105 protein-coding genes and 6 pseudogenes (1 of these 111 only partly in view) are annotated in these 112,899 nt (G+C 56.7%); 46 read left to right on the forward strand and 65 right to left on the reverse strand.

Annotated features, from left to right (window positions below; genetic code table 11):
* Positions 1-440: 440 nt before the first annotated feature.
* Positions 441-1,289 carry an oxygenase MpaB family protein gene (locus IEI95_RS01580; protein ID WP_156545263.1) on the reverse strand — a complete coding sequence of 283 codons (849 nt, stop codon included), beginning with the start codon at positions 1,287-1,289 and terminating at the stop codon, positions 441-443.
* Between the two features lie 179 nt (positions 1,290-1,468).
* Between IEI95_RS01580 and IEI95_RS01585 the strand changes: the two genes are divergently transcribed.
* The gene (locus tag IEI95_RS01585; protein WP_060716618.1) at positions 1,469-1,972 is read left to right on the forward strand and encodes a TetR/AcrR family transcriptional regulator; all 504 of its coding nucleotides are present in this window, start codon (positions 1,469-1,471) and stop codon (positions 1,970-1,972) included.
* A gap of 1,151 nt (positions 1,973-3,123) precedes the next feature.
* Positions 3,124-5,046, forward strand: a complete 1,923-nt coding sequence (locus IEI95_RS01590) for a methyl-accepting chemotaxis protein (RefSeq protein WP_060716619.1) — start codon at positions 3,124-3,126, stop codon at positions 5,044-5,046.
* Positions 5,047-5,511: 465 nt separating this feature from the next.
* On the opposite strand, the gene tnpC is transcribed toward IEI95_RS01590, so the two are convergent.
* From tnpC to tnpA, 3 genes are read right to left on the reverse strand one after another with little or no spacing between them, the layout of a single operon-like run.
* Complete coding sequence (tnpC, locus tag IEI95_RS01595) at positions 5,512-7,098, reverse strand: IS66 family transposase (RefSeq protein ID WP_060716620.1); 1,587 nt, start codon at positions 7,096-7,098, stop codon at positions 5,512-5,514.
* Between the two features lie 53 nt (positions 7,099-7,151).
* Entirely contained in the window at positions 7,152-7,505 is a 354-nt protein-coding gene (tnpB, locus tag IEI95_RS01600) for an IS66 family insertion sequence element accessory protein TnpB (RefSeq protein ID WP_060716621.1), read from the reverse strand.
* Entirely contained in the window at positions 7,498-7,968 is a 471-nt protein-coding gene (gene tnpA / locus IEI95_RS01605; RefSeq protein WP_114386920.1) for an IS66-like element accessory protein TnpA, read from the reverse strand. Before tnpA ends, tnpB begins: the two co-directional genes overlap by 8 nt.
* A gap of 474 nt (positions 7,969-8,442) precedes the next feature.
* Between tnpA and IEI95_RS01610 the strand changes: the two genes are divergently transcribed.
* The 3 genes from IEI95_RS01610 to IEI95_RS01620 all read left to right on the forward strand — a co-directional run bounded on the left by IEI95_RS01610 (position 8,443) and on the right by IEI95_RS01620 (position 11,142).
* Positions 8,443-8,703 (forward strand): hypothetical protein, encoded by a 261-nt coding sequence (locus IEI95_RS01610; RefSeq protein ID WP_060716622.1) that lies wholly within the window; start codon positions 8,443-8,445, stop codon positions 8,701-8,703.
* Positions 8,704-8,943: 240 nt separating this feature from the next.
* Positions 8,944-9,396, forward strand: coding sequence for a VOC family protein (locus tag IEI95_RS01615; protein ID WP_060716623.1), 453 nt, complete (start codon positions 8,944-8,946; stop codon positions 9,394-9,396).
* A 285-nt stretch (positions 9,397-9,681) separates the two neighbouring features.
* Positions 9,682-11,142: a sensor histidine kinase gene (locus IEI95_RS01620; protein WP_060716624.1), complete on the forward strand. Its 1,461-nt coding sequence runs from the start codon at positions 9,682-9,684 to the stop codon at positions 11,140-11,142.
* Between the two features lie 75 nt (positions 11,143-11,217).
* Here IEI95_RS01620 and IEI95_RS01625 read toward each other — a convergent pair whose 3' ends face one another.
* Positions 11,218-11,580 (reverse strand): response regulator, encoded by a 363-nt coding sequence (locus IEI95_RS01625; RefSeq protein WP_060716625.1) that lies wholly within the window; start codon positions 11,578-11,580, stop codon positions 11,218-11,220.
* 275 nt (positions 11,581-11,855) lie between these two features.
* A complete protein-coding gene (locus IEI95_RS01630; RefSeq protein WP_060716626.1) occupies positions 11,856-13,241 on the reverse strand; it encodes a sensor domain-containing diguanylate cyclase in 1,386 nt (461 codons plus the stop codon).
* A 215-nt stretch (positions 13,242-13,456) separates the two neighbouring features.
* Here IEI95_RS01630 and IEI95_RS01635 point away from each other — a divergent pair, with 215 nt between their 5' ends.
* Positions 13,457-14,080 carry a plasmid pRiA4b ORF-3 family protein gene (locus tag IEI95_RS01635; RefSeq protein ID WP_060716627.1) on the forward strand — a complete coding sequence of 208 codons (624 nt, stop codon included), beginning with the start codon at positions 13,457-13,459 and terminating at the stop codon, positions 14,078-14,080.
* Between the two features lie 143 nt (positions 14,081-14,223).
* Here the strand turns inward: IEI95_RS01635 and IEI95_RS01640 are convergent, their stop codons facing one another.
* Positions 14,224-15,021: an SDR family NAD(P)-dependent oxidoreductase gene (locus tag IEI95_RS01640; protein WP_060716628.1), complete on the reverse strand. Its 798-nt coding sequence runs from the start codon at positions 15,019-15,021 to the stop codon at positions 14,224-14,226.
* Positions 15,022-15,032: 11 nt separating this feature from the next.
* The gene (locus IEI95_RS01645) at positions 15,033-16,202 is read right to left on the reverse strand and encodes a zinc-dependent alcohol dehydrogenase (protein WP_060716629.1); all 1,170 of its coding nucleotides are present in this window, start codon (positions 16,200-16,202) and stop codon (positions 15,033-15,035) included.
* Positions 16,203-16,411: 209 nt separating this feature from the next.
* Between IEI95_RS01645 and IEI95_RS01650 the strand changes: the two genes are divergently transcribed.
* From IEI95_RS01650 to IEI95_RS01670, 5 genes are all read left to right on the forward strand, one after another.
* Positions 16,412-16,726 carry a hypothetical protein gene (locus IEI95_RS01650; protein ID WP_060716630.1) on the forward strand — a complete coding sequence of 105 codons (315 nt, stop codon included), beginning with the start codon at positions 16,412-16,414 and terminating at the stop codon, positions 16,724-16,726.
* Between the two features lie 51 nt (positions 16,727-16,777).
* Positions 16,778-17,074 (forward strand): DUF3175 domain-containing protein, encoded by a 297-nt coding sequence (locus IEI95_RS01655; RefSeq protein WP_060716631.1) that lies wholly within the window; start codon positions 16,778-16,780, stop codon positions 17,072-17,074.
* A gap of 115 nt (positions 17,075-17,189) precedes the next feature.
* Positions 17,190-18,518 carry a zinc-binding dehydrogenase gene (locus IEI95_RS01660; RefSeq protein WP_060716632.1) on the forward strand — a complete coding sequence of 443 codons (1,329 nt, stop codon included), beginning with the start codon at positions 17,190-17,192 and terminating at the stop codon, positions 18,516-18,518.
* Positions 18,519-18,537: 19 nt separating this feature from the next.
* Positions 18,538-18,744, forward strand: a complete 207-nt coding sequence (locus IEI95_RS01665; protein ID WP_060716633.1) for a hypothetical protein — start codon at positions 18,538-18,540, stop codon at positions 18,742-18,744.
* Complete coding sequence (locus IEI95_RS01670; RefSeq protein ID WP_060716634.1) at positions 18,731-18,967, forward strand: hypothetical protein; 237 nt, start codon at positions 18,731-18,733, stop codon at positions 18,965-18,967. The genes IEI95_RS01665 and IEI95_RS01670 overlap by 14 nt, the downstream gene beginning before the upstream one ends.
* Before the next feature lie 62 nt (positions 18,968-19,029).
* Here the strand turns inward: IEI95_RS01670 and IEI95_RS01675 are convergent, their stop codons facing one another.
* From IEI95_RS01675 to IEI95_RS29565, 5 genes and pseudogenes are all read right to left on the reverse strand, one after another.
* A complete protein-coding gene (locus tag IEI95_RS01675; protein WP_411910131.1) occupies positions 19,030-19,698 on the reverse strand; it encodes a UdgX family uracil-DNA binding protein in 669 nt (222 codons plus the stop codon).
* Positions 19,699-20,316 carry a flavodoxin family protein gene (locus IEI95_RS01680; RefSeq protein ID WP_060716635.1) on the reverse strand — a complete coding sequence of 206 codons (618 nt, stop codon included), beginning with the start codon at positions 20,314-20,316 and terminating at the stop codon, positions 19,699-19,701.
* A 269-nt stretch (positions 20,317-20,585) separates the two neighbouring features.
* The gene (locus IEI95_RS01685) at positions 20,586-20,993 is read right to left on the reverse strand and encodes a low affinity iron permease family protein (protein ID WP_013637201.1); all 408 of its coding nucleotides are present in this window, start codon (positions 20,991-20,993) and stop codon (positions 20,586-20,588) included.
* A gap of 384 nt (positions 20,994-21,377) precedes the next feature.
* Positions 21,378-22,037 carry a DUF6766 family protein gene (locus IEI95_RS01690; protein WP_060716636.1) on the reverse strand — a complete coding sequence of 220 codons (660 nt, stop codon included), beginning with the start codon at positions 22,035-22,037 and terminating at the stop codon, positions 21,378-21,380.
* Between the two features lie 174 nt (positions 22,038-22,211).
* A pseudogene (locus IEI95_RS29565) lies at positions 22,212-22,445 on the reverse strand (trehalase-like domain-containing protein); the annotation flags it as partial.
* A 154-nt stretch (positions 22,446-22,599) separates the two neighbouring features.
* Between IEI95_RS29565 and IEI95_RS01700 the strand changes: the two are divergent.
* The 4 genes from IEI95_RS01700 (at position 22,600) to IEI95_RS01715 (ending at position 25,558) form a co-directional block, all read left to right on the forward strand.
* Positions 22,600-23,466, forward strand: coding sequence for an SDR family oxidoreductase (locus tag IEI95_RS01700; RefSeq protein ID WP_171431162.1), 867 nt, complete (start codon positions 22,600-22,602; stop codon positions 23,464-23,466).
* A gap of 180 nt (positions 23,467-23,646) precedes the next feature.
* Positions 23,647-24,006 carry a hypothetical protein gene (locus tag IEI95_RS01705; RefSeq protein WP_060716639.1) on the forward strand — a complete coding sequence of 120 codons (360 nt, stop codon included), beginning with the start codon at positions 23,647-23,649 and terminating at the stop codon, positions 24,004-24,006.
* 304 nt (positions 24,007-24,310) lie between these two features.
* A complete protein-coding gene (locus IEI95_RS01710) occupies positions 24,311-25,192 on the forward strand; it encodes an AraC family transcriptional regulator (protein WP_060716640.1) in 882 nt (293 codons plus the stop codon).
* Positions 25,193-25,384: 192 nt separating this feature from the next.
* Positions 25,385-25,558, forward strand: coding sequence for a plasmid pRiA4b ORF-3 family protein (locus tag IEI95_RS01715; protein ID WP_234614289.1), 174 nt, complete (start codon positions 25,385-25,387; stop codon positions 25,556-25,558).
* 231 nt (positions 25,559-25,789) lie between these two features.
* On the opposite strand, the gene IEI95_RS01720 is transcribed toward IEI95_RS01715, so the two are convergent.
* The 3 genes from IEI95_RS01720 to IEI95_RS01730 form a co-directional block, all read right to left on the reverse strand.
* Positions 25,790-26,458, reverse strand: a complete 669-nt coding sequence (locus IEI95_RS01720; RefSeq protein WP_060716706.1) for a hypothetical protein — start codon at positions 26,456-26,458, stop codon at positions 25,790-25,792.
* A gap of 17 nt (positions 26,459-26,475) precedes the next feature.
* Complete coding sequence (locus IEI95_RS01725; RefSeq protein WP_318916248.1) at positions 26,476-26,964, reverse strand: toll/interleukin-1 receptor domain-containing protein; 489 nt, start codon at positions 26,962-26,964, stop codon at positions 26,476-26,478.
* A gap of 325 nt (positions 26,965-27,289) precedes the next feature.
* A complete protein-coding gene (locus IEI95_RS01730) occupies positions 27,290-27,514 on the reverse strand; it encodes a DUF2188 domain-containing protein (RefSeq protein ID WP_003571562.1) in 225 nt (74 codons plus the stop codon).
* 149 nt (positions 27,515-27,663) lie between these two features.
* On the opposite strand from IEI95_RS01730, the gene IEI95_RS01735 reads away from it, so the two are divergent.
* The 3 genes from IEI95_RS01735 to IEI95_RS01745 all read left to right on the forward strand — a co-directional run bounded on the left by IEI95_RS01735 (position 27,664) and on the right by IEI95_RS01745 (position 29,972).
* Entirely contained in the window at positions 27,664-27,984 is a 321-nt protein-coding gene (locus IEI95_RS01735) for a helix-turn-helix domain-containing protein (RefSeq protein WP_060716642.1), read from the forward strand.
* A complete protein-coding gene (locus tag IEI95_RS01740; RefSeq protein ID WP_060716643.1) occupies positions 27,981-28,856 on the forward strand; it encodes an ImmA/IrrE family metallo-endopeptidase in 876 nt (291 codons plus the stop codon). Before IEI95_RS01735 ends, IEI95_RS01740 begins: the two co-directional genes overlap by 4 nt.
* A 633-nt stretch (positions 28,857-29,489) precedes the next feature.
* Positions 29,490-29,972: a hypothetical protein gene (locus IEI95_RS01745; RefSeq protein ID WP_141747317.1), complete on the forward strand. Its 483-nt coding sequence runs from the start codon at positions 29,490-29,492 to the stop codon at positions 29,970-29,972.
* Positions 29,973-30,038: 66 nt separating this feature from the next.
* On the opposite strand, the gene IEI95_RS01750 is transcribed toward IEI95_RS01745, so the two are convergent.
* Complete coding sequence (locus tag IEI95_RS01750; RefSeq protein ID WP_060716645.1) at positions 30,039-30,650, reverse strand: GTP pyrophosphokinase; 612 nt, start codon at positions 30,648-30,650, stop codon at positions 30,039-30,041.
* On the reverse strand, positions 30,647-31,666 hold the full coding sequence (locus tag IEI95_RS01755) for a hypothetical protein (RefSeq protein WP_141747316.1): 1,020 nt from the start codon (positions 31,664-31,666) through the stop codon (positions 30,647-30,649). The genes IEI95_RS01750 and IEI95_RS01755 overlap by 4 nt, the downstream gene beginning before the upstream one ends.
* Positions 31,667-32,015: 349 nt before the next feature.
* Between IEI95_RS01755 and IEI95_RS01760 the strand changes: the two genes are divergently transcribed.
* The 4 genes from IEI95_RS01760 to relB (IEI95_RS01775) all read left to right on the forward strand — a co-directional run bounded on the left by IEI95_RS01760 (position 32,016) and on the right by relB (IEI95_RS01775) (position 35,467).
* Positions 32,016-33,623 carry a hypothetical protein gene (locus IEI95_RS01760; protein ID WP_141747315.1) on the forward strand — a complete coding sequence of 536 codons (1,608 nt, stop codon included), beginning with the start codon at positions 32,016-32,018 and terminating at the stop codon, positions 33,621-33,623.
* A gap of 318 nt (positions 33,624-33,941) precedes the next feature.
* Positions 33,942-34,532, forward strand: a complete 591-nt coding sequence (locus IEI95_RS01765) for a ComF family protein (protein ID WP_060716700.1) — start codon at positions 33,942-33,944, stop codon at positions 34,530-34,532.
* 4 nt (positions 34,533-34,536) lie between these two features.
* Positions 34,537-35,148, forward strand: coding sequence for a hypothetical protein (locus tag IEI95_RS01770; protein ID WP_060716701.1), 612 nt, complete (start codon positions 34,537-34,539; stop codon positions 35,146-35,148).
* 103 nt (positions 35,149-35,251) lie between these two features.
* The gene (relB, locus tag IEI95_RS01775; RefSeq protein WP_234823937.1) at positions 35,252-35,467 is read left to right on the forward strand and encodes a type II toxin-antitoxin system RelB family anti-toxin; all 216 of its coding nucleotides are present in this window, start codon (positions 35,252-35,254) and stop codon (positions 35,465-35,467) included.
* A 20-nt stretch (positions 35,468-35,487) separates the two neighbouring features.
* Here relB (IEI95_RS01775) and IEI95_RS01780 read toward each other — a convergent pair whose 3' ends face one another.
* Positions 35,488-36,183: a hypothetical protein gene (locus IEI95_RS01780; RefSeq protein ID WP_141747314.1), complete on the reverse strand. Its 696-nt coding sequence runs from the start codon at positions 36,181-36,183 to the stop codon at positions 35,488-35,490.
* A gap of 258 nt (positions 36,184-36,441) precedes the next feature.
* On the opposite strand from IEI95_RS01780, the pseudogene IEI95_RS01785 reads away from it, so the two are divergent.
* The 4 genes and pseudogenes from IEI95_RS01785 to IEI95_RS01800 form a co-directional block, all read left to right on the forward strand.
* A pseudogene (locus IEI95_RS01785) lies at positions 36,442-37,635 on the forward strand (DUF4158 domain-containing protein); the annotation flags it as partial.
* A 78-nt stretch (positions 37,636-37,713) separates the two neighbouring features.
* The gene (locus IEI95_RS01790; protein WP_060720092.1) at positions 37,714-38,547 is read left to right on the forward strand and encodes an IS5 family transposase; all 834 of its coding nucleotides are present in this window, start codon (positions 37,714-37,716) and stop codon (positions 38,545-38,547) included.
* A 21-nt stretch (positions 38,548-38,568) separates the two neighbouring features.
* Positions 38,569-40,353: pseudogene (locus tag IEI95_RS01795) on the forward strand (Tn3 family transposase); the annotation flags it as partial.
* Between the two features lie 56 nt (positions 40,354-40,409).
* Positions 40,410-40,883 (forward strand): annotated as a pseudogene (locus IEI95_RS01800) (LysR substrate-binding domain-containing protein); the annotation flags it as partial.
* A 230-nt stretch (positions 40,884-41,113) separates the two neighbouring features.
* Here the strand turns inward: IEI95_RS01800 and IEI95_RS01805 are convergent.
* From IEI95_RS01805 to IEI95_RS01820, 4 genes are all read right to left on the reverse strand, one after another.
* A complete protein-coding gene (locus IEI95_RS01805) occupies positions 41,114-42,619 on the reverse strand; it encodes a tripartite tricarboxylate transporter permease (protein ID WP_060720093.1) in 1,506 nt (501 codons plus the stop codon).
* A gap of 13 nt (positions 42,620-42,632) precedes the next feature.
* Positions 42,633-43,100, reverse strand: a complete 468-nt coding sequence (locus IEI95_RS01810; protein WP_046802342.1) for a tripartite tricarboxylate transporter TctB family protein — start codon at positions 43,098-43,100, stop codon at positions 42,633-42,635.
* A 39-nt stretch (positions 43,101-43,139) separates the two neighbouring features.
* On the reverse strand, positions 43,140-44,216 hold the full coding sequence (locus IEI95_RS01815; protein WP_070167284.1) for a tartrate dehydrogenase: 1,077 nt from the start codon (positions 44,214-44,216) through the stop codon (positions 43,140-43,142).
* Positions 44,217-44,331: 115 nt separating this feature from the next.
* Positions 44,332-45,300 (reverse strand): tripartite tricarboxylate transporter substrate binding protein BugD, encoded by a 969-nt coding sequence (locus IEI95_RS01820; protein WP_060719965.1) that lies wholly within the window; start codon positions 45,298-45,300, stop codon positions 44,332-44,334.
* A gap of 148 nt (positions 45,301-45,448) precedes the next feature.
* On the opposite strand from IEI95_RS01820, the gene IEI95_RS01825 reads away from it, so the two are divergent.
* Positions 45,449-46,192 carry a GntR family transcriptional regulator gene (locus tag IEI95_RS01825; RefSeq protein WP_060719966.1) on the forward strand — a complete coding sequence of 248 codons (744 nt, stop codon included), beginning with the start codon at positions 45,449-45,451 and terminating at the stop codon, positions 46,190-46,192.
* On the opposite strand, the gene pyk is transcribed toward IEI95_RS01825, so the two are convergent.
* Genes pyk through IEI95_RS01845 form a run of 4 tightly spaced genes read right to left on the reverse strand, consistent with a single transcriptional unit; the run spans position 46,178 to position 51,317 of the window.
* On the reverse strand, positions 46,178-47,626 hold the full coding sequence (gene pyk, locus IEI95_RS01830; RefSeq protein ID WP_060720094.1) for a pyruvate kinase: 1,449 nt from the start codon (positions 47,624-47,626) through the stop codon (positions 46,178-46,180). The genes IEI95_RS01825 and pyk overlap by 15 nt on opposite strands.
* Positions 47,627-47,634: 8 nt before the next feature.
* A complete protein-coding gene (locus tag IEI95_RS01835; RefSeq protein ID WP_060719967.1) occupies positions 47,635-48,903 on the reverse strand; it encodes a glycerate kinase type-2 family protein in 1,269 nt (422 codons plus the stop codon).
* A complete protein-coding gene (locus tag IEI95_RS01840; RefSeq protein ID WP_032489007.1) occupies positions 48,900-49,994 on the reverse strand; it encodes a tartrate dehydrogenase in 1,095 nt (364 codons plus the stop codon). The genes IEI95_RS01835 and IEI95_RS01840 overlap by 4 nt, the downstream gene beginning before the upstream one ends.
* A gap of 21 nt (positions 49,995-50,015) precedes the next feature.
* Positions 50,016-51,317, reverse strand: a complete 1,302-nt coding sequence (locus IEI95_RS01845; protein ID WP_060719968.1) for an MFS transporter — start codon at positions 51,315-51,317, stop codon at positions 50,016-50,018.
* A gap of 123 nt (positions 51,318-51,440) precedes the next feature.
* Between IEI95_RS01845 and IEI95_RS01850 the strand changes: the two genes are divergently transcribed.
* A complete protein-coding gene (locus tag IEI95_RS01850) occupies positions 51,441-52,355 on the forward strand; it encodes a LysR family transcriptional regulator (RefSeq protein WP_071206088.1) in 915 nt (304 codons plus the stop codon).
* A 123-nt stretch (positions 52,356-52,478) separates the two neighbouring features.
* On the opposite strand, the gene IEI95_RS01855 is transcribed toward IEI95_RS01850, so the two are convergent.
* The 5 genes from IEI95_RS01855 to IEI95_RS01875 form a co-directional block, all read right to left on the reverse strand.
* The gene (locus IEI95_RS01855; RefSeq protein WP_060720095.1) at positions 52,479-52,910 is read right to left on the reverse strand and encodes a GlcG/HbpS family heme-binding protein; all 432 of its coding nucleotides are present in this window, start codon (positions 52,908-52,910) and stop codon (positions 52,479-52,481) included.
* 118 nt (positions 52,911-53,028) lie between these two features.
* Positions 53,029-53,781: an alpha/beta fold hydrolase gene (locus IEI95_RS01860; RefSeq protein WP_234613936.1), complete on the reverse strand. Its 753-nt coding sequence runs from the start codon at positions 53,779-53,781 to the stop codon at positions 53,029-53,031.
* Between the two features lie 80 nt (positions 53,782-53,861).
* Positions 53,862-54,602, reverse strand: coding sequence for an SDR family oxidoreductase (locus IEI95_RS01865; protein ID WP_060719971.1), 741 nt, complete (start codon positions 54,600-54,602; stop codon positions 53,862-53,864).
* Between the two features lie 102 nt (positions 54,603-54,704).
* Entirely contained in the window at positions 54,705-55,988 is a 1,284-nt protein-coding gene (locus IEI95_RS01870; protein ID WP_234613934.1) for an MFS transporter, read from the reverse strand.
* Between the two features lie 130 nt (positions 55,989-56,118).
* Positions 56,119-56,811 (reverse strand): type 1 glutamine amidotransferase domain-containing protein, encoded by a 693-nt coding sequence (locus tag IEI95_RS01875; protein ID WP_060720097.1) that lies wholly within the window; start codon positions 56,809-56,811, stop codon positions 56,119-56,121.
* A gap of 170 nt (positions 56,812-56,981) precedes the next feature.
* Here IEI95_RS01875 and IEI95_RS01880 point away from each other — a divergent pair, with 170 nt between their 5' ends.
* Complete coding sequence (locus tag IEI95_RS01880) at positions 56,982-57,908, forward strand: LysR family transcriptional regulator (RefSeq protein WP_060719972.1); 927 nt, start codon at positions 56,982-56,984, stop codon at positions 57,906-57,908.
* Between the two features lie 77 nt (positions 57,909-57,985).
* On the opposite strand, the gene IEI95_RS01885 is transcribed toward IEI95_RS01880, so the two are convergent.
* On the reverse strand, positions 57,986-58,474 hold the full coding sequence (locus tag IEI95_RS01885) for a redoxin domain-containing protein (protein ID WP_060720098.1): 489 nt from the start codon (positions 58,472-58,474) through the stop codon (positions 57,986-57,988).
* 82 nt (positions 58,475-58,556) lie between these two features.
* Here IEI95_RS01885 and IEI95_RS29720 point away from each other — a divergent pair.
* Positions 58,557-58,724: pseudogene (locus IEI95_RS29720) on the forward strand (TetR/AcrR family transcriptional regulator); the annotation flags it as partial.
* A gap of 56 nt (positions 58,725-58,780) precedes the next feature.
* Here IEI95_RS29720 and IEI95_RS01895 read toward each other — a convergent pair.
* Positions 58,781-59,734 carry a DUF1403 family protein gene (locus IEI95_RS01895; RefSeq protein WP_070167282.1) on the reverse strand — a complete coding sequence of 318 codons (954 nt, stop codon included), beginning with the start codon at positions 59,732-59,734 and terminating at the stop codon, positions 58,781-58,783.
* A 124-nt stretch (positions 59,735-59,858) separates the two neighbouring features.
* On the opposite strand from IEI95_RS01895, the gene IEI95_RS01900 reads away from it, so the two are divergent.
* On the forward strand, positions 59,859-61,022 hold the full coding sequence (locus tag IEI95_RS01900) for a site-specific integrase (protein WP_194415692.1): 1,164 nt from the start codon (positions 59,859-59,861) through the stop codon (positions 61,020-61,022).
* A 26-nt stretch (positions 61,023-61,048) separates the two neighbouring features.
* Here the strand turns inward: IEI95_RS01900 and relB (IEI95_RS01905) are convergent, their stop codons facing one another.
* From relB (IEI95_RS01905) to IEI95_RS01915, 3 genes are all read right to left on the reverse strand, one after another.
* The gene (gene relB, locus IEI95_RS01905; protein WP_194415694.1) at positions 61,049-61,357 is read right to left on the reverse strand and encodes a type II toxin-antitoxin system RelB family anti-toxin; all 309 of its coding nucleotides are present in this window, start codon (positions 61,355-61,357) and stop codon (positions 61,049-61,051) included.
* A 9-nt stretch (positions 61,358-61,366) separates the two neighbouring features.
* A complete protein-coding gene (locus IEI95_RS01910; RefSeq protein ID WP_194416241.1) occupies positions 61,367-61,624 on the reverse strand; it encodes a type II toxin-antitoxin system RelE/ParE family toxin in 258 nt (85 codons plus the stop codon).
* 268 nt (positions 61,625-61,892) lie between these two features.
* Positions 61,893-62,363: an Lrp/AsnC family transcriptional regulator gene (locus IEI95_RS01915; RefSeq protein WP_180641694.1), complete on the reverse strand. Its 471-nt coding sequence runs from the start codon at positions 62,361-62,363 to the stop codon at positions 61,893-61,895.
* Positions 62,364-62,491: 128 nt separating this feature from the next.
* Between IEI95_RS01915 and IEI95_RS01920 the strand changes: the two genes are divergently transcribed.
* Entirely contained in the window at positions 62,492-63,739 is a 1,248-nt protein-coding gene (locus IEI95_RS01920; protein ID WP_194415696.1) for an argininosuccinate synthase, read from the forward strand.
* Between the two features lie 27 nt (positions 63,740-63,766).
* Here IEI95_RS01920 and IEI95_RS01925 read toward each other — a convergent pair whose 3' ends face one another.
* Positions 63,767-64,381 carry a recombinase family protein gene (locus IEI95_RS01925; RefSeq protein WP_113495771.1) on the reverse strand — a complete coding sequence of 205 codons (615 nt, stop codon included), beginning with the start codon at positions 64,379-64,381 and terminating at the stop codon, positions 63,767-63,769.
* Positions 64,382-64,506: 125 nt separating this feature from the next.
* Here IEI95_RS01925 and IEI95_RS01930 point away from each other — a divergent pair, with 125 nt between their 5' ends.
* Entirely contained in the window at positions 64,507-67,392 is a 2,886-nt protein-coding gene (locus IEI95_RS01930; protein WP_194415698.1) for a Tn3 family transposase, read from the forward strand.
* Positions 67,393-67,412: 20 nt separating this feature from the next.
* Here the strand turns inward: IEI95_RS01930 and IEI95_RS01935 are convergent.
* Positions 67,413-67,652 (reverse strand): annotated as a pseudogene (locus IEI95_RS01935) (helix-turn-helix domain-containing protein); the annotation flags it as partial.
* Between the two features lie 136 nt (positions 67,653-67,788).
* The gene (locus IEI95_RS01940) at positions 67,789-68,619 is read right to left on the reverse strand and encodes an endonuclease/exonuclease/phosphatase family protein (RefSeq protein WP_234934147.1); all 831 of its coding nucleotides are present in this window, start codon (positions 68,617-68,619) and stop codon (positions 67,789-67,791) included.
* Between IEI95_RS01940 and IEI95_RS01945 the strand changes: the two genes are divergently transcribed.
* Positions 68,591-69,544: a putative bifunctional lysylphosphatidylglycerol flippase/synthetase gene (locus IEI95_RS01945; RefSeq protein ID WP_087729698.1), complete on the forward strand. Its 954-nt coding sequence runs from the start codon at positions 68,591-68,593 to the stop codon at positions 69,542-69,544. The genes IEI95_RS01940 and IEI95_RS01945 overlap by 29 nt on opposite strands.
* A gap of 103 nt (positions 69,545-69,647) precedes the next feature.
* Here IEI95_RS01945 and IEI95_RS01950 read toward each other — a convergent pair whose 3' ends face one another.
* The 13 genes from IEI95_RS01950 to IEI95_RS02010 all read right to left on the reverse strand — a co-directional run bounded on the left by IEI95_RS01950 (position 69,648) and on the right by IEI95_RS02010 (position 85,540).
* Positions 69,648-71,201, reverse strand: coding sequence for a phospholipase D-like domain-containing protein (locus tag IEI95_RS01950; protein ID WP_156537933.1), 1,554 nt, complete (start codon positions 71,199-71,201; stop codon positions 69,648-69,650).
* 282 nt (positions 71,202-71,483) lie between these two features.
* Positions 71,484-72,701 carry a plasmid replication protein RepC gene (gene repC / locus IEI95_RS01955; protein ID WP_156533640.1) on the reverse strand — a complete coding sequence of 406 codons (1,218 nt, stop codon included), beginning with the start codon at positions 72,699-72,701 and terminating at the stop codon, positions 71,484-71,486.
* A 950-nt stretch (positions 72,702-73,651) separates the two neighbouring features.
* Positions 73,652-74,734, reverse strand: a complete 1,083-nt coding sequence (gene repB, locus IEI95_RS01960) for a plasmid partitioning protein RepB (protein WP_156533639.1) — start codon at positions 74,732-74,734, stop codon at positions 73,652-73,654.
* Positions 74,731-75,993, reverse strand: coding sequence for a plasmid partitioning protein RepA (gene repA / locus IEI95_RS01965; protein ID WP_012653445.1), 1,263 nt, complete (start codon positions 75,991-75,993; stop codon positions 74,731-74,733). The genes repB and repA overlap by 4 nt, the downstream gene beginning before the upstream one ends.
* A 287-nt stretch (positions 75,994-76,280) precedes the next feature.
* Positions 76,281-77,036 (reverse strand): ethanolamine ammonia-lyase subunit EutC, encoded by a 756-nt coding sequence (gene eutC / locus IEI95_RS01970; protein WP_156533638.1) that lies wholly within the window; start codon positions 77,034-77,036, stop codon positions 76,281-76,283.
* Positions 77,033-78,430, reverse strand: a complete 1,398-nt coding sequence (locus IEI95_RS01975) for an ethanolamine ammonia-lyase subunit EutB (RefSeq protein ID WP_156533637.1) — start codon at positions 78,428-78,430, stop codon at positions 77,033-77,035. The genes eutC and IEI95_RS01975 overlap by 4 nt, the downstream gene beginning before the upstream one ends.
* Before the next feature lie 150 nt (positions 78,431-78,580).
* Positions 78,581-79,660: a lipocalin-like domain-containing protein gene (locus IEI95_RS01980; protein ID WP_156533636.1), complete on the reverse strand. Its 1,080-nt coding sequence runs from the start codon at positions 79,658-79,660 to the stop codon at positions 78,581-78,583.
* Positions 79,650-82,058, reverse strand: coding sequence for an ABC transporter permease (locus tag IEI95_RS01985; protein WP_156533635.1), 2,409 nt, complete (start codon positions 82,056-82,058; stop codon positions 79,650-79,652). The genes IEI95_RS01980 and IEI95_RS01985 overlap by 11 nt, the downstream gene beginning before the upstream one ends.
* Positions 82,058-82,714, reverse strand: a complete 657-nt coding sequence (locus IEI95_RS01990; protein WP_156533634.1) for an ABC transporter ATP-binding protein — start codon at positions 82,712-82,714, stop codon at positions 82,058-82,060. The genes IEI95_RS01985 and IEI95_RS01990 overlap by 1 nt, the downstream gene beginning before the upstream one ends.
* 64 nt (positions 82,715-82,778) lie before the next feature.
* The gene (locus IEI95_RS01995) at positions 82,779-83,327 is read right to left on the reverse strand and encodes a DNA-3-methyladenine glycosylase (protein WP_156533633.1); all 549 of its coding nucleotides are present in this window, start codon (positions 83,325-83,327) and stop codon (positions 82,779-82,781) included.
* Positions 83,328-83,374: 47 nt separating this feature from the next.
* Entirely contained in the window at positions 83,375-83,617 is a 243-nt protein-coding gene (locus tag IEI95_RS02000; protein ID WP_041698735.1) for a PilZ domain-containing protein, read from the reverse strand.
* A 94-nt stretch (positions 83,618-83,711) separates the two neighbouring features.
* Positions 83,712-84,527, reverse strand: a complete 816-nt coding sequence (locus tag IEI95_RS02005) for a hypothetical protein (RefSeq protein WP_194415700.1) — start codon at positions 84,525-84,527, stop codon at positions 83,712-83,714.
* Between the two features lie 302 nt (positions 84,528-84,829).
* Positions 84,830-85,540 carry a GntR family transcriptional regulator gene (locus IEI95_RS02010; RefSeq protein ID WP_071207056.1) on the reverse strand — a complete coding sequence of 237 codons (711 nt, stop codon included), beginning with the start codon at positions 85,538-85,540 and terminating at the stop codon, positions 84,830-84,832.
* 265 nt (positions 85,541-85,805) lie between these two features.
* Between IEI95_RS02010 and IEI95_RS02015 the strand changes: the two genes are divergently transcribed.
* The 5 genes from IEI95_RS02015 (at position 85,806) to IEI95_RS02035 (ending at position 90,819) form a co-directional block, all read left to right on the forward strand.
* On the forward strand, positions 85,806-86,894 hold the full coding sequence (locus tag IEI95_RS02015; protein ID WP_041698731.1) for an ABC transporter ATP-binding protein: 1,089 nt from the start codon (positions 85,806-85,808) through the stop codon (positions 86,892-86,894).
* A 27-nt stretch (positions 86,895-86,921) separates the two neighbouring features.
* Positions 86,922-88,211 (forward strand): ABC transporter substrate-binding protein, encoded by a 1,290-nt coding sequence (locus IEI95_RS02020; RefSeq protein ID WP_156533630.1) that lies wholly within the window; start codon positions 86,922-86,924, stop codon positions 88,209-88,211.
* A gap of 78 nt (positions 88,212-88,289) precedes the next feature.
* Entirely contained in the window at positions 88,290-89,195 is a 906-nt protein-coding gene (locus tag IEI95_RS02025; RefSeq protein WP_156533629.1) for an ABC transporter permease, read from the forward strand.
* A gap of 3 nt (positions 89,196-89,198) precedes the next feature.
* A complete protein-coding gene (locus IEI95_RS02030; protein WP_156533628.1) occupies positions 89,199-90,017 on the forward strand; it encodes an ABC transporter permease in 819 nt (272 codons plus the stop codon).
* A gap of 25 nt (positions 90,018-90,042) precedes the next feature.
* Positions 90,043-90,819, forward strand: a complete 777-nt coding sequence (locus tag IEI95_RS02035; protein WP_156533627.1) for an aspartate/glutamate racemase family protein — start codon at positions 90,043-90,045, stop codon at positions 90,817-90,819.
* On the opposite strand, the gene IEI95_RS02040 is transcribed toward IEI95_RS02035, so the two are convergent.
* The 9 genes from IEI95_RS02040 to IEI95_RS02080 form a co-directional block, all read right to left on the reverse strand.
* Positions 90,752-92,641 carry a GGDEF domain-containing protein gene (locus tag IEI95_RS02040; protein WP_194415702.1) on the reverse strand — a complete coding sequence of 630 codons (1,890 nt, stop codon included), beginning with the start codon at positions 92,639-92,641 and terminating at the stop codon, positions 90,752-90,754. The genes IEI95_RS02035 and IEI95_RS02040 overlap by 68 nt on opposite strands.
* Positions 92,642-92,934: 293 nt before the next feature.
* On the reverse strand, positions 92,935-93,786 hold the full coding sequence (locus tag IEI95_RS02045; protein WP_194415704.1) for a fumarylacetoacetate hydrolase family protein: 852 nt from the start codon (positions 93,784-93,786) through the stop codon (positions 92,935-92,937).
* Positions 93,787-93,908: 122 nt separating this feature from the next.
* Positions 93,909-95,315, reverse strand: coding sequence for an FGGY-family carbohydrate kinase (locus IEI95_RS02050; protein WP_194415706.1), 1,407 nt, complete (start codon positions 95,313-95,315; stop codon positions 93,909-93,911).
* Entirely contained in the window at positions 95,312-95,635 is a 324-nt protein-coding gene (gene rhaM, locus IEI95_RS02055) for an L-rhamnose mutarotase (RefSeq protein WP_194415708.1), read from the reverse strand. Before rhaM ends, IEI95_RS02050 begins: the two co-directional genes overlap by 4 nt.
* 2 nt (positions 95,636-95,637) lie before the next feature.
* On the reverse strand, positions 95,638-96,645 hold the full coding sequence (locus IEI95_RS02060) for an ABC transporter permease (protein WP_156540270.1): 1,008 nt from the start codon (positions 96,643-96,645) through the stop codon (positions 95,638-95,640).
* A gap of 2 nt (positions 96,646-96,647) precedes the next feature.
* Positions 96,648-97,649 (reverse strand): ABC transporter permease, encoded by a 1,002-nt coding sequence (locus tag IEI95_RS02065; RefSeq protein ID WP_194415710.1) that lies wholly within the window; start codon positions 97,647-97,649, stop codon positions 96,648-96,650.
* A 9-nt stretch (positions 97,650-97,658) separates the two neighbouring features.
* Entirely contained in the window at positions 97,659-99,194 is a 1,536-nt protein-coding gene (locus IEI95_RS02070) for a sugar ABC transporter ATP-binding protein (RefSeq protein ID WP_194415712.1), read from the reverse strand.
* Between the two features lie 106 nt (positions 99,195-99,300).
* Positions 99,301-100,296, reverse strand: a complete 996-nt coding sequence (rhaS, locus tag IEI95_RS02075; RefSeq protein WP_194415714.1) for a rhamnose ABC transporter substrate-binding protein — start codon at positions 100,294-100,296, stop codon at positions 99,301-99,303.
* A gap of 54 nt (positions 100,297-100,350) precedes the next feature.
* On the reverse strand, positions 100,351-101,163 hold the full coding sequence (locus tag IEI95_RS02080) for a DeoR/GlpR family DNA-binding transcription regulator (RefSeq protein WP_012654477.1): 813 nt from the start codon (positions 101,161-101,163) through the stop codon (positions 100,351-100,353).
* A 200-nt stretch (positions 101,164-101,363) separates the two neighbouring features.
* Here IEI95_RS02080 and IEI95_RS02085 point away from each other — a divergent pair, with 200 nt between their 5' ends.
* The 3 genes from IEI95_RS02085 to IEI95_RS02095 all read left to right on the forward strand — a co-directional run bounded on the left by IEI95_RS02085 (position 101,364) and on the right by IEI95_RS02095 (position 105,634).
* Positions 101,364-103,475, forward strand: coding sequence for a bifunctional rhamnulose-1-phosphate aldolase/short-chain dehydrogenase (locus IEI95_RS02085; protein ID WP_156533621.1), 2,112 nt, complete (start codon positions 101,364-101,366; stop codon positions 103,473-103,475).
* 38 nt (positions 103,476-103,513) lie between these two features.
* Positions 103,514-104,806, forward strand: coding sequence for an L-rhamnose catabolism isomerase (rhaI, locus tag IEI95_RS02090; RefSeq protein WP_156533620.1), 1,293 nt, complete (start codon positions 103,514-103,516; stop codon positions 104,804-104,806).
* 213 nt (positions 104,807-105,019) lie between these two features.
* Positions 105,020-105,634, forward strand: coding sequence for a DUF1003 domain-containing protein (locus IEI95_RS02095; protein WP_234636294.1), 615 nt, complete (start codon positions 105,020-105,022; stop codon positions 105,632-105,634).
* 253 nt (positions 105,635-105,887) lie between these two features.
* Here the strand turns inward: IEI95_RS02095 and IEI95_RS02100 are convergent, their stop codons facing one another.
* Positions 105,888-106,148 carry a PepSY domain-containing protein gene (locus IEI95_RS02100; RefSeq protein ID WP_156533618.1) on the reverse strand — a complete coding sequence of 87 codons (261 nt, stop codon included), beginning with the start codon at positions 106,146-106,148 and terminating at the stop codon, positions 105,888-105,890.
* A 260-nt stretch (positions 106,149-106,408) separates the two neighbouring features.
* Here IEI95_RS02100 and IEI95_RS02105 point away from each other — a divergent pair, with 260 nt between their 5' ends.
* Together IEI95_RS02105 and IEI95_RS02110 are read left to right on the forward strand one after the other, a co-directional pair.
* Positions 106,409-107,071, forward strand: a complete 663-nt coding sequence (locus IEI95_RS02105) for a response regulator transcription factor (RefSeq protein WP_156533617.1) — start codon at positions 106,409-106,411, stop codon at positions 107,069-107,071.
* Entirely contained in the window at positions 107,068-108,390 is a 1,323-nt protein-coding gene (locus IEI95_RS02110) for a sensor histidine kinase (RefSeq protein ID WP_156533616.1), read from the forward strand. Before IEI95_RS02105 ends, IEI95_RS02110 begins: the two co-directional genes overlap by 4 nt.
* Positions 108,391-108,398: 8 nt before the next feature.
* Here IEI95_RS02110 and IEI95_RS02115 read toward each other — a convergent pair whose 3' ends face one another.
* Positions 108,399-110,870 (reverse strand): beta-glucosidase, encoded by a 2,472-nt coding sequence (locus tag IEI95_RS02115; protein ID WP_194415716.1) that lies wholly within the window; start codon positions 110,868-110,870, stop codon positions 108,399-108,401.
* A gap of 229 nt (positions 110,871-111,099) precedes the next feature.
* On the opposite strand from IEI95_RS02115, the gene IEI95_RS02120 reads away from it, so the two are divergent.
* Both IEI95_RS02120 and IEI95_RS02125 read left to right on the forward strand, forming a co-directional pair.
* A complete protein-coding gene (locus IEI95_RS02120) occupies positions 111,100-111,759 on the forward strand; it encodes a TetR/AcrR family transcriptional regulator (RefSeq protein WP_156533614.1) in 660 nt (219 codons plus the stop codon).
* Positions 111,760-111,918: 159 nt separating this feature from the next.
* On the forward strand, positions 111,919-112,311 hold the full coding sequence (locus IEI95_RS02125; protein ID WP_012654468.1) for an acyl-CoA thioesterase: 393 nt from the start codon (positions 111,919-111,921) through the stop codon (positions 112,309-112,311).
* Between the two features lie 4 nt (positions 112,312-112,315).
* Here the strand turns inward: IEI95_RS02125 and IEI95_RS02130 are convergent, their stop codons facing one another.
* Positions 112,316-112,899, reverse strand: partial view of a copper homeostasis protein CutC gene (locus IEI95_RS02130; RefSeq protein ID WP_156533613.1) — the 3' portion only. The gene runs 172 nt beyond the window's last position; the window shows 584 of its 756 coding nt (coding positions 173-756); its start codon lies beyond the right edge, outside the window; it ends in the stop codon at positions 112,316-112,318.

Here is a 112,899-nt window from a genome sequence, read left to right on the forward strand (position 1 = left end):
CGCCTCCGACTTTCTGGCAATGTCGAGCATATGGGCGAAGTCGGTTGCCGCGGTCACCTTGCTCGCTGGATGGCGCCATGAAGCCGGATGAAAACCGAAGGTATATACGAACGTACCAAGCTTCATCTTGTCCAGTCACTTCATATTGTTCCCCTTTGATTTTACAGTGAATTATCTGGGAGATTATGAAGTGGCGTTCACGGAAGCAATATTGAACGAGTGTTGGGAAGCTTAAGCTGGACTAAAGTAGTGTCGCCGATACAGGCGGGTGGGTATCGGCGACGGGCATGGATGCCGTTTCTGTAACTGCGGCTCCAAATCGGTTGATCGGCCAATTGGCATTGCTCTGATCCAGAGCACAAGGACGTTGCTTCCTTCTCGAAGCCGGGTCTCTTTTCCACAGTGCTCCGGTCCCAAGCCCGAGGTCACTCGGCTCACAGTTAAAGACGAATGCCCATGCGTTTCGCTGCCTGCGCTGCCGGCGTGTGCCGCTTCGGGACCACCGAAACCACGTGGGCGAAAACCGTGATGAGCAAAGCCTCGCCAGCGCGCAAGCCCTTGTCGCGCAATTGCGGCAAAGACCGAACGGGCTCCGGCGTGATGTCCACGGCGGCCCGCACGAGGAGCCTCTGTACCCACCTCAACGGCCTTGGCAAGATTGGCGCCTGGTTCATGATCGCGAGGAATTCCCCTAAGATGTCAGAGCCCTCCAAATCCGGTGCCATTTCAGCGAGAATGTTTTCCCATTCGCGCCAGGAACGCGGCGCACCTGTCGCCCCGAAGAGCTCTGCTGATGGGCCGCTTTCGGCGAAGGCGGCGTCCTTATCGGTGGACGACAACGAGGCCGCGAAGCGATGATAGGCCTCGGTAAAGCCGAATGTCGCAGTTGCTTGAACCCAGTTGAGCAAGCGGGGATCGTTCGCAAAGTAGGGCTTACCGTCGGGTGTTGCCCCGCGGACCTTATCATGGATCGATACAACATGGGCGATGACCTCTCTGGCCTTCGATTGTGCCGCGTATGCTGTGATCATCGCAGCAAAGCCGGTGCGGTGCAGGCGCTTTGCCGGATCGGTCCGAAAACTGCTGTGATCCCACACGCCTGACCGCACCGAAGGTTCAGCCAGTTCTAGCAGAACAGCTGAAACGCCGCCTACGAACATTGTGATCGGATTACTGAAAACGCGCCACGTCACACCCCCAGCCGGCGCGAGAGAAGGCTCTCCCGCGGGCTGAGCAAAGTTTATATCCATGCCCGGTGGCGGTTTAAGAAGTTCATCAAATGCACTCATTATTACACCTCGCTGATTATTAGGAGTGACAGTGACGACGCTCGCCTTCAAAGTGGCAACGCGATTTCACTATGTCGGCCCGAGATATGACAAGTGACTAGTCATAAATAGGCGATACTATGGGAAAGACAATGGTAGGATTGCGGCAGGATGCTCGAAGGTCGCGATCCCGTACCGCTATGCACCGTGCACTTTTCGAGCTGCTTTTGGACATTCCACTCGATAAGATTACGGGGGCTATGGTGGCCGAGCGCGCCGGCGTCGGTTATTCTACCTATTTTCGGCATTATACGGATGTTTCGGCACTTGTCCTCGATGCTGTTGAAATTCTGACGGATGCCCTGGCGCAGGCTATGATGCCTGCGTTGATGCGGCTTGATGGGGCTGGAGCTGCCCGGGCGTTTATCGAGGCCGTGAATGCGCGACGGCGGGAGGTCAGCGCCCTCACTCGGGTTGGAAACGCGCTACGCGCTGAACTCAGGCATCAAGTCGTTGATCGTCTCGCGTCTTCGCCGGATCCGAACGCGACCCGTCTGCCGCGTCGACTTGCGATCAGGATTGCAGTGGCATCGACCGTCGAACTGCTGGATTGGTGGCTCAATGAGGAGCCTGACCGGAGCACGGGAGAGATCTCGGAGCTGCTGAGCTCCCTTATACTTCAACCGCTCATGATACGAGACTGAAACCAAAAGTTTCGGTGTGCTTCAGACATCTCTGCCGGTGCCGTGCGGGGCCACTCCGGTAGTAATTCGTCTTGTCGCTTACTCGACTTAGGGAGCCAGCCTGAGATTAAAGTGACATCGGGGATGCCGCTCGGGATCGATTTCCAATTATCCAGACGTCCATACTTAGGCGATCACCTTAAATGTCGGCCATCGGCAGCGGCGCGGAGAAGGCTTATTCCTGCAACATCAGTCGCTGGCTCGTGACCGTGGGCTGTCTGTCCAACGCGAGGTTACGGCGGGATGACACTGACTCTAGCTTAAAAACCTGAGGCCTTAAATTTGGCGATAACCACTCGGGGAACCGCAAGACGCGAGCGGCCCTCGATTTCTCTCTCCACGAGAGCATGTAGGAATGCGGAAGTGATGGGCCGGCAAGGGGATTAAGATGTCCTTTGTCACCGACAACACCGAACACACCACGTCCGGGAACAGAGCCTCTACTTCGCGGCACAGTCGCTCGAGCGTTGCCTGCAAAGCTTCGCCACGGGCGATCATTTCTAGAATTACGTTTTGCAGTTCCAGGGTCATGGCGAACAGTTCTTTTCGGAGCTCGGACTTTACCAGCGCAACCTTCTTTTCGGGTTGTCTATTTGCGTAAAGGTTTATGGAGCCAGGCTTGTTCCAGTGGTGCTGGTCGTTCGTGCCGCGCCCCAGATAAGGTCGTCTTCAGGGAGCAGAACGAAAAAGGGCCCGAGAACATGTCTCAGGGCCCGAGTTTTTTCTTCGACAGCGGAGGGAGGAGACAGTGCCGATGTCCTTATTGTAAAAGGTTATGGTTAAAGGATCGTAAACGACAGGAGTGGGCTAATCAGTCAGATGGTGGGTCAGGTAAGTTTAGGAGCCCATGCATCGGAGTCCATCTGCGCTCACTGTCGCAGCCATTGTCTTTACTTTCAGTCGATCCGGCCTTCGCCAATGTCACGCCCTCCAGGTCAAGGGCGCTCTTTCGACAGAATATCGCTCATAACGCATGAACTTTTTTAAGACTTAGAAACTATAAATTTATTTCACGACTTCATGGGATGAGAACCGTGTCTTCCACCCCAGCAAAATAATTTTGTCCTTCCGGGTCGAGCCATGAAACATCTTGCAGCCCTTGAGGATACGTCATGTCCAGACCGAAAATCAAAACCGCCCTCATCAGTGTTTTCATCTTTATCGGCATCATCGTCGGTGGTTTTGCCGCATATTCCGTCAATCGCTTGAGGACGACCAACGAATTTGTCAGCAATATCGCCAATGACTGGATGCCCAGCGTTTCGCTGGCGACACGGATGCAGCAGGATTTCAGTAATCTGCGACTGGCATATCGTGACCATATCATGGCCCTGGACGACAAGGGAATGAAAAACGCGGAAACGGACGTGACGAACAGGATCTCCGCGTTTCTTGAAACGACGTCACAGTTTGAGGCAATTTACACGTATCAAAGCGAGCTGGACATCGCCAAGCAGGTTCGTGAGGAGTTCAAAGGCTACACGGACCTGGGTACGCAGTTGATGAAACTGTCGGCGAATGACAACGATGAGCAGGCAAAGATCTTGCTTGCCACGGACATGAAGCCTTTGGCCATAAGACTCATCGCGGATATAGACAAGCTGATCGACATCAATGCCACGGGCGCCAAGACGGTATTTGCAGAAAGTCAGGCTATTTTCAGCACCACCCTTGTTCTGACATTTTTTGCCATCGGATTGTGCGCGGTGGTCCTCCTCGCATCAATCTGGTTCGCGCTGACGGGTATTGCCCGTCCCATTCAGACGATCACCAGCGCAATGACGAAGCTGGCGGGCGGCGATACAAAAACTGCGGTACCCTTTGCCGGGCGCGCCGATGAAATCGGGGAAATGGCCGGAGCCGTCGAGGTTTTCCGTCAAGCAGCATTGTCGAACAAACGCCTCGAAGAAGAGGCCGAGGGGGCACGTATACAAGGCGAGGCAGATCGTGTTCGATTGACCGCCGAAGCGGAAGCGGCTGCACAAAAACGGCTCCAGGAAGCAACCTCTGGTCTTGCCACGGGCCTTCGCCGTCTTGCCGCCGGCGATCTGGGCTTCCAGCTCAACGAGCCATTTGCGCCGGACTTTGAAGCGCTGCGTCATGATCTGAACGGCGCCGTCAGTCAACTTGCTGACACCCTGCGCGCCGTTGCACAAGCTACGACACAGATCGACAGCGGCACCCGCGAGATCAGTCAAAGCACCGATGACCTGTCGAAGCGGACAGAACAACAGGCAGCCTCGCTCGAACAAACAGCCGCAGCCCTCGATCAGATCACGGCGAATGTCTCCAATTCGTCGAAGCGCGCCGATGAAGCACGCTCTGTTGCTGTCCAGGCCAATGCCAGTGCGGCTCATTCCGGCAAGGTCGTCGCAAGCACCGTCGATGCCATGCAGAAAATCGAGCAATCATCCAATCAGGTGTCAAACATTATCGGCGTCATCGACGAGATCGCTTTCCAAACCAATCTTCTGGCCTTGAATGCGGGCGTCGAAGCCGCCCGGGCCGGCGAGGCAGGCAAGGGCTTTGCCGTGGTCGCTCAGGAAGTTCGTGAACTTGCACAGCGCTCTGCCAAAGCTGCGAAAGAAATCAAAGAACTGATCCGCAACTCCTCTGTCGAGGTTCAAAGCGGCGTCAAGCTGGTCAGCGAGACCGGCGAGGCATTGAAGACCATCGAAGGCTATATCGTCGCCGTCAACCAGCATATGGACGCCATTGCCACGTCGGCCAGAGAACAGTCGGTCGGGCTTGCAGAGGTGAACACCGCCGTTAACCAGATGGACCAGGTCACCCAGCAGAACGCCGCGATGGTCGAGGAAAGCAACGCGGCGAGTGCGACTCTCGCCGGCGAGGCAGGAACTCTGCGCGAGCTCATCGGCCGGTTCCAGTTTGGCGAAGGAAAACGGCAAATGGCGCCTGTGACAGCTGCCGGAGCGCCAAACCGCGCTGTGGCGTCGCCGGCTCGCAGGCTGACGGCACAGGTCGCTAAAGCCTATGGCGGCAATACAGCCGCTGAAAGCTGGGAGGAGTTTTGAAGACGGTCTGAAGATCCTATCGACGACGGCGGTGTATGGCTTTAAAAAAAATACTAATCTAGGCGAGCGATCTCTAAGGGGTGGGCGAGATGCGGGCCCACCTTGGCCAGGCCGCCGCTCGGATTGGTACAGATAGCGGCAAAAATGAAGTCACATTGCACGAGCGAATGGTAGCTCTGCTGAAGGTCGTTCGGGAGGACAGTCTTCATCCAAGTTCATTGAGAATCGAACCATCAACCGAAGCCAAGCTATATTCTGGATGCCGCGACGAGCTGCCCGTTATCCTGTGTTCTCCGTGGCAGGATCTCGAACATGGATCGGGATCGGCTTCGGTAATATCTCGAACCGCTCGCCTACATCTCGCTTTCCCGAAAGCTGTTCAGCGTCTAACGGCGAATTAGGATGAACGCCGCACTCATACGTTGCGACGTAAGCGCGATTTTCCCTGCACGTTGACTTGCTTGGCTAGGCTGTGACGGCGTTGGAGGCGTTGAACGGTAGCAAGTCGCTGATGTCGGCATCTTCATTGCGCTGCGGCAACTCTGCAAGCACGTGGCGCAGCCAGGTGAGTGGGTCGACGCCACAGGCACGGCAGGTCAGCATCAGACTGTAGATTACGGCGCTGGCCTTGGCTCCATCAGCGGTGTCGCTGAACAGCCAACTCTTTCTGCCGGTGGCAAAAACTCTGATGTCGCGTTCCAGAATGTTGTTATCGATCGGCATTCTGCCATCGGAGATATAGCGGGTCAGATAATCCCATTGGTTCAGAGTGTAGGACACGGCATCACCGAGCCTGGTGTCCGGCACGACTTTTGGCGCGATATTATCGAGCCAGGACTTGAGGGCGTTCAGGACAGGCAAGCTGTGCTGTTGGCGAAAGCGGCGAATGCAGTCGGCCTTCGTCTCGCCGGCATCTGGGGCTTTGTCTCTTGCCTGCTTTTCGATCCGATAAAGCTGCTCGAAGAACCGGAGCGCCTGTTCCGGCGGTCCGCCTCCGTTCTTTCTGGTTTTGAGTGCTTCAACGAAGCGCCGTCGGGAATGAGCCATGCATCCGACATGCGTGGCACCATCCAATGTGCGCCAGGCTGTATAGCCATCGCTCATGAGTATGCCGCGGTAGTCGCCGAGGAAGGCCTGTGGGTGAATCTGACCGCGGCCGGGCTGATAATCGAGCAGCACGATCGGCTCGCTACTGTCCTCGCCGCTCCGGTAGGCCCACATATACGATGTGCTGGTGGCTTCCTTGTCCTTTTCCTTGAGAACCTGAACGGTCGTCTCATCACCGTGAATGAGGGGCTGCGACCTGAGCCTCAGTCTCAGCGCATCATAGATGCGGTGAAGATGCTTCTCGCTCGAGCCGATCACCCAGTGAGCGAGAGCGCCTCGGCTGATCGGAACGCCGGCTCGCTCGAACGTCTGAGCCACGCGGTAGAGCGGCGTGCCATCGACGTATTTGTGGACGAGCGCGAAGGCCAGCGTCGAGGCGGTTGCGATGCTGCCCGGCAGAGGTTGGCTCGGCATAGGCGCGATCACGACAGGCGTGTTGATCCCGGTGCGGTCGCAATGGCGGCAGGTATGTTTGAACCGCACATTCTGCAGGACCTTTGCCTTGACCTCGATATGGAGTTGCTCGGTAACGGCCTCGCCCATGCGATGCATTTGACTGTCGCAGCAAGGGCAGGCCTTCTGATCGTCGGCAAGGTCGTATTCGACACGCTCGCGCGGCAGGTCTTCCGGTAAAGGCCTGCGGCCACGCTTCTTTCCCGCCGCGCTCTCGACAGGCGGCAGGCCTGTATCCGGAAGATCGACGCCGTCGCCGTCGTTACTGTCATCCTCATCCGCGGCCTCCTCGGCCTCGTTGAAGATGCGATCGATGTGCTTTTCGCTGCGGGGTGCAAAACGATGGAGCCTTGCGAGCGCCAGTTCTTCTTCAAGTTTGACGATCCGCTGCGAGAGGGCCTCCTTCTCGGCTTTGAGCGCAGCAATTTCGGCGGCGTTGGCCGCCAACTGCGCCATCAGTTCTGCAACGCTCAGTTCGCCGGCTCGGGTCATCCCAGTTTTGAATCTGAGCCGCGTCGCCGCGTCAACAGCTCAATTCGCCACCTTCAGCCGGCGATCTGATACTGCCGCACGGGATGGCGGATCATCGCATCGATATCGATCCCGTCGAGAATCCAATGCAGTTGCTCGGTCGTCAGTGTGACCACCGTCACCTCTCGGCGCGGCCATCGGAACTTGTCTTCGGTCAACCGCTTCAGGATTAGCACAAAGCCCGAGCGATCGAAGAATAGCAGCTTCACCCGGTCACGCCGGCGGTTGCAGAAGGCAAACACTGCAGGAGCAAACGGGTCCAGCGCCATCGTCTCCTGGACCAGGACCGCAAGGCTGTTGATGCCGGCCCGGAAGTCGATCGGTTCGCGATGCAGATAGACTTGAAGATCAGCGCCAAGCTTAAACATGACCCAGAGCTCCGATTATTGCCGTCAATGCGCTGAGATCGCGGCACTCCAGCGTCAATCTCACACCATTCGGCAATGACGCTCTCACCTTCGCTGGAGAGGTCAGCGGGTCGCTCCTCTTCGCCGTCGGCAATCGCTCTTCGCGATCCGTGGCTGGCATCTCAATGTCGAACTCGCTGCTCGGGGCGGCGATCTGAACCGGAATAAACGCAGATGTCGAAGACGGCGATAATGGATGTGCCTGGGTATGTTTCCTGATCCATTTCCAAACGAGATTCGCATTGACCCCGTGTTCTCGCGCAAGTTTCGATACTGATGCGCCAGGTTCAAGGCAGGCCGCGACAAGGCGATCTTTCGAACTTTGATCGAAACGGCGTCTTCCATTCCGACCGACCAGTCGCACTGTAAGTTTTTGACCTTCATCCATAACTTGGTGTCCGCCTCTTTTAGGTGGACACCTCATGCCAAAGCTCGCTCAAATACTGAAGGTGCTGAGAAATTCGCGCTTACGTTGCGACTTAGGCCGTCCATCCAACGACAGCGGCAGAGGCACCCGGCGTCTACGCGCCAAATATGCGCATGTCGCCAGCGTATCGCTCCCCGCTTCCATATTGAGTTAGATGTAGGAGTGTTTATCAGCTATAGATACGCGGGGATATCTATGAAATTTGGCGGCTTTCCCAGTCTCAGGCTGACGGGACTTTTCTAGCAGGGCAATCACGTAGAGCGGAGACTTCGGATTGTTGTTACAATTCATGATAGCTGTAAGCTTCGCCTTGGTACTACTCGTGCTGCTGGTCTTCATTTGGCAACGGAGAGAGGGACTGCGGCGAGTGTTTGGCAGCGGCGTGATGGGTAGCGCTGGCAGCAACGACTATCCTCCGCATACCGGCGGCTGCAACGACACCGGCGGGGATGGCGGAAGCGGCGATTGCTAATGGTGAGACTGTATTATGTCGGGACCTGCCCACAGTGTAACAATCAGGGCCGCCTCTATCTCCAGAAGGACGTGACACGGCAGACGATCTATGCGCATTGCGAGGAATGTGAGTGGGGCTTCCGCAATCCTGAAGATGTCATGCACCCACATCGAGCGTTCCTAACGCTGTTGGAGGAGTATGAAACGGTGAACCCTGCCGAAGACGAAATCTTGCGATCTTTCTGGGCGCGTCACGTCGTAAAGCACGTCGACGTTTGAAGCGCCCTAGACCTTTACCCGAAGCATATTGAACGCGTCGGGCATTGGCATCGAGGCTCGACAGGAAATCCTTTTATAGTTTTTCTTTTCCGTTGCTGAAAGGATGTCATCGCCTTGAAAGGAAATGAACCGCCGATCTGCTATTTTCAGGTCCCCTAGAGATTTCGATAGCGATGTCGGATCTGGTGGTTCATCAACGTCCTAGCTGTAAATGAGACCGAAAACCGGAGGAGGCGAAGTATGGCGCTCAAGCGGATGGACAACATCGGGATCGTCGTCGAAGACCTTGGAGTGGCGATAGGCTTTTTTCAGGAGCTGGGCTTGGAACTTGAGGGCCGCGCGACGATCGAGGGCGAATGGGCCGGCCGTGTCACTGGACTGGGCGACCAGCATGTCGAAATCGCCATGATGCGCACACCGGATGGGCATAGCCGGCTTGAACTTTCGCGCTTCCTCACGCCGGAAGTCGTGGCTGATCATCGGAACGCTCCGGTGAACGCCCTTGGTTATCTGCGCGCCATGTTCACAGTCGATGACGTCGAAGAGACCGTTGAAAGATTGCGCGGGCACGGCGCAAGGCTCGTCGGCGATGTCGTTCGATATCAGGACGCCTATAAGCTCTGCTACATTCGCGGACCCGACGGTCTTCTCATCGGTCTTGCCGAGGAACTCGGTAAGCCGAAAAACGAATAGGTTCCGCCTGGCTTTATATCCTGCTGACACCGTGCATGTTGACGTGAAACGCTGCTGATCCCAGCCAGGCGTCACGCCGAAACACGAGCACCTGGATAGAGGCCGTCAGTACCTTAATTGACCTTGAATGGGCTCGAACGCGCGGAGCCTCACCAACCGCACGGGGTTACGCTAACACCATGTACCAAATAGCTTTATGCTCAAAGCGGTACGGCTTCAGCCGTGATTTGCGTTGACTTTCTAAAAGGAAGCTTTCAAATAAATGCAAGGCGGGAGGAGGTTCAAATGCACGATCACAAGCCGGACACCTCCGATCAGCGGTCCTTGGCTGACATCATTCGCAACTATGACTGGGAAAACACCAGCCTCGGACCGATGTCCTCCTGGCCGGTCCAGTTAAAGTGTGCGGTCGACATGGCAATTCCCTCAGGCGCGCAGATCGTATTGTTTTGCGGCCATGACTTCACCGCCATTTATAATGATGCATATGCTCCGACGATCGGTGCCAAGCACCCGAAGGCTTTAGGGAAACCAGCGAAAGAAAACTGGGCCGAACTTTGGGACGATCTGGAGCCGCTTCTGCGTAGGGTTCGCGACCGCGGCGAGACGGTCGTTGCCAAAGACAGGCCCTTTTATATCGAACGCAGCGGCACTCCAGAAACAGTTTACTTCGACATCTCGTATTCACCCGTTTCCGACGAACAGGGCCATGTGTTGGCCGCCCTTTGTATCGTCAATGAAACGACGGAACGGGTCGGCTACGAGTCAACGCTCAAAAGAATGGCGTCGATCATCTCCTCCTCGGAAGACGCAATTCTCGGCATCGACCTCGACATGACGGTTACAGACTGGAACACCGGAGCCGAAAAACTGTATGGGTTTTCGGCCGACGAGATTGTGGGCCGGTCCGTCACGCTTCTAGTTCCGGACGGCCTCCCTGATGAGGAAGAGCACATCCTCTCCCGCATCAGGGCAGGCGAACGGGTAGAGACCCATGAGACCGTCCGGCGGCATAAGAGTGGACGTCTCCTGGACGTTTCGCTGGCTGTCTCCCCAATCTACGGCTCGGATGGCACGATCATCGGCGCCGCGAAGATTGCTCGTGACATCACGGCACGAAAAGAAGCGGAGCGAGCTCAGCATCTCCTCATTGGGGAGTTGAACCATCGCGTCAAGAACGTCCTTGCGACGGTCGCCGCAATCGCCCGTCAGACGTTCGCCGGCGCACAAGACATCGATATCGCGAGGACAGCCTTCGACGCCAGGTTGCAGAGCCTGGCCAGAGCACATGACCTGCTCACGCGAGGAAGCTGGAAGGCTGCCAGCCTTCGTACCGCTGTTTCGGAAGCGTTATCTCCCTATCCACCCGAGCAGTTCAACATCAGCGGGCCCGATGTCGAGGTCTCGCCAAAGGCTGTGGTGGGCCTCGCGCTCATCTTGCATGAACTAGCAACCAACGCTGCGAAATATGGCGCCTTGGGAGTGAGTTCCGGAAAGGTGACACTGTCATGGGACGTTTCACCTTCCAACGCTCAACTCGATCTGTCATGGCAAGAGAGCGGCGGGCCTCAAGTCACTCCGCCGACCCGAAGGGGGTTTGGGTCGCGCTTGATCGAAGCGCTGTCGTCTGGCCAGCTTGGTGGAAAGGTAGACCTTAGCTATGATGTTTACGGTGTACGCTGCATGATCAACGCGCCGCTCGACACCGGATGGAGCGACCATGACCACAGTCAGTCCCCAATTTGACACCACGATGCCACAAACTGTGAGTTCGTGGCATAGCGTGCAATGAGGCTGACAAATGTCTAAGGATGTCACTGCCTATAGCATATCGCGTATCGCGCGGACGACGAGAGTTGAATCGTACGGTTTGCTAAAGAATCGCCCCACGACCGGAAGAGCATCCTCGCGTATGTGAAGATGACCCGACGTAACGATGATCTTGACTGGCGGCCATCGATCGCGAACCGCAGTCGCAAGCTTCAAACCATCCATGCTACCCGGCATATTTATATCGGTGAACATCAGACGAATTTCTGAATGGCTGTTGAGAACGGCAATGGCGTCATCCGCGTTCGATGCTTCGAGCACCTCGAAACCCTCTTCTTGCAGCGACTCCACGATGCCCATCCGGATAAGAACCTCGTCCTCCACAACCAGAACCGTTATGCCGTTGTAGCCCATCGCCGTAGCTCCACCGTGGTTCACTGGTATACAGAGACGTAGCCAGGACTTTGATAACGCTCTCGATGGCATAATGATCCGGGAATTTGGATTATTTTTCAGAAACTTATTATATGCGTTGCGGAGTTTTCCGCATCAGTCGCATGCATTGGCTGAAGGAAAGTCCTGCAAATAGACCAGCGGCACGATTTGAAGCCATTGAAACGGAGGCAGGTTTTCCTGAAGCCACCGACACGGTTGCGAGACCACCCGGAAAACCGTCATCCTGCGCGGCTCTAACTAACAAGATCGTCGTTAACCACCACACTGCCGCGTTTCACCGACTTCGCATGATAAAGGGCGGCATCGGCGGCTTTCAACGCCGCATCACAGCTCGTGGAAGTACCGTCAGCCTGGCTTATGCCAAATGACGCGCCGATCGAAACCTCACAGGTCGGCAACTTAAATTTCGCTGCCAGCGAGGCCGACAATCTTTGACAAGCCTCTCTTGCTTCCTCGCTCGAAATACCGGGCATGAATATCGCGAACTCGTCGCCACCAAGACGGAAAACCCGATCCGAACCGCGTGTCCCGGATCGGAGTCGCTCGGCCACCACTTGCAGCAACTCGTCGCCAACCGCGTGACCATGACTATCGTTTACCCCTTTGAAGCCATCCAGATCGAGACATATGACCTGTGTCACGCCAGCGCTCGTGCAAGCAGCAAACTCCAGATCCAGCAAAAATCGATTTGGAAGACCTGTAAGAAAGTCGTGGGTGGCGGCATGGCGCATTTGACGTTCGCGCCCCAGAAGGGACTGAGCGGCGGAATGTGACGTTCTGATCATCAGATACGATCCTATGATCAGGACCAGGCTTACCGTGACGATCAGGGGAAACGATTGCCACAATATATCGGTTGCCGGAGTTGGCGGACGCCAGGATAGGACTTCGACCTCGCCTTGCGGTCCTACCGCAATTGCCGCCCTGGCGCGTTCGGGCGAAACCTCGCGCAGAGGCTCGATGCGCGCGTCGTCCAGATCGAACCGCTCCCCGAAAACGCCCTGCAGCGTGCCGGCGATCGGCATGGCCGTGATCAGAATGGGTCCACGCGGTCCCTTGCGCTTCGATGTTCCGAAGTCCGATTGAAACAGGCTGGCAGAAAGCAGAACAGATTCCTCGCCGATAACCATGATCCGGCTCACCGCAATCGGGTGAGGAATGCCGGCCTGCTTGGGCTCCTGCTCTCTTATGCGAACGCCTTTCACCAGTTCCGCCGCATCCTTCGCGATCGCCGACGGACCCCTGACGAAATACGGCAGACCTTGCACGGTCTCATCCGTCTTGGAATAGATGATCTTATCAGCGGCGTCGAGCACGATTGCGCCGCGCGTGCGCGACGTACCGATCAAGGATGCGCCGATATTACGATCAGTCCATGCTTGATCGAACTCGTTGTCGAGGTTGGCGATCGCTTCGTCCCAGACCGTCCAGGCGGTCAGCGAAAATTCAACCTCGCTGATCCAGATGGAGACGTTCCGCTCGACCAACATTTCCTGCCGCCGCCGGGTTTCCGCATCTAGCTGTGCAACACCGAAATAGGAAGTGGCGGCCATGCCGACTATGAGGACCGCCACGCCGATAATAGTTGGGCCAACCAGTTTAAAACGAACGAAACGCATACCAAGCCGATCGATAAGGGATCGCTCACGCAAGAGCTAAGAACTTGATAGCCGGCGGTCCTTTCAATACCGTTATCTCAAACACGAAAGTTTGCCGGACTGCTGCCAAAGACTGTTGTCTTGGTGGGAGTCGCACGCGCGGCACGGCAAAATATCCGGGCATGCGGCGCGAGCAATCATCTTGACGATCGCCGCCAACCTTGTTCATTTGGGCAATGTTTAAAGCCGCAAACGCTGTGCAGATCAGAGTTTCTATCAATGAGATTAAGCCAGACGTCTGGCGTCGACTGGTCCTGCCAGTCCATTGGAACCTGGAGCAGCTGCATCTCGGAATTCAGGCCGCATTCAACTGGTGGAACTATCATCTCTATGAGTTCCGGATTGGTGGCCTGCGGTACGGGGAAGTCGAGATCCTGACAGAGGATGCGACCGATGACGATCCCCGGGTCTTCGAGCAGAGCGAGGTTCGCTTGCAGGACTTCGAGCAAGGTGCCGTATTCAGCTACAATTATGATTTCGGGGACGGATGGCGGCACACCGTCTCGGTTGAGGAGTTCCTGTCGCTCTCTTCTACGCCCAAACACGGGAGCTGCGTTGCCGGCGAAAGAGCGCGACCGCCCGAAGATGTTGGCGGGGTTTCAGGATATGAGCGGTTCCTGGAGACCATCGCCGACCGGGAAGATCCTGAATACGCCGAAACCATTCAGTGGTGCGGCGGCTGCTTTGATCCGGAATGGTTCGACCTGTCGATCGTGGACAAGGATGTTCGCAATGCTCTGCGCTCGAATGCCAAAAGGCGGTTGTATCAACCGAAGCCCAAAGCCTTCCCGAAGAAATGAGTTGGCTAAATTCAAGGTGCGCCTTGAAAAGAATCGAACGGTTAATCCTGCTACCGCAAAGCTCTCGCCTTCAAAGGTTACTATGGGCACCAGCGGGTGCCTGCTAGTCCAACGACGTTGGGTCCATGGGTCCGGCGCCTGATTTAGTTGTTGCCGGAGCCCGGCTCGGCCATCTTTGCATGTTGATGGGCCAGCATGTTCGCCGGCGTGACGTTGGCGACCGCAGCCTGCAGCTTGTTTTTCCAGCCGCTGACAACATCGCCTTCGCCATCCATCATCGCATCATAACCAACCCGTGCGACGTCGGCCGGATCGTCCTTCTTTGCCTGCCCGACGGACGTATCCATCAGGTCAGCGCGCTGGAAGAACTCAGTCTCCGTCGGACCCGGCATCAGGCAGCTGACCGTAATGCCGCTGTCTTTCAGCTCTTCCCGCAAAGCGAAGGAGAAGCTGTTGATGAAGGCCTTGGTGCCATTATAGACGGCTTGATAAGATCCGGGCATGAAGCCGGCAATCGAGCCCGTCAGCAGGATCCGGCCCTCGCCGCGACTGCGCATCAGATTTCCGACCTGCTGCACGAGGTAGATGGTGCCGACGATGTTTGTGTCTACGACCTTGCGGGCCTCACCGAAGTCCTGATCGAGGAAGCCCTTACCAAGCCCCCTGCCGGCGTTGGCCATCAGCAGGTCAACGGAGCGGCCAGATGCCTCGATGTTTTCGAGAAGGTGGTCGACGCCTTCCTCCGTTGACAGGTCGGCCTCGATGGCATCGACCGAAGTGCCGAATTCCCTGAGGCTGGCTGCAGCCTGTTTGATGCGGGGCTCATCGGCTGCAATGATCAGATCATAGCCATCCTGGGCGGCACATTTGGCCAGTTCGTACCCAATGCCCGTCGATGCACCCGTGACGACGGCAAGGCCTTTTCCCATTTCAATCGCCATGCTGTATCTCCTTACGGTTTGAGAACGACTTTGACGCAACCGTCCTTCTTTTCGAGGAAGGTCTTGTAGAGGTCCGGTCCGTCTTCCAGGCTTCCGGTATGGGTGATGATGAATGAGGGGTCGATTTCGCCGTTCTGAATTCGCTCCATCAGGATCGGCAGATAGTGCTGGACCGGTGTCTGGGCCATTTTGAACGTCAGGCCGCGATTGATCGCCGATCCCATCGGGATCTTGTCCAGGAACCCGCCGTAGACGCCGACGATCGAGACTGTGCCGAAATTTCGGCAGCAATGGATCGCTTGGCGCAGGACGTGCGGGCGGTCCGTGCCCATGAAGGTTGCGACTTTGATGCGGTCGATCCGGGCATCCCAGCTTGCGGATGGATCAGATTCGGTTCCAACGGCATCGATGCAGCCATCTGCCCCGCGGCCATTGGTCAGTTCCATGATCCGATCATAAATATCCTTGTCCATATAATCGAGGGTGATGGCTCCTGACTTTTCAGCAAGCGCCAGCCTCTCCCGGACTGTGTCGATCGCAATAACCCGCTCCGCCCCCAGAATGAATGCGGACTTGATCGCCATCTGGCCAACGGGGCCACAGCCCCAGATAGCGATCGTGTCGCCCGGCTGGATATTGCAGAAATCGGCGGCCATATAGCCCGTTGGAAAAATGTCCGAGAGGAAAAGGACCTGCTCGTCGCTTAGGCCTTCCGGCACCTTGATCGGACCGACATCGGCGTAAGGAACCCTTAGATATTCGGCCTGGCCGCCGCTGAACCCGCCCAACAGATGGGTGTAACCGAACAGGCCAGCGGGCGAGTTGCCCCACATCTTGGTGACCTTTTCCGGTTTTGGGTTCGAGCGTTCGCAGCCTGAGAAAAACCCGCGTTTGCAGAAAAAGCATTCGCCACAGGCGATCGTAAAAGGCACGACCACCCGGTCACCAACCTTCAGTTTCTTGTTGTCCTTGCCGACTTCGACCACTTCGCCCATGGTTTCGTGACCCATGATGTCACCACTGTGCATGTCGGGCATGACGCCATTGTAGAGATGAAGGTCCGATCCGCAGATCGCGCAGGCCGTGACCTTGATGATGGCATCGCGACCGTACTCAATTTGGGGGTCGGGGACGCTTTCGCAGCGGATGTCATGCTTGCCATGCCAGGTCAGTGCTTTCATCTATTTGCTCCAAGGTCGTGTCTTCATTGTACGAGCGTCTTGGCTGCAAACGACAGGTCATAAAATTTGTTCCTTGACGATGTGGCATGTACCGAAGCGCACGGAAGACCACAATTCTCGCAAAAGACCGACCTGCGGGCATGACGGAAGGAACTTTGACGGTCGAGAGGTCGTTTTCTTTGCTTCATCGAAGCAAGAGGAGATGTTCCATGCCTCAGGGTGACAAATCCGCATATACAGACAAGCAGAAGCGCAAGGCCGAGCATATCGAGGAAGGCTACGAGGTCCGTGGTGTTTCCGAGAAGGAGGCCGAACGCCGCGCCTGGGCCACCGTTAACAAAGAAAGCGGCGGTGGCAAGAAGTCCGGCTCCGGCCGCGGCCATACCGAAAACCATGCTTCCTCCGAAAAGGGCGGACATAAGGGCGGTGCCGCTGCTGCGTCGCGCACCAAGGAAGAGCGCTCAGCATCCGCTAAGAAAGCTGCAGCCACGCGCAAGCGCAACGAGCAGCATGCGCATCATTGATAGGAAACGGCGTCACGACAGTGGCGCCGTTTCTTCTATGGAGGAACGTTCATGCATAAGAAGAAATCCACACAGAAATGGTCGCAGGATGTCACTGACAACAGCGACGCGATGGATCTGAAAGGCGGCGTCTTCAAACAGCGCAGCGCCAAGAAGATCGCCGACTCGCTGAAGGCCTCGGCTGAACGGAGCGACCGCCGCAAGGCCAGCCCTTTCCAGTCCGCCATGTCGATGCTGAATTTCTACATCAATCGCGCCGGCAAGCAGCTGTCGAAGTCTAGGTTGGCAACGCTCGAAAGGGCCAAGGACGAGCTGCGCAAGGATTTCGGCAAGCAGCCGAAACACTGATCATCGGGCGGCATAGCCAATAGCCCGCTCACCGCCAAGCGATCCCCCGGGAGATGAATGAGCATTGCCTGGCGGTTCGTTTCAAAACTTACTCTTGAGCTTAAGGAGACCGATTATGCAAGCTGTCCGTATCCATCGCTTCGGCGGTCCGGAAGTCATGGCAATCGAGGAAATCGATCGGCCAACGCCTGCCGCCAATGAAGTTCTCATCAAAGTCTTTGCTGCAAGCGTCAATCCGGTCGATGCGAAGATGCGCGAGGGGAAATATCCTGTCGTCACCGAAAAGGATCTTCCCTATGTGCTCGGCCGCGATGTCAGCGGCGAGATCGCTGCCGCCGGCTCTGAGGTCGCCGGCTTCGGGATCGGCGACGAGGTCTTTGCATTCCTGTCACCAGAACATGGCGGCTACGAGGAATTTGTAACGGCACGGGCTGACGAAGTGGCTGCAAAGCCGCAATCGCTCGATACCATCGGCGCCGCCGCCGTACCATTGGCCGGCATCACTGCATGGCAAGGCCTGTTCGATCATGGCGGGCTTCAATCTGGCCAGCGTGTCCTTATTCATGGTGGCGCGGGCGGTGTCGGCCATTTCGCTATTCAGTTCGCAAAGACGAAGGGCGCATGGGTGGCAACGACCGTGTCCTCGTCTGACAAGGACTTCGTGACCGATCTCGGCGCAGACCAGGTGATCGATTACAAAACTGAGAAATTTGAAGAGCTTGTCGAGCCCGTAGACCTGGTGTTCGACCTGATCGGCGGTGAGACGCAGGAACGTAGCTTCAGCGTCGTCAAACCGGGAGGAGCGCTGATCTCGACACTCCAGGAGCCGGACAAGGCACGCGCCAAAAAACTGAAGATTCGGGCGGGACGATACACCGCTCAGCCGAATGGCGCCCAACTGCAGGAGATCGCGGCGTTGATCGATCAGGGCAAGGTGAAGGTCGTCGTTGCCAGCACGTTCGAGCTTCGTGAAGCCGCAGAAGCACAGTCTGCCCTTGGGGAAAAGCACATCCGCGGCAAAGTCGTCCTGAAGGTCGTCGAGCAGCAGGCAAGAACCGTGATCGACGACAACGCACGGAGATTGCGGGCATACCAAATCTGGGAAGACGAAGGTCGTCCGGAGGGTCAGGACCTCGCGCATTGGTATAGAGCCGGTGATGCCGGCGCAACAGCGGAACGTCCTGACTATCGACGGTACTCTTCCGAGGTCGCGCCTGTTGGGTCGCTGGTGATCAAGTTCTATCACTCCGGCGATCAGATTCGCGGATATGTGCGCAAGGTCGCGGATACAGCTGCGGACGATACGATCTTTCCGGGCGAGGAAATGGAGCCGGATGCGGCCTTCAAACTGGCAGCTTCTCATAGGGCCGACAGAAACGAACCCGTCTTCGTCGAGCTTGTCGAAGGCGTTGAATGGAATCCCGACTGGGGTCGATTGGGATAACCGCAAAATGAAATCGACAATGACAACACGCGAAACGACGCCGGAAGCGATCCCGGCCGAGACAGATGATGCTCGTTCGATAGACAGCCCCGCCGCCGACAATCACCGTAACGATCTGGCCAAGGCGGCCGGGAAAGGCTTGCAGCGGGCCATGAAAGAAACGGACCGGACATCAGACAGTGACACACCGACAACTGAGGAGTGCCAGCAACATGGAAAAAGGTAAAAAGTCGTCGAAGGCAGAAATCGAGCGCGACGCCAGAGGGCAGTCCGAAAGCAATCATGCCGGGGGATCCAACAACGGCGTGAGCAGCGCCAAGCCACGGGTCATCACGCATTCCGATGACGCGACCGTCAACAACAAGTCACCGGGCAACGACAAAGGCGCCAAGGATTGGGACCTCAATTACCACGAACGTGACATGAACGAAGGCGAGTTTCGGGGTTAGGTCGCTTCGTCCGTTATCCCGAAGCACCTCAAGCACGCGATGAGGCGGACCCGAACGCGGGATCAATCTTTATCTGCAGCAAGATAGTCCTTGGCCAAGAGCAGATCATCGACAAACCGGCGTCTTTCCTCGACACGATCGTCATAGTCTCGGATCCGGAGAATATATGACGGATGGATCGTTACAAGCAGCGGTGTGGCGCTCGCTGTCTTCAAGATGTGAGCGCGTTCCTTGGTCAGCCCGACTGACCGTCCCATCAAGCTGTAGAGGGCTGTGGCGCCGAGCGCGACAATGAGACGAGGACGCAACAAGTCAAGTTCGCCGCCGAGCCACCACGCACAGGGTTGTATCTCGCCAGCATTGGGCTTGGAGTGGATGCGCCGCTTGCCGCGTTGTTCGAACTTGAAATGCTTGACCGCATTGGTGACATAGCAAAGCGACCGGTCGATGCCAGCCTCGTTCAGACATTCATCAAGTAATCTGCCCGCCGGGCCGACGAACGGCCGCCCCGCAATATCCTCTTTGTCTCCGGGCTGCTCGCCGACAAGAATGATCTTGGCTTGAGCGTTTCCTTCGCCGAAGACGGTCTGCGTTGCATTCTTATAGAGGTCGCAGCGTTCGCACGTCTCGGCCTGCCGACGCAATGCCGCCAAGTCCTTCGCTTGTCCAAACGGCGCGACGAACGCCGGCGGCAGGCGGGCTACCGGCTTTGCGGACCCTGCAACCACCAACTATTCCTCTTCGCCCGGATACTGCGATTGCTGCAGCAAACCGGCGAGGTGTGCAGCGTTTCGCGCAAGCATCGATACCATCGTCTGAACGGCTTCGGGCGTCTCTTTCAGATCGACAAAGTTCGTTGACCCCATCGCCTCACCGACCCAATAGGCCACCGCGTTCGCTGGGATGGTGAAGCCGACGTCGTTAAGCGCCTGGAACAACTCCGCTGAGACATGATGAGCACCATCCTCGTTTCCGACCACTGCGACGGCCGCGACCTTGCCATAAGAAACCATCCGGCCTTGATCGTCGGTCTCTTCCAGGAAAGCGTCCATCCGTTCGAGCGCCCGCTTGCACACACTTGCAGGCTGACCGAGCCAGATCGGTGTTCCCATCAGCAAGATATCGGCTTCGAGAACCTTTGCACGGATCGCAGGCCATCCGTCTCCCTCGCCTTCATCCGACGTCACGCCCGGCTTGATATTGTGGTCAGCCAGCCGGATCGTTTCGGTTTCAACGCCGTACTTCTTGAATTCCTCGGCGATCAGCTCAAGCAACTTTCCGGTAGACGAGGCTTCCGACGAATCCGAAGTTTTGAGCGTGCCGTTGAGAGCGAGAACTTTGAGAGGCATGGATAACTCCTGTTCAAGTAAATACTGCCTGATATGACCCGGTGCGGCGTCCCAAGTTGTTGCGCCCTTATGCAGAACGCGTGCGCCACCTTCCGACAACCGCCTGACGCGGTAGCTACGGGCATCCAGCGCAGCGATTGGTTCTTCACGCCAGCAGGCCCGTTCTTGGGGAATTGAAACCCAATTCTTGACGGAAACTAACTGAGGGCACGAGTGAAAGTTCCGCTCGGCGTTCGCCCGCCAGCCTAGTACGATGCGCGCGCCCGTTCCTATGAGCTGGTCTTGCGGGCTTTTCGCTCGGCGTGCGTCCTCTTCAGGATGGCTTGTGAACGCTTGGCCGATTTTTCACAACGAAGATGAAGTGCTTCGAGTTCAGCGTCGGTCAACTTCTCAATCCCGATGAATTCATTCTCGGCGTCAGAGGAGAGTATGATCTCGTCGAGCTTGGTCTGAAGGGCAGTCCCATCCCGATTTTGGGTGTTCTGGATTAAGAACACCATTAGAAATGTGATAATGGTTGTGCCGGTATTGATCACCAGCTGCCACGTTTCCGAAAACCCGAAAAATGGCCCAGATACTGCCCAGATAACCACAGCGGCAACACAGAGAATAAAGGCGATCGGACTACCGGTTGCCCGGGCCGTTGCATTAGCGAATTTTGCAAACAGGCGATCCATGAACACTCCTCCGACGATCAGGGTTAAACACGTGGTCGATACGACCTGGCGAAGTCTGCCACTGGCCGAGGTCGCCAACAGATTCCCGCCGCAGCGCCCCTACTTCTCAGAACTCGGCGTCTCGCAACAGAAGCCAGGTCAGCCATGTCCGCGGGACCTGACCGGTAATAAGCACCATTCAGGAGGCTCGTAGAGACGCGTTTTAAAGCTAGCACTTGAGACATGGTCAACCTGTAAAGTTGGCTTGATCAACCGACCCCGTTGCTGAGGGTGACAACCGTCGCGACAAATACACCTGCGACGAGGCTGGCTCGTCACAGCCGTGGCAAAGAAACACACGCCTTCGCTCTCACAACGCAAACCACCACGATGAAGGAAATCCAATCAACTGCCTGTTTCGGAATGCGGCGCCGCAACGGGCTTTGATTCTGGTGATCCCCGGAAGCGCAGGAAAATCGAAAGCACCACGATCACTGCCGTCGACAGAAATTCGGATTGCCAGTTCTGAAAGGATTCGAACCAGAACTGCGTGCTGGCAAGATGCTGCATGATCGACTGAGCCGGGTGGCCATGCATGGCGGCTTCTGCGTTCTCAGCAATAGCGCTGTAGCGGAGGTGAAGAATGAAACTGGCGGCGAACAGCAGCGCGAGCGCTATGCCCAGCGAATATGAGTAGAGGGTTCGCAACCATCCACTCGCCCTCACGGCCCAGGAAGCGCCCGGTTGTCTCGCATGGCTTGCTGGATCTTCGTCCTGAGATGCGCTTTTGTCCGGATCTTTCGATTCCGCTGAGCCGCGCTGGAACAGCATAGCCGTCAGCATCACATATGCCGACATTTGCAGGAACTCGCTTTCCCAGTTCTCGAAGATGGCGGACAGGAAGTGTCCTGACGCGGCATAGGTTGCGAGCGACAGCGCCGTGCCACCATGCTGGATGATGTTCTCGTTGTTGACCTGCCATCCCGTCAAGAGCATTCCGGTTATGGTCGCGATGGTCAGCACCAACAGAACGATAGTCAGCCCATTGTCTTTCAGTACCCGCATTCATTGTCCCTCCCAATACGCTTGACGTCGTGAAAACGTCATAACCGGAAGCAGGGTTCCAGGACGGCGCGCCGTGAGGATCAACAGGTTAAATCTGTTCCTGTCCGGTGATATTGGCATTTGAAATCGCACCGAACTGCGGTGCCTTAGCCCGAGCTATCGACTCGAGAACATGCTTTTTTCCAGGTGCCGGCGCTCGATCTTGAATTTCTCCACCGGCGTGACCGAGGAGCGTCCACTATCGCAGTCGTGCATCCGGTTGAAGAGCGGCGGCGAATCCATCTCCGGCGCACACCACCAATCGATGGAACCGTCCGCACCGACGAGAGCGACGGTGCGTCCATCTCCGATAGCCGCATAGTGTTCGAGAAAACCATGCGTGCGTTCGGGGACGAGATGATGAAGCATTGACAGCCAATTCGAACTGCCCTCGCAAGAACGAGCGGCCAAAGTGTTTGGATTTGTCGGGAGAAAGCACGTTCCAAGCTGCGGTGAAAATCGTACTTGCGGAACCCAGAACGCCCTTCAGGGTTTATCGCGCAGTCCCCAAAAAGGAGATTGTATGATGGAAGACACTCGAAACCCTACGCCGCCATATCCTGAACAGCAGCAGGAGCCGCCAGGCAAGACTGCGGAAATGGCACCTGTCCCCGATCATGGTGAGAAGTCCTACAAGGGTGACGGCAAGCTGACCGGTAAAGTCGCCCTCATCACCGGAGCCGACTCCGGGATTGGCAAGGCCGTCGCTATCGCGTTTGCCCGCGAAGGCGCCGACATCGTCATTTCCTACCTGAACGAGGATGACGACGCCCGCGATACCGCAAAGTGGATCGAGGAAGCGGGACGCAAGGCTCTTGTCGTTCCGGGCGACATCAAGTCCGAGGAACATTGCAAGGATCTCGTACAGCGCGCCGTTAACGAACTTGGTGGCATCGACATCCTCGTCAACAATGCAGCGTTCCAGCGGACCTATGGCGACATCGCCGACATCACGGCCGAGGAATGGGACGAAACCTTCCGCACCAATATCTACGCACCATACTTCCTCTCGAAGGCCGCTGCTCCTCACATGAAGCCAGGTAGCTCGATCATTAACACGACCTCGATCCAGTCGCGGCAGCCGTCGCCTCAGCTTCTTGCATACGCGTCCACGAAAGGCGCGATTTCGAACTTCACGGCGGGTCTCGCCGAGATGCTTGCGGAAAAAGGCATTCGCGTAAATGCGGTCGCGCCGGGGCCGATCTGGACGCCGCTCATCCCTTCGACGATGCCAGCGGAAAAGGCTGCCAAGTTTGGGGAAAACACCCTTATCGGCCGGGCCGGACAGCCAGCAGAACTGGCGGGTGCCTACGTCCTGCTCGCCTCCGATCTGGGAAGCTACATGACGGGAGCCGTCATTCCGGTAACCGGAGGCGAGATCATGATCTGATACGCACCTGGCCGGCGGCCACTGGGTCGGCGGCCACCGTCAACACCTTAGTGTGCGGCATAACAGATCTATCTCCTGAGCCTGCAGTAAGGTCCGACCAAGCCAAAGGATAATAGTCTTGTGACGTCGAGCACTCCGGCCTGGATGGCTGTCTCAACCACTTGGTGCATAGGAAGCCCAATGACATTCATCAATGACAACCCACAGGGTGGGTTCTCTGACACTCGCAGCGACCGCTGGCTTATCCAGATCTTGCTGCCCCAACGAGATGATGCTGGGACGCCGTTCGAGGCCAATGTCTATGAACAAGTTCGCCAACGCCTGACCCAGGAGTTTGGGGGAATGACCTTCTATCGACACGCTCCAGCCGAGGGGACATGGCAGGCAAGCTCTAACACCGAACATGATGAGATCGTCCTCGCCGAAATTATGGCAGCTGATCTAGATGAAGACTGGTGGTCCGCTTACAAGAGCGAACTCGAGAAACGCTTCCATCAGAGTGAAATTGTCGTCCGAGCAATCCCGATCAAGCGGCTATAGCTATGTTGTTTCTGTCCGTTGACGCATGAACAGCACTAGAACCAAGGTGAACATCCACAGCCACATTGCGGACACGCCGATCAGCAGGCTGGAGCAATTGCTGCCGTGGAATTGGATACCGAAGACGCTGAACGCTCAGGCGACATAATCTGCGCTCCACAGTGGATGCCGACACCCCCTGCCGGACGGCTACCTCATAGGCCGACGCTATTTCTGAGCAGCCAAAACTGATAGTCCGCAAGATCGGTCGAGCGCACAGCACTTGTGCGGGGCTATTTGGTCCTGCCACGGCAAGGACAGGATAATGACGACGACGCTTCGAAACTACCATGCCCGGATGCAACGGGTCCTAGATCACATTGATCAGCATCTCGACCGCAATCTGGACCTGGACGAGTTGAGCTGCGTGGCCGCCTTTTCCAAGTTTCATTTCCATCGGCAGTTCGCGGCGGCCTTTGGGCTGTCTGTGCATCGCTATATCCAGCTCCTCCGCATGAAGCGGGCATCCTACAGGCTTGCCTACAGAGACGTAGACAGCGTGACCGAGATAGCGATGGATGCCGGCTACGAAGCTCCTGACGCCTTTGCCCGCGCATTTCGGCAACGGTTCAGCCAGTCGCCTTCGCAGTTCAGGAAATCCCCCGATTGGGAACTGTGGCTTGCGGCCCTCGGGCCTCTCAACCAAGCAAGGAGTAAGCTTATGCAACGGACATTTGCAGCAAATGACATCGAAATCCGCGAGGTGTCTCCGACCCCTGTCGCGATCATGAAACACCGAGGTGATCCGGCAAGGATCGGCGACACGATCAAACGCTTTATAGCATGGCGCAAAGCCACTGGCCTGAATCCGAAGACCAATTTGACTTTCAACATCTTCCATTCCGATCCGCGGGTGACGTCTCCGGACGAGTATCGACTGGACCTTTGTGTCAGCACTGATCAGCCGATCAAGACGAATGGAGAGCATATCGAGGCGGGCATGATCCCCGGTGGCCGTTGCGCCGTGCTGAAAGTCGTCGGCAACACTGATGATCTGGAGCCTGCCGCGCTTTACCTCTATCGCGATTGGCTGCCGGCCAGTGGCGAGGAAGCGAGGGATTTCCCCCTGTATTGCCAGCGTCTCACCTTCTTTCCCGAAGCACCTGAACATGCGGCGGTGGCAGAGCTCTTCCTGCCCCTGAAGTAGCGAACCTCTGTGGCGGCTTGTCCGTTTCTGTCCACGGCGGCGGACAAGCAGCTTTCAACCCGAACCTCCCGATCCGGCTAAACAGCGCGTTCGCTAAACGTGGGTATTCCATCAGGCGAAACCGTAGCGGCCTTCACCGGATAGTTACGAAGATGTTGGGGGGGGGCAGGATATGAGCGGTTCCTGAAGACCATCGCCGACGGGGAAGATCCTGAACACGCCGAAACCAGTCGGTGGTGCGGCGGCTACTTTGATCCGGAATGGTTCGACCTGTCGATCGTGGACAAGGATGTTCGAAATGCTCTGCGCTCGAATGCCAAAAGGCGATTGTATCAACCGAAGCCCAAAGCCTTCCCGAAGAAATGAGTTGGCTAAATTCAAGGTGCGCCTTGAAGGGATGCGAACCTACGGCCCGTTTACCAAATCATGTCTAAGGTGTCATTCTCACTGACGATTCAGCACGTTAGCCTGACAAGGACAGCCAGTTTGTGGCTGAGAACAGTCGTTTCCCCCTGATCTACTAAGTTTCACTTTTGCGACAACCGCATATGCATCGGTGTCCCGCGAGCATACTTCTCACATCTGCTGGCAGGACCGTCAGTCGTATTCTGCTCGAAGCGCTTCCCATTCTTCAAGGAGGGCAGCGTATAGGTCTCGGAAGCTATCTTCCTCGTTTCCTGCAAGCGGATAGCGATCAATTGAGAAGGGTTCGCCACGGATAACGTCCAAAACCCGGATCTCCTCGTGAGGTACACCGAGGAGCGCTTGGCCCAACAGCCAAAGCCCGAGCCGCGCAGCCTGCTCGTCCAGAACAGGGGTCTCTGAGAAATAGGGGTAGACGTAATGCTCAACGCCACGACCATCGCGGGCGGACAAAATATTGTCGACCTTCACGACGGCATCGAGCCCCGGAAACGGAAACTGCGTCCCGAGCTGTCGTCCGGGCGCAAAGGGCGCGTTCGTCCAGCGGCGCCTCTCGTCCCACCAAAGTAGGAAGCCATCCCGTAGCTGCGGATAGAGATTTTGCCGGCGGCCATTTCCGGCGATCCGCCCATCAGTCGCGGCGTGCAGATCGTGCATGCCGAAAACATGCCGCTTCGCGTCACTCCAGAAGGGCCCGTAGAAATCCCCGCCGCCCTCGCCACCGTCATCCGCTGCTCTTGCACGATCCTCTCGAATGTCGGTCCGGAGCGCCGATCGGCGAGGACCTTCCTCCAGGAACATAATTTTGAGGAGTTTGCGAAGGTGTACGCGGCGCATCGACATCTCGACCTCCCGGAACATCAAGACTGAGTGACAACTAGTTCGGCGATCTTAGCGGCGACTTCCGCCATCGACTCTTCGGCAGTGCTCAACCCAGCTCGGGAGGCTAACAGTAGGCTGACCTGCTCAAGCTCTTCATAGGTTGTCCCGTGAACAACCGGAACGAGCCGCTCGCGCCTTAGAAGCGCTGACAGCTCTTTGTCTGCAATGCCTTCTGCCGGCAAACGGCGTAGCATAGCCGGGGTCACCAGAACGATACCAACTCGGGAATTAATCAAACCCTTATCGATCGCCCGCATCATCGGCACGCCAAGGCCAAGATCCTTCTCGCTGAACCACACACGTACACCTCGCGCTTCGAGCAGGTCATGCAGTTCCTTGGCAGATCCCTGCCTGTCATCCCACGCATGACAAAGAAAAACGTCTCGAAGGTCAGGCTGCGACGCTGCTAAATTCTCGACATTTTCGCGAACAGGCGTGAGTGATTGCACTTGTTCGGGCGTATACAACACAGTCGAACCGGCTCCGGACCATCGCGGCTTTGCAGTGCGGCGCCCCGACCCGCCACTACTGCTGCTTCGGCCGCTGCTGCTTCCTGACTGGAAGTATGAAGAACTCGGGGACGAGCTGTACGCGCCGCCGTATCCTCTAGAACTGCTATAGCGACCATAGCGGCTTCCACAAGCAGGACAGTCGGCTGCCGCAGCGGCTGATCGATGGCCCTTTACTGGAGCGGTGCATCTAGCCATATCTTTCTTCTCCTTTGTCGATCCGCCAATCTGCGAATCCCCTCACAAAAAAGACCGCGCTCTGGATGAACGCGGTCTTGGTGGATCAGCCCTTTGGTGGGTAGGGATCATTGCCATAACTGTCTCGTTCACGAATCTGACCGTTTCGGCCGTGGATCAACAGTTCAGACTGTTGGTTCTGCGCGATCGAACGAGCATGAGCCGTTGCTTCAGCTTGGGTAGAGTGAACCGCAGTGGCGCGGCTGTTCCCGGCACCCTGCACTGCCCAACCATTAGCATGCGGCACAACGTGTTGGTTCTTTCCTGACATTTTCTCACCTCCTTTCCGTCCCAATATGGACATGCCGTAAGATATGGTGAACGAATAGGGCGTTGTCAACTGCGAACGCATCGTTCATTTGACAGAACGGCGTTTTCCAAATACTGGCTGCGTCCGAAGAGCATGTATGGAGATCGAAAATGTCATTAGCTTCGAAGCTCAAGGAGCTTCGGTTGAAGCGCGGAGAGTCGCTCCAACAGGTTGGCGACGCGGTGTCAGTTTCGAAGGCTCATATTTGGGAACTGGAGAAGGGAACCAGCACCAATCCGGGCCTTGAGCTTCTTAAGAAGCTCGCCGCACATTTCAACGTTACCGTCCAGTACCTTGCTGAGGACGATCAGGAAGAGCTTGACCGATCCTCATTACAATTTTTTCGCGAGTTCGGCGGCAAACTATCTGATAAGGATTGGGAAACGCTGCGCGTTGTCGCCGACCGCCTGAAGGATAAGGACGCGAAATGAACGACGAGCTGATGATGGATCTCGCGGACTGTGCCGCTCCAGAGTCTATCATCGCTTGCATCCTTCGCCATCACCCGGACTGGGCGGCGCCGGTCCCAATCGAAGATCTGGCAAGCTCCATCAACATTATCGACATTTTGGAGATGGAAACAGAGGAGTTCGAGGGCGGCCTCACCACCGATCCAGACAAACGGAAGGGTGTCATTCTCTACAAGGCCGGGACAAAGGGTGGGCGTCGACGCTTCACCATCGCTCACGAGATCGGACATTTCTTGATCCCGTGGCATAAGGGGGATCAGCGCTGTACGAAAAAGGACATGATCGAGCGGCGGATTGAAACGCTTGTTCAGAAACAGGAAACAGAAGCCAACCGGTTTGCGGCCGGCATACTCATGCCGAGGCCATGGTTCGTTTCCGATATGCGCAAACTGGGCGATGCCGACGTAGAGCACGTCAAAACGCTTGCTAGACAATACGGGACAAGCGTCGAGGCGACTGTTGCCCGGTATGTCGAGCTGACCGATGATTGCTGTGCGTTCGTATTCTCGAAAGACGGGATTATTCGATACACCAGGGCGACCAAGGATTTTCCACCTCTGTCGGTTCGCTCGAAACATCATCTTCCAGAGCGAAGCCTATCCGGGCGATCCTCTAACCGCACACAATCCCGTCCGTCAGAATGGGCTGAAATTCAGGGAAGTGTCTGGCTAAACGGTGAAGGCCGTTCTCATTGCCCAAAAGTTCTGGAGCAGACGCTGCTTCAACGGGAGGGTTACCAGCTCACGCTGCTTTTTATTGCGCCTGATGAAATTGAAGATGCGGAAGAGATCGAAGCCTTGGAAGAAAGTTGGACACCACGGTTTCGTCGGTAAATGGCCCACTGTTGGCAGATTGCTGCTTCCAACCCTGCCAAGCTGTTAGGTAACGTCGCTAATTTTCTGATTTTACAACGGCGCAAAGGCACGTTTGCGACGCCTCATGCCGAGCAATTTTGTGTGTAGGTCATTGCCATTTGGTCAGCAATGTCAGCTTTCAGGTATCTACTGACGCACTCTCAATGTCTGATGTGACGGCGCAAAGCGGTCATAGCTCGTCTAGTCCAAGCTCTGAGGTACGGGCGTCGATTTTCTATGCGATATAGCCCCCTCTTTGAACCTGCGGTTTGAACGCTGACTGTCGAAAATCGTACCGAGCGACCAGTAGAGTCCCTTGCTATGGAAGATGTATTGCCCGTTAGGCAGGACGTGCTGCTAGTTCAAGCGTGAGGAAAGATGCACCACAATGGATAATGGTCGGACCGACTCCGCAAAGCACCCTATCGACTAGCGTTATCGCTTCCACGAACAAAATCAGAACATCTGCTTTGACAATCCTTAGAATCCGTGGATTATCACTGGGCAATGCATGCCTTCCAGACAAGCTCCCCGAGCGCTGGGAGCCGTCGGGAACGGAAGCGCCTGCGCGGCCGTGCCTTTTCTCTGCTCAAGATTTATAGGACGAAGCTCATGGCCAAAGACGCTGCACTATTGTCTGAGCTGCATAAGCTGATCGGACAGCGGATGGATGCTGGCCAGATTGCACAGCCGAGCCAGATTGTTGAAGAAGTTTTCAAGAACAAGCCTCTGACAAGTCCTCATGCCGACTTCTACAGGGCGTTTGCCAAAAAGGAACTGGTAAAGGTAGTGACGCGAATGCTGAAGCGCATCGGCATGAGCGACGACCCCGCCTCTCCTCAGATGGTGTTTCCGGGCCATACCCGTTTGGTTAAATCATATCCCGTGATCAGAAACGGTGAGAGGGCACTGGTTCCCATAAGCCTTTGCACGCCGCGAGAACTCTCTGACCATATGTTACTTCTTCGCAAGCAGGCGAAGGGCTGTGAAAACCACGCTGCCGAGCTGGAGGAATATGTGGCCAGCAAAATCTCTTTGGAGGAAGCCCAGGCCCTAAAGGATCATTCGGAAGCGGCCGAGGTCGAGCCGGCCTGACTTCAGAAAGCCAATGCGGAGTGACCATCTAAGCGAACACGATATAAAGGCCTGCAGCAGTTGTTCTCAATGCTGCGAGCTCCGCTTTACGAACAGGTCGTTGAACACCCGATCCGCTCCCCACGCCTGAGCGGAAGTGAAGGCAAGCTGTCGCAACTCATCGCTTTCGAGTGGCTGCTGCCCGGGCTTATAGCCGAGATCGTGGTTCGCCTCGGACCACGCATGCTGAAAGAGCGTCTTAATCTGCAGCTCGAAGCAATAGGGCACAAGGTCCTTGTTGAAATTCGGGTCGATCAGATCTTGCTGCAGCATAAGAATATGGTGATTTCCAAAATATCCAAATTCCCACTCGTTCTCCGGCAACATGTCTTTCGACTCGATCGCGTGGAAGTAGCGCTGAACTTCCTCCGAAATCCTATGCACATCATCCTTGTAGAAGGTGATGATCCGCGCGCCGATCTGATCCTGTATCTGATGAAGCGGAGCATCGTACTTCGCTTTGCCATCCTTCTCCGCAGTGGCTTTCCCTACGAAGCGCTCCACGGACTTCGGGCGCGTCGAGATGCGATCGATCCGCGGCTGACCTGCGAAGATCTCGTGCAATAAGGTGGAAAGCTTATCGGCGATGGGAAAGAGCACGGTTTCGTATCGCGCTCGATATTGAGCTTCTACCGTCATCTACCTTTCTCCAGTTTTTCGCTAACAACCGAGCCGACTGTGCTGAAGCGTATCCTGTCGGCCCCTTCTTCAACGGGCGTGTGTTCGAAGACCTTATCGAAGGACGCAGCGTCGGCAGTGAGCATGGCTCCGTTGTCCAGCTCCACCGTCCGATAGGGCAATCGCTTTGTGAACTCGGCTGCATCGAACTGGAAATTATCATTGGCCAGGTCAGCTCGTTCGAGCTGCTTCACCACGGCGGCCTTTGCACCCTCGGTAAATCCGTATCGATTACAGAACGCCTCAACGCTTAATGTCTCCGCACCAAGTCCACTGGCAAGCGTAGCTGCGGCGGTGATCTGGCGCTTAACTTCTAGATCATCTGTAGCCTTGATGGCTTTCTTCAGTGCGACAGCGAGACGACGGGTGCCAAACGCGGGACTTGTCATGAAGTCCGACAGCAGAAACTCCTTAACCCAGTAGTCCGACGACTCCAGATCCTGGCTGTTAATCTGCTTGTCGACGGCCATTCCATTCCAGAAGCCACCTTGGAATGACTGATGCTTGTAGACGACAGCTTTGTAGGAATGCGCATTCTTCATGAATACGCGGTCGATGAATTCGACCGTCAGCATGTCGGCAGCCTCGTTTACGACCACGCCGTTGTTGGCACGAAAGCGTGATATTACCACCTTGTGCTCGGCGCCTTCGGTTCCTTTGATCAGGAATAGAAGCCCGAGCCCCGAGCGACGTGTCGTTACTGTCGCCAGTTCCTCAGCTAGCACGCGACCCAAATCGACCCCAGGCGCTGAGGCATAGGCAATCAACATGTCGCGACGCGCGTTCGCTTGAGCGCCGCCGTTGCCCTTATTGAAGGCGATGCCGATGTTGCATTCGGTATCGGCCTTTTCGTACACGTTCCTCATTAGGACGAACATGTCGCCTTCATGCGGTACTTGGCTCCCGACGATGGCTGACGGGTCGGCAGCCCCCTTATTCGGATAGACAAGGTATGTATGGATGCTCTCGATAGGCAAGCTTATCCCCTCGCTGCCGAATACTTCAATTTTACAACAGCTACATAGAATACCTGTCCCGCACAAGCAGACGAACATTTACCGCCGCTGAATCACAGAGAATGAGGATGAACCCCGCAATCATCAATCTCGACACATCGTCCCAAACTGATTAGTTGTGGGCATGGCTCGCTCGCACGCTACGATACCGCTCCGCCCCTATCTTGCACCCATGCTCTTGCGGGGTGTAGGCAAAATCGCCAACGCCCGCCTTCTCCGGGCTCTCACAGCTGAGCTCGAAGCTTTGATAGGCGTGGCTGTTGGCCCGAGAACCCTCCTCAGAACATCCCCACCCATCGTAAGCGGTGCGTTGCGCACGGTAACCATTGAATATCAACACCGGTCGGAACCGGCCTGGGCGCCATCGGGAACATATACTGATCTGGCCCACCACCTCCTGACCATTTCAGTGAAAGGAAGCTTAGCCGCAATCTCTGCATCCGAGTCTGCCGTTCGTCCGCAGATTGATCGCAAACTCACAGCGGCACGCCCCATCTCCCGAACCGAGATCGAATCCGGCTTCGTCGGCAGTGAGACCAAAGCGCTGTGGTTAGACGGTATTCACGCCCGCTCTGACGCCAAGCCTGACGCGAAGACCTTGATGGGACGTGCATTGGAGTTCGCCATTGATCCTCTCGGCGATCAGACCTACGCCTTTAAGGCGGTCCGCAGCAAAGTGCCGCTGGTCCTGTCGAGTGGCGCAGTGAGTCAAGTGGTCGGTGCCTCCCCAGATGACGCTCGCCTCTGGCTCAACCGCCCCAAGACTTGGGCTGACTTCTTAGCGGACACGGAGATCTTGCTCGACGTGGCGGCTTCGGTCGGGGCGACTCCACCAACCGTGCGCTTCCCTGCTCTTGCGCAGGCGGTTAACGATCTGGCAACCGTCAGCGACGGCGACGCGATCGCCGTGGTTCCACCGGAACTTTTGGCTGAGGACACCGATCAGACCCTGAAGGAACGCGCCGCACAATGGGCCTACGGGGCCGAATTCTCCGTGGTTCCTGGCGCAGGACCGAATCTCGTCGCAACAGTGACCTTCGAAACGACGCTACTAGGAGACCTATCTATCACTCCGACTCTAGCTGGCGACAAGATCACACTCGGTTTTGACTGGACGACTCGACCCGTGACAGGAGCGGCCGGCCGGGCGGCTTTCGATGCCCTGATAGCGGAATATGATTGGCTCAAAATCTACTATGGCAGTGGCCATACTATTTCCGGAGGAAAATGTTTCAGAAGCGCTTACACTGACCAGTGGTTTCCCAATTGGCAGTTCAAGAACTTAGCCAATTACAATGTGACACAGGAAAAGCCAGTTATACTGGTAGGGCAGACCCTCGGTTTGTCTATCGGGACGCCGAAGGCGCCGGGTCAGCACGACGACTCGCTATTTGGCTATTGCCACGACATTTTTAACACCGGCTGGTTGGCTAGCGATGACGGTTCGATGGAACTTGCTGATTTCGTTCACATTGATGATGCCACAAACCTTGTCACTCTGATCCACGCAAAAGGGGCTGGCTCTTCGGCTGTCACAAGGGAAGTCTCCGCGTCGAAGTACGAGGTCGTTACGGGTCAAGCCGTCAAGAACCTTCGTCATCTGGAACGACAATCCTTGACAGACACGCTAGACGCTGGACGCCATCATCTTATCGCGGGCGCCGTTTGGCACAACGGTATTCGACAACCAGACAGAACTGGACTTATCGCCCGAGTTCAGGCGCTTCCCATCGGCTACAAAAAGCGAGTAGTGATTCTTCAGCCTCAATTAACGGAGACCGAACATGACGAATGTGCGAATGGCCAAGCTTCCCAAAGAAGAACCCTGAAGATGAAACAACTCAACACGTTACTCCTTGCAGCAAGACTATCGGCGAACGCGGTTGGCTCAGATTTGGAGGTTTGGGGTGCTGCTTGAACGCTCCTGTGCAACGTCTTGGGCTGGCTAGCATCGTTCCTGCGGGCGCCGCAATACGGATGCACAGTGACCGGTCAAGATGGATCGACGCACTCCCCTTACAAATCTCCATATAGACATACACGCTTAAGGCGATTCGGCCGAGCGGCGCCGCAATTCCGAGCTTTGCAGCCAGCCCTTGCCTGTCGGCTCTCCGGCTACCCCCCGGCGTAGAGAAGTTCAACTTTAACATTATGCCGCAACCCGCATTCGCCTTGCATTCTAAGCAATATATTACATAGTCCTCAACCAGAGGTGGCGTCATGGGGGTTCAAATTTATGCAAGTTCAGATAAAGCAAATCACAGGATCCTGGGATTTGGGATACGCATTACACAAGCATTCTCTCCACAGCACCTTCACCGGGCACAATGAATTTGGCCACCCTACTTATGACACCACCAGGTCAGAGCCCGGAGAAGCACTTTATCAGCTCAAATATCGCAATGACTGGTCGCAGGCTGGACCGATAGCCGCCCAAATTAAGACGTCAATTCTACCACTATTTGAAACGATAGGGTTGATAGTACCCATGCCTGCGTCCACCCTGCGTGCCAGACAACCTGTCGATGAGATCGCCAACGAACTGGCCAAGGTCATTGACGCCAGCGTGTTCAACAACATCATCGTAAAGGCTCCGGCTCCTGAGGGCGGCACGCCGCTCAAGAATTTAAACACAAAGGCAGAAAAGGATGCCGCGCTCGCTGGGCGTTTTTCGATTAACGATCAGATTTCTGGCGATGGTAGTTGGAACGCCTTACTGTTAGATGACCTATATGATACTGGCGCAACGATGGACGCGGTGTGTAAAACACTTAAGACCTACCCGAAGATCGCACGGGTCTACGCTGTTGCCGTGACTTGGAAGTGAGCCAATGAACACCGTTTTTATCGCAGGTTCCATATCAATCAGCCGCCTGCATGAGAAAGTTAAAAGTAGGATTGAGAAGATCGTCGCGTCCGACCTCGATATTGTCGTCGGAGACGCAGACGGCGCGGATACATCGATCCAACAGTGCCTTGTTGAGTATGGCGCTAAGAGAGTGACCGTCTTTTGCAGCGGTGATCGGCCGCGCAATAACTTGGCTGAATGGCCGGTCACTCATATTCACCCGAAAGCGCCGCCCGGTAGTCGAGCCTTTTACACTGCTAAAGACATCGAGATGGCCCACGCCAGCAATTACGGCCTAATGGTTTGGGATTGCAAGAGCACAGGCACACTGAGCAATGTCATTCAGCTAATAAAAGAAGACAAAAAGTCCGTTGTGTTCGTAAATAAAAATAAGGATTTCGTCACTGTCGCTGACGAAGAGGGGTTGAACTACCTGCTTACGTTTATGTCCGACCACGCTCGTACCAAAGCAGAGGAAAAGATCGGCCTATCCTCGAAAATTGCGGACATATCGCAAAAGCAATTCACTCTCGATGTCAACGACAGCGAGCTAGAGCAAAAGAGCAAAAAAAAACGCACCCCATATGGCGCCTAGACCCTACCATGAGACCACCTCCAAGCGTGTGGTTTCGGGGGGCGAAAAAAGCATAGCCAATGCGACCAATCCAGCGGATGGAGACTCCGCATGTGCCCAAAACATGAAATTGCGTGTGATTTTAATCACGGCGATTGGGAGCCGTGTGAAAGCAAAGGGTTGGACGCAGGCGGAAGCTGCCCGGCTACTTGGCGTAACTCAGCCTCGTGTGTCAGATCTGCTCCGGCACGAGGTAGGCGTTTTCGGCTTGGACACGTTGATCAATATGGCTGCTGCTGCTGGGTTGAATGTTGAAATGCGTGTCAGCGACGCTGTCTAATTGATCATTATAGTCGAAGGCTAACTCTTGATTGGATCCTGAGTGATCCCTTCATAAAAGAACTTCAGTACATATACGTCAAAACGGGAAAGGCTAGGTATTTTGCTGATAGTTTCCAAGCCTATCGACTGAAAAGCTTTTATCGCGGTGGGCAGATCAAGGCTGGGGTCGTTGAAATTCATGGCGCCGCTCCGATGAATTTTTCGCGAAATCATTCTTGGTAGCCCGTACTCTTCTAGCTGATAAACGGCGCCGGGCAAAAACGCATGCCCCAGTCGCGCAATAAAAGGTGACACATCTACATTGGGATCGACGATGACCTTGTGAAGTTCATTGGCGTCGCTCAGCAAAGTAGTGAGCTTGAACGTTACCGTACGTTCAAGCTGAAAGAACAACTCCACGTCAATTCCCTCATCATCAAGCTCCAGCAATAGATCCGGAATTTCCCGGCGCCAGTTTCTCGAGAGAATTTTCACAAAGGAGACAAGCTTACTGAATTTCACATCCCATCCCGCCGGGCTGAGATTTATGATCAAATAAAGCAATCGATCCCAATGGTCGGGATTATCGGAGTTGAGGTAAGCTAAGCCACGCCATTCCTCGGGCTGTGCCTTCATATTCTCAGCGACCCGCATGATGAAATCTGAGTCACTGTTTTGCAGCACATTGCTCTTGCTCAAGCGCGCAAATTCCTCAGGTCCAAGGATGTTGCCCATCGTGCTCTTGTACTCAACGATTTTCTGGACCTGTTCGTGCGTCAGGGATTCACGGTGCAATTCCTCATCAATGTGGGGTCAGAACAAGAGCAGTTCGAAATCGTACGCTAAGCCCGAACGAAGCGTGAACAATGCCATAGCTCGGGTTTTAGGCATTCGATCTCTGTGGATTGCCATCGACATGCGCCAGTTTTGATTTCGCTGTCCGGCCCGACTCGACGACGCTCAGCGCAGATTGGTCATGGATGGAGTCAGGCAATGGCAAAGCGCAAGCTTCTCAAAGATCAAGATCGTCGAAAGCTTATCGACATACCAGTCGACGAGGACAGCCTGATCCGACACTATTCGTTGTCATTGGCGGATCGCCTGGAGATCGAACTGCGGAGACGTAATCACAACCGGCTCGGCTTTGCCATTCAGCTATGTCTGATGCGATACCCGGGTCGAGTGCTGGGGGCAGAAGAAATTCCGCCACGCGCCATGCTGAGATTTGTTGCTGATCAGATCGGCGCCGCCCCGGAAGCATTTTCGCTCTATGCACGCCGTGAAGAAACCCGTCGGGATCACACAGCACGGCTAATGATGTATCTGGATACGAGAAGCGCGACGCTACAAGATCGCCGCGCCGCGTTGTTGGTGGCAATTCATGCGTCGACCACGTCCGACGACGGTGCTGCGATAGTCAGTTCAGTTGTCGCCGCGTTTCGTGAACGCGGCGCTCTTCTACCGGCGATCGACACGATCGAACGGATTGGCCTTGCCGGCCGTGCGATAGCTCGCCGTTGGGCAGAGACAACTCTGATTAAAGACATCCCGCTCGATACGTTCCGATCATTGGACCGGCTGTTAGAAGTGGACCCGTCGATCGGCCAGACGCGCTTCCATTGGCTACGCTCAGCGCCAGAAGCACCAAGTGCGTCGAATCTGGTCGGGCTGACAGAGCGGATAGCCTTTCTGCGGCGGCTGGAGATCGATCCGACGTTACAGGCGCGCATATCAGCAGGACGGTGGGACCAGATGATCCGGGAGGGTAACGCAACCCCGGCCTGGCTTGCCAACGACTTCAATGCCAGCCGTCGCCACGCTCTGATTGTGGCTCAAGTCATCAAGCTTTGCCAGAAGCTCACGGACGATGCGGTGACGATGTTCATCAAACTAATGGGTAAGTTGTTCTCGCAAGCCAACAACCGAAAGAAGCAGCGGCAAATGGACTGCAGAGCGAACACCGCCAAAGCGCTGCGCATGTTCCTCGATACCATCTCCGCGCTGCAGTCCGCCAACGACCATGGTCGGAATGCATTGGCTGTTCTCGACCAAAGAGTCGGCTGGGACCGACTGCTTCGGATGAAACCTGAACTGGAGTCGATGGTCGACGACAACGAGGCGCCGTCGTTGACCGTAGCAGCCGAGCAATATGCGACCGTCCACAAATACACTGGTGCATTCCTTCAGAAGCTGCCTCAAAAAGAAGTGGGTGATTTCAACAGGTTATGATTCCTTCGGATTTGCAAAGATTCGATGGAGTTCACGATGGCCTGGACTGAAATCACCCGTCGGCAATATGCCCGGCGAACGGCACGCTACGCAAGTGACATGACAGATCGGGAATGGCTTTTGATGGAGCCTTTTCTGCCGATGCCCCGCCGCTTGGGCCGCCCCCGCACCACTGATTTGCGCGAGGTCGTCGACGCTCTGCTTTACATCGCCACGACTGGTTGCCAGTGGCGCATGCTGCCGAAGGATTTCCCGCCCTGTTCGACCGTCCAGCGTTATTTCTATGAATGGCGCGCGCTGGGACTTTGGGCGCGCGTCAACCATCATCTGGTGATGGAGGCCCGCGAGCTGGAGGGCAGAGAGGCAAGTCCGACGGCCGGTGTGATCGATAGCCAGAGCGTGAAAACCACGGAAAGCGGTGGCATACGAGGCTATGATGCGGGCAAGAAAACTAAAGGGCGCAAGCGCCATATCATCGTCGATACGCTTGGTCTGATGGTCGGTCTCATGGTTCACAGCGCCGACATCCAGGATCGCGATGGCGCTCCCGATCTCCTTAAATCCATCCGCCACAGGTGGCCATGGTTGCTACACGTCTTCGCCGATGGTGGTTACGCGGGCAACAAGTTGAAGCAACGGCTGAAGAAGATCGGGCGCTGGACGATTGAGATCATCAAGCGATCAGACAAGGCGAAAGGCTTCGAGGTTCTACCGCGTCGCTGGGTGGTCGAGCGGACCTTCGCCTGGCTCGGTAGATGCCGAAGATTGGCCAAGGACGTCGAACGCTCCATCGCATCAGCCGAGGCATGGATCATGATCGCCCACATTCGCCTGATAACCAGACGGCTCGCAAGGTATCGATATCGTTGAGGACTTTTCGAGTCCGACTCTCAGGCATTCACGTTCCGCTCGGCGCGTCGCCACGATCCACTTTTAGCGGCAATTGGACTGCTTAAACGGCTTTATGCCGAAAAGCGGCGGCCACTCCCTGATCGCGTCCCGCTCACCCACCTTAGCCAAACTGAGCGCCGGCTCATCTTCGAACGGGAAAAACCCGATCGCCGTCTCTACGAGATCGCAACGCTCGCTTCTTTGCGAGACCGGCTTCGATCTGCGGAGATCTGGGTCGATGGCAGCCGATCTTTCCGGCCCATTGATGAGCATCTGATGCCGCGAACAACATTCATCACGATGAAGGAAGAAGATCGTCTCGGTTTGGGGGTCCAGAGCGACGGCGCGCAGTGGCTTGCCGAAGCGAGTCAGATGCTCGAGTTCAACCTGCAGCGTCTGGCGCACAGGGCACGATCCGGAAAGCTCGAAGGAGTTCGTCTTGAAGCCGGAACCTTGATAATCACACCAACTGCCAGCGAAATCCCTGTGGCCGCGGAGGCACTGAATGCCGAGATCAGCGATATGTATCCGTTGGTCGAGGTTCCCGACCTGTTAAGGGAAGTGCATGAATGGACCGGCTTTGCGGATCACTTCACGCATGTTCGGACCGGCGACGTCCCAAAAAATGTTTCTGCAATGCTCGCTGGTGTACTGGCCGATGCTACGAACCTTGGCCCCAAACGAATGGCGGGTGCCTCCAAGGGGATTAGCGCTCACCAGATTGGGTGGATGCGCACATTCCACGCCCGATCGGAGACATACCGCACGGCTCAAGCGTGCATCACCGATGCCCACACCCAGCATCCGCATTCGCGCCTTTGGGGCAATGGCACGACGTCATCGTCCGATGGCCAATTCTTCCGTGCGAGCGACCGGGCTGCAAAGCGCGGCGACATCAATTTGCATTACAGTAGCGAGCCCGGATCGAAATTCTATAGCCATCTGTCAGATCAATACGGCTACTTCAGCATTTTGCCCATCAGTCCCACCGAGAGCGAGGCGGCGTATGTGCTCGATGGGCTATTCGATCAGGACACTGTCCTCGATATCCATGAACACTTTACCGACACAGGCGGCGCGAGTGATCATATCTTCGGGCTCTTCGCCTTGATCGGAAAGCGGTTCTCACCGCGACTGCGCAATCTCAAAGACCGGAAGTTCCACACGCTAGAAAAGAGCGGTGCATATCCGGCGCTGTCGAACCACATCGGGGCTCCGATCAATACCAGTCTGATTCTCGATCATTGGGACGATCTGCTCCATCTCGCTGCGTCGATCACGACGCGGTCCGTGGTGCCGTCTACGATACTCAAGAGGCTGTCTGCGTCGCCTAAGCAAAGCCATCTTGCGAGGGCGCTCCGCGAGCTCGGCCGTATCGAAAGGTCGCTCTTCATGATCGAATGGTACTCAAGTCCGGCACTACGGCGGAGATGCCAAGCCGGTCTCAACAAGGGCGAGGCCGCCCATAAGATGAAACGGGCTGTGTTCTTCCACGAGCGGGGCGAGATCCGCGACCGGTCGTTCGAGAGCCAAGCATTCCGCGCCTCAGGGCTCAATCTCGTCGTCAGTGCAATCGTGCACTGGAATACGGTCTATCTTGATCGCGCGGTCACACAGCTGAAACGAGCGGGACGAGACATTCCTGATACTCTGTTGAAGCACATCTCGCCGCTGAGTTGGGAACATATCAACCTTACAGGCATCTACACCTGGGATGCCGAACATCAGATGCCCAACGGATTTCGACCGCTCCGTCTGCCAGTCGGCCTACGGCGGGTCGCATAAGTTCTCATTCCGTTCGCCCTTAGCGTACGATTTTGCACTGCTCTTGTTCTGACCCCTACCTGCCGGATTCACGACACCATTCCGAACCGCTTTATCAATCCAGCGTATTATGCTGTTTCAATCCTCAATTGCTGAAGCTCTCCAATCCGGTGGATCTTGATGCCTATATGGCCGCACAACATGCGGTGATCTCGCAGACGGACAGCCTGCATGGCTGCGTCAAGGATGCGCTGGAGCATGCAGGTGCAGAATTGGAAGTCGTTGCGGCAGCTCCCGATTTCATGTCGATATTGGCAACGGCGCGTTCATCTGCGGTCATTGCCACCGTATCATCGCGTATTGCACTTCGTTATGGCCCGCTGTTGGGACTTGAGGTCAGCCCAGTGCCACTGGCGCTTTCTTTTCCACCCGTGGCAATGGTTTGGCCGCTCCACATGGACAGCGATCTGGGCTGCGCATGGTTGCGGCAGCAAGTACGTGAGGCGATGATGGGGAAGAACGAGAGCAACGTCGCGGATATCGCGGCGTGATTCCATAAAGATCAGGGGGTGTTTGATGGCCTCGCCTTGACGGGAATCGAACTTTCGGTTCCAGTTGTTTCGGTTAAGCCTTTGATCTGCAAGCCTGCTACAGCAACTGGGCGGCGAAAGTTTATTATAGAAAATAATCACACCATTCGGCGTTCGCGAAAGAAGGTAGCTCTTACACCCCATCACTTGAAAACTCGCCCTGGCGCCCGGGGACATGAAAATGTCCGGCATCAGTCATCCTCTACGAACACCTGATCGCGCTTGGAACGTATCGACGGTAGGAGCGCCAGGATTACGCAGACCAGACCCAGGCCGAGCAGCGATGCAGCGATCGGGTTTGTGACGAACACCGTCGCGTCGCCGCGGGAGATGATCATCGCCCGCCGGAGATGCTCCTCGAGCAGCGGCCCCAGAACGAATCCCAGCAGAAGGGGTGCCGGTTCGCAGCCCACACGGATCAGCACGTAGCCAAGTATGCCCGAGACGATGATTGCATAGACGTCGAAGGGGTTGTTGTTGATGGAATAACATCCGATCGAGGCAAAGATGACGATGGCCGGAAACAGCATGCGGTAGGGAATGGTCAGCATCTTCACCCACAGCCCGATCAGCGGCAGGTTGAGGATCACCAGCAACAGGTTACCGATCCACATCGATGCGATGATGCCCCAGAACAGCGCCGGCTGGCTGGTAATGACGTCCGGCCCCGGCGTGATCCCCTGCAGGATAAAGGCGCCAACAATGAGTGCCATGACTGGATGGGCCGGAATGCCGAGGGTAAGCAGCGGAATGAAGGACGTCTGCGCCGCAGCGTTGTTGGCGCTTTCGGGTCCCGCCACGCCTTCGATCGCGCCATGGCCAAATTCGGCCGGATTTTTCGACAGGTTCTTCTCGACCGAATAGCTGGCAAAGGACGCCAATACGTGACCGCCGCCCGGCAATACGCCGAGAAGCGAGCCAAGCGCCGTTCCCCGCAATACAGGGCCGATAATCCGCCGGAAATCGTCTCTCGTCAGCCAAAGGTTCGTGACGTGTTTCACTCCGATTTCGCGCGTGTGCTCGTTCTGAAGGTTGCGGAAGATTTCGGAGACCCCGAATATTCCAACAGCAATCGAAACAAAGTTGATCCCCTGCGACAATTCCAGGCGACCGAACGTGAAGCGCTCCTCGCCCGTATAGATGTCCTGGCCCACCGTCCCAAGCAGCAAGCCGATGACGATCATGCCCAGCGCCTTGAGGACCGAACCGTGAGCGAGTGAGATCGAAACGAGCAGCCCGAGAACGATCAGGGCAAAATATTCCGGCGCGCCAAATTCGAGCGCGATGGAGGCAAGCGGCGGAGCCGCGATCGCCAACAGCATTGTTGCCACGCAGCCTGCGAAGAAGGATCCGAGCGCCGCGGTTGCCAATGCTTGGCCGGCACGACCCTTTCGGGCCATCTGATAGCCATCGATCGCTGTGACAGCGGAAGAACTTTCCCCCGGCAGGTTGATGAGGATTGCTGTTGTGGACCCACCATACTGGGCGCCGTAGTAGATGCCCGAAAGCATGATCAAGGACGTTACCGGGGAGAATGTAAACGTGATCGGCAGAAGCATCGCGATCGTCGCTGTCGGCCCGATGCCGGGCAATACGCCAACGAGCGTGCCGAGCAGTACGCCAACGAAACACCAGACGATGTTTATCGGCGTGAGAGCCGTTTCGAAGCCAAGGGCAAGATTCGAGATCAGATCCATCATGGTGAGCACCTCATAGTCCGAAAACCGGCCCGAATGTCGGAATGGCAACTGCCAGCCCGACCTTGAAGACCAGATAGCAAAGAGTGGCAATGACGGCGGCCATCATAGCCGCCGATACCAGCGAGTTTCGGCGAGACGCGAGTGCCGTCATGAACGTGCACAGCAGGACGACGGGTACGAGCCCAAGATCGCGGGCTCCGGCCGCAAAGATGGCAAGTGCCAGACAGATAAGGACGAGCCCGCGCCAGGGCACGGAACCATCGGTCGGCTCCGGCTCACTACGCAAGCCATCAAGGCCGATGACGACGCCTAGTGCGCCCAATACGAAAGCGAGCACCACCGGGAAAAAGCCCGGGCCCATCTGGGTCGCGGTCCCGAACTCATATCTTAGACCCTGCACAGCGAACGAGGCCGCGATGGCGATGAAGATGCCACCGGCAATCAGGTTTTTCCGGGTGTACTTTTCGAGTGTAGCCATGGTCTCCTCCCCTCTGGCGTCCCCTGACGGTCCTCCCGTTCAGATGATATTCGATCCTGCGATTGCGTTGCATACGGCTTCGGTGACTTGGCGGGTGTTGGCGGTGCCGCCGACATCGGGGGTCAGGATGCCCGCTTCGGTCACGCGCTCGACGGCGCTCATCAGCCGTGCGGCGGCGTCGCGTTCACCGAGATGCTCGAGCATCTGCGCGGCAGTCCAGAAAGTGGCGATCGGGTTGGCGATACCCTTGCCGGTAATGTCGAAGGCAGATCCGTGGATCGGCTCAAACATTGATGGGAAACGGCGCTCCGGGTCGATGTTGGCCGTCGGCGCAACCCCGAGGCTGCCAGCGAGAGCACCAGCCAGATCCGACAGGATGTCGGCATGCAGATTGGTCGCCACGATCGTATCCAACGTCTCCGGCTTCAGCGTCATGCGCACCGTCATCGCATCGACCAGCATCTTGTCCCAGGTGACATCCGGGAACTCCGTCGCCACTTCGGCCGCGATCTCGTCCCACATCACCATGCCATGGCGCTGGGCGTTCGACTTGGTGACGACAGTCAGCAGTTTGCGCGGGCGCGCCTGGGCCAGCTTGAAGGCGTAGCGCATAATGCGGGTCACGCCGACGCGGGTGAAGATCGCCACTTCCGTGCCGACCTCTTCCGGAAGGCCCCTATGGGCGCGGCCGCCATGGCCGGAATACTCGCCTTCGGAATTCTCCCGCACGATGACCCAGTCGAGATCGCCTGGACCGCAATTGCGCAAGGGTGGCGTGATGCCGGGCAGGATCTTCGTCGGGCGCACATTGGCGTATTGGTCGAACCCCTGGCAGATCGGCAGGCGCAGGCCCCAGAGCGTGATATGGTCGGGAACGTCAGGGGCGCCGACCGCACCGAAGAAGATCGCATCGAACTTCTTCAGCGTGTCCAGCCCGTCGGCCGGCATCATCACGCCGTGCTTCTTGTAATAGTCCGAACCCCAGTCGAAGGTTTCGGTATGGATCTTGAAGTCGCCGCTGCGCTGTTCCAGCGCCTCCAGAACCTGAAGACCCGCAGCTATAACCTCAGGACCAATCCCATCCGCAGGGATCGCTGCAATCTTGTATTCACGCATGGGAAGTTCGCTCCTGTTCAAGGGCTAGCGCTCAGGTCAAGCGCCGGACGCATGGCCCGTGGCCATGACGAATGATGGATCGGCGGCTTATTCTCAGCCGCCGACCAAACCGAGGTTACTTGCCGCTTTCGCTGATCAGCTTCGTCAGTCGCTCGACTTCAGACGCGAACTTCTGGTCAAGCGCCGCCGGTGTCGCCAGATCTTCCGATACCGGTGCGGTTCCAAGGCTCGCAAAACGCTCGATCACGACCGGATCCTTGAGTGCGGCGCGCAACGCTTCCGCAAGCTTGCTGCGGATGGCTTCAGGCGTTTCCTTGGGTGCCCAGAGCGCATGCCAGGCACTGAGCTCGAACCCTTGCAGGCCGCTCTCTTCCACAGTCGGAAGATCTGGCAGCACGCCAATCCGCGCCTTCGTTGTCACCGCATAGGGATGAACCTCACCGGCCTTGATCTGGGTCGTGGTGTTGGTCGTCTGGTCGCAGGCGAGATCGATGCGACCTCCAATGAGATCGGTCATTGCGGGGCCCATGCCCTTGTAAGGGACCAGAGTGATCTTGGTGCCGAGCGCGTCCTGCAGCAACCTGCCGCAGAGATCGGAAACGGCACCCGTGCCGGCGGTCCCGAAGGTGACGGCAGGCCCGTTTGCCTTCACATAGGAGAGGAGATCGGTGAACGTCTTCGGCTCGAAGTCCTTCCTGCCGACGACCGTCATCGGGACCTCGGTAATCAGCCCGACGCTCGAAAAGTCTTCGATCGGCTTGTAGGTCAGGTTCGGGTAGAGCGCAGCGAAAGTGGCCACCCCGATATGGTAGAGCAGCAACCGGTAGCCATCGGGGTCCGCCTGCGCCACTGTTGCGGCACCAAGCGAGCCGCCAGCGCCGCCCATGTTTTCGATCAGCACCTGCTGGCCAAGGGTCGTGGACATCGACTGCGCCACCAGGCGCGCCACGGTGTCACTCGGTCCACCTGCCGCTGCAGGCACCACGATTGTGATGGGTCGATCAGGATAGTTCTCCTGCGCCAGCACCATATGGCTGGACATGGCAAACAGGACACCTGTGAGGGACAACAGTACCTTTTTCATCGCGCTTTCCTCCCTGAGATCGCGAAGGATGCCTCCACATCCTTTTCCATGCTATCTTGCATGCAAGCTTACATTTATTGATGCGCGCCCGTTTGTCAAGCTCCAGGAGAGCGGCTATAACGAGCCTTGAAACAACGACAGGCAGTTCATGATCAGGACGATCGACATTCCCGGAGCCGCGCCACGCGATCCGGCCACAGAACAGAATTCAGCAAACTCCGACATCAACGGTTCGGGTCGGGTTTCTGCCGCCTATCTCGCCATCAAGGAGGCGATACGCTCCAATGCGTTTCCCCCCGGGTACCAAGCCGCAGAAATTGAAATTGCGCGTCAGCTCGGCATGAGCCGAACCCCGGTGCACGAAGCCATGGCGCGACTGCAGGAAGACGGACTGGTCCGGATACTTCCCAAGAAGGGCATCATCATCTGCGCCCTGTCTCCCGCGGACATCGAAGAAATCTACGAAGTCATCACCGCGCTCGAGGGTGCCGCGGCGGCACGGCTCGCCCGGCTGCCGATGGAGGAACGCGCGCCCGTCATCCAGCTTCTGAAGGCCGCCACAAAGCGGATGATTGAGGCATTGGCCGACAACGACCTTCCACGATGGGCTGTGGCCGACGAGGATTTTCATCAGACTCTCGTAGTAGAGAGCGGAAACAGCCGCCTCATGCGGATGGCGGGGACCGTCGCCGATCAATTGCATCGCGCCCGCATGTTCACCCTCAACCTACGGCCCTTGCCGCTGCACTCGGCCGGTGAGCATGCGGAAATCATAGAAGCAATCGAGCAGGGTGATGGGGATGCGGCGAGCCGCGCCGCACGGCTGCACCGCAAACATGCTCATGACGCATTGATCCCCCTTATTGCTCGATACAATCTACGCAATCTCTAGGTTGTCGGTTGCGGCGATCTGAACGACGCGGAGATTGTTGGTGCTGCCCTGTTGCGCAAATGGAAATCCCGCCACGATGACAATGTGATCGGAGGGACTTGCCAGCTTTGCTTCCTGCACCGCCTGTTGCGCATGAATCAGCGACGCCTCATAGGTGTGGACATCTTGTGATCGCACGCCGACAACCCCCCAGAACATGTTGAGCCGGCGCGCGACTTGTTCGGACGGAGTGAGAGCCAGAATTGGCAATGCCGGTCTGGCACGCGAAATTCTGGCCGCGGTTGTTCCGCTCGATGTATAGGCCACCACAACCGGCGATCCCAGAGCCACGGCAACGTTGGCTGCTGCAGTGGCAACTGCATGCGGCGGTGATTGAGCGACATCGGGTTCCGTTGCCTCAAGGATCGGCCGGTAGTGCTTGTGCTTCTCCGTCTTCTCGATGATCCGGTTCATAATTTCGACCGCCTCCACCGGGTAGGCGCCTGTTGCGGTCTCGGCGGAAAGCATGACGGCATCTGCCCCATCATAGATGGCACCGGCAACGTCCGAGGCTTCAGCGCGCGTCGGCGTTGGCGAACTCACCATCGAGTCGAGCATCTGTGTGGCGACAATCACGGGCTTGGCCGCTAGCCGGCATGCACGGATGATTTCCTTCTGCTTGCCCGGAACGTCCTCCGGCGGGATCTCCACGCCGAGATCACCTCGCGCAACCATGACGCTGTCCGAAAGCCTGACAATATCCTCGATGTCATCGAGGGCAGACGGCTTCTCGATCTTGGCAATGAGGCCAGCCCTGTCTCCAACGAGGGACCGGGCTTCGATCATGTCGCGTGCCCGCTGAACGAAAGAAAGTGCGACCCAGTCGACGCCAAGCTCGAGCCCGAATTCCAGGTCCTCACGATCTTTCGCCGTGAGCGGGGAAATGTCCAGGACAGCGCCGGGCACGTTGACACCCTTGCGGTTCGACAAGGCGCCTCCATTGAGGACCTCGCAAACAAGCCGCCCGTCCATCACCTCCATGATCCGGACTTTTATTCTACCGTCGTCGATCAGGAGGTCCATTCCGGGCACCGCCACCTCGAAGATTTCCCGATGAGGTAGCGGAATATCGTTCATTCCTTCACCACCCTCACGGCCAAGGATAAATCCGATGGTGGATCCAAGTGCGAGATCGAGCCTGCCATGTGCCAGAACTCCGATCCGGATCTTCGGACCCTGAAGATCCTGCAGCACGGCGATAGCAGCATCATGCTCCTGCTCAAGAGCTCGGATGTTCCTATAGACTTCCGCGTGATCGGCCCGGGCACCATGGCTGAAATTCAGGCGGAACGTATCGACACCGGCGAGAAACAGTGAGCGAAGCATGTCGGGCGAACTTGACGCCGGTCCGACCGTCGCGACGATCTTTGATCGCCGGTTGTTGCGTATGAACATGTCCAAACCTAACCTATGAGAATTGCGCGGATGTCGTTGACGTTCGTAAGCGTTGGGCCTGTGACCACCAGGTCGCCGATGGCCTTGAAGGCCGTGTAACTATCATGGGCAGACAAGGTCGCCCGTGGATCGATACCAGCATCGCGCATTCGGATAAGACTGTCCGGCGCGACCAGCGCACCGGCAGCATCCTCGACACCGTCGATACCATCAGTATCACCGGCGATGGCCCAGATGCCGGAAGCTCCCTTAAGGGCAACCGCAAGACTGAGAAGAAACTCCGTGTTTCTCCCACCGCGCCCCTCGGTCATGGCACCAAGGGAAACGGTACTCTCACCACCGGACAGGATGACGGCAGGTGCTGCTACAGGCAGGCCCTTGTCGCGGGCGGAGAGTGCGATGCCTGCCATGACACGCCCCATTTCGCGAGCCTCACCTTCCAGGGCATCTCCGAGGATAAGTGGACACAAACCGGCATCTAGCGCGGCCGCGGCGGCCGCTTCGAGCGCTATCGAGGGGGCAGCAACCAGCCGAATCTCGCCTGCGACCTCCCCTGCCTTAGGCGTCTCGTTGCCTTGCACAAGCACTGCGCGCGCAGACTCGGGCAGGTCAATTCCGTAGCGGGCGATGATGGCTGCTGCGTCTGCCAAAGTGGTAGGATCCGCGACCGTTGGACCCGAGGCGATCTCCGATGGATCATCACCCGGCACGTCGGAGATGATCAGTGTCACCAGTTTTGCCGGCAGTGCTGCGCGGGCCAGATGGCCTCCCTTGATAGCGGAAAGATGCTTGCGGACGGTATTCATCTCGGAGATGGTGGCACCGCTGGCAAGCAGCGCCTGATTGACCGCCCTTTTGTCGGTCAAAGTCATCTTGCCCGTAGGCGATACAAGCAATGACGAACCGCCGCCGGAGATGAGAGCCACCACGAGATCGTCCGGACCAAGGCCCTGAACCGCAGCGAAAATCTTCTCTGCAGCCTTGATGCTCATCTCATCCGGGACGGGGTGGGAGGCCTCCAGGATTTCGATGCGTCCCGCCGGAACGGCGTGGCCGTAGCGAGTGACCACGATGCCCGAGAGATCGACATCGGGCCAGGCGGCGTCGACCGCAGCCGCCATCGCAGCCGACGCCTTGCCCGCTCCCACCACAACGCAGCGACCTCTGGGACGCTCTGGGAGGTTGTTGACAACAGCTATTTTCGGATCCGCGCTGGCAACGGCTGCGTCGAAAATTCGACGCAGCACCTGGCGAGCGGACACATCGTTCCAGGTCATTCTGCAGCGGCCATCTTCAAGATATTCGATCCTGCGATTGCGTTGCATACGGCTTCGGTGACTTGGCGGGTGTTGGCGGTGCCGCCGACATCGGGGGTCAGGATGCCCGCTTCGGTCACGCGCTCGACGGCGCTCATCAGCCGTGCGGCGGCGTCGCGTTCACCGAGATGCTCGAGCATCTGCGCGGCAGTCCAGAAAGTGGCGATCGGGTTGGCGATACCCTTGCCGGTAATGTCGAAGGCAGATCCGTGGATCGGCTCAAACATTGATGGGAAACGGCGCTCCGGGTCGATGTTGGCCGTCGGCGCAACCCCGAGGCTGCCAGCGAGAGCACCAGCCAGATCCGACAGGATGTCGGCATGCAGATTGGTCGCCACGATCGTATCCAACGTCTCCGGCTTCAGCGTCATGCGCACCGTCATCGCATCGACCAGCATCTTGTCCCAGGTGACATCCGGGAACTCCGTCGCCACTTCGGCCGCGATCTCGTCCCACATCACCATGCCATGGCGCTGGGCGTTCGACTTGGTGACGACAGTCAGCAGTTTGCGCGGGCGCGCCTGGGCCAGCTTGAAGGCGTAGCGCATAATGCGGGTCACGCCGACGCGGGTGAAGATCGCCACTTCCGTGCCGACCTCTTCCGGAAGGCCCCTATGGGCGCGGCCGCCATGGCCGGAATACTCGCCTTCGGAATTCTCCCGCACGATGACCCAGTCGAGATCGCCTGGACCGCAATTGCGCAAGGGTGGCGTGATGCCGGGCAGGATCTTCGTCGGGCGCACATTGGCGTATTGGTCGAACCCCTGGCAGATCGGCAGGCGCAGGCCCCAGAGCGTGATATGGTCGGGAACGTCAGGGGCGCCGACCGCACCGAAGAAGATTGCATCGAACTTCTTCAGCTTGTCCAACCCGTCGGCCGGCATCATCACGCCGTGCTTCTTGTAATAGTCCGAACCCCAGTCGAAGGTTTCGGTATGGATCTTGAAGTCACCGCTGCGCTGTTCCAGCGCCTCCAAAACCTGAAGACCCGCAGCTATAACCTCAGGACCAATCCCATCCGCAGGGATCGCTGCAATCTTGTATTCACGCATGTCTTTTCTCCACTTTGAGATTTAACGATGTTGGACCGGGGCGACTTTGCCCCCGTTTTCCGGTGCGGTACGCGACAACACGAGCGTCACGATAGCGGATACGACCAGCAGACCGGCGACGAAGTAGAGCCCGCCCGCAAAGCTGCCCGTAGTGTCCTTGATCCAGCCGATCATCGAGGGGCCGACGAAGCCGCCCAGGTTGCCGATCGAGTTGATGGTAGCGATACCGGCTGCGGCCGCTGGTCCTGACAGGAAGAGCGTGGGCATGCTCCAAAGCGGCGGCTTCGAGCAGCTAATCCCGATGTTAACCAGCGTCAGCGCAATAAGGACGGTGAAGACGCTTGTCGCACCCGTGGCAAATGCAAGCCCGACGGCGGCAAGCAGACAAGCGCCGACGACATGCCAGGTCCGTTCACCGGTCTTGTCGGAATGACGCGCCCAGAGAACCATTGCAGCAACTGCGAAAATGCCCGGTACTGCGTTGATGAAGCCGACCTGAAGGGACGATAGGCCGAACTCCTTGATGATCTGCGGCGCCCAGATGCCGAGGGTGTAAAGGCCGGCGGACGTACCGAAATAGACAAGGGCGAGCGCGATAACCCGAATGTCAGCGAGCCCTGCAAGAATGCTGTGGCTGGCCTTGCCCTTTGCGGCCTGCTCAGCGTTCATCGTCTTCACAAGCCAGTTGCGCTCATCTTCCGAGAGCCACTTGGCTTTTTCCGGACGGTCGGTGAGGTAAAAGAGGACGACGACGCCGAGGATGACCGCAGGAGCGGCTTCAATCAGGAACATCCACTGCCAGCCGGCAAGACCGAGGAAACCATGCATCTCCATGAGCGCTCCGGAGATCGGCGAACCGAGGACGGTCGAAAGCGGGGCTGCGGCCATGAAAATCGCTGTCACTGCCGCACGTCGGCGAGCCGGAAACCAGAAGCTCAGGTAAAGGATAATCCCCGGGAAAAAGCCCGCCTCGGCAACGCCGAGAAGGAAGCGTAACGCATAGAAACTTGTTGTTCCCTGTACGAACGCCATGAGGCCGGACACGATCCCCCAGGTGATCATGACGCGGGCAATCCAGATGCGCGCACCGACTTTGTTGAGAATGAGGTTGGACGGAACTTCGAACAGGAAGTAGCCGACGAAGAAGATGCCTGCTCCGATACCGAAGACAGTCGAGGAAAATCCAAGGTCCTCGTTCATGGTCAGTGCGGCGAAACCGATATTCACCCGGTCCAGGAACGCTACAAAATAAAGCAGCATGATAAATGGCACGATGCGCAGAGTGATTTTGCGCAGAACGCGCGTCTCCAGGTCGCTGTTCATAGCGAACTCCTCCCAATGATCCGTTGGGCGCACCTCCTGCGCCTTCGGGAAAGACGTTAATTCGTACTTTCCTCCCAATCCACAATGCTTTAATTATATAATTAAATGATATAAAGGCATGTCATGGAACTGGAACAACTAAAATGCTTCGTCGCTGCGGCCGAAGAACTGCATTTCGGTAGGGCTGCACAGAAAATGGGAATGCTACCGGCATCGCTGGGACGGCATTTAAGACTGTTGGAGGAGTCCCTCGGCACTCGCCTCATGTCCCGGACAACCCGAAGTGTCGCCCTGACCGAAGATGGAGTCGCCCTGCTGGAGGAGGTGAGGCCCCTTCTCCATCGTCTCCAGACACTTGCGGAAGAGTTTCGATCAAGGAAAACTCAGCAGACGACCGTGCTCCGCATAGGTGCGATAGACAGCGCTGCAGCAGGTCTTATACCGCCGCTGCTGCATGATTTTCGGGAGCGATTCCCCGGGATCATCACGCAACTTGTCGAAGACAAGTCGATACGTCTCATTCCAAAACTGATTGCCGGGCGTCTGGATATCGTCTTTATTCGACCTCGAGACGGACTGAACCGGAATCTGGTCGTTCGCACCCTCACGCAGGAAACACCCGTTATTGCACTGCCTGTCACGCACCCGCTCGCGAACCGCGAGCGGATCTCCGTCGATGAACTGCGCGACGAGCCCCTCATCGTGCCAGAGCGTCGCTCTCGCCCCCACAGCTATGACCTGACCATGAAACTTTTCGAGGACGCCGGACTACACCCGCGCATAGCCCAAATTGCTGACGAGAAACAAACGATTATCAACCTCGTTGCGGCAGGAATCGGATCTGCCATCGTCCCCCGCTGGACCGCGAAACTCGCGGTATCCGGGGTGACTTTCGTTCCCCTCATGACGGTTGGCGGCATTTCACTCCGGAAACTGCCTCTTGCCGCAGCCTGGGCAAAAGCTGTTCGTGATCCCGGACGCGACCAGTTGCTGGAACTTCTCGACACAAATATCGACCGATATGCCGAGCAGGCGTAGGCTCGCCCGCCTCTTCATACCGTCTGTCTGCACCCGATAGAGAGGCGGGCGCCAACCTCTGGTTCCTCTTCGCTCTTGAACCAATTCGAACCAGCGCGATGGAGAGGGCAACCGCCACCTTGTTCATCTAGTTGCCCTGTCGACAAAGAGGCTTGTGCCCGTCTCAGCGATCTCCACATCCTGGGCCACCGATCCGCCACTTACACCAATTGCGCCGACAACGACGCCACCGATGCAGATTGGAAGGCCGCCACCGAACATGACTACTCTGCCCGCGTGACTCTGCTGAATGCCGTAAAGCTCTGCTCCCGGCTGGGCGATCCTCCCAAGCGCCTCTGTCGAGTTATTGAAGATGCGTGCGGTATAAGCCTTGTTGATCGCCAGCTCAGCCGATCCGGGCATGGCGTCATCCTGCCTGGCAAAGCCAAGCAAATGGCCTCCGGCATCAACAACTGCGACCGAACAGGGAACCCTGAATGCGTCGGCTTTCGCGACGGCGGCCTGAATGGCCCGCATTGCATCGACAAGAGTGAGGTTTTCGAATTTGGTTGTCATGATTGCGTCTCGCATCCGTTGCGTGCCTGGATTGGCCGCTTCAAAGGCGGCATTCGATTTTCGTTGAAGCATCGGGCACGCAAATATCTTGCGAGCCCGATGCGGGTTCTCCCGCCGCCTACTTTCCACTTTCTGCAGCTTTTTCGATGACGCGCACGACGGCCTGCGGCTGCGAGATGTAGACCGCATGGCTCGCCTCGATTTCGGTCACCTCAGCACCGGCACGCTTGTACATCCAGCGTTCGAGATCCGGATTGAGCGCCTTGTCCTGCGTCGAGACGATCGCGAATGTCGGCTTGTCATGCCAAGGAGCCCTAGTCACCGGCGTGGAAAAGGCCTTTTCGGAAACGAACACCTGCGAGATCGCCATCGTGGCCGAGATTTCCTTCGGCAGGTCGGCGGCGAAATCGGCGGCAAATTTCGCCGGATCGAGGTAGAGATATCCATCCTTGGTGGCCTTTACATCCTCGTTCGGCAAAGGCTTCGACTTGACGAGAGACAGTAAACTGTCGCCGATCTCGGGCATCAATGCCGAAACATAGATCAGCGACCTGACCTTCGGATCACTGCCGGCCTCGGTAATGATCTGGCCACCGTAGCTGTGGCCGACGAGCACGACGGGACCATCCTGCTGGTCTAGGACTCGTTGTGTCGCCTGCACATCGGCTTCCAGCGTTGTTTCAGGCTGCTGGACGATGCTGACCTTGTAGCCGTCCTTGGCGAGCAGATCGGCAACCGCCCTCCAGCCCGAGCCATCGGCAAAGGCGCCATGGACGAGAACAACATTCCTGACCTTGCTGTCCGCAGCGGCGGCAGCTCCGGTTGAGAGAGCGATCGAGGCCAGAAACGTTGCGCCTGCGAGAGATTTCATGATTCTAGACATTCCGATAATCCTTGTGGTGTCTTATTGGAAAAGCAGGCGGGCAAGAGTTGCCGCCCGTATGAAAAGGTTCAGAACGCCTGGACCGTGGGACGGATGACGATTTCATTGATGTCGACGTCGTCGGGCTGCTCGATCGCGAAGGCAATTGCCCGGGCCACGGATGAGGCTGGTATCGCCTGTTCATAGAAGTCATGCACGGTGTCCCGCGCGGTCCCCGTCGTGCCGAGTTTCAGCTCGCTTTCCACGGCGCCGGGCTCGATCGACGTGACACGGACGGCCCCGCCGACCTCCATGCGCAGCCCCTCCGAAATGGCACTGACCGCAAATTTGGTACCGGAATAGACGGTGCCGCCCGGTGCGAAGACCTTGATGCCGGCGACGGAGCTCAGGTTGATGATGTGGCCGCTTTGCTGCGCGAGAAACAGCGGCAGGGCGGCCGCAATTCCATAAAGCGTCCCCTTGAGATTGACGTCGATCATCGCGTCCCACTCGTCCGTATTGATCTCGGCCATCGGCCGGATTGGCATGATCCCCGCATTGTTGATGATGACATCGAGCCGTCCGAGATCCCGAACCACGGCTTCGACGGTGGCCTTGACCTGGTGCTTGTCAGTTACGTCCATGCCATAGGCACGGATGTTACCACCCTGCCCTGCAATCTCGGCGCGGACCGCCTCCAGCTTTTCTTCACGCCGGGCGGCAATGGCGACCTTTGCACCCTTTGCGGCGAGCGTCCGGGCGACCTCTGCACCGATGCCGGTGCTGCCGCCGGTGATGAGAACGACTTTGTCTGCGATACCTGTGGTCATGATCTTGTCCTCGAGTTGGTGAATGGAGTTCGCGGTTGTCCGGCGGCCGGCCTGCTGGCCGTCCCTGGAAAGCTTGGGTAATGCCGGTGGAATGTGCGGGGTCTAGTCGCGCGCGCTGCGCAGGCCGGACGGTTGCAGGAACGGCGACAAGGCGAGCATCAGCAGTGCAACGGCCGCGAGGATCCAGAGCGGAATGGCGAAGCCACCGGTGACGTCGCGAAGCAGGCCCAGAAGCAGCGGGCCGAGTGCACCGGTGAAGTATCCGATGCCCATCACGAATGCCGACCAGGCATTGGCCTCGTGTGCATCAGCTGCGTTGTCGAGCGGCAGGATCATGCCAAGCGTGAAAGAACCGCCCACGCCGAAGGCAATAACGGGGATGAACAGGAACGGGAGCAGACTGGGCGATATCGCAACCGCAGCCGATCCGACCAGAGCCAATCCCGCAAACAGGGCAATCACCCCGCGCCGGTCCTCGTTTCGGCTGATAAGGCCTGCAAGCGGGTTCGACACCATGAAGGCGGCGGTGAAGCTGGCAAGCAGCAGGCCGGCCGTGGTGGCACTCATGCCGTATTCCCGAAACATTGGTGCCGTCCACGACACGAAGCCGAAAAACAGGATGTTGTTGGCCGAAAAATAGAGCGCGATCAGCCATGCCTTGGGGTTGCGCACAGGCAGTCCGCGGCGCGCCGGTGCTGGCGCTGCGGCCACCGGAACGTCCGAGCCGCGTTCGGCGCGGGCGACCAACAGCCAGGCTGCAATCGCCGTCAGGCAGGGCAGCGCAAAAATGCCCGAACCGAACCTCCAGCCTCCGCCGGCATCGGCAAGCGGTTGTGCCAGACCTGCCGCAAACGTGCTGCCTAGTCCCAGCGACATGGCATAAATGCCCATCAGGATTGCGGCGCGTTTCGGAAAGCTCTTCTTGGCGAAACCGGGGATCAGTGCACCGGTAACCGCTATGCCGGCGCCGACCCCGACGGTGGCGGACAACAGCACGCCGATCGACCCGGCAAAGGCTCGGCCTGCCGTCGCGGTCATCAGGACGACGAGGGCGATCAGGATCACCCGGTCGCGACCGAACCGCCGGGCAAGCCAGGGTGTCGGGAAAGCCAGCAAACCCATCAACATCGCCGGGATGGCCGTCAATAACGAAGCCTGTGTATTGGAGATGCCGAATTCCTCACGGATATGCGGCAGCAACGGTCCTATCGACACGATTTCCGGCCGCAGGTCGATCGCCACCAGCACAATCACGGCAACGGTCGCGGCGAAAGATAGTGGCGCGAGCTTCTCCTGGTCGCTGTGAGCATCTGTCTCCACAACTGCCGGTTCCCTGGTCATGACATGATTGCGGACGAATGATGGGGCAGGAAGCATGTGCGTCATCGCTATTCTCCAGGGCAAAGGGATGCAGCTTGGTCCGGGGACGGCCCCGGTTCCCGACAGACGACAAGGTCTGTCCCCGAACCAAGATGGCAGGTGACTCAAGCTTGAGCTTGAGGATGATCCGCCGCGATCAGGCGGCCTTGGCAGCCTTGAGGGTGGCGAGCAAAATGCCGGCCGTCTCGACGGACGAGCCCGGATTCTGGCCGGTGATCAGCAGGCCATCCTGAACGGCGTAGGAGCCCCAGTCATCGCCGCTGGTATAGACGCCACCATTCTCTTTCAGCATGTCCTCGACCAGGAACGGCACCACGTCGGTAAGGCCCACGCCGTCCTCTTCCGTGTTCTTGAAACCGGTCACCTTCTTGCCGCGGACAAGCGGTGCGCCATCGGCCGCCTTGACGTGACGCAGGACGCCCGGAGCGTGGCAGACGAAGGCGACCGGCTTGCCGGCACGATAGGTTGCCTCGATGAGAGCAATCGAATCCTTGTCTTCGGCCAGATCCCAGAGCGGGCCGTGGCCGCCCGGATAGAAGATGGCGTCGTAGTCATCCTTGGAAACGCTGTCGAGCGTGACGGTGGTGCTCAGTACGGCCTGCGCCTGGGGATCGGCATGAAAGCGACGGGTCTGCTCGGTCTGGAATCCGGGTTCGTCGCTCTTGGGATCGAGTGGCGGCTGGCCGCCCTTGGGCGAAGCGACGGTGATCTCGGCACCGGCTTCGAGGAAGGCGTAATAGGGAGCTGCGAACTCTTCGAGCCAGAAACCGGTCTTGCGGCCGGTGTTGCCGAGTTCGTCATGTGAGGTGAGAACCATGAGAATTTTCATTGTGCGGATCCTTCCGAAAATTGACTGGGCAAGAGCTGCCGCGGGTGTTTCGTGTTGGCTGCGATCTTCCTTCGATCGCTGCTCTTTCGACACGATGATCATGCCTGCCGAGACCTCATTCCGGAAATTTATTTCTTTGATTTCAGATATACTCTCTGCAATATAACGGGATGAAATATGACCTGAACCTGCTGCCTGTCTTCATTGCGCTGATGGAAGAACGCAGTGTGACCCGCGCTGCCGAAAGGCTCCGCATCACCCAGCCAGCCCTGTCCAATGCCTTGAACCGCCTGCGCGACACGCTGCGCGATCCGCTGTTCATCCGCGAGCGTTACGGCATGAGGCCGACCCAAATGGCCGAGGAACTGGCGCCGGTGATCGGTGCTGCGCTCGCAAGTATGGACGACGTGATCCTCGGCCAGCAGGAGTTCGATCCGGCCGAGGCAACACGGTTGTTTACCCTAGCTCCAAACGGCTACGTCGAGTTCGTACTGATGCCCGAAATTGTTTCGCAGCTGCGCGAGCGGGCCGCCGGGATCAAGCTTCGCCTTACCCCGTTCGGCAACGATCTGATCGAGACCGGCGCAATGTCCGGAACGACCGACATGGTGCTGGGTCGCATCGTCGATCCGCCGGACAATATGGTGGTGCAGCACCTGATGGACGATGGACTGGCGTGCGTCGTGCGCGCCGACCATCCGGACATCCGGGACAGCATCTCAAAAAAGCAGTTCGAAAGTCTGAAGCATGTCAACGTGCTTCCGCCGGGCCGGATGCGGGCCGGGCTTTTCCAGGCGCTGGACCAGAAGGGCCTCAAGCGCGACGTTGCCGTGTCGGTGACGCATTTTCTGGCAGTGCCGGAAATGATCGCCGTCACGGACTATTGCGCCACACTGCCGCGCCTGATTTGCAATCGTCTTGCCAAGGATCCTCGCCTTAAGATCCTTCCGGCCCCCGTCGATCTAGGGACCTTCCCTGTCGAGATGGCATGGCATGTCCGATATCGCCATGACCCGGCGCACAGGTGGCTGCGATCGCTGATCAGTGAAGTGGCACGAGACCTACTCGCCGGACATGGCGATCATCGGGGTGAGTGACCCGGCACTCCCGTGGAAACCTGACACCATCGGCGCACGGGCCAGGTAGCGGAGAATGATCTGGCCCAGCCCACTTCTTATTTTTTCAATGACTTCATGAAGGCGACGAGGCGAATGACGTCGCTGGGAACGAGCCGGCCGATCGCCCGGCTGGAATAGACGGCATTGACGACGCTGCCGTCGGGCGCGAGCACGAAGCCGGTGTTTTCGAGAAAGCGGCCGCGTGCCGGGGCGTTGTTCTGATAGGCGCCGACAGCCGCAACGATTGCTTCAAGATCTGCCGAATGCCCCATCTTGAAGGGGATAGCGTGCTTTGCAATGAAGTCTTTCGTCTCGGCTTCGTCATCGACGGAAAACGCCACGACCTTGATGCCCTCTTTCTGAAGCGCGTCGCTTGCCGCGACAAAAGCCGCCACTTGCTCATTGCAGAAAGGGCACCAATGTCCACGGTAGATGAGCACGACGCCGTATGACCCGCCAAGATCGCTTGGAAGATGGATGACGCCGCCACCGACGGCGGGAATTTCGATGTCTGGAAAGGTCTGGTCGTTCTGAAGCATTGGCATGAAGATGACTTCCTTTATGGACTGAACGGTCCAGTCTTGATAGAAGGATACTGGACTGTCTAGTCCAATTTTGGAGATCACCATGCGAAAAAACGGAAAATCCGGATTTACGGTCCGGGGAGAGACGACAAGACAACGGATCATCGAGGCTGCCGCCGAGATCGTCTATGCCAAAGGTGCTGCTGGAATGAGCCTGGATGAAGTCATGGAAGCCAGTCGCACCAGCAAGTCGCAACTCTATCATTATTTTTCGGACAAGGATGTCGGGCCGCCGTTTGCTGCGAACGGTGCTGGATCCTGCCATGGTCACAACCCAAAGATCCGGAAGGACGATCGGCCGGACAGTTCGCGCACCGCCTCAAAACCTTCGAGCCGTTCGAACAGACGATTGGCCGCCCAGCGAGATAGTGTGCTACCGGGGGCCGACGCAGGCACCGCGTCCTCCTTCAGGAGTCTGCGGATAACGGGCTCAGCTCTCTTGGTGCGCAGCTTCGGCGCAACGGCCAGCAGTCGTGCGGCGCAGCGGTCTATCTCGACGGCGGATCGAAGTGCGGCGTCTACGCCATCGACCAGCGCCAGGCAGATCGCTTTTGGATAAGCCGGTTCGCCCGGCCTAACGCGACCGCGGCCGCCGATCGTGCGGAACGCCGGACCAAAACGCTCAGGGAGCAGCAGCGGCACAGGTTTCGGCCAATTAAGCTTGTACGCTAAGATGAGATCGGCGAGCCCCAGCGCCAGCACCTCGGCATCCGGGCGGGCAGCGCAAAGTGCCGCTATAAGGTCCGCCGCGACGAAAGGCGCTGCTCGCCCGGACTGCCTTGCAGAATCGATCAGATTCGGGATCTCGGCAAGACCGTCGTCCCAACGAATTCCCAAAAGCGTGGAGAGCTCCTTAACGAAGGGTGTGGTGATTGTCCCGGATCGACGCGTCAGCAATCGTGTCGCCAGAAACAGCTTTCCGGCCGGGCCGGGATCGTCACCGGCGGCGGTCAACAAAACGGCGTCCCGGATGGCGCTTTCTTTTTCGTCGCGCCCAATCATTCTGGCGGCAACAGTGGCCGATTTGAGGGCTAGGCGATCACGCCAGCAACCGATCCATTTCGGTTCGGCGCGGACCATATCGTTCAGTGATTTCAGGGCGATACCAGCGGCGAAGGCAGCGTCGGACTCGTTGATTTCGCGACCGCGCGAAAGCGCCCACGCCGGTAGGCGGGGCGACCAAGCAGGGGTATTTGGAGCGGAGGGCAGGAGTGAATCCATGCGCCGAAGTGTAAATCAGGTGCGCAGTTTATGCTAGCATTATCGACTTGAACCGCACGCCCTGTCGTTGTAGAAATACGTCCGATAATCTTGCATTATCGGACATTTTTGTCATTATAGAGAAATGGCCCAGATCATCGAGCAAAACAGCGAAATTCACCTCCAGGAGAGCTCTGCGCCGTCTCTCAGCACGGCGGCTGAGGGTGATGTTTGCGCGCCGCAGGTGTCGGACGCAGGCACGTCGATGCAGGCCCCTCCCCTGCTCTCTCCCGTTGCCGAGAACCAAACGCCAACGCATCTTGCCAGCCTGGCGGACCGCGCCCGCGACTATGTGGCGGCGGCAAGTTCTGCCAATACGCGAAAAGCCTATGCCTCCGATTGGAAGCATTTTTCCGCCTGGTGCCGGCAGTTGAGTTTGGCTCCCCTCCCCCCGGACCCGCAGACCGTTGGTCTCTATATTACCACCTGTGCCTCAGGCGATGCCGTCGGCACACCGGCGCGTGGCGCCAAGGCAAACGCTGTCTCGACGATCGAACGGCGCCTGTCGTCATTGTCTTGGAACTATGCGCAGCGCGGGCTGATACTTGATCGCAAGGATCGGCATATCGCCACGGTTATGGCCGGCATTCGCAACAGCCACGGGCGTCCACCTGTGCAGAAGGAAGCGGTGGTGGCCGAGGACATCATCGCCATGATCGAGACACTCGATCGGGGAACGCTGAGAGGTTTACGCGATCGGGCCATGCTGCTGATCGGTTATGCCGGTGGTCTGCGACGGTCCGAGATTGTCGGTCTCGACATCAAGGCGGACCAAACCGAAGACGGGCGCGGCTGGATCGAAATATTCGACAAAGGCATGCTCGTCACCCTGCGCGGCAAGACCGGCTGGCGTGAGGTCGAGATCGGCCGTGGCTCCTCCGACGCCACCTGCCCGGTGGTCGCAGTCGAAACCTGGATCACCTTTGCCAGGCTTGCCCATGGCCCCCTGTTCCGCCGTGTCACCGGACAAGGCAAGTCCGTTGGGCCGGAACGCTTGAACGATAAGGAAGTGGCAAGGCTGGTGAAACGGGCTGCCCTGGCTGCCGGGGTTCGTGGCGATCTCAGCGAGATTGAACGCGCCTTCAAGTTCTCCGGCCATTCGCTTCGCGCTGGTCTCGCCTCCTCTGCCGACGTCGACGAACGCTATATCCAAAAGCAACTCGGTCATGCCTCAGCCGAGATGACCCGCAGGTACCAGCGCAGACGAGATCGCTTCAGGGTCAATTTGACCAAAGCCGCTGGGCTATAGTTCCCTCCCCCACCCGGCGAGCCGTCTCAGACCTGCGAACCGGGGCGAGAGCGCTCAGCGATGCTGGAAAGATCAACTTTCTCGCCCGCAACATCAGCAACGATCTTCAACGTATCGCCAAGGGATTCGGCATAATCGCGAAGGGTCGACAACTTCATATCGGCGCGCTTCTCCAGTCTTGAGACGTTGGTCTGCTTGAAACCTGTCCCAGCAGACACATCTTCCTGCGTCCGTCCAGCAAATGCCCCCAGTTTCCGTAGATTGTGCGCCGCAACAAGCTCGTCGGTGCGCTTCGCAACGGCGCGCTGTTGATCTTCAGGAAGCGTCTGTACCACTTATCGAGATCAGCTATGTCTCTTATCCAACGCGCTCATGTGCTCGTCATACCATTTGTCCGCCAGGTCGATCAGCCGCTTGTGGACGAGCTTCTGGCTCACACCGCTCTTCGCACCACCGCAGAGAACCACAGCCTTTCGCTCCGGATCGAAGGCAAAGGCAAACCGCCATTGCACCTTCAACACGTTGATGCGCAGCTCTTCCATGTTCGGGTGTCTGGATCCTGCGAAGGTGTCGACTTCAGACCGTCCAAGTCGAAAGCCCATCTCACAAAGCAGCACACCCCTCCTTCATCACTCGCTGATGCTTGCTGATCATCGTGTAAGGCAGGCAAGACCCTTCCCGTCAGCTGATGCGAAGCTGATAGGAGCATATCAACCTGACCAGCATCTATTCCTGGGACACCGAGCAGCAAATTCCCGAAAGCTTCAGATCCTTACGGCTTGCCGGCAGGATGCTGCGGGCCGCCTAGCAGGGCGTGTTGGGGGCATTTGCGGGAGGGGGCGAAATCCTACGCTAAGGCTTGGTGAAGGATTACAGTGCCAATGGTAATTCGAAACTTCGCTTGAGGGTTTCCATCGGAACATCCGTTTTTACGTTCAGCACGCTCGCGATACGAGTCAGATGATCCGCTTGGAAACGCCAATAGCTATGGAGGTCGGCGGTGACGATGCGCAGAATGGCGTCGCATTCTCCGGTGGTCAGGTAGCATTCCATGACTTCCGGTAGGCGCCTGACAGCTTCTGCAAATTGGAGGGTGACTTGTGCATCCTGCGTTTTGAACCAGACGCGGGCAAACACCGTCAGGCCTGCACCCACTTTGGTCGGATCAAGAACGGCCACGTAGCGATCAATGATACCCGCCTCTTCCAAAAGCCGAACGCGGCGCAGACACGGCGAAGGAGACAGCCCCACCTCTTTCGCCAGGTCGATATTGGAAATGCGTCCATCGCGTTGAAGTACCTTAAGGATCCGCCGATCAATCTCGTCAAAAGTGAATGACACAATATAGCTCCTGATTATTAATTCACGGCATAATATGCCAGAATACCCAGTATTCGTGAACTCTTCGCAATCCCATTGCGTGTGGATTGGCCTATCGTTTCGCCATATTCCATGTGGAGGCGAAGGTGATGACGAAAAAGATCGAGAAGATCGTGCTGTCCTACTCGGGAGGTCTGGACACCTCCATTATTCTCAAGTGGCTTCAGGACACGTATCGTTGCGAGGTGGTTACCTTCACGGCGGATCTTGGCCAGGGCGAGGAGCTGGAACCCGTGCGTGAAAAGGCTCAGAGGCTAGGCGTCAAAGATATCCGTATTGTCGACGTTCGTGAGGAATTCGTTCGTGATTTCGTCTTTCCGATGTTTCGGGCCAATACGCTCTATGAGGGGCAATATCTGCTTGGTTCTTCTATAGCGCGACCGCTGATCGCCAAGCATCTGGTCAGCATAGCCAGAGAGGTTGGCGCCGACACCATCGCCCATGGTGCCACCGGCAAGGGCAATGATCAGGTGCGCTTCGAACTGGCGGCCAATGCGCTCGATCCATCGATTAAAATCATCGCTCCCTGGCGCGAATGGGAGACCCAATCGCGCACGCAGTTGATCGAGTATGCCGAAAGGCATCAGATCGCTATTCCGAAGGACAAGCGCGGAGAAGCTCCTTTTTCCACTGATGCGAACCTCCTGCATACCTCGACGGAAGGAAAGATTTTGGAGGATCCGTCGGAGATCGCACCTGCCTATGTCTATCAGCGAACCGTCGACCCTTTGAATGCGCCGAACGAACCGGAGACCGTTGTTATAGGCTTTGAGGAAGGCGATGCAGTTTCCGTGAATGGCATCACCCTGACGCCTGCTGCACTACTGACAGAACTCAACAGGCGGGGCGGCAATCATGGGATTGGAAGGGTCGATCTGGTTGAGAACCGGTTCGTCGGGATGAAATCTCGTGGGGTCTATGAGACGCCCGGCGGCACGATCTTGCTCGCCGCTCATCGCGGGATTGAATCGATCACACTCGATCGCGCTGCGGCTCATCTGAAGGACGAGCTCATGCCACGCTACGCCGCGCTGATCTATAACGGCTTCTGGTTTTCCCCGGAGCGGGATATGCTGCAGGCCTTGATCGATCAAAGCCAAACCTATGTCAGCGGCGAGGTGACGCTCAGGCTCTATAAGGGCTCAGCAAACTTGGTAGCCCGCACCTCGGCCGGATCGCTCTATTCTATGGATCTCGTTACCTTCGAAGAGGGTTCGGGTACATACGACCATCATGATGCCGAAGGCTTCATCAAGCTCAACGGTCTGCGTCTGAAAAGCTGGGCTGCCCGCAACGGAAAAGCGCGGCCGGGCCTCGGCGGATCAGAGATTATGTAGGGTTTCTGCTCTGGTGCTGCTCAAGCCCTAGGCCAAGCCGAGGACGCGTTTTCCGTAATCTCTGAGTTCGCCCTTGGGACCGACATACCGGTATAGGGTGACGCGCTCGATGCCGAGTTCCTTGCACAGATCAGAAACGGGTGTGTCGCGTTGCGCCATCGCGGCCTGCGCGAGACGCACTTGCGCTTTGGTGAGGGCGAACTTGCGACCGCCTTTCCTGCCTCGTGCTCTCGCGGCGGCCAGCCCTGCCATGGTTCGCTCGCGGATCAGGTCCCGTTCGAACTCGGCCAAGGTGGCGAAAATACCGAATACCATGCGGCCGGATGCGGTGGTGGTGTCGATCTGAGCGCCCTTTCCGGTCAGAACACGCAGGCCGATCTTTCGTTCTGACAGATCCTTTACGGTGTTGACGAGATGGGCAAGCGACCGCCCAAGGCGATCAAGCTTCCAGACCACGAGTATATCGCCGGCGCGCAGGGATTTGAGACAGCCGGCCAGCCCCGGCCGATCATCCCGACTACCGGACGCGCGATCCTCATAGATGTTGTCCTGTTCGACGCCGGCGGCCCGTAGATCGTCGTGCTGCAGGTCGAGGGACTGCGAGCCATCGGCTTTAGAGACGCGGGCATATCCTATCAGCATGTATCTTAAACGTTGGTTTGAGGCAGTATATCGGACGCGAATGTTTTGCTGGCTAGAATTGTATCTCAACCAGCTTCATAAACAAAGTATCTTAAACATGATCAAATTTTGAAAAAGGAACATAAATGCCGCGTCGCGTCACTCTCACGGATCGGCAAAGGGATGCGCTGTTGCGCCTGCCGACCTCGCAAGCGGATTTGCTGAAGCACTATACTCTTAGCGATGAGGATCTCGGCCACATCAGGCAACGCCGGCGCGCTCACAACAGATTCGGCTTCGCCCTGCAACTGTGCGTCCTACGATATCCCGGCCGGGCGTTGGCTCCGGGTGAACTGATACCGGCAGAGGTCATTGATTTTATCGGAGCACAACTCGGTCTCCATGCCGATGATCTTGTCGAATATGCTACACGTGAGGAGACGCGGCACGAGCATCTTTCCGAACTGCGGGTGCTCTATGGATTCCGCACCTTCTCCGGACGTGGTGCGCGTGATCTGAAGGAATGGTTGTTCCGCGAAGCCGAGATCGCTTTATCGAACGAGGATGTTGCCATTCGCTTCGTGACCGAATGCCGTCGCACGCGCACAGTTCTTCCCGCGACATCGACGATCGAGCGGCTATGCGCAATGGCTCTGGTCGATGCTGAACGACAGATTGAGACAAGAATTGCCAGTCGCTTGTCGCAAGAAACTAGGACGCCATTATTAGCGTTGCTCGAAGATACCGTTGACGACCGGGTAAATCGGTTCGTCTGGTTGCGGCAATTCGAGCCAGGCTCGAACTCATCGTCTGCCAACCGGCTGCTCGACCGGATAGAATATCTGCAACGCGTCGTTCTTCCCGATGATTTGCTGGCCGGTGTCCCAGCCCATCGCGTGACACGTCTGCGTCGGCAAGGCGAACGATATTATGCTGACGGCATGCGCGATCTTCCGGAGGACAGGCGGCTTGCAATTCTGGCCGTCTGCGCGTCGGAATGGCAGGCAATGCTTGCCGACGCCGTGGTCGAAACCCACGACCGGATCGTCGGCAGGCTCTACCGGGCGTCGGAACAGATTTGCCAGGCGAAGATCGCCGACGAAGCAAACGCAGTGCGCGACACCCTGAAATCTTTCGCCGAAATCGGTGGAGCCTTGGTCGATGCACAGGATGATGGCCAGCCGCTGGACGATGTTATCGCGAGCGGATCAGGCTGGGACGGCTTCAAAACCCTTGTCGCGATGGCAACCAGGCTTACCGCCACCATGGCGGACGATCCCCTCAACCATGTGCTGGACGGCTATCACCGCTTTCGCCGTTACTCTCCTCGCATGCTGCGCCTGCTCGATATACGAGCTGCGCCAATCGCGTTGCCGCTTCTGGAGGCGGTAACGGCCCTGAGCACCGGTTTGCACAATGCCTCGCATACAGCCTTTCTGCGGCCGAGCTCGAAATGGCATCGGCATCTTCGTGCCCAGGCGGCTGGCGATGCTCGCCTCTGGGAGATTGCGGTGCTGTTCCATCTGCGTGACGCGTTCCGCTCCGGAGATATCTGGCTGGCCAGATCCCGGCGCTATGGCGATCTGAAACATGCACTAGTGCCGGTGCAGACGCTGGCCGAAAGCGGCCGCCTGGCTGTGCCATTGCGGCCGGAGGAATGGCTGGCGGACCGGCAAGCCCGGCTCGAAATACGGCTACGCGAGCTTGGTCGCGCCACTCGCGCGGGCACAATTCCCGGTGGGTCCATCCAAAACGGCGTCCTGCATATCGAGAAGCTAGAAGCCGCCGCGCCGTCTGGTGCCGAGGATATGGTTCTCGATCTCTACAAGCAGGTCCCGTCTACGCGGATTACCGACATCCTGCTTGAGGTGGATGCTGCAACCGGTTTGTGCGAAGCCTTCACCCATCTGCGCACGGGAGCGCCCTGCGCCGATCGGATCGGACTGATGAACGTCATCCTCGCGGAGGGGATCAATCTAGGCCTTCGGAAGATGGCAGATGCTACTAATACCCACACCTTCTGGGAATTGATCCGCATTGGGCGGTGGCATGTCGAGGGCGAGGCCTATGACCGGGCGCTGGCCATAGTGGTCGAGGCGCAGGCGGCGCTACCTATGGCTCAATTCTGGGGCGCGGGTATCTCGGCATCAAGCGACGGGCAATTCTTCGCAGCAACTGAGCAAGGCGAGGCCATGAACCTGGTCAACGCGAAATACGGCAATACGCCGGGCCTGAAGGCTTACACCCACGTCTCCGATCAATACGCACCGTTCGCGACCCAGATGATCCCCGCGACGGCAAGCGAAGCGCCCTATATTCTTGACGGCCTGCTCATGAATGATGCTGGCCGTCATATCCGCGAGCAGTTCGCTGACACGGGAGGCTTCACCGATCACGTTTTTGCCGCGTGCGCCATTCTCGGCTATCGGTTCGCTCCTCGTATCCGGGACCTGCCGTCCAAGCGCCTCTATGCATTCAATCCATCGGCAGCGCCGGCGCACCTGCGGGCCTTGATCGGTGGAAAGATCAATCAGGCCATGATTGAGCGAAACTGGCCAGACATCCTGCGTATCGCCGCCACCATTGCAGCCGGAAGCGTTGCGCCCAGTCAGATATTGCGGAAACTTGCCTCCTATCCACGGCAGAACGAACTGGCTACAGCCTTGCGGGAAGTAGGCCGCGTTGAGCGGACCCTGTTCATGATCGACTGGATTCTGGATGCCGATCTGCAACGCCGCGCACAGATCGGCCTCAACAAGGGCGAGGCGCATCACGCGCTGAAACGGGCTATCAGCTTTCATCGGCGAGGCGAAATCCGCGATCGTTCGGCGGAAGGGCAGCACTACCGTATCGCGGGCATGAACCTGCTCGCCGCCATCATCATCTTCTGGAACACCATGAAGCTCGGCGAAGTCGTCGCCAACCAGAAACGAGCCGGAAAGGCGTTATCACCCGATCTACTGGCCCATGTCTCGCCACTCGGTTGGGAACACATCAATCTCACCGGAGAATATCGTTGGCCAAAGCCTTAGCGTAGGATTCCGCCCCGTCCCGCAAACGACCCCAGCTTGGCCCGCCGTTCGCAAGCCATGTCATGCGCCGTGACGCAGTAATAGCCATTGAGGTCCGGGACCACCTCATCGATAAACGTATTCCGCTTGATTTCACGAAAGATCGTCGAGCGATGGCGACCGAGTGTCTCGGCGATCATCTCAATACTCTGGCCCGCCATACGCCAGCGAGCGATCTTACGGCGTTCGTCCAAGTCGATATGGGAGTAGGTGCGTTTCATTGCAGCTTCCTTGCAAACGATAAACCTTTGTTATCTATTGCAAGTCGCACTTCATCCTTGAACCCACCCCCTCTACATACAAGAGTTAGATAATCAGCATTATGGAACTAATTGAATATTATCATGCGAAATGCAATCAAATTTGCATTGTAACAAGAAGCGGCAGATGATCTGAGGCCCGCCGTGCCAAAGGTGTATCGATAACCCGTGCTTCAAGGATATTTAATCCACCTGATATTAGAACATGGTCCAACCGCAGGAATGGAAAGCGAGATGGAAATGTCGGCTTCGACCGACTGAGGCTTTCGGACTTGAGGTTAGCTTTCGTGGCATCGGCCAATCTTGCCGTCAGGAGTTTGAAAGCTTTTGAATTCGAGACAGCATTCAAGTCGGCTGCGACCACAATGGGAGCATCTGCCGCCAGCAAGGGTCCGAGCCATTCCACGCCCAAAAGCGCCCTTGCCTGCTCTGCTCGCTCACCCGCCCGCAAGCCGAAATGTGTCACGCAGACGTTAACAGCAATTTGTCCAATCGATACCTCCACCAATAGCGCGCCCCTTTGCTCACCGCGTGATGGCAACATGCCCTGCTGGACGATCCGGGTCGGAAACCTGGTCAACAGTGCATCGCCATATCGTTCCTCAGCAACATTCAAGGCGGAATGAAAATGTGATTGCATGGTGAGATAGCCTGCGATCACGTCGGCTTGATCAATTCCTGAGGTTCGGTTTCGTCCGACATCCACTTCCTGAAGGCAGACAATATCTGCTTCGGTGGCTGCGATCACTTCGGCAATTCTGGCTGGATCAAGTCTTCTGTCTGTGCCGATACAGCTATGAATATTATAGGTAAGGAGACGAAATATGGAGCTCATTTTCAGGGAACACCTTAGGCGGGAAATCGTTCCCTGTACGAAGAGCAACCTCGGAACGGATTTGATGCAAAAGAAGATTTTGTTGAATGGCATTTTCCTTGCTGCGACAGCAATAGCCCTCTGGCTGAGCTACCGGGCGCTGAGCAAATTCTCCCTCAACGATATCGAAATGTCATTGTCTGCTATCCCTTGGACAGGTTTCGCTCTGTCATTATTTTTTTGTGCCGTCTCCTACCTTTGTCTGACTGGCTTCGACTATCTTGGCATCCTCTATGCTGGTTCTCGTTTGTCCTGGCGAAAAGCCGCGGTCGCGTCTTTTGTCAGCCTCTCTATCGGACATAATGTCGGCTTGGCGGCGCTGTCCAGCGGTGCGGTCCGCTATCGGTATTATCGGCGCTGGGGCCTAAAAAACGAGGAAGTCGCCAAAATCATTCTCTTTTGCGGCGCAACCGTCGGAATCGGCTTGATAGGATTGGCTGGCATTTGCCTTGCCCTGTTTCCGCAGAGTGCGGCCAAGCTCGGCGGCATGGGGAGTTTCGCTGCTCGGCTGATTGGATTTGCCTGTCTGGCTGCAATTGGCATCTATCTCGTGGCCTCAGCCTGGCTGCGCGGTGAAATACGAATATACAAATGGCGCTTCTCACTGCCAACCCTGCCTATCGCCCTTGCCCAGGTTGCTGTTGGCATCGCCAATTTCACTGCCGTCGCCGCTTGTCTCTTTTGGTTGGCAAGATCGTCCGCAGGTTTTTTTGAAACGACAACCGCCTATGTCATGGCTAACCTCTCGGCGCTGGTTGCCCATGTTCCTGGTGGACTTGGCGTCATGGAAGCGACGATCTCATTCATCATGGGCAAAGACGCATCGATCGGCGCGCTCATTGCATTTCGCGTTGTGTATTTTTTCATTCCGCTGGCAATCGGCATCCCGGTCTTTGCCATCAGTGAATGGTATTATTCGCGCCTCGAACGCCGGAATAATTCCTCGTCAAATGAGACGGTGAAAGCAGCAACTCTTTGACGATGTCATAGGCTGCATTCATAAGAATACTAAGCCTCGCCATAGAAAAAGCTCTTGTGATTTACCAATCACAAGAGCTCTCAGTGGGGTTTAAAAATATAATTTAACTGTTGTTGGCAGAGATCCGCTGCTGTTGTCCATCGGCCTGGCTCAGTCCTGCCTTCGACATCGCCATGCGTCGGATTTTCTTGAGCATCGAAAATGGAATAGAAACCAACTGCAACGGCCACCAAGGTGCTTTTGGGTCCACAAGGCCCGTAGCAAAATGCAAACCTGTCTTGCCGTTCTCGTCACCGACAGGAAAAGATCGCAGCCCACGCAATCCAACGTTCACTCGATCCAAGGCGCGCACCAATGATCCGGCTTCTTGATGGGCTTTTGCCAATTCAGTGCTCGGCAGACCAAGATGCTCACCAAGCAGACCATTTCGCATGTCGGCCAGGATCTGCCGTTCTTTGTCGCTATGCATTTCGATGGCGACGTCAAGTTCCGTATCAAGACCCACCGATCTCTGATTTAGGTTCGACGACCCGACGCGAATGAAAACATCATCAACGATAATCAACTTGGCATGGACCAGGACTTCCTCGCACTTAGTATCGCGGCTCTCATCTGGGACAACTGGATAGAAAGCACGAAACCGACCAAATCGATCAGCTTGTCTAAGCTTGCGGATCATTCGGTCTCGATTTTCCCCCAGTACTTTTCTCTCTAGAAATCCATGCGAATTCAGCGTCGAAATCAATACGACCTCAGGACCATCCGGCTCACTCAATCGAGAAGCCAAAAGATCGGCTACATCTTTCGATGCAAAATATTGACTTTCTATATAGATAAGCTTCTCTGCCCGCGACAGGCAGTCAAGGGTCAGTTGTAACGTCTCACGAACGGATGTGCTTCTGCGAATTGCCGGTTCGGTCCGCGCAAAAGCGATGTCACAATTGCTAAATACATAGCGTGCAGCCGGCGGAAAAGAATGAGAATAGCAGCGTGGACGCACAAGATCCTCACCTGTCGCCTGCCACCACCGACGCCTGGCGATTTCAGCCGCTACTTCGGCCGCTTCACCATCAACTGCCATTTGCACATCGTGAACCGGCTCATAGCGTTCGCCTTTTGGCGTGCAGCGTAAAGGTTGATCGGCCCGGTGCTCGGGCGTATCCCAGCGCTTGGCTGTCAGATCGATGCCGCCAATAAACGCCAGCGCATCGTCGATAACCACCATTTTCTGATGATGAGAACCTCGAACGGCATGCCGCGTATCAAGCCGCAAGTCGATCCTTGGATGCGACTTCAGTTCGTTGTTCCCGAGGATGCGCAGGGATTTTCCAGAATAGATTGGACCCATCGCCCAGACAAGAATGTGAATGGAGAGACGGCTATTGTTTTCGACAAGCGAAATAAGGAACTCACCTAATGTGGGTGAAGCTTGATCTTCCGGTATAAGCTGGATGTCAGGGTTAAAGTCCCAACCGATGATGAATATCTGCTCCTGAGCGCGAGATAGAGAATCCGCAAGTGCGCGAAAATATTGCGCACCATCAATCAAAAATCCCGCCTTCGATGCAACACCGGTCTTCCAGGCATTATAGCCCACTCTGATCACCTGATCCGATCCAATGCGGTGATGGCTGCTGGCCTTCTCGAAACCCTGCATATTTCTGTATCCCAGCCGGATGATCGCGTACCCGAATTACGCTTCACTTGCCTGCTGCATAGTTACGGCCGTTGTCACGGTCGGAGTTGTCTACTTACGCTTCAGGACCATAAGGGTTCGCGTCATAGACAAACGCATTGCAGTGACATTTGTTCCGCCTCAATGCGCCGAAATTCCAAGCTCAGTGGAGCGAGCAGGGGAAACCTAAACTTCAAAAGGCTGCGACGGAAAGAAAGCCTCTGTCGCATCACCCCATTCAGATTTTCCCGACGTCACCCAGCTTTAAGATTTGCTACGCGGTAGGTTTTTCTCGAGCGCTTGCAGCATAGGATAAACGCTGAACTGCCCTTGCTCTGCCTTATCGGTCAATGTCCGAAGATAACCGCCTGCGGAACGAATTGCTTCGGCGCGTTCAAGCATGACCGAAACGGTAATTGCGGCGGCCTGTTCACCCATTGCTTGTTTTGCCTTCAACCATGCATCAGGGGAGATGCCCAACATCGTCCTAACAGTGTCAGCCGCCCTGATCAAATCGCTCCATTCAGAAATCCCATCTTTGGCGTAATCGTTGATTTGTGGGCAAAGCGTTTTCAACCTTTTCAGGCTTACAGCCAATCTGCGTTGGTCGAGAGGAGATGAAACCGGCTCCGCTGTTGTATGATCTTTGCCGTTTTTATCAAATTGTAGTTCTGATTTTGAATTCTGTTGATGACGCTCATTTTGGCGATCATTGCCGCTCATTTCTTCTTCAGACAGGCTTGAAAGGTAATCATTTTCCACCTTTGACAACAGTGCGCGCAGCTCCTGCGCGAAAATTTGCATGTCGCTGCTGAATTTCATTCTTGTGCGCGTTTTGCAAAAAGACTGATAGCAAAGCAAATAGCTTTCCCAATCCCCTGCTCGTCCTTCTTCAAGGGCGAGTGTGATTATTTTGGAAATATCCCGGGATAGAACAGTGACCTCCCCTCGCAAGGCGCGGAACTGCTTGGCTTCCGCACGGGCGCTTTCGGCCGCACTGTAAATTTCTTCTGCTTTCAGCACAAACGGCGCTAGATCGAAGCCGAATGCATCCTCAACTTCGCCAGTTTCATCTCTCCGGCAATAGCGCTTGCCATTGGCACTATCACGCCGAAAGATCATGCCTGCATCGACAAGGCAAGCCAGGTGCCTGCGTATGGTCGCTGGCGCCATTCCTCTTGCACGAAAAGCCAATTCCCGGTTGGATGGAAAGACGATAACAGGCTCCCGGCCATCCAGCTCGCGCTCGGTGGTGAAGCTTACAAGCGCTTCAAGCAAGCAAATTGTCCGGTCACCCAGACCATAAACAGCACGCGCTTCGGTTAACGCGCGAAGCAATTGCCATTTGTCAGCGCGACCAGAAGAATTTGCGCCTTCGCTTTGCCGCAGAGCAGCTTGGCGTTCGCCAATGCGTGCTTGTCGCGCTAGGACGCGACCAGACACCCGTCCGCCGCCAAAGGGCGTTGTTGCAGCTCGTTCCATAATGTCGCGTCCCCTCTACAAGGAGACAAGCAGGCCCAAATGACAAACACTGAAACTCAATCAACCCAACAGGACGGGTTAACGATCACCGAAATAGGATGGACTGAAGACCCTTCACTCTTTCGGCAATCCATCAATCGACTGCGCAATTTCTGACTTAAGACACAAGACCAAGAGAATATTTCGCAGCAGATTGAAGTGATACGGCATCCTATTGATAAAACGCAGGGATCCCGTCCGCACACGAATTCGTTGCTTGGTATCTCAAGGATCCAAGACAATTGAACTCACCACAGTATCGACAACCAACTGGTCGCATAAGCGAAATTGACCGTTTCCTGCGCTATAAAGCGAGATTTAAGACCAATCTTATCTCTTATAGAAACCACAGGTTTCCCACCTGAAATCCGAGGAGTTCAGCATATTATGCAACGGTCGATCTAACGCATAACTCCATAAATCGAACCAGACTTACGGAGAAATTGCGCAGCAGATCTAAAGATTACAGCATCTTATACGCATTTGATAAAACGCACGACGCCGTAAGCACCGCCACATTGTGGTCGATACTGTTCCATCATTTTGTCTAAGCACCATTATGGCCTGACGCTGCTACCAGCGCCGTAAAATCAAGACGCAAAAAGATACATCATGACCCACGAATATGAGGTCATGTCTTGACTTTTGGGGCCAGAAGTGATTCTCTTGAATTGCTACATAGAAGAGGGCTTCCGAAATGGTGACGTTTTGGGGCCTTTTTTCTTGTCTCGTATTGCTTCCTTCTCGTTGCACTTTACGGCGTCTTGCGTTCGATAAAACACAACGCGCCATAACCCGTTGTAACCTCTGCATAGTGTCCTCTTAAAATCCCTTGGGATTTAAGGGCCATGCAGCATTGCTGCAAAAACGCAGGTCTAAAGCATCCAGCAAAAGCCGGATGCAAACCCATTCTAGTCGTGTTCGCCGTCCAAATAGGCGGCATAAGCCGCCGCCAGACGCGTTTCGAACTGATCGACAAACCCCGGATTGGCCTCCGCCAGAAATTCAATCTTTACCCGCCGCCCTTGCCGTCCAATACGGGCGAAGACACGGCCATCTGGCCCCCTGATGTCCTCAGGTTCTGGGCGCTCCACGGGAGCCTTACCGGACAGCGTATCGAATAGTTTTTGAAACCGCTCATCTGTGGCTGCGATCCGAAATCCGTCTGTAGACACCAATCCAGCCGCTTTCACCTGCCCCTGCTCGCTCGAAAGCAATTGGCCAAGTGCCATCCATCTCTCGCGACCCGCCTTCGGAGCTGGTCCAACGGCACGAGCAAAGCGCTCTGGTACGCTTTCCGCGACCTGAATAAGCCGCGACAACTCGCTTTTTTGCACCGAAAGCGCTTCACCGATGACTTTTCTATCAAAACCACGATCGGCCAACGCCTTGGCAAACAAGGCACGCTCAATGAAGGTGAGATTGCGTCGCTCGGCATTTTCCTTGCCTTGCGCCAGCACAAGCTCGTCGTCGCTCAAGGGCCGGATAAGCGCCTTGACCGCGATACCGAGGCGCTTGGCAGCACTTAAGCGACGGTGACCATAGGCAACTTGATAGCGGTCATCATTAAGAGGATGACGCCGCACGAGGATCGGAACCTGCTGGCCACTCTCGCGCATACTGGAAACCAGCGCGATGAAATCGGGATCGTCTCGTTCCTCATCACTCAGACGATCTGAAACGAAGGACGCATCGATCTTATCCGTAGCAAGCGAAATGACCCTTTCGCCCTCGTCAATCGCCTGGCGCAACGCACGCGCTTCCTCCGCCTCTCTGGTGATGGAGGACAACGTCAATCCCATTGCCTTTATCGCCCCGGAGGCTGCGCGCGCCACGGGCGCTGCGGGGGGCTGTTCTTCAACAGTGTCTGCGCTACGCGGTTCGCCGGACGTCGTTGGTTGCGAAACAGAGGGTTCCGCAGTCTCTGAACTTGCCCCCGATCCTGGATCGGAAAACAGCGCGCGCAACTCGCTTTTTCGGTTTTTTCCAATCATTCTTTGCGTCCCCACGCCGTGTGGATCAACTGTTCGATTTCGGCATTTACCGATTCCAGCGCTTCAATCGCCCGGTCGTAAGTACCGCGACTGAAATTCTCGCGCCCGACTTCGTAAAGCGTCTGTTTGGTCAATCCGGCATCGGAAATCGCCGTGGATTTGACCATCGGAGAGGTCAACACTCGTTCCCCGAACAGCGACCGCAGAAAACCGACAATTTGCGCCTGAGGGCCATCATTCGGCTCAAACCGGGTCACAAGATAGCGCAGAAAGTCGAAATTCAGCGTGCCGCCCGCTTCACGCACGACCCCGAGAAGATCCGATGTCATGAACAGGAACTGGCTCATGGACGCCACATCCAGCATTTGCGGATGTACGGTGACAATCACCGATGTCGATGCACAAAGCGCCGACAATGTCAGATACCCAAGCTGCGGCGGGCAATCGATGACCACGACATCATAATCATCCGCCACGCTGTGCAAGGCATTCTGGACACGGGCGAAAAACAGGCTCTTGGCATCGCCCGTCTTTCGCTCCGCCAAAGCACGCGGCGTCACATGCTCAAATTCCTGCAATTCCAGATTGCCGGGCAGCAAATCGAGATTGTGAAAATAGGTCTTGCGGATGATCTCCCGCAACGGCCTGACTTCATCGTCGTAGCGAATGGCGCCATAAATCGTGTCATTGCCGACCAGATCGAGTTCCGGCTGATAGCCGAACAAAGCCGACAGTGATGCCTGCGGATCGAGATCGACCGCTAGAACCCGGTGCCCGGTCATGGCCAGATATTGCGCCAGATGGACGGCCGAGGTGGTTTTACCGGAGCCACCCTTGAAATTTGTCACGGAAATGATCTGCAAATGCTCGCCACGTTCGGCATCACGCCATTTCACATAGGAACGGGCCTTGGAAACATTGCCTTTTATCATCGCCTGTTCCGCCAGGTAATGGCGCAGAGCGTCAATATCAGAGAGCGAATAGTAACGGCGCCCCCCTGCCCCAACGACTGGCGCAGGGCCTTCACCGGCAAGCGACAATTGCCGCAAATAGCCGTCCGAGACTCCTACGAGACGTGCCGCCTCCCCAGATGTGAAAGTCCGCAGGGTTTTGCGCGACGATGGCGCAAACAACCGCTCCCGCATGGCCTTCAGCTGGGCTGAAAGGGCGCGCGCGTCTTCGGCAATGGTCTCATCGGCGGGGCGCAAATTCGTCTCCTGTTGTTCAGTCGCCGTGCTGGACGCAACCGCCATGATCATTCTCCCGATAAAGCGCCTGACTTAGCGTCGAACGGTTCGACCATTCCACGCTTGCATCCGCCTAAACTTTCGTCACCGCGCAAACTGACTGATTCTCTTCCGGAATGATATACGCACCAGCGGAAAATTAACAGCATACACAGCTTGTTACGGCAACAAAAGACATATCGAACGTTTCATCGTAAATGTGCCGCATGCAGCGAGTCGCGTCAAGTCAGCCCCAGAAGCTGAAGAAAAGCTGGGCTAATCAAAGTACTCAGAGATTAAAATTATTTTTTATCAGTTATTTAGGTCAACGATTTCGCGCCATGCGGGAGTGAGATACCATCCACGGCGTTTTCCTTCAGGTCGACACCTGAGAGTTTCAACCGTAAGGCCTCCTTCACCAGCCAGGAAATCTTTTCCGCCGCCGATTCATAAGACAATCCGTCGTCATGAATATTGGAAATGCAGTTGCGCTCACTATCGCGCCGTCCTTTACGCGGCCCAAACGTAATATACGCGCCAAGACTATCAGGAACGCTAAGACCCGGCCGCTCTCCAATCAGAACGATAGCAACTTGCGCGCCGAAGGCCGCCGCGGCTTCATCACCGAAAGCGACACGCGCCTGCTTTCCAAGGACGACCGGGGCGACTGAAAACCCTCCGAGCCGGCGCACCGTGGCCTCATAGACCGATGCGGCATGGCGCTCCACTGCGGCAGCAGAAAGGCCATCCGCGATGATGAAGGCAATTTCGTAGGTCTTGCCCGGTGCCGGAAGGTCATGGCTATCCGGCATACGTCCAAGGTCGGGGCGCGTCAGATATGTCGCCCGATCTTTTGCCAAGGAATGAACCAGAACAGTTTTAACGGGTGCCAGCGCTGTCGCCAGTTTCTCGAAATCCACTTCTCCGTGGACGGCATCGCGCGCCCTGGCATGGGCCAGTTGAAACTCCAGAACGGCCTGTGTTGGCATCGCATCGCCTGCACGGCCAAGGCCTATGCGCGCCCGAGTGGCGCTGCGAAACCTTGCAAACGGGTCGAAATCGACGGAATTGCTCATGCCGATGCCTTGTAAGATAGAAGGTTACGAGAAAAAGCATTGGATTGGGGCAATGGCGCCAGTCGACCGGATCGATCAATCATCCCCATCCGCTTCAGCCAGGCTTCGAACTCCGGCGCGGGCGGACGGTTGAACTGGTGACGAAGACCGACAATATCATGATAGGACAGGCTTTGATAATTGAGCATGACATCGTCTGCACCCGGCACGGCAATCAGGAAGTTCACGCCCGCTACGGTCAGGAGCACCATCAGGTTGTCCATGTCATCCTGATCAGCTTCGGCATGGTTGGTATAGCAGACATCGACGCCCATCGGCACGCCGAGCAATTTGCCGCAGAAATGATCTTCAAGACCGGCGCGAATAATCTGCTTGGCATCATAAAGATATTCCGGCCCAATGAAGCCGACAACTGTATTGACCAGCAGCGGCTTGACCTCCCGCGCCACGGCATAAGCCCGAACCTCCAACGTCTGTTCATCGACGCCGTGATGGGCATCAGCCGACAACGCGCTGCCCTGCCCGGTCTCCAGATACATGACATTGTCACCAACGGTGCCACGTTTCAACGACAGCGCGGCCTCGCGCCCCTCACGTAAAACCGCGAGATCGACGCCAAAACCCTTGTTAGCAGCCTGCGTCCCCGCCACCGATTGAAAGACGAGATCGAGCGGGGCGCCTGCCTCGATCGCCTGGATCGAGGTTGTTACATGGGTCAGGACACAGGACTGCGTCGGTATTTCGAAGCGGTCTCTGAGTTTGTCGAACAGATGCATCAACCTTGTACAGGCTTCGAGATTATCACTGGCCGGATTGATGCCGATCACCGCATCACCAACACCATAGAGCAGACCATCCAAGGTTGAGCCAGCCACCCCCTCCGGATCGTCGGTCGGATGGTTGGGCTGCAACCGACTGGAAAGCCGGCCCGAAAGCCCGATTGTCGAGCGAAATGCGGTGATAACACTGCATTTCGCCGCAACCGTGATCAGATCGTGATTACGCATCAGCTTGGAAACAGCCGCTACCATTTCCGGTGTCAGTCCGGGGGCAAGCGCTGCCAGAACTTCGCTTGTTGCCTCATAAGACAGCAGCCAGTCACGAAATTGACCAACGGTCATATGGGAGACAGGCGCAAACGCTGCGACGTCATGGCTATCGATGATCAACCGGGTAACCTCGTCGATCTCATAGGGAATCAGCATATCCTGAAGAAAAGTCTTCAAGGGAAGATCGGCAAGCACATAGCGGGCCGCGACCCGGCGCTCATTGCTGCTTGCGGCAATCCCGGCCAATTGATCCCCGGACTTCGGTGGGGAAGCACAGGCCATCAGACTTTTCAGATCGTCAAATACATGGCGTTGCCGCCCAAGGATGATCGAATAAGATGCCATCACCGTTCTCCTTGCCAGACGGAGCGTGCAAATGCTCGATACGCCTGCCCATGCCAATCCGACCCCATGATTATCATGGGCCGGTCGTACGACCTACTGTAAATACCAGAAAGCAAAGCGCATGCCATATGACCAGAAGACCGTTTGGGTTCAATATCCGGTCATTTCAAGATAACCGGTACCAGCATGGCTGCCCGAAAAGCGGATCGGGCCTTCCCAATAGGGAAACGCCAGTGGCATCCAGCTTTGCGCGTTTACGGGCGTGGTGCGGATCGACATGGCTTTTTCGGGCAGTTCCAGTTGCCACTCCACTGGCATGGTGCGACCCGCAACCTGCGTTTGTTTTACCACCGTCAGCTTGAGCGCACCGGGGCGCATTGGCTCCGGCACACCCTGTGGCGTGATCCAGGTGGAGACGGTATAATCGTCACCCTTGCCACGCAGATGATAACCCATCAGTTTTGCGCCGTCATCGAAGTGGAGGGAGAACCAATCCCAGCCTTTCTGGTCGGCGGAAAGAGGCTGCGAAGACCATTCCCGATCCAGCCAAGCCTTGCCCGTCACAGGGACAGGGCCGTCAGGCAGGTTCAAGATACCGTTCACCTCATAAAAGGGCTGGGAATAATAATAGCTCGCCTGCCCTTCCGCTGATTTCACAGAGTAGCCATGATCTCCCTGCGCCACCAGAGGACCTGTGGCCTGCAGGGCGAGATCGTAGGAAAAATCGGCGCCCTTGGCCTTCATGGTCAAGGAGGACAGGGCATCGCCAGTGTTTACGGTCTGTGGTCTTGTCGTGAGCGACCAATCATCGATCCAGGCGGAAAACGGCCCAAGCGCCACGCCCGCCTGACCTATTCCTCCACGCGCAAACTTTTCCGTAGCGTAATGATGGTCCTTCGTTGTCAAGGCCGCATGGCCCATCCAGATTTGTGGACTGTTCCAGCCCTCCGCCTCGCCCGGTTTCAATGCTGAACGAAACAGCGTCCATTGGACTCCGTAATCACGCCCATCCGGCCCGGTCAGATTGGCTGTCACATACCACCACTCGATCCGGTAATTCTGGTGCGGGCCATGATCCATTGGAAACGCAAGCGGTTGGCCTGGCTGCGGCAAGGCGAAACCATCGCCAGCCTTCGCACCAAGACCGGCAAAGCCCTGGGCGAAAACCGGATTACCGCCAAGCAGCAGCGCCAGAACGAAAATCATGAACCGACGAATGTTAGCGTTCATTGGCAAAGACTTTCAATAAATCCGATGGCTTCAATCGGGCAATACCAGCAAGTGGGATCAGTGCCGAGAGCAGCGAGGCCAACAGTGCAAACCCTCCCAACCATAGCCACTGGACTGGAAACACATGCATTGGCAAGCGCCAACCAAAGGCCTCGACATTGACCACAGCCAACAAAACCCAGGCCAGTCCAAGTCCCACAGGCAGCGCGGCAACGAGTGTAAAGCCTGCGAGGATAAGAGTACGGGCAAGTTCCAACCCGGTTATCGCGCGACGGGTCAGACCCATTGCCCAGACCGGAGCGATCTGGGGCAGCCTCATGCCTGACAGTGTCATGAGGCTGGCAAACATCGCAAGCCCCGCGACCCCCAGCGTCAACACATTGAGAGCGGCTGTAACGGCGAAGGTCTTTTCGAAAATCGCCAGTGATCGCGCCTTGATCACCGCCTGATCCACGACGTTGTCGGGCGGCAAGCCGAATTCAGTCATTAAAGCCTCACGCAGGGCGCTGGTCTGTTCTGGCCGTATCCGCAGCCCGAACCGCAACCGCGAAAGATCGGAAAAACGGCTGACCAATTCCGATTGAGCGACGATCACATCCTCATTGGGATTGCCATAATCGGAATAGACACCGAGAATACGGGGCTTCCAGCCACCGGGCAGCGTGATCTCATCACCCACCGCCAAGCCCTCGCGGCGCATCATCTGTTCATTGATCAAGGCCCCTTCACCTAGGGCTAACCTGTCCCAGACATCCGGCGTGGCGGCAAGCATCGGCCAGTGATCGCGGTAGGTCGCATCATCGACCACGCCATGAATGACAACTGTCTTGCTGCCGACCTCTCCTTGCGTATTCCAGATCGGCAGCACAGCCTTCACCCGAGGGGCAAGCCAGGCCTGCAAACGCTCGGTCTCGCCATCGTTGCGCGCCGTCACGTAAAGCTCAGCGGCCAGTCTTTGATCGAGCCAGCCGACAAAGGTCAGACGAAAGCTGGACACCATGGTTCCAACCCCGACATTTGCCGATAACGCCAGAAGAAGCGCCATCAAAGCTAGGGAAAGGCTGGGCAATTGCTGGCGGGTATCGGCCCAGAACCATTGCCAAACCGGTCGTTTTGCCAGCACCTGCATTAACCGAAGGACAGGCACCAGAATGACTGGCAGGGCCAGAGCCGAGGCCAGTAAAAGCGCTCCCAGTGTAGCAAAACCAGCCACCAAGCCATTGCCGAATTTCATCAAGATCAGCGTCACCGCAAATAGCACGGCGGACGCCAGCGCCTGGAGAAACCAGGCACGCTCCGATGCGATGGCCCAGGCGCGGGGTTGGGCCGGGGCCAGCAAGGGCATGCGCCAGACCTGCCAGAGGCTTTGCCCGGCGGACGCCAGCGTGCCGACCACGGCAATACCGATGCCTGTCGCCCACCATTGGGGCCGAAAAGCCAGCGTGCCAGGAACATCGGCGCCGTAAAGGCCCCTTAGTGTCAGTGCCACATCCGGCAGCAAGGCAGAGGCTACGACATAGCCAAGCGCCACGCCCGCGACGCCCGCAGCCAATGCAAAGACCAGCAGTTCCAGGAAAAGCAGGAGCATGAGTGCGCTGGCCGAGAGACCGAGAGATCGAAGTGTGCGAAAGGTGGGCCGTCTCTGTTCGAAAGCCAGCCGCACCGCGGCATAGACGATGAACAGTCCGACCACGAAAGACAGCAGTCCGAAGGCCGTCAGGTTGAGATGAAAACTGTCCGTTAATCGTGCAAGATCCCCTTCGCCATCAGGGGATTTCAAGCGCAGCTCAGGCGCCAATACCGCCAGTTGCTGTTGCGAAATCGGCTGTTCCGGCGAGACGATCAACCGGGTCAACCCATCGCGTTTTGCCAGCAAGGCTTGCGCCCTGCCGATATCGGTAAACCCGGTTGCAAAAGGAATATCCTTGACGATATCAAGGGGCGGCAGCGATTGCCCTTGGAGGGCATCTGCGGTCGCTTGCGAAACCGCGATCTGCCCCGGTGGAAGCAGGAAACGATTGATATTGCCATCGCCGCGCAAATCGACTGGCTGGGCGACCGACGGGATCGTTAGGGGATCTATGCCGATCAACCGCAGGCGAAACGTGCCAAGTCGCATCTCTCCTTCAAGAACCGGGGAAACCAGCAGCCCCGCCCGCCGCAGCGCGACATAGGTCGAGATGGGGATGGGCCTGCCATCCTTGCTTTGGATATCCGACAGGCGATTTTGCCCAAGCATCGCGGCCGCCCGCGCATAAGAGGCCCGCGCCTCCGCATTGATCGCCTGCACCCCCGACCAAAGTGCTGTCGCCAGCGACAAACCGAGGAGCAGCATGGCCAATTGAAGCGGCTTGCGCCGCCAATGCGACAGCAAAGCCAGAAAAGCCGTGCGCAGCATCAGGCCACCCGCCCGGCACGCAAATGCAGGTTTTCATCCAGCATGACAGCCAACCGAGGGGAATGTGTCACCATCAACAGGGCTGCCCCCGTCTCCCGTACCAGGGATAGCATCAAGGCCATAACCGCATTGCCTGTCTCTTCATCAAGATTGCCCGTCGGCTCATCGGCCAGAACCAGTTTTGGCCGGACAGCAAGTGTCCGACCGATGGCGACACGCTGTTGCTGGCCGCCGGAGAGTTGCTCGGGATAGCGCGTCAGAAGCGCAGAAAGCCCCAAACGTTCCGTCAATTCCGTCTGCCATCGGCCATCGTAACGCTCACCCAGCCGAGCATGAAAGGCCAGGTTGGCTCGTACATCCAGCGAAGGGATCAGGTTGAACTGCTGAAAAATCAACCCGACTGTGCCACGCCGCAACCGGGCGCGACCTTTATCATCGAGCGCATCGATATCTTCCCCATCCACGCAAAGCTTCCCGGCATCGGCGCTGTCCAGCCCGCCCGCCAGATGAAGCAATGTACTTTTTCCGCTGCCGGATTCCCCAGTCAATGCCATGGTTCGCCCTGCGGCCAGGGTCAGGCTGACACCTTTGAGAACCTCCAAAGGACCTTCCGATGTGCGGTATGTTTTTTTTACTGCATCCAGTACCAGCACCATCAGCTTATCCAGTCGTTTGCATGCTCATCAACGCGAAACCATAATCCGTCTGGCGGATATGGCGCTAGAGGACAGCAGGAAAAGGCTTGCTTAGAAATTTAGACCCCGCCAAACCAAAGCGCCAGGGGTGATCGACCGCTTTGGTAATGCCAATGCGAGGACCGATCACCACGCTTGGACAGATTTTGGCAGGCTCAAGCTGAAATGGTGGCAAGGCGAGAGGCAAGCCATTGTGTTGAACGGTGATGCCCAAAGCCTGGGCCAGACGGCCCGGCCCGGCGCATAGAAAACGTGGCGCCACGTTGCCACGCCGCGCTTGCATGACATCCAAGCCGTGGCTTGGCGCGAGCGCCCGGATCAAAACCGCACTGCCGGGCCGGCAAACGATATTCAAGCACCAGTGGATGCCGTAGGAACGGTAGACATAGACATGTCCGGCTGGACCAAACATCGAATTATTGCGCGGTGTGAGTCCTCGAAAGCTATGGGATGCCGGATCATCGCGTTCATAGGCCTCGGTTTCGACGATCATGCCGCCGACACCGTCCACGAAAAGCTCAGCGCCGATAAGGTCGCGGGCAATATCGACAGCACTGCTGTTGAACTCAATCATGGCCTGCTATCGAATTTTTCCACCTGTGGGACGCTGTTGAATGCCGGTCAGGCGAATTCCACGCCGATTTCCGTTATCTTCCGCCACCGGACGACACAATGGACCTTGCGCCCGCCATCCATCAGTAAATCGAATTCATCGGGAACATTGACAAAATTATCTCCAGCCAGCTTCGCGCCACCGGACGAAATATTCTTGACGGTGCAGCTAAAGGTCGAAAACCCGTTTTTCAAGATTATGCGCGCCGCTTGTAAGGTTCGGACACGATGATCTCTACGCTTATTCTCCATTTCCAACCCCCGCCGATCCCAGACCTAGACCATCCAGCAGTTATTACAATTTCATATAATTCCGATCACATCTGACCGGTTTAGCAAGACTTTATTATCTCAGCAAAGTCGTAAATATTTCATCCATCTGCATAGCCATTGCTTTTGGGCTGACTTGATCCAGAAAATGATCCATTGCGCGGCGGGCGCGCAGCCAATCATTTTTACCATGGGTGCTTCGCGCCCGTTGCAAAACCTCGATAATCTCGTCCTCCCCTTCTCCTTGGACGAGATAGGGATAATCCTCACCCAGAAATGCAAGGGCATCGTCCTGAGCCGCATTCACCAGCACATTTGCACCACAGGCCGCCGCGATCACACCCTTGGTAAAGGGTTTATAACACCTCGCCAACGTCTCCGTCTGGGGCGCGCGAATGCAGTAATGCAAACTATAGTCACCCATACGCGCGATGATCTGGCGCATGGAATCGCTGAAAGCCGCGTCATGAAAATCGACTGATTTTTCAATTTGAGGCGTCCTGACGGTATTCTTCAGAAAGCCGAAATAACCGGCGCGATAATCGGTACGGCGCTGGTTGCCCATGGCGTAGATGCGTTCATCGGCACCATGCAGCAGCAGTCCAACCTGCCCTTTTGCACCAGGCGTGTTTGTCAGTCTGGCGTGCATCGCATCACGCGCCATATGTGAACTGGCGAGATGCATATCGACATGATTGAAAACCATCTTATCCAGGGGCGTATCGACATAGTCAAAACATATGCCCCGGCTTCGGCCATGCAGAATTTCCAGCGCCGATGCGCCAATGGAAAGCGCCGCACGCTTGGTAAACACATAAATCGCATCTTTAGGCTGAAGGCTAGCCCATAGCATTTGCAATCCAGGTATTCGCTTGTTCGGCAGGGCCGCCATTTCAAACCGGTATTTGTCGCCGAGATAGGGCCTCGTCAACCTGGACAGTTGAAATGACCGCATGGTCGTACTGCCGAATTTAACCGAGGACCGACGATAGACGAACCTCACTGGATAGAGCATTTCAAAAACCCGCCGCACTATTTTGATCTGTCAGGCGGTGGAATCGCTGCCCAGGACAGACTATTCTCTCCAATACCAAATTCAAGATCTACGATCTCGCATCCTTGCCTGACTAGCACCTGAAACATTAAACGCTGACTTGAGCCTGACAACTCGACCATAAAAAGGCCAAAAGGGCGCTAAAGTCCCAAGGCGTCCTTCAATGCCAAACCTTCCCGCACCCGCAAATCCAGATCCGCTTCGATATGATCAATGTGATGCAGCATCAGCGCACTTGCATGCTTGGCATCCCGCCGCACAAGAGCCTCAAGTATCTGTTCATGCTCATTATGACCGCAACTGGAAACGCCAGATCCACCATAAAGGGCGATGACCAACGATGATCGGGCCACCAGTTCATCCATGAATTTTTGCAGGATGGCATTGCCGGCAACTTTGGCCAGCATCAGATGGAAATCGCCCGAGGCCTTTATTTCGGCGCGCCTCGCCGCAGGCCCGCGCTGGTGCAGATGGCGTTGTTCATCTTCCAACTGGGCACGAAAAGCAACCAGATCGTCCTCCGTCAGCCGCTCGACAGCTGCCAGAACAATACCAGGTTCGATCATTCGGCGGCAGGCGAACACCTGCACTGCTTCTTCGGGGCTCGGATTGGATACAAAAGCACCCCTATTTCGTTCCGTCTTTATCAACCCTTCGAATGCAAGCATTTGCAGAGCACTGCGCACAACGGTGCGACTGACATCGAACAGAAGGCCCACTTCCGCCTCGGAAAGCTTGGTTCCGGGCGTTAAACGCCGGTCGATAATCGCATTTCGTAGGGATTCGCGGATGGTGAACGCACGGTCTTCCAAATTTGAATCGTGAAAACTGATTTTTTCGTCAAGCTTCATAGCGTCACCCGTGCTGATGCCTGCCTTTGTACATTGAACTGACAAACTCGGAAAGTCACTGATTGCTGACAGGCAAAAAATCTATTGCGTACAATTTGACCAATTAATGCAAACAATCGCACGATTTTTGCGCAACAGTGATGACGACCCGAAAAATTCCATGGGTATTCAGTGGAAGCCGACAGGATTTTCTAGGTTTTCCAAAGGCCACAAGCATCTGGCACGTAAGATGCATGTAAAGCAGCGGTCATCAAGGGATCGCAGCATGAAACAAGCCGCCGCCATCGATATTGCCGCCGTTACCAAGGTTTACGGCCATACGACAGCCGTCCACAGCATCAGCCTGAAAATTCCAGCTGGCACCTATTGCTGCCTACTCGGCCCTTCCGGTTGCGGCAAGACATCGACGTTACGGATGATTGCCGGACACGAGACCGTCACGACAGGTGATATCCTGCTGGGCAACACCAACATCACCGATCTCGCGCCCGCCGCGCGCGGCACAGCGATGATGTTCCAGTCCTACGCGTTGTTTCCTCATCTCGACCTCACCGAAAATGTCGCCTTCAGCCTGAAAATGAAGGGTATCGACAAAGCCACCCGCAGCGCCAAGGCGATGGAGATGCTGCAATTGATGCAACTGGAGGCCTATGCGGACCGGCGCCCCGCCCAGCTTTCCGGCGGACAGCAGCAGCGTGTGGCGCTGGCACGCGCGTTGATTACCGATCCGGAAGCGCTTCTTCTGGACGAGCCTTTGTCAGCACTCGATCCATTTTTGAAAATCCGCATGCGAGCCGAGTTGAAGAAACTCCAGACCTCGCTCGGCATCACCTTCGTGCATGTGACCCATAGCCAGGAAGAGGCCATGGCGCTCGCCGACCTGATCGTTATCATGAACGATGGCCGCATCGAACAGGCTGCCGATCCCCGCACCGTATTCGAGCGCCCGGCCTCAGCATTCGTCGCTCGTTTCATGGGCGATCACAATGTCATTTCAGGCCGAGTCACGAGCGTTTCCGATGAGATCGCGATGATATCAGTCGCAGGCGGGGCGGATTTCGCAGCTTCCGGCAAAGCCGCCATCGGCGAACCCGCCGACATAGCGGTGCGCACTGACCATGTGCGGATTGGCCAGAGCCAGGTCCCGGGCCTCGGATTCACCGGCTCTGTCACCAATGTCGAATATCGAGGTTCCACCGTGAAGCTGATGCTGAGCGGTGCGGGCATCGAAGACTTTACCGCCATCCTGACCGATGCCGCCTTCCACGCACATCCGGTCAAGGTAGGCGAAGCCATTGCCGTTTGCTGGGAGGCCGATGACGCCATCGTTCTCGGCAAACCGGCGCTGAAATAATCAACCAATAACCAGAGGAGAACTTCCATGACTGATACCAAAAAGCCAAAATCCGGCGTGACCCGCCGTTCGATTTTGAAGACGGGGGCCGCCGCAGCGGGTCTTGCCGCCGGTTCCGGCGCCATCACTGGCTTTCCGACCATCTGGGCGCAGACCAAGATCACCCTTCGTCAATTTGGCACCGGCGTTTCAAACATCAATGCCATCGCCGAAAAGTGCAAGGCCGACCTCGGCATCACCCTGGAAATGACGGCGACGGATTCTGACGCCGCCGCCCAGCGCGCCGTGACCCAGCCGAACTCCTATGACATTGCCGATGTCGAATACTGGATCGCCAAGAAAGTCTTCCCATCAGGCGTCTTGCAGCCGATGGAAGTCAAGAAGCTCAAATATTACGACAAGATCGTACCGCTGTTCATCAACGGCAAACTGAAGCCGGAAAGCGTCATTGCCCAGGGCACAGCGCCACACACCGTCGGCTTCGTCGAAAAGCCCGGCGCGAAAACCTTCGCCAAGGCTCCGACCGAATGGATGACGATGGTGCCGACCATCTACAATGCCGACACGCTCGGCATTCGCCCAGACCTCGTTGGCCGCGACATCACCAGCTGGGCCGATATCATGGACCCCGCTTTCAAGGGCAAGACGTCGATCCTCAACATTCCATCGATCGGAATAATGGATGCCGCGATGATCATGGAAGCCATGGGCAATATCAAATATGCCGACAAGGGCAACATGACCAAGGCCGAGATCGACAAGACCATCGATTTCCTGATCAAGGCCAAGCAGAGCGGCCAGTTCCGCGCCTTCTGGAAGAGCTTCGATGAAAGCGTCAACCTGATGGCTTCGGGCGAAGTCGTCATCCAATCCATGTGGTCGCCAGCCGTTGCCGCTGTCCGCTCCAAGGGCATCGCCTGCAAATATCAACCGCTGAAGGAAGGCTACCGCGCCTGGGGCGGCGGGCTGGGTCTTGCGGCGCATCTGAAAGGCGCGCAGCTCGATGCGGCCTATGAATACATCAATTGGTACACGTCCGGCTGGGTCGGCGGCTACCTGAACCGCCAGGGCTATTATTCGGCCTGCATGGAAACCGCCAAGAACTTCATGTCCGCGGATGAATGGGGTTACTGGATCGAAGGCAAGCCAGCCCAGGGCGACATCATGTCTCCTGAAGGCAAGGTGATGGAAAAGGCCGGTGCCGTACGCGACGGCGGCTCCTTCGAAGAGCGCATGGGCAAGGTTGCCTGCTGGAATTCCGTCATGGACGAGGACCGTTACATGGTTCGACGCTGGAACGAGTTCATCGCCGCCTGATCATATCCATAGAAACCATGTCTTCCCCGTTCGCGGGGAAGACATACGGCAGCCCCAAAGACGACAGGGAGACGAGCGATGGCAACAGTGCGGTTTATAGGCGTCGGCAAGCCAAAGCCAAGGCGCGAAATCCGCGTGCCTGCCTGGCTGACAGCCTATCTTCAAGCAGCCCCCCTGGCGCTTATCCTCGGCGGCTTCCTACTGTTGCCAATCCTGATGATCGTCATTGTCAGCTTTTGGGATTATGACTTCGCCCAGATGTATCCCGGTTTTGTCACCTTCAATTATGCGGAAACGCTTGGTTCCTGGGTCACCTGGAAAACCTATCTGAACACGCTGAAATTCGCCGCTATTGTCTGGCTCCTGACGCTGTTCATCGGTTTTTGGGTCGCCTATTTTCTCGCCTTCCACATCCGTAGCGCCGCCATGCAGAGCGTGCTTTTCCTGATCTGCACCGTGCCGTTCCTGACCTCGAACATCATCCGGATGATTTCCTGGATTCCGGTTCTGGGCCGCAATGGATTGGTCAACCAGGCGCTGGTCGGGACCGGCATCATTCCCCAGCCGCTGGAGTGGCTACTTTATTCAGACTTTGCCGTGGTGCTGGCCATGGTACATCTCTACACCCTGTTCATGGTCACGCCGATCTTCAATACGCTGATGCGGATCGACAAGGCGCTGGTGGAAGCCGCAAGGGACGCAGGTGCTTCGAGCCTGCAAATCCTCACCAATGTCATTCTGCCGCTGGCCAAGCCCGGCATGGCTATCGGCACGATTTTCGTCGTCACCCTGACCATGGCCGATTTTTCGACGGTGCAAGTGATGTCCGGCGGCCAGAGCGCCTCGGTAGCGCTGATCATGAAGAACCAGATGTCGCTGCTGCAATATCCAGCCGCCGCCGCCAATGCCGTGGTGCTGCTGATCCTCGTCCTGCTGATGGTCGCGGGGATCTTGCGCATCGTCGATATCCGCAAGGAGCTGTAAGCCATGATCAGGGAAAAACGCAGCCGCGAATTCTATCTGCTCGCTATATTCTTTGCGCTCTTCGTGCTGTTTCTCTATGGGCCGCTCTCGGCGATCCTCATCCTGTCGTTCCAGGGAGAAAATGGTGGCCTGACCTTTCCGCTCAATGGTGTCTCGCTGCATTGGTTCGCCAATCTATTCGAAACCCAGGCCGTCGGCGATTTTGGCGGCGCCATCAAACGTTCGATCACACTCGGGTTGATGGTGATGGCGGTCACCGTACTGGTGTCGCTGCTGGCGGGCCTGGCGTTTCGCCGCAAATTCCATGGCGCAACAGTGCTGTTCTATCTGGCCGTTGCCAGCCTGGTCGTGCCGTCGATCATCATTTCGCTCGGCATCGGAGTCGTCTTCCAGCAATTGGGCTTCCAGCCAAGCTGGTACAGTTCCGCCTTCGGCGCGCATTTGACCTGGACCCTGCCCTTTGGTGTGTTGATCATGTTCGCTGTCTTCAACCGCTTTTCACCCGCCTATGAAGAGGCGGCCCGCGACCTTGGCGCATCCTCATGGCAAACGTTTCGCTACGTTTTACTGCCGATGATCGCGCCCAGCCTGATTGGTGTTGGCCTGTTTGGCTTTTCGCTCTCCTATGACGAATTCGCCCGAACGCTGATGACGTCAGGCAGCTTCAACACCCTGCCACTGGAAATCTACGGCATGACGACCAATGTCACCACACCGGTTCTCTATGCGCTGGGTACGGTGACGACGGTGTTTTCCTTTCTGGTCATTGCCCTGACGATTTTCCTCATTCGCCGGGTCAGCCGGCCTCGTGGCCATGCCTGAGTGGGCAACCCTCGATCGGATTTTCATGCGCATTCTGCTTATCAATCCCAATACAACCGCAAGCATGACAGCGACCGCTGCGGACGCGGCCCGCCGCGTTGCCCATGCAGGAACCGAAATCCTGCCACGCACCTCGCAAATGGGCCCTGTCTCCATCGAAGGCTATTATGACGAGGCGCTGGCTGTTCCTGGCCTGCTGATGGAACTCGCCGACGGGGAAAAACAGGGCGCGGATGCCGCAATTATCGCTTGTTTCGATGACACTGGCCTTGATGCCGCCCGTGCATTGGCCGGTATTCCCGTCATCGGTATTTGCGAGGCAGCGATTGCGACGGTCAGCTTCATTGCCCGGAAGTTCAGTGTGGTAACGACAATGGAGCGGTCTCGGTTGCCCATCGAACACCTCGTTCGCCGTTATGGCGCATCTGACCGCTGCAAGGTGCGCGCCGCCGATATTCCGGTTCTCTCGCTGGAAGATCCATCCTCGAACGCACGGGAGCGGCTGCGGGCGGAGATTGCCAGAGCGCTGGCGCAAGACGGCGCGGAAGCCATCATTCTTGGATGTGCCGGGATGGCCGATCTGACGGAAGCCCTGAGCGAGGAATTCGGAGTCCCGGTCATTGATGGCGTAGCGTGCGCCGTCAAGCAGGCGGAGACCCTGGTTTCCCTCGGACTGCGAACGGTTAAAAACAATGCCTATGCCACGCCCGTCAACAAGCCCTATCTCGGTTTGCTTAAAGCGTTCGAGCCGGCTGTTTTATTGGCAGACAAAGCTGCCGAGAATCAGCAGATAGGTCATTGAAAAAGCGTGCATTTAAAGAGCTGCGCAATACCGATGGAAGTTGGTCCAGAGACTTGCGGCGCAACATGGCTGCCGCCTCCTTGCGATCCACCGCCTTGGAGAAGAGATAGCCCTGCCCCTCCTCGCATCCCAGCCGCAAAAGCAAATCACGCTGCTCCTGTGTTTCGATACCCTCCGCGATGACACGGAAATTCAAACGGTCGGAAATCGACAATAGCCCGCCGACGATGACCGATGCTGGCTCTTCCTCAAGCAACCGGGCAATGAAAGAGCGATCGATTTTGATGATATCGAGCGGAACGGTCAGAAGATGCGTCAAGGACGCAAAACCGGTGCCAAAATCGTCGAGAGCCACAAGCATGCCCGCCTGACGCAATTGCTTGATCTGGTCCACCACATTGCGCTCGCGATTCCCCAGATAAATCGACTCCGTCAATTCAACGACAATGCGATCTACCCCAACACCAACCTTGTCCATTGCGCCGACTATCCGCTCGGTCAGGGAGCCGTCCAGAAAATCGCCCGCCGATACGTTCAAACCGATACGTCCGAATTCAAGTCCGCTGTCCAGCCAATCGCGAGCATCCCGCGCCACATTTTCCAACACACAAGCCGTCAGTGCCCGGGCCAGATGAACGTCGCTGGTCGCTTCATGAAAATGCGAGGCGGAAATGATATCGCCGTTACGGCTGGCAAGCCGACTAAGAGCCTCAAACCCGACAACAGAACCGGAGGCAAGATCAACGACGGGCTGATAATAGGTCTCGATCCGCTGTTCCCGCAATGCTTCGCTCACTTGCTGGAAAGAGCGAAACCGCCGGGCTATTTTCGAAACTGAGCCGACCGAATATTCAACAAACTGACCGCGACAGCGTTCCTTGGCTTCATAAAGCGCGAAATCAGCATTCTGGCGAACATCGTCAACGCTCTGCCCCTCACGCGCGACCGCGCCGCCTATGGTTCCGGCTGGATAAACCGTCTGGCCGGCGCAAATGCAAGGCTCTTTCAGCACGGCCAGAACATGAGCCGCATGGTAGCCGAGATCCACACAATCAACCCCGCGGACGATCAGGGCAAACTCGTCCCCGCCGAGCCGGAATGCGGTGTCGCAATCGGTCATCGCTTTCAACCGCAAGCCAACGGTGCGGATCAGATCATCGCCAGCCTGGTGCCCAAATGTATCATTCACCTGCTTGAGATTATCGAGATCCACCAGCAGCAATCCCCATGGATTGCGTCCCACGTCTTCATTCATCACCGCTTCATTGAAGCCCGTGCGATTTGGCAATCCCGTCAGCACATCGGTATAAGCAAGCCGTCTGCGCTCTTTCAGCCGCAACTCGCGCTCCAAGCCGATGGCGCAAAGATGCACACAGGCGGAAACAATGCCTTCCTCGATTTCGCTCGGACCGCGTTTTTGGCGGAAATAGAAGGCAAACGTACCCAATACCCGGCCATCGGAAATAATCGGCGTTGACCAGCACGCCAGAAAACCCAGTGGTAAAGCAAGGCCCTTGAACTCAGCCCAGAACGGATCGTTCTCAATGTCGGTCACCAGGACGGGACGACCACGAAAGGCCGCCGTGCCGCAAGAGCCGACACCTTCGCCGCAAGCCAAGCCGTTGATCGCCTGGGAATAATGCTCGGGAATGGAAGGGCCGGCAAGATGCTGAAGGCGCCCCGTATCGTCCAATGTCAAAACAGAACAGACAATATCATTAATAAGCGCCTCAACAGACCAGCAGAGGAAATCAACGGTCTCTGCCAAGGGGTCGCCTCTGGCGATCTTTTCCAAGATCCTGTTTTGCAGCTTGATCAACATATATCCCCATTCCCTTTCACTGACCTAGCTTAACCAATAGGAATTAAGGGGCAGTTACAAATATTCGAACCTTCTTTAATACATGATGTAGCGCAAAAAAGACGGCTGGAAAGCGCGGCTCCCGGCTCTGTTCTAACGATGATTTACAAATTGAAAAAAATTCCGTTCGATTTTGCGGGCGGGAAGACGTGGCCTGCGCGGCAATCGTGGCTTGTCGTGACGGCAAATGCGTCCCCGCAAAAGGCCGTTCTGGACGGGCGCAAATAAAGCCCGCCCAGAAAAAAGCTATAGGCTTAGAGCGCGCCGATCACCGGGTTGACCAGCAGGCCAACACCTGGAATATCCACTTCAAACACATCGCCCGCTTTCATGAACAAGGGCGGCTCGCGTCTCTCACCGACGCCACCAGGGGTTCCGGTGACGATCACATCGCCTGCCGACAAGGGTGTGAAGGCGGATAGATAAGCAATTAGAGCCGGAATAGGGAAGATCAGGTCGGCCAACGTCGCCTGCTGAACGACCTGGCCGTTGAGGCGCCCCGTGATGGAAAGCTGCGTATAGTCTTCCACCTCATCCGCTGTCACCAGAGCCGGACCGAAAGCACCGGTCGCTGGAAAATTCTTGCCAGGCGCAAATTGTGAACTATGGCGCTGCCAGTCGCGCACCGAACCGTCATGATAGCAGGAATAACCGGCAATATGCTGCATGGCATCTTCCTCAGTGATATTGCGTCCACCGCGCCCGATAACCACAGCAAGCTCGGCTTCGAAATCGAGGCAATCCGACTGGCTCGGCTTGATGATCGGCTGGCCATGGCCAATCTGGCTATCGGCAAAGCGAATGAAGACGGTTGGATGCCCAACTTCAGGCCGTTTGGTTTCTTCCCGATGGGCGACGTAATTGACGCCGATGCACAGGATCTTGCTGGGATCAGGAATGACCGGCAGGAGGGTAACATCGGAAAATGCCAGTTCCGGTTTGCGGTCACCGGCATAGTCGGCAGCGATTTCCAGGAGATCGTCCAGGATCGCCTGTTTTAGGGTCAGGCAATCATAGCTGAGACGACCGGTAAGATCGACGATGCCACCGCCGACCACCGCACCGAATCCAGCCCGGCCAAGTCGGGTAAAACTGACGAATTTCATGAGGATGTCTCCGATCTGCATGCTGAAATGACGATGCGGCAGGTCCTATCGGAACAAGCCACCACCACCGCATGTCTAGCAAGCCGGCAAACGCAAACCAAGCGGGTAAAATCGTCCGCACTTCACGTTGGCGTGGAGGCTTCAGGAAAGACGACGCCGCACCGATCCTGAAAATCCTGAAAATACTTTTTCAAATCAAGCTGATCCGGGCCGACATGGATCTCACGCGGCATTGGCACTACCATTCCTGTCAACAGCGCCGCCCCTTCCGCGGTCCCCGTCGGTGTTCCACCTTCAGCCACCACAACCTCACGCCCGGTACATGCAGCAAGAGCGCGAAGGTAGAGACGGTTTTTGGCAAACGGCCCTTCGACGAGAACAGGGCCTATCGCGCCGATCAACGACAGCGACGATGCCGTCATCATCGCCGCATAAAGGCTCGCTGCCGCATAGAGCTGTGCCGCACCTTCCGGCACCACCGTCCATCCACCGTTTCGGGTCGGATAAGGACCGGAGCCCTCGACTACGCTTGGCAGGCGCATGACATCACCACTGATCACCTGTTCTGCCGCCCGCTCGATCTCAACCTCATCCGGGGCCTCCAATCCCTGGACGAGTATTTCGAATTCCCGTCCGCCCATATAGCGGCACGAGGGTACGGCATGGCCATGCGCATCGACATTGGCCAAGGTATCGCGAACCGGATCGAGATACGCGACCGTGCTGCCGACAGCAAATCCGATGATCCAGGTGCCAGTAGAAACGACAGTGAAAGGTTTTTCACGTCGTAAGAGATGCGGCAGCAGCGACGCATTGCTATCGTGAATGCCGCAATAGACCGGAACAGGACGTGAGAGACCTATCTGTTCGGCCAGTGATTGCTTGACCTCTCCCAAAGCATCAAAAGCCGACCGCAAGGGGGCGAGATATGGACCAAGCTCCAACCGCTCGACCAGGCTTGAATAACAACCCTGCTGTGGTCTCCATAAATCCGTATGGCATCCCAGCGAGGTCGCCTCATTCGCCGCCACGCCGGTCAGTCTGAAAGCCCAATACTGCGGATAGGTGACAATGGTCGCAACCCCGGTAAAAAGCTCGGGAAAGGCCGTTTTCTGGTAATGCAACTGGGCGCCGAGGTTGAGACCGCCTGGCAGGCGCGGTGAAAATGTTTCATCAAAACTCGGTCGCAAGGCATCATAGGCAAGACTAATCGCTTCGGGATAGCGGTATTCGTAATCCAGCACCGGCATTGCCAGTTCACCGTCACCGTCAAGCAAGGCAGCACTTGCGCCATGGGTGGTGATGGAAATTGCATCGAAACCCGGTCCTGCGGCGAAGGTTTTCAAAGCATCCAGGATGAAGGACCACAGCTTGTCCGTATCGAAATGCGGATAAGGCCCCTCCCCGACAACTGTATTTGGCATACGCCGACAGCCAAGTTCCAAGCCCGTCGATGCCTGCAAGACGACGACCTTGGCATTGGTCTTGCCAATATCGATGACGGCGACGGTTTCGGATATACTGCTCATGACATGTAAAATACCGGTACGAGATCGACAGCCACCGGCGACCCATCCGGATTGGTGGCCATGATATCACCCATATGCGCCCACCAGCGCTGCATGACCGGGTGCTCAGGCAGTGCGGCCATGTCATGGCTTTTGTGACGGGTCAGCAGGCCGAAGAGCGTGTTTGTTTCCCGGTCGAGATGGATGGAATAATCACTGACCCCAGCCTCATGCAACAACGCCACCAGTTCGGGCCAGATTGCATCGTGCCTCTTTTTATATTCGGCCTCCATGCCTGGATGGAGCTGCATCTTGAAGGCATATTTTTCGGTCTCTGCCATGCTCATGTCCTCATATCCCGCATCCGTCGCGCCAGAATTGGCAGGGCGATGGTGATGATCAGCAACAGGCCGATGAAGATTGACATGACAATGCCCGGCACATTCAGCAGCCCAAGCCCAAATGTCACCAGGCCCATGACGAAGGCTGCAATCACCACGCCGCCAATCGTGCCAGCCCCACCGACAATCGATACGCCGCCCAGCACCACCATGGTGACGGCTTCCAATTCCCATCCCTGGGCAATGGATGGCCGTGTCGAACCTAGTCGGGACGTCAGGCAAACGGCAGCAATGCCGCTCATCAATCCGGTCAGCAAAAACAGGATGAATTTGACCCGGTCGACCGGAATGCCTGAAAATCTTGCCGCCAGCGGATTATTGCCGATCACATAGACCTGACGTCCGAAATTGGTGGCATGCAGCAGCACCGCAAACAGGGCAGCCAGCACAAGGAAGAGGACGAATTCGAAGGAAAACACCCAGGCCACATAGCCCTGGCCGAAATAGGCGAAGCTTTCCGGATATTTTCCATAGGCCTGATCGCCAAGCACGATATAGGAAATGCCGCGAAACAGGCTCATCGTGCCGATGGTGACGACGATGGAAGGCAGTTTCAGCCCGGCCACCAACACACCATTGAAAACCCCGCATAAAAGTCCAACGCCGATACCGATCATCACCAGGCCAGGCGTGCCGACACCCAACTGGGCGGCGGCGCCCATGGCCGTCGAGGCCAGCGCAATGATTGCAGCGACCGAAAGATCGATCTCACCGGCAATCACCAGCAATGCCATGGCAAAAGCGATCATCGCCTTTTCAGTGAAATTGAAGGTGGCGTCCGACAGGTTCCAGGCGTCCAAAAAATAAGGGGAGGCCAGCGCGTTGGCGATGAAAATCGCGACTGCGACACCCAACAACAATACTTCCCAGCTGGCCAGCAGGCGGCGTATCGGGGTGCCTAGCTTGTCGGGAATGCGGCGCTTGGCCGGGGTTTGTTCAACAGGTGCCATTGTCATGCCGTAACCTCCTGAACCGTACTGCCCGCGGCCCTGTCGCGCAGGATGATCCGGCCCTTTCTGCGTTCGGCCCGGGCGTTGAACACCACGGCCAAAACAATCACCACACCCGATATTGCCATCTGGGCGAAGGGCGAAATGCCGATGACAGGCAATGCATTCTTGATAACGCCCAGAAACAAAGCCCCCAGCACGGTGCCGGCGACCGAGCCAATGCCACCGGCGATCGAAATGCCGCCGATAACGCAAGCTGCCACGCTGTCCAATTCGAAACCGCTGGCAATATCCACATAGGCAACCGCGTAGCGCGACACCCAGAGATAGCCGCAGAGGCCAGCAAGTCCGCCTGATAGCACGAAGGCCAGAAAACGTGTCCATCCGATATCGATTCCGGCATAAACGGCAGCCATCGCATTCCCCCCGGCCGCATAGGTGGCGCGGCCAAAGGTGGTGCGTCCCAGCACAACGGCCATGGCGATGACCACGATAACTGCTATCCATGCCAGAACCGGAAGCCCCATGATGACAATGCGCGGCAGGTTGAGGAAATCTGGCGTCATCTGATGAGCGTTGACCCAGGCCCCGCCCGACAGCACGAAAGCCATGCCGCGATAAATCGTCAGCGTACCCAACGTCACGACGATGGGCGGGATTTGCAACAGCCAGACGAGATAGCCATTAATCGCGCCGAGGGCCGCCCCGATCAGCACGGCCATGCCAATCAGCAGCACCAGCGGCAGGCCCGGAAAATTCGAATCCATCATCGCCACCGCCATGCCGGAAAAGGCCAGATTGGCCGCAACCGACAGATCGATCGATTTGGTGAGGATCACAGTCATCTGCGCCAGCGCCAGAATGATCAGGATCGACGTATCATTGAAGATCGTCGCCAGATTGCCAGGCGAGGCAAAACCGTCTGCCCGGGTGGCGAACCCAGCGATCAGCAGGAGGATAATGACACCCAATGCTATCTCGCGGTGTTTCAGCAGGCTTTTCATTGTCAAACCTCACGCATTGCCGGTTGCCGCCCGCACCAGAACTTCCGGTGTCAGCGCCTCCCGCTCAAAAATTCCAGCCTGCAATCCCTCACGCATCACCATGACCCGGTCGGACATGCCGAGGATCTCCGGCAGTTCGGAGGAAATCATGATGATTGACAGGCCCTCCGCCGCGAGTTCGGAGATAAAACCATGCACAGCGGCCTTGGAGCCGATATCGATCCCCTTGGTTGGCTCATCGAGAATGATGACCTTCGGCTTGGTGGCCAGCCATTTGCCAATCACCACTTTCTGCTGATTGCCACCCGACAGCGTACCAACCGGCACGGACAGCGCCGCCGCCCGCAGGTCCAGCCGCTCGGCATAGTGGCGTGCCAGAGCCAACTCATTGACAACCTTAAGAAAGCCGCGGGCCGAAACACGCGCCAGCGATGGAAGCGACATATTCTGGTAAATCGGCATTTGCAGCGCCAACCCATGACGCCCGCGCTCTTCCGGCACATAGACGATGCCAGCGGCAATGGCGTCAGCGGGCGAGCGAATATCGAGCGCCCTGCCCTCCAGCGTCACCGTGCCTGAAGCCGGGTGAGTGATGCCAAACAGCGACTGGCATAACTCGGAACGCCCCGCCCCAATCAAGCCGTAAAAACCCAGGATTTCGCCCTTGCGCAAGTCGAAGGAAATGTCGCGAAATTCGGTATCATGACAATAGCGAGAAACGGAAAGCACCGCCGCGCCGATGGAAACGTCAATCTTTGGAAAAGCATCATGCACATCCCGGCCAACCATCAGCCGAACGATCTCGTCCTGTGGTGTTGATTGCAGTCGCCCCGCACCGACCATTTTCCCATCGCGGAATACCGCGTAATTTTCGGCGATTTCATAGACTTCATCAAACTTGTGACTGATGAACAGGATTGCCTTGCCATCCCGCTTCAGCCCTTCAACGATGCGAAACAGATCATCGATTTCCTTACGTGACAGGGCAGCCGTCGGCTCGTCCATGATAACGATCCGCGCTTCAACCGAAAGTGCGCGCGCAATCGCCACCAGATGCCGCTGGGCAATGGAGAGATCCTTCAATTTAATGGTCGGATCGATCTTGCTTTCCAGCCGATCCATCAGCGCCCTGGCTTTGGTGTTGATGCCGTTCCAGTCGATGAAGCCGAAACGGGTTTTCGGCGCATGGCCGAGAAAGATGTTTTCCGCAACACTCAACTCATCAAACAGCACGGTTTCCTGATGGATGGCCGTCACGCCCGCATCGATGGCAGCCTGGGCATTGGCGAAGGTCACCGGCGAACCATCAATGACGATCTCCCCCTCATTGGGCCGGTAAATGCCCGTCAGGATTTTGACCAGCGTCGATTTACCGGCGCCATTTTCGCCGATCAATGCCGTCACCTCGCCGGGATAAAGGGCGATATTCACGCTATCCAGCGCCTTCACACCCGGAAAGATCTGCGAAATGCCGCGCATCTCCAGTATCGGTGCGCGATCACCGAGCGGTACTGCATCAAGCTTTGTGGTTTGGACACTCATCATCGATTGCACCAGATCAGGCCAAAAAGACCAGGAACGGATAAGGGTTCCCGGCGGCAGCTGCCGCCGGGTTCAATTGCCTTAGACTTCAAGATAGAGGACTGCTGGATCAGAAGATTTTTGAGAACTGATCGATATTCTTGGCATCGTAGACGAAGGGATCAGCCATCGCCGCTTCACCATTGTCGCCGATCTTGATCTTGCCCATTCTTCCAGCCAGAACCTCGCTGCCGGGCTTGCCGGTCGCGTCACCTTTCACCAGATGATAGGCAATCTGGGTGGCCGAATAGCCGAGATCAATAGGGTTCCAGATCGCGAATTCCTTGGTGGCACCGGACTTGATCGCGCCAGCCATTTCCGATGGCAGGCCAAGACCGGTCACATAGACCTGACCGATCTTGCCTGCGTCCTTGACCGCCTGCGCGGCAGCCAAGACGCCAACCGTGGTCGGAGCAACGATAACCTTCACATTCGGATGGGAGGTCAGGATACCATTGGCTTCACGGTAGCTCTTGTCGGCAAGGTCATCACCATAGACCGTGGTGGTGAGGTTGAGGCCGGGGAAATCCTTCAACTGTTTCTTCATCTCGGCAATCCAGATATTCTGGTTGGTCGAGGTGGTGGTGGCCGACAGGATGGCGAAATCGCCCTTGCCATCAGCCAGATGGTCGGCGGCCAGTTTCAGGCACATCTTGCCGATCAACTCGTTCGAAGACGGGTTGAGATGCATGATACGGCCAGCAGGCGCCACGCCGGAATCCCAGGAAATCACCTTGATGCCGCGCTGCGCAGCTTTCTTCAGGGCAGGAACCACGGCATCCGGGTCATTGGCGGAAATGGCGATGGCATCGACGCCCTGGGCGATCAGGGAATTGATCACCTCGATCTGGCCTTCAGCCGTCGTTGTCGTCGGACCGGTATAAATGATCTTGACGCCACCCAGTTCCTTGGCTGCCTCTTCCGCGCCTTTATTGGCTGCCTCGAAGAAACCGTTGCCGAGCGATTTCACCACGATAGCGATCTTCATGTCGGCGGCATGCGCCATGCCCGCCGTCGTGACGAAGGCAATCGCCGCCGCCCCGAACAATCGTCTTGAAATTTTCATGTCTTTATCCTCCCAGATGTTGAACCCGTTAGCCCCAACCGGCGTATCGCTTCCTCAAGCGACCGAAGGGGCGTCCTCCCTGTCGGCCGAGGTCGAAGCCCGGACCGTCAAAAGCTTTATTCCAGCCGCCTCCACCATATGAGCTGCCTCTTCAGGCACGCCGTCATCGGTAATGATGGTTGATACGGCATCCAGCCCGCATAAAATCATGCTGGAACGCCGCGTGAATTTCGTCGAATCGACCATGACGATCAGTTCGTCGGCCTGGCGCATCAACCGTTGCTCGCTCTGGATCACCAGCGCATCCGGCTCCATCACGCCCAGCGCGGAAATGCCCTGCGCACCGATGAACATCCGGCGTGCATAGAAATTGCGGATCGCATCATTCTCGAAAGGCGACAGGATCAGGCTTTGATCCCGGTAGATCGCGCCGCCCGGCACATTGATCGTGCATTTCGAATGTTTGACCAGATGCTCGGCGATGGCAAAGGAATTGGTCATCACCTGCAAGCGGCGCGCTGACATGAAATGCACCATCTGAAAGGTGGTGGTTCCACCATTGATGATGATCGAATCGCCTTCCTCGCAGAGTTCAACAGCGGCTCGCGCAATTGCGCGTTTCTTATCGATATTGACCGATTCCGACACCCTGAACGGTCGGGCCGCCAGATTGCCCTGCTGCGGAGGATGTACTGCTTCCGCCCCACCCCGCACCCGGCGTAATTTCCCCTGGACATGCAGGGATGCAATGTCGCGCCGGATGGTTGCTTCGGACGCATCCGTCAATTCGGCAATATCCTGCACCGTCACCACAGGCTTTTCCTGTATGGCGCTGAGTATAATGCGATGGCGTTCGCGTTCGTGCATGGGGTCCTCCTGAGCGAGTTTTAGGCTTAACAGATTGAACATGTCAATCATAAACGATCAAAATAGATTATATTGCAACGCACAATGAACATTTATGATCGTTTATGATTGACACACGCGATAAATTTGCGCGATACCCATAACAGGATGGAGCGTTCGCCGATATGGCGGGCCTTAAAATCACATTTGGGAGGACTTCCATGACGGGCCAAACCGCAGCGGGCCAACCCCGCCTTCTCGACAATCGCTGGGATGATGTCTACGCCGAAACGCTGGATGAGGCAGGCAAGCTGCTCTATCGGTCCAATCTGCTTGGCGCCGACAAGCGCATTACCAATTATGGTGGCGGCAACACCTCGGCCAAGGTCATGGAAACCGATCCGCTCACCGGCCAGACGGTCAAGGTTTTGTGGGTCAAAGGGTCCGGCGGCGATGTCGGCACCATCAAGCTCGACGGTTTCGCAACGCTCTACCAAGACAAGCTTGAGGCGCTGAAAGTTATATACCAAGGCGTTGACGATGAAGACCGCATGGTCGGCTTTCTCCCTCATTGCACATTCAACCTCAATCCGCGTGCGGCTTCCATCGATACGCCGTTGCATGGTTTCGTGCCATTTACCCATGTCGATCACATGCATCCGGATGCGATCATCGCCATTGCCGCGTCGAAGAACTCCAGAGAGCTGACAAAAGTGATCTTTGGCGATGAGATCGGCTGGCTGCCCTGGCGGCGCCCCGGCTTTCAGCTTGGCCTCGATCTGGAAGCCTTCGTCAAGGCCAATCCGCAGGCCAAGGGCGTCGTGCTGGAAAGCCATGGCCTGTTCACCTGGGATAATGACGCCAAGGCCTGCTACGAGCTGACGCTTGATATCATCAATAAAGCCATCCAGTGGTTTGCTCGGGAAACAGAAGGCAAGGTGATTTTTGGCGGCACGGCCAAGGAAAGCCTTCCTTCAGCCGAACGTCGCGCCATTGCCGCCAGGCTGATGCCGGAAATTCGCGGACGGATCGGCAAGGCGGAGCGCAAGCTTGGACATTTCGACGATCAGGATGCAGTGCTGGAATTCGTCAATTCCAATCATCTCCAGCCACTCGGCGCGCTGGGAACCTCCTGCCCTGATCATTTCCTGCGCACCAAAATCCGGCCGCTGATCGTGGATTTCAATCCGAGCCAGCCGGATGTGGATGCCGTGCTTGCCGGTCTCGATTCCGCCCTTGAGGCTTATCGCGCTGATTACCAGCGCTATTATGAGAGCTGCAAACACGACAATTCTCCGAAAATCCGTGATCCCAATCCGGTGATCTTCCTCATTCCGGGCGTCGGGATGCTGTCTTTCGCCAAGGACAAGGCAACGGCGCGGATCGCTGGTGAATTCTACGTCAATGCCATCAACGTCATGCGAGGCGCATCGACCGTCTCTGAATATCAGGGCCTGCCGGAGCAGGAAGCCTTCGATATCGAATATTGGCTGCTGGAAGAAGCAAAGCTGCAACGGATGCTCAAGCCGAAAAGCCTGGCCGGAAAGGTTGCTTTCGTCACCGGTGGCGCGGGCGGCATTGGCAGGGCTACGGCGGAGCGGCTAGTGGCTGAAGGAGCTTGCGTTGTGCTGGCCGACATTGACGCTGCCGCACTTTCTGAGACGACCGCTGATTTCACCAAACGCCATGGCGGTGATGCCATACGCTCAGTTCAACTGGACGTCACCCGCGAAGATGCCGTGATCAGCGCCTTTGCCGAGGCCAGTGTCGAATTCGGTGGGGTGGATATTCTGGTGTCGAATGCGGGCATTGCCTCGTCCGCCCCCGTCGAAGACACCACGCTTGCGATGTGGAACAAGAATATCGATATTCTCGCCACCGGTTACTTTCTAGTGTCACGGGAAGCCTTCCGACTATTCCGCAGGCAGGCATTGGGTGGCAATGTCGTGTTTGTCGCCTCGAAAAATGGTCTTGCCTCTTCCCCCAATGCCTCGGCCTATTGCACGGCCAAGGCAGCGGAAATTCATCTAGCGCGTTGCCTGGCGCTGGAAGGCGCCGATGCCGGAATCCGCGTCAACACCGTCAATCCGGATGCCGTGCTTCGGGGTTCAAAAATTTGGAATGGCGAATGGCGAGAACAGCGCGCGGCATCCTCCAAGATCGAGGTGGACGATCTCGAGGAACATTATCGCAAGCGCTCGATGCTGAAGCTGAACGTATTTCCTGAAGATATTGCCGAAGCCATCTACTTCCTGGCTTCGGATGCGTCGGCAAAATCGACCGGCAATATCATCAATGTCGATGCGGGCAACGCCCAGAGTTTTACGCGCTAAACCTCTGGTAAAAGAGAATGCATCCTTGGGAGGAAAGCATGACAGACCTGAACATCACTGCGGACGCAGTTGCCGCAGAAAATGACAAGCGGACAAATGCGCTGACATCGGACTATAGCGCGCTTGGCGAAAAGCTGGCGCGTAGCAATATCGACATCGACGCTATCACCAAATCCGTTTCCGAGTTTTTCGTCGCCGTGCCCTCCTGGGGGGTCGGCACCGGCGGCACACGCTTTGCCCGCTTTCCCGGACTAGGCGAACCGCGTCACATCTTCGACAAGCTCGATGATTGCGGCGTCATCCAGCAATTGACCCGCGCCACACCGAAAGTCTCGCTGCACATCCCCTGGGACAAGGCCGATCCGAAGGAATTGACAGCCAAGGCCGCAACTCTTGGCCTTGGCTTCGACGCCATGAACTCCAACACGTTTTCGGACGCCGCCGATCAGGTCCATTCCTACAAATACGGGTCGCTCAGCCATGTTGACGCCGCAACCCGTCAACAGGCCATCGAACACAATATTGAATGTATCGAGCTTGGCGATCAACTCGGCTCCAAAGCCCTGACCGTCTGGGTCGGTGACGGGTCCAACTTCCCCGGCCAGAGCAATTTTACCAAATCATTCGAGCGCTACCTCGCCTCGATGGCCGAGATCTACAAAAAGCTGCCGGATGATTGGCGGCTGTTTTCCGAACACAAGATGTATGAACCAGCCTTCTATTCCACCATCGTTCAGGATTGGGGGACCAACTACCTGATTGCCCAGACGCTCGGGCCGAAAGCCCAGTGCCTGGTCGACCTTGGACATCACGCCCCCAATACCAATATTGAAATGATCGTGGCGCGGCTAATCCAGTTCGGTAAACTCGGAGGATTCCACTTCAACGACTCGAAATATGGCGACGACGATCTGGACGCCGGTTCCATCGATCCTTACCGTTTATTTCTGGTTTTCAACGAGCTGGTGGATGCGCAGTATCGAGGCGTCGAAGGCTTTCACCCGGCCCATATGATCGACCAGTCGCATAATGTGACTGATCCGATTGAAAGCCTGATTGCCAGCGCCAACGAAATCCGCCGTGCATACGCCCAGGCATTGCTGGTGGACCACGCCGCTCTGGACGGCCATCAGAACGATAATGATGCGCTGATGGCAACCGAAACACTGAAGCGCGCCTATCGCACCGATGTGGAGCCGATCCTGGCAAAGGCCCGGCTCGACGCAGGCGGCGCAATCGACCCGGTCGCGGCTTATCGTGCCTCCGGTTACCGCGCCAAAGTTGCGGAAGAACGGCCAGCGGTCAAAGGAGGCTCTGGCGGCATCGTATAGTTGCATGCTCACAAACGGTTCTTGGTTCCAGTGAGTTTTGAAGCTATGCATCAGGGGCCGGGGCGGCAATTTTGTCGCGCCCGGTCTTTTCTGTCGGAGCCCTGCGTGTCCAACATTTCTCCCGCGTCCAGCCATCAGTCGCATCAATGCTGCCTCTGTCATAAAACCGTTCCGCCAAGGCATTTGCATGCCGTCAACTCGATGCGATCTTCGTTGATAGAATTGATCGAGGCGCAATGCGGCCCGTTGGCCGCCGATGCCCGGATCTGCGACGACGACCTGTCAGCATTGCGTCGCCAGCGGGTCGAAAAACTGCTTCAGGAAGAACGCGGTGAGCTTTCGGACCTTGACCGACGCGTGATCGCCGATCTTGGCCGCGACGTTTCCACTGTTCAGACTGCGGCGGCGGAGATCGAACGGCCCACCCGGTTTGGCGATCGCGCCTCGGATGCTGTCGCCTCTTTTGGCGGTTCGTGGCGATTCATCATCATCTTTTCCATCATCCTCGTCACCTGGATGGCAATCAACTCCATCGGGCTATTTCTTCAGCCTTTTGACCCCTATCCCTACATCCTCCTGAATCTGCTACTGTCCTGTGTCGCCGCAATGCAGGCGCCAATCATCATGATGAGCCAGAAGCGCCAGGAAGAAAAGGATAGGCAGCGGGCGGAAAACGATTACATGATCAACTTGCGCGCCGAACTCGAAATCCGCCAATTGCATGAAAAGATCGACCATCAGATGGCCCATCAATGGGCGCGCTTGGCCGAATTGCAGCAGATACAGATCGACCTGCTCGAGGGACGGATTTCCAAAAAAGATATATGAGATTCCATTTTATTAGATTTAATTAATATTAAGGTAAGAAACTGGTTCTACATTGTTTCTCACAGGGAATGGATCTTCCTCCGGCGTCCCCTCTGCCATTCTGAGATCCATTCGCCCAACCTGTGGCCGCCCGAAGAAGTCCCCTCGACTTCGGGAATTGCTTTAGCGCCGCGCCTCAAAACGCGGCGCTTTTTTTTGCCCAATTTTGTTGTTCCGCTATGGAATGGGGCGATAGATGACCGTATCAAAGTGCTCAGTCTTTCTGGTCAATCGGCTTAAACGTTTTCGGATCGAAATAAGCTTCGATTGCGTTGCCGCTGGAATCGACAGCGTGGGCCTCATAGCACCCGTCGCCGCTCCTGATGGAGCGAACATTCCAGCCCTCTCCTTCAAGCTTTCTCTGCAAACTCTCTCGGGGTTGCCATTCTTTCAGCGGCACCGCGCATTTTTCCCCAGCCAGAATCGGGCCTGCCAGAGCCAGAGTGATAGACAACGCAATCAGCACAATCTTCATATCGACCCTTCTGTCTACCAACCCATCAACTGCTTCGGGGAACTGTCGCCGTACGCAGACAACGAACGTAGAAAATGCCGTTTATCAACGCGACTGCCCTTTATCGTCGGTTGCGCTGACACCAAGCTGAAGATCCGCTGTGTGCAGCCTTCCAAGTTTTTTCTGAAATTTCGACCCGCTTAAGCTAGGTGTCATAAAGAACGTCAAAAGCTTTTTATTTCGGGCGTCTTGCGCCTCTGCCGTTCTGATCGGAGATATGCATGCGGGTATTACTTGTAGAGGATGACGCTGTTCTGGGTCAGGCCATTCGCGATCATGTAGGGGCAGCCGGTCATGCTGTGGACTGGATGAAGGGGCTACAGGACGCTGAGGCCTGTACCAGAACCGTTGCCTATGGCCTGATCCTGCTTGACCTGCGTTTGCCTGACGGCAACGGCATCGACTTCCTGAAACGGTTGCGCGACCATGGCGACGTGACCCCGATCATTATCCTCACCGCCCATGACCAGATCTCGGATCGGATCGAGGGCCTCAACTCTGGTGCTGACGATTATCTGGTCAAGCCATTCAATCTCGATGAGTTGACGGCGCGCATATTGGCTGTCGCGCGCCGCTACGCCGCAAAGCCAAATCCAATCATTCGCATCGGCACATTGGAAATCAACCCCACCGAGCGGCGTATTGCCGATGGTGCCGAGGCCATTAGCCTCTCCAGCCGGGAATGGGCGGTACTTGATGCGCTTTTGGCAAGGCCCGGCGCTGTGGTCTCCAAATCCCGCATCGAGGAAGCCCTCTATGCATTCGGATCGGAAATCGAAAGCAATACGGTGGAAGTCTATGTCAGTCGGCTGCGCAAGAAAATTGGCAAGGATCGCTTGGTAACGGTCCGCGGCGTTGGCTACAGCATTGCGGGGGCGGCATGACCAAGCCGAGCATGACCCGGAAACTTCTCTTGTGGCTTTCCGGCGCGATTACCGTGCTTTGGCTGGTGGCGGCAAGCTGTGGCGCCATCGTCATGCAGGCTGAGTTTGGCGAGATTTTCGACAGCGCTCTGCAGGAGACCGGCGACAGGCTTTTGCCATTGGTCGTCGATGACATCATGCAGCGCGACCCGCTGAAAAGCCCCGTGCAAATCCTCAGCACTGTCGATCCCAATTCCGATGGATACCTTATCTATCAGGTGAGGGACGCAAGCGGTCGAGTGCTGATGCACTCCCATACCGAGGCAGCAGCCCCCCTGCCAGCGCCGCTGACACCCGGTTTCTGGCAAAACGACAAATACCGGATCTATACGACCACAGCGGTCAGCGACACGATCATCGTTCAGGTGGCCGACTCGATGAAACATAGGCATATCTCGGCTCTTGCGGCGGGTCTTGCCATGTTGCTGCCAGTGATTGCGCTCGTCCCACTCAGCGTTTTAGCCGCCTGGTTGATCATCCGCCGTTCGCTGCTTCCCGTCGAACAGTTTCGGCAGGAAATCAGCGGGAAGGACCACGGCAATCTGGTGGAAATCGACCTTAGCCCGCTGCCCAAGGAATTGCAGCCCATAGGACGTTCCGTCAATCTTCTGCTCACCCGATTACGGTCCGCTTTGGATGCCGAGCGCGAATTTACCGCAAACAGCGCCCACGAATTGCGCACCCCCATTGCCGGCGCTCTGGCGCAGACGCAATTGATGCTGTCCCAGTTGAAGGAGCCGGAAGCCCGCGCTAGGGCAAGTCAGGTTGAAACCTCGCTGCAAAAGCTTGCCAGCTTGGCGGAAAAACTGTTGCAATTGTCTCGTGCAGAAGCGGGCATCGGCTCAACCGGGCAGCCTGTCGATCTCGTACCCGTGCTCGATCTTGTCGTGGAGGATTTCCAGCGCGCCACAGGAAATGCCATTGTTTATCGCCGCCCGCCAACAGCAACCCTGCCACGCTCCGTCAGCGAAGATGCCTTTGCCATCGTCATCCGTAACATGATCGAGAATGCTGTGCGACATGGAACACAGGGCGTGCCGGTTGAGGTGACGGTTGGCGAAGATGGCACGATCCGCGTCGTCAACGGTTCACCGGTTTTGCCACCCGAGCAACTGGTGGCAATCCGAAAACGCTTCCAACGCGCCAATGCCACCACACCCGGATCGGGCCTCGGCTTGTCGATTATCGAGCGTTTGGCAGAGCAGATGAATGCCCGTTTTGATATCCTGTCGCCCGCCAGCGGGCGACAGGATGGATTTGAAGCCCGGATAAGGATTTAAGGCACCGATTAGATCGTCCTGTCGCCAACAGCGCCAAGCCAGTCCTGCGGATTAGCTATGGTAATGGTGCTGCGGATGTCCTGGGCATGGGCACCGATTAGTAGCCGATACTGACCCGCTACCGCCCGGAATGCCGCTGCATCGACATCGTAATAACTCAGGTCGCGGGGGTTGATTTCAAGGGTCACTTCGCCGCTTTCACCTGGCTCCAGGGCAATCTTGGCGAAGGCCCGCAACTCCTTCAATGGACGTTCAACGCCAGAGACAGGTGCTTGGACATAAAGCTGCACCACATCGGACCCCGCCCGTTTTCCGGTATTGGAGACCCTGACGGAGACTGTCACGCCGGATTCCGTCATTTCGGACGCGGAGGCCTTTGGCTCATCCCACTCAAAACTGGTATAGCCAAGCCCGAACCCGAAGGGGAAAAGCGGCTCGATGTTACGGCTGTCGTGATGACGGTAACCGACAAAGACCCCTTCCTCATAGCGCACATGGCCATCTTTGCCGGGATAGATCGACGGGTCATTTGTGATGGCGGAATTATCCGACAACTGCTTTGGAAACGTTTGCGGTAGACGCCCGCCCGGTTCCTGATCGCCAAACAGCATATCGGCAACAGCATTGCCAAACTCCTGGCCGGGATACCAGACCTGAAGCACCGCCTTGACCTTTTCCAACCAAGGCATTTCAACCGGTCCACCGGTTTGCAGCACAACAATGCAATTCGGATTAACGGCGCTGACACGCTCGATCAATTCCTCCTGGCGGCCCGGCAGGCGCATATCGGGCAGATCGAGACCTTCCGTATCCCATTGTCCCTCGCGCCCGACAAAGAGCAGCGCCACATCCGCGCCTCTTGCACATTCTACTGCTTCCATCATCGCGTCTTCACCGAGAATTCTTTCGATGCCGAAGCGAATCGCGGTGATATGGATGCCGTATTCCTCTGGCGGTGGCGACAGGTATTCAACCTTGATTGCGTAACTACGGCCAGCCTTCATCTCCACCGAGTGCCGAATTTCATCATTGGCGGTGCCGAAAAAATTCTCGCCGCGCTTCCAATCGGTATAGCCGTCAATGACAAGTTCTTCATCGACATATAGCTTCGCAAGGCCAGAATTGGTCATGCCCAGCAGATGCGGACCATCCTCCTGCGGCGTGAAGGTGCCGGTGAAACGCACTGAGAAATCCGTCAGAGACAGATCCGGCGAGGGCAGTTCGAACCAGAAAAACTCCCCTGTCTGCACCGCTTCCGTTGCAACAGGAGTACCCTTACAATTGATGCCCTTGAAATACTCGACAGTGACCGGCTGCGAGAACAGCTTGACCAACCGGCTATTGCCGCAGGCCACACTGTGCTGCACATCAGCAGTGCCTTGCAAAGCCGCGCGAATGCCCTCCAGCGGGCTGATTGTATAATGTGCATTGATCTGGGCGCTGCCGCCGCCCATCACCCGGGCAACAGCCGCATTTGGCCCAATAACCGCGACACGCTTTAGGGAAGCTTTTTCCAACGGCAGGATGTTGTCATTCTTCAGAAGGACCGCACCTTCAGCGCCAATTTTGCGGATTAACGCCCGATCAGCGGGAAGATCTTCGGCATGTTCGGACAGGTCAGGCACGAATGAAAACGCCCCGACACGCTCCAGCAGAGTGAGAATGCGCCCCGCCGCTTCGCGTACCGTTTCCGGCCTGACTGCACCGGCTCGAACCGTTTGAACCAGCTTTTCACCACGATCACGAGTTGGGCCGGGCATTTCCAGATCAAGCCCGGCATTGATGGTGTCTGATGTGGAATGCGAGCCGAACCAGTCGGACATGACAATGCCGTCAAAGCCCCATTGCTCGCGCAGCACATCCGTCAACAACCAGTTATGTTCGCTTGTATAGGTATCGTTCAGCCGGTTATAGGAGGACATAACCGCCATAACACCCGCCTTTTTCACCGCCTGTTCGAAGGGCAGAAGATAGATTTCGCGCAAGGCGCGTTCATCGATATCCGAGGACATCGTCTGCCGTTCGATCTCGGATTCATTGCCGGCGAAATGCTTGATCGTGGCCGCCACACCCTGGCTCTGCACGCCTTTGATATAAGCAACAGCTAAAGCCGCCGTCAGCATCGGGTCTTCGGAATAGCATTCGAAATTGCGCCCGTTCAACCCGGACCGATGGATATTGACGGTTGGCGCGAGAAGGACGCTCGCACCCTTGCTCTTAACCTGTCCCGCCAAAGAGACACCCATCGCCTCGATAAGCGCCGGGTTCCAGGTGGCACCGAGCGCAATCGCCACGGGATAGCATGTCGCCTTGACGCCGCCAACCAGTGACCCGCCGCCGCGCGCGCCGTTTGGCCCGTCAGTCACCTTGATCTTTGGAATACCGAGCCGCTCCACCGGCACAGTGGTCCAGAAATCCGCACCTGATAGCACGGAAACCTGCTCCTCAAGGGTCATCTCATCAAGCAGATTGTCGATCATGTGATACTCCTCCCTATTTACCTACCAACTACTCGGTATTATTATTTCTCGCAAGAGATCCTGTCTGCCTTCACCCGGTTTTCGATTGAGCTCCAAAGGCGATCAGGTTCGGATTGAGCCATCACCCTTGGCCTCTTACGTTTTCGTTTGTCTTTTCAGAAAATTGGGTTCCACTTTTCCCAAGACAAGCTCTAAGGAGGGCATGCGATGCAACCTGAAAGTGAGATAAATGGCAAGACAGGACATATCCGATGCAGGCCGCACTCCCGTCGATACGGTCGCAGGCCGCCGCCGGAATTCGGTGAAAGGGGCCGCGCGGCGAGAAGAAATCCTGCAGGCTGCGCTCAACCGTTTTGCCAAGGATGGCTTTCAAAATGCTGCAATCGCAGACATTGCTGAGGATGTCGGCCTGTCTCTTCCTGGTCTTCTGCATTATTTTCCGACCAAGGTTGACCTTCTCCTGGCGATCCTGGAACGACGAGACAAAGAGACAGCGCCGGACTTAAACAAGAAAACCCCGCATTGGCGCGATTTCCTCGGCCTATTGGTTGAGGTCACCAACCAAAACATGCAATCGGAGGGGGTTGTGCGGGCATTTTCGATCCTTAACGCCGAAAGCCTGCTTGCAGGGCACCCGGCCCAGGCGTGGTTTCACAAACGTAGCCTGCAACTGCGCCACAAACTGGCCAGCATCTTTGCAGAAGGCATTCTGAATCATGAGATCAAATCCGACATCGATCCCCAAGGGATCGCAACGGAAATTATCGGCCTGATGGACGGCTTGCAAATGCTCTGGCTGCGGCTGCCCGACAGTACAGATATGGGCGTCCTGTTTTCCGCTTATGTCGCGCGGCTGATCGCATCGATTGAGGTCGCTGAAAAGCCGTAAAATCGGAAGGTAAAGCTTTTCGGCAAAGCCGCAGTGTCGCTGGCGCATGCCTGCGCTCTCGACCTTTCCCCCCTGAGAGCCTATTTCTCATTTCGATTAGATGGAGGATTGCGGCGATAGCGCAGAGTCCACCATCCTCTAGGCGAAAGTTGGAAGACAATGACTGAGATTGACGAGCCTCAGGGCGAATTGACATTACGCACACTTGCCATGCCAGCCGATACCAATCCCGCCGGAGATATTTTTGGTGGCTGGGTTTTGGCACAGATGGACGCAGCCGCTGGCATCCGCTCTTCCGAGCGTGCGAAAGGCCGCACGGTCACAGCAGCGGTCAAAGAAGTCAGCTTCAAGCGGCCGGTCAAGGTCGGCGATACCGTGTGCATCTACACATCCATCAGCCACGTCGGTCGCACCTCCATGACACTCTATGTCGAATGCTGGGTCCGCAGGCAGTTTACGCAGGAGCGCCAAAAGGTCACCGACGCCCATTTCATCATGGTGGCGCTGGACGAAAAAGGCGCGCCGCGCCAGGTAGAACCGGAAGCTGTATAACCCATCAGGGCAGAGTGCGGCAGTTTCCGATTGCCTCGGCAAGTCTGCGGACCACATCGCTGTCGGTTTGCATCTGCCCTGCCCTGGCAAAACCAAACTCGACCAGAACGGGATCAGCCTCAATCGGTACGCTGCAAGAGGCGTGAAACTCCCGCAGGCCTGCCTGCCAGAACGGCGCAATGCGATCAGGCCTCAACCCGCCACCGGGCATGATAATGATCCTGCCATCTGCGGCCTTTGAAAGCGATTTCAGTCGATCGAAACCGGCGACGACGGATTGCGCGCCACCGGACGTGAGAATTCGGCCAAATCCGAGCGCAATCGCCTGCTCCAGCGCTTCATCAAAGTCCGGCACGAGATCGAAAGCCCGGTGCAATGTCATGGCCAGGCAAGAAGCTGCCGCCGTAAGTTTGCCAAGCACCTCGAGGTCCAGCCGTCCATCAGGCAGAGACGCCCCAAGCACGACACCGGATAACCCTGCCTGCCGCGCGGCTTTGATATCCGCCACCATGACGGCGACCTCATCGGTTGAGAACACGAAACTGCCTGCCCGTGGCCGGATCATCGCAAAAACCGGAATGGGCGCCT

The sequence above is a fragment of the Agrobacterium vitis genome, assembly GCF_014926405.1.
Classification (GTDB): domain Bacteria; phylum Pseudomonadota; class Alphaproteobacteria; order Rhizobiales; family Rhizobiaceae; genus Allorhizobium; species Allorhizobium vitis_H.

What these genes read in the sequence shown, in the direction of transcription:
- IEI95_RS01580 (WP_156545263.1), bottom strand. Translation starts at nt 1,289, where the DNA reads ATGAGTGCATTTGATGAACTTCTTAAACCGCCACCGGGCATGGATATA.
- IEI95_RS01585 (WP_060716618.1), top strand. Translation starts at nt 1,469, where the DNA reads ATGCACCGTGCACTTTTCGAGCTGCTTTTGGACATTCCACTCGATAAG.
- IEI95_RS01590 (WP_060716619.1), top strand. Translation starts at nt 3,124, where the DNA reads ATGTCCAGACCGAAAATCAAAACCGCCCTCATCAGTGTTTTCATCTTT.
- tnpC (WP_060716620.1), bottom strand. Translation starts at nt 7,098, where the DNA reads ATGACCCGAGCCGGCGAACTGAGCGTTGCAGAACTGATGGCGCAGTTG.
- tnpB (WP_060716621.1), bottom strand. Translation starts at nt 7,505, where the DNA reads ATGTTTAAGCTTGGCGCTGATCTTCAAGTCTATCTGCATCGCGAACCG.
- tnpA (WP_114386920.1), bottom strand. Translation starts at nt 7,968, where the DNA reads ATGAGGTGTCCACCTAAAAGAGGCGGACACCAAGTTATGGATGAAGGT.
- IEI95_RS01610 (WP_060716622.1), top strand. Translation starts at nt 8,443, where the DNA reads ATGGTGAGACTGTATTATGTCGGGACCTGCCCACAGTGTAACAATCAG.
- IEI95_RS01615 (WP_060716623.1), top strand. Translation starts at nt 8,944, where the DNA reads ATGGCGCTCAAGCGGATGGACAACATCGGGATCGTCGTCGAAGACCTT.
- IEI95_RS01620 (WP_060716624.1), top strand. Translation starts at nt 9,682, where the DNA reads ATGCACGATCACAAGCCGGACACCTCCGATCAGCGGTCCTTGGCTGAC.
- IEI95_RS01625 (WP_060716625.1), bottom strand. Translation starts at nt 11,580, where the DNA reads ATGGGCTACAACGGCATAACGGTTCTGGTTGTGGAGGACGAGGTTCTT.
- IEI95_RS01630 (WP_060716626.1), bottom strand. Translation starts at nt 13,241, where the DNA reads ATGCGTTTCGTTCGTTTTAAACTGGTTGGCCCAACTATTATCGGCGTG.
- IEI95_RS01635 (WP_060716627.1), top strand. Translation starts at nt 13,457, where the DNA reads ATGTTTAAAGCCGCAAACGCTGTGCAGATCAGAGTTTCTATCAATGAG.
- IEI95_RS01640 (WP_060716628.1), bottom strand. Translation starts at nt 15,021, where the DNA reads ATGGCGATTGAAATGGGAAAAGGCCTTGCCGTCGTCACGGGTGCATCG.
- IEI95_RS01645 (WP_060716629.1), bottom strand. Translation starts at nt 16,202, where the DNA reads ATGAAAGCACTGACCTGGCATGGCAAGCATGACATCCGCTGCGAAAGC.
- IEI95_RS01650 (WP_060716630.1), top strand. Translation starts at nt 16,412, where the DNA reads ATGCCTCAGGGTGACAAATCCGCATATACAGACAAGCAGAAGCGCAAG.
- IEI95_RS01655 (WP_060716631.1), top strand. Translation starts at nt 16,778, where the DNA reads ATGCATAAGAAGAAATCCACACAGAAATGGTCGCAGGATGTCACTGAC.
- IEI95_RS01660 (WP_060716632.1), top strand. Translation starts at nt 17,190, where the DNA reads ATGCAAGCTGTCCGTATCCATCGCTTCGGCGGTCCGGAAGTCATGGCA.
- IEI95_RS01665 (WP_060716633.1), top strand. Translation starts at nt 18,538, where the DNA reads ATGACAACACGCGAAACGACGCCGGAAGCGATCCCGGCCGAGACAGAT.
- IEI95_RS01670 (WP_060716634.1), top strand. Translation starts at nt 18,731, where the DNA reads ATGGAAAAAGGTAAAAAGTCGTCGAAGGCAGAAATCGAGCGCGACGCC.
- IEI95_RS01680 (WP_060716635.1), bottom strand. Translation starts at nt 20,316, where the DNA reads ATGCCTCTCAAAGTTCTCGCTCTCAACGGCACGCTCAAAACTTCGGAT.
- IEI95_RS01685 (WP_013637201.1), bottom strand. Translation starts at nt 20,993, where the DNA reads ATGGATCGCCTGTTTGCAAAATTCGCTAATGCAACGGCCCGGGCAACC.
- IEI95_RS01690 (WP_060716636.1), bottom strand. Translation starts at nt 22,037, where the DNA reads ATGCGGGTACTGAAAGACAATGGGCTGACTATCGTTCTGTTGGTGCTG.
- IEI95_RS01700 (WP_171431162.1), top strand. Translation starts at nt 22,600, where the DNA reads ATGATGGAAGACACTCGAAACCCTACGCCGCCATATCCTGAACAGCAG.
- IEI95_RS01705 (WP_060716639.1), top strand. Translation starts at nt 23,647, where the DNA reads ATGACATTCATCAATGACAACCCACAGGGTGGGTTCTCTGACACTCGC.
- IEI95_RS01710 (WP_060716640.1), top strand. Translation starts at nt 24,311, where the DNA reads ATGACGACGACGCTTCGAAACTACCATGCCCGGATGCAACGGGTCCTA.
- IEI95_RS01720 (WP_060716706.1), bottom strand. Translation starts at nt 26,458, where the DNA reads ATGTCGATGCGCCGCGTACACCTTCGCAAACTCCTCAAAATTATGTTC.
- IEI95_RS01730 (WP_003571562.1), bottom strand. Translation starts at nt 27,514, where the DNA reads ATGTCAGGAAAGAACCAACACGTTGTGCCGCATGCTAATGGTTGGGCA.
- IEI95_RS01735 (WP_060716642.1), top strand. Translation starts at nt 27,664, where the DNA reads ATGTCATTAGCTTCGAAGCTCAAGGAGCTTCGGTTGAAGCGCGGAGAG.
- IEI95_RS01740 (WP_060716643.1), top strand. Translation starts at nt 27,981, where the DNA reads ATGAACGACGAGCTGATGATGGATCTCGCGGACTGTGCCGCTCCAGAG.
- IEI95_RS01745 (WP_141747317.1), top strand. Translation starts at nt 29,490, where the DNA reads ATGGCCAAAGACGCTGCACTATTGTCTGAGCTGCATAAGCTGATCGGA.
- IEI95_RS01750 (WP_060716645.1), bottom strand. Translation starts at nt 30,650, where the DNA reads ATGACGGTAGAAGCTCAATATCGAGCGCGATACGAAACCGTGCTCTTT.
- IEI95_RS01765 (WP_060716700.1), top strand. Translation starts at nt 33,942, where the DNA reads ATGCAAGTTCAGATAAAGCAAATCACAGGATCCTGGGATTTGGGATAC.
- IEI95_RS01770 (WP_060716701.1), top strand. Translation starts at nt 34,537, where the DNA reads ATGAACACCGTTTTTATCGCAGGTTCCATATCAATCAGCCGCCTGCAT.
- relB (WP_234823937.1), top strand. Translation starts at nt 35,252, where the DNA reads ATGAAATTGCGTGTGATTTTAATCACGGCGATTGGGAGCCGTGTGAAA.
- IEI95_RS01780 (WP_141747314.1), bottom strand. Translation starts at nt 36,183, where the DNA reads ATGGGCAACATCCTTGGACCTGAGGAATTTGCGCGCTTGAGCAAGAGC.
- IEI95_RS01790 (WP_060720092.1), top strand. Translation starts at nt 37,714, where the DNA reads ATGGCCTGGACTGAAATCACCCGTCGGCAATATGCCCGGCGAACGGCA.
- IEI95_RS01805 (WP_060720093.1), bottom strand. Translation starts at nt 42,619, where the DNA reads ATGGATCTGATCTCGAATCTTGCCCTTGGCTTCGAAACGGCTCTCACG.
- IEI95_RS01810 (WP_046802342.1), bottom strand. Translation starts at nt 43,100, where the DNA reads ATGGCTACACTCGAAAAGTACACCCGGAAAAACCTGATTGCCGGTGGC.
- IEI95_RS01815 (WP_070167284.1), bottom strand. Translation starts at nt 44,216, where the DNA reads ATGCGTGAATACAAGATTGCAGCGATCCCTGCGGATGGGATTGGTCCT.
- IEI95_RS01820 (WP_060719965.1), bottom strand. Translation starts at nt 45,300, where the DNA reads ATGAAAAAGGTACTGTTGTCCCTCACAGGTGTCCTGTTTGCCATGTCC.
- IEI95_RS01825 (WP_060719966.1), top strand. Translation starts at nt 45,449, where the DNA reads ATGATCAGGACGATCGACATTCCCGGAGCCGCGCCACGCGATCCGGCC.
- pyk (WP_060720094.1), bottom strand. Translation starts at nt 47,626, where the DNA reads ATGTTCATACGCAACAACCGGCGATCAAAGATCGTCGCGACGGTCGGA.
- IEI95_RS01835 (WP_060719967.1), bottom strand. Translation starts at nt 48,903, where the DNA reads ATGACCTGGAACGATGTGTCCGCTCGCCAGGTGCTGCGTCGAATTTTC.
- IEI95_RS01840 (WP_032489007.1), bottom strand. Translation starts at nt 49,994, where the DNA reads ATGCGTGAATACAAGATTGCAGCGATCCCTGCGGATGGGATTGGTCCT.
- IEI95_RS01845 (WP_060719968.1), bottom strand. Translation starts at nt 51,317, where the DNA reads ATGAACAGCGACCTGGAGACGCGCGTTCTGCGCAAAATCACTCTGCGC.
- IEI95_RS01850 (WP_071206088.1), top strand. Translation starts at nt 51,441, where the DNA reads ATGGAACTGGAACAACTAAAATGCTTCGTCGCTGCGGCCGAAGAACTG.
- IEI95_RS01855 (WP_060720095.1), bottom strand. Translation starts at nt 52,910, where the DNA reads ATGACAACCAAATTCGAAAACCTCACTCTTGTCGATGCAATGCGGGCC.
- IEI95_RS01860 (WP_234613936.1), bottom strand. Translation starts at nt 53,781, where the DNA reads ATGAAATCTCTCGCAGGCGCAACGTTTCTGGCCTCGATCGCTCTCTCA.
- IEI95_RS01865 (WP_060719971.1), bottom strand. Translation starts at nt 54,602, where the DNA reads ATGACCACAGGTATCGCAGACAAAGTCGTTCTCATCACCGGCGGCAGC.
- IEI95_RS01870 (WP_234613934.1), bottom strand. Translation starts at nt 55,988, where the DNA reads ATGACGCACATGCTTCCTGCCCCATCATTCGTCCGCAATCATGTCATG.
- IEI95_RS01875 (WP_060720097.1), bottom strand. Translation starts at nt 56,811, where the DNA reads ATGAAAATTCTCATGGTTCTCACCTCACATGACGAACTCGGCAACACC.
- IEI95_RS01880 (WP_060719972.1), top strand. Translation starts at nt 56,982, where the DNA reads ATGAAATATGACCTGAACCTGCTGCCTGTCTTCATTGCGCTGATGGAA.
- IEI95_RS01885 (WP_060720098.1), bottom strand. Translation starts at nt 58,474, where the DNA reads ATGCCAATGCTTCAGAACGACCAGACCTTTCCAGACATCGAAATTCCC.
- IEI95_RS01895 (WP_070167282.1), bottom strand. Translation starts at nt 59,734, where the DNA reads ATGGATTCACTCCTGCCCTCCGCTCCAAATACCCCTGCTTGGTCGCCC.
- IEI95_RS01900 (WP_194415692.1), top strand. Translation starts at nt 59,859, where the DNA reads ATGGCCCAGATCATCGAGCAAAACAGCGAAATTCACCTCCAGGAGAGC.
- IEI95_RS01910 (WP_194416241.1), bottom strand. Translation starts at nt 61,624, where the DNA reads ATGGGCTTTCGACTTGGACGGTCTGAAGTCGACACCTTCGCAGGATCC.
- IEI95_RS01920 (WP_194415696.1), top strand. Translation starts at nt 62,492, where the DNA reads ATGACGAAAAAGATCGAGAAGATCGTGCTGTCCTACTCGGGAGGTCTG.
- IEI95_RS01925 (WP_113495771.1), bottom strand. Translation starts at nt 64,381, where the DNA reads ATGCTGATAGGATATGCCCGCGTCTCTAAAGCCGATGGCTCGCAGTCC.
- IEI95_RS01930 (WP_194415698.1), top strand. Translation starts at nt 64,507, where the DNA reads ATGCCGCGTCGCGTCACTCTCACGGATCGGCAAAGGGATGCGCTGTTG.
- IEI95_RS01945 (WP_087729698.1), top strand. Translation starts at nt 68,591, where the DNA reads ATGCAAAAGAAGATTTTGTTGAATGGCATTTTCCTTGCTGCGACAGCA.
- IEI95_RS01940 (WP_234934147.1), bottom strand. Translation starts at nt 68,619, where the DNA reads ATGCCATTCAACAAAATCTTCTTTTGCATCAAATCCGTTCCGAGGTTG.
- IEI95_RS01950 (WP_156537933.1), bottom strand. Translation starts at nt 71,201, where the DNA reads ATGCAGGGTTTCGAGAAGGCCAGCAGCCATCACCGCATTGGATCGGAT.
- repC (WP_156533640.1), bottom strand. Translation starts at nt 72,701, where the DNA reads ATGGAACGAGCTGCAACAACGCCCTTTGGCGGCGGACGGGTGTCTGGT.
- repB (WP_156533639.1), bottom strand. Translation starts at nt 74,734, where the DNA reads ATGATTGGAAAAAACCGAAAAAGCGAGTTGCGCGCGCTGTTTTCCGAT.
- repA (WP_012653445.1), bottom strand. Translation starts at nt 75,993, where the DNA reads ATGATCATGGCGGTTGCGTCCAGCACGGCGACTGAACAACAGGAGACG.
- eutC (WP_156533638.1), bottom strand. Translation starts at nt 77,036, where the DNA reads ATGAGCAATTCCGTCGATTTCGACCCGTTTGCAAGGTTTCGCAGCGCC.
- IEI95_RS01975 (WP_156533637.1), bottom strand. Translation starts at nt 78,430, where the DNA reads ATGGCATCTTATTCGATCATCCTTGGGCGGCAACGCCATGTATTTGAC.
- IEI95_RS01980 (WP_156533636.1), bottom strand. Translation starts at nt 79,660, where the DNA reads ATGAACGCTAACATTCGTCGGTTCATGATTTTCGTTCTGGCGCTGCTG.
- IEI95_RS01985 (WP_156533635.1), bottom strand. Translation starts at nt 82,058, where the DNA reads ATGCTGCGCACGGCTTTTCTGGCTTTGCTGTCGCATTGGCGGCGCAAG.
- IEI95_RS01990 (WP_156533634.1), bottom strand. Translation starts at nt 82,714, where the DNA reads ATGGTGCTGGTACTGGATGCAGTAAAAAAAACATACCGCACATCGGAA.
- IEI95_RS01995 (WP_156533633.1), bottom strand. Translation starts at nt 83,327, where the DNA reads ATGATTGAGTTCAACAGCAGTGCTGTCGATATTGCCCGCGACCTTATC.
- IEI95_RS02000 (WP_041698735.1), bottom strand. Translation starts at nt 83,617, where the DNA reads ATGGAGAATAAGCGTAGAGATCATCGTGTCCGAACCTTACAAGCGGCG.
- IEI95_RS02005 (WP_194415700.1), bottom strand. Translation starts at nt 84,527, where the DNA reads ATGGCGGCCCTGCCGAACAAGCGAATACCTGGATTGCAAATGCTATGG.
- IEI95_RS02010 (WP_071207056.1), bottom strand. Translation starts at nt 85,540, where the DNA reads ATGAAGCTTGACGAAAAAATCAGTTTTCACGATTCAAATTTGGAAGAC.
- IEI95_RS02015 (WP_041698731.1), top strand. Translation starts at nt 85,806, where the DNA reads ATGAAACAAGCCGCCGCCATCGATATTGCCGCCGTTACCAAGGTTTAC.
- IEI95_RS02020 (WP_156533630.1), top strand. Translation starts at nt 86,922, where the DNA reads ATGACTGATACCAAAAAGCCAAAATCCGGCGTGACCCGCCGTTCGATT.
- IEI95_RS02025 (WP_156533629.1), top strand. Translation starts at nt 88,290, where the DNA reads ATGGCAACAGTGCGGTTTATAGGCGTCGGCAAGCCAAAGCCAAGGCGC.
- IEI95_RS02030 (WP_156533628.1), top strand. Translation starts at nt 89,199, where the DNA reads ATGATCAGGGAAAAACGCAGCCGCGAATTCTATCTGCTCGCTATATTC.
- IEI95_RS02035 (WP_156533627.1), top strand. Translation starts at nt 90,043, where the DNA reads ATGCGCATTCTGCTTATCAATCCCAATACAACCGCAAGCATGACAGCG.
- IEI95_RS02040 (WP_194415702.1), bottom strand. Translation starts at nt 92,641, where the DNA reads ATGTTGATCAAGCTGCAAAACAGGATCTTGGAAAAGATCGCCAGAGGC.
- IEI95_RS02045 (WP_194415704.1), bottom strand. Translation starts at nt 93,786, where the DNA reads ATGAAATTCGTCAGTTTTACCCGACTTGGCCGGGCTGGATTCGGTGCG.
- IEI95_RS02050 (WP_194415706.1), bottom strand. Translation starts at nt 95,315, where the DNA reads ATGAGCAGTATATCCGAAACCGTCGCCGTCATCGATATTGGCAAGACC.
- rhaM (WP_194415708.1), bottom strand. Translation starts at nt 95,635, where the DNA reads ATGGCAGAGACCGAAAAATATGCCTTCAAGATGCAGCTCCATCCAGGC.
- IEI95_RS02060 (WP_156540270.1), bottom strand. Translation starts at nt 96,645, where the DNA reads ATGGCACCTGTTGAACAAACCCCGGCCAAGCGCCGCATTCCCGACAAG.
- IEI95_RS02065 (WP_194415710.1), bottom strand. Translation starts at nt 97,649, where the DNA reads ATGAAAAGCCTGCTGAAACACCGCGAGATAGCATTGGGTGTCATTATC.
- IEI95_RS02070 (WP_194415712.1), bottom strand. Translation starts at nt 99,194, where the DNA reads ATGATGAGTGTCCAAACCACAAAGCTTGATGCAGTACCGCTCGGTGAT.
- rhaS (WP_194415714.1), bottom strand. Translation starts at nt 100,296, where the DNA reads ATGAAAATTTCAAGACGATTGTTCGGGGCGGCGGCGATTGCCTTCGTC.
- IEI95_RS02080 (WP_012654477.1), bottom strand. Translation starts at nt 101,163, where the DNA reads ATGCACGAACGCGAACGCCATCGCATTATACTCAGCGCCATACAGGAA.
- IEI95_RS02085 (WP_156533621.1), top strand. Translation starts at nt 101,364, where the DNA reads ATGACGGGCCAAACCGCAGCGGGCCAACCCCGCCTTCTCGACAATCGC.
- rhaI (WP_156533620.1), top strand. Translation starts at nt 103,514, where the DNA reads ATGACAGACCTGAACATCACTGCGGACGCAGTTGCCGCAGAAAATGAC.
- IEI95_RS02100 (WP_156533618.1), bottom strand. Translation starts at nt 106,148, where the DNA reads ATGAAGATTGTGCTGATTGCGTTGTCTATCACTCTGGCTCTGGCAGGC.
- IEI95_RS02105 (WP_156533617.1), top strand. Translation starts at nt 106,409, where the DNA reads ATGCGGGTATTACTTGTAGAGGATGACGCTGTTCTGGGTCAGGCCATT.
- IEI95_RS02110 (WP_156533616.1), top strand. Translation starts at nt 107,068, where the DNA reads ATGACCAAGCCGAGCATGACCCGGAAACTTCTCTTGTGGCTTTCCGGC.
- IEI95_RS02115 (WP_194415716.1), bottom strand. Translation starts at nt 110,870, where the DNA reads ATGATCGACAATCTGCTTGATGAGATGACCCTTGAGGAGCAGGTTTCC.
- IEI95_RS02120 (WP_156533614.1), top strand. Translation starts at nt 111,100, where the DNA reads ATGGCAAGACAGGACATATCCGATGCAGGCCGCACTCCCGTCGATACG.
- IEI95_RS02125 (WP_012654468.1), top strand. Translation starts at nt 111,919, where the DNA reads ATGACTGAGATTGACGAGCCTCAGGGCGAATTGACATTACGCACACTT.